Here is a 114,787-nt window from a genome sequence, read left to right on the forward strand (position 1 = left end):
GCGGGTGGCTGTGAACTCGGCGCGACGGGCGACGGTGAACCCGGCGTGCGGGGCGGCTGCGAGCCGTCGGGCCGGTGGTCACGCGGCTCTGGCGGACGGGTCACGAACGGCCTCCCAGGAACGACACGACCACGGCGGCGGCCATCGCGAGCCCGGCCCACCCGGCACGCTTCCACATGGCCGGCAGGTCACGGGTGGGCACGACCGGGTCCGGCGGCAGGCCGTACACCTCCGGCTCGTCCAGCAGCAGGAAGAACGCGCCGTCGCCGCCCACCCCGTCGGACGGGTCGTGGCCGTAGAGCCGGGCCTCGGTCACGCCCTGCTCGTGCAGCCGCTCGACGCGGTGCGCGGCGCGGGCCCGCAGCTCGTCGAGCTCGCCGTACTGGATCGACTGGGTGGGGCACGCCTTGGCGCAGGCCGGGGTCAGCCCGTCGCCGATCCGGTCGTAGCACAGCGTGCACTTCCACGCCCGGCCGTCGTCCCGGCGCTGGTCGATGACGCCGTAGGGGCAGGCCGGGATGCAGTAGCCGCAGCCGTTGCAGATGTCCTCCTGCACCACCACGGTGCCGAACTCGGTGCGGAACAGCGCGCCGGTCGGGCAGACGTCCAGGCAGCCGGCGTGGGTGCAGTGCTTGCACACGTTGGACATCATCAGCCAGCGGAAATCGCTGCGCGGGGCGTCCATGGTGCGGCCCGGCAGATCCCGGCCGGGCATCCCGAGGAACCGTGGACCGCCGTTCTCCGCGGGCACGCCGATGGTCGCGGCCGCCGCGAGAGCGTCGACCGCCGCCGGTACGTCCGGGACGGTCCCGCCGTCGCGCCCGGTCCGCGCGGCGGCGACCGCGCTGTGCGGGCTGCCCGGCGGCCCGGCCGGGACACCCGCGAACGCGCCGGGCACATCGGTGCCGTGCCCGCCCCCGGCCACCGGCTGCTCGATGAACGCCACGTGCCGCCACGAGTTGGCGGTCAGTCCGCCGGTGTTGTCGTACGACTGGCCGAGCAGCCCGAACCCGTCGTCCGGGACCGCGTTCCACTCCTTGCAGGCCACCTCGCACGCCTTGCAACCGATGCAGACGCTGGTGTCGGTGAAGAACCCCATCCGCGGCGGGGCGTCGGTGTACCCCGCGTCGGGCGCCGGGTCGAGCGGCCCGTACAGGCTGTTCTTCCCGGTCACGCGCCGTGCCCCCTCGTCGTCAGACCGGCCCGTCGGCGGTACTCGTCGACGTACGCCAGCAGTTGCGGACCGACCGGCCGGCGTCCCGGCTGGATGTCGCAGGTGCCCACCTTGCTCTCCTGGATCAGCACGTTCGGATCGAGCACGATGCCGATCAGGTCGTTCGCCGAGTCCCCGGTGACCAGCCCGGAGCTGCCCCAGTGGTACGGCATCCAGATCTGGTGCAGGACCCGGCCGTCGACGCGCAGCGGGGCGAGCCGGTCGGTCACCATCACCCGGGCCTCGATCGCGGCCCGGGCGGTGACGACGTGCGCCCAGCCCAGGTGCTCCAGCCCGCGCTCGGCGGCCAGCTCCGGGGACACCTCGACGAACATCTCCGGCTGCAGCTCGGAGAGGTACGCCAGCTGCCGGCTCATGCCGCCCGCGGTGTGGTGCTCGGTCAGCCGGCTGGTGCTGAACACGTACGGGAAGACCTCGGCGTGCCGATCCGGCGAGCTCGGGTTGGTCGGGTTCTCGGACCGGTCGTAGAGCTTGCGGGTCGGGTTGGCCTGCTGCGGGTAGAGCGGGTTGCGGACCATCGACTCGGCCGGCTCGTAGTGCGTCGGCAGCGGTCCGTCGATCAGCCCGGCCGGGGCGTACAGCCAGCCCTTCCCGTCGCCCTGCATGATGAACGCGTCGTCACCGGCGATCGCCGCGACACCGGTGGCGCCCTCCGGCGGGCGGTAGTCCGGCGCCTTCGTCTTCTCGAAGTCGGGCACGTCGTAACCGGTCCACTCGCCGGCCGCCGGGTCCCACCACACGTACTTCTTCCGCTCCGACCAGGGCCGGCCCTGCGGGTCGGCGGAGGCGCGGTTGTAGAGGGTACGGCGGTCGGACGGCCACGCCCAGCCCCACTGGGCGGCCACCCAGTCCTGCTCCGAACCGGGCTTGCGCCGGGCGGCCTGGTTCACCCCGTCCTTGTAGACGCCGGAGTAGATCCAGCACCCGCACGCGGTGGAGCCGTCCGCCTTGAGCGCGGTGAAGTTCGGCACCGGGGCGCCGGTGGCGACGTCGTACCCGTTGATCTCCTTGAGCACGTCCTCGCCGCTGGGCTCGGCGTACGCGCCGTGCACCGGGTAGTCCCAGGCCAGCCGGAGCAGCGCCTGGTCGCGGGGCAGTGTGGAGCCGGCCAGCCGCTCCCGGAGCCGGCGGCCCAGGTGGTAGAAGAACCACAGTTCGGAGCGGCAGTCGCCGGGCGGCTCGACCGCCTTCTCCCGCCATTGCAGCAGCCGGTGGGTCTGGGTGAAGGTGCCCTCCTTCTCGGCGTGCGAGGCGGCCGGCATGAAGAACACCTCGGTGCGGCACTGCTCCGGAACGATCTCGCCGGTGCCGACCTCGGGGCCGTCCTTCCAGAACGTGGCGCTCTCGATCATGAACAGGTCGCGGACCACGAGCCAGTCCAGGTTCGCCATGCCGAGCCGCTGCGCCTTGCCGTGCGCGGAGCCGACCGCCGGGTTCTGCCCGAGCAGGAAGTACCCCCGGATCTTCCCGTCGATCATGTCGAGCACCTGCTGGTAGGTGCCGTGATCGCCGGTGAGCCGGGGTAGCCAGCCGAAACCCCAGTCGTTGGCCGCCGTGGCCGCGTCGCCCCAGTAGGCCTTGAGCAGGCTGACCGCGTACGCCTCGGCCTCGGCCCAGAAGCCCTTCTGGTCCGGGTGGCGGATGGAGTTCACCCACTGCCGGAACGTCTCGTGCTGGCGGTGGTGCGGCATCGGCAGGTAGCCGGGCAGCAGATTGAACAGGGTCGGGATGTCGGTCGAGCCCTGGATGCTGGCGTGCCCGCGCAGCGCCATCACCCCGCCGCCGGGCCGGCCCATGTTGCCCAGCAGCAGCTGGATGATCGCGCCGGTGCGGATGTACTGCACACCGACGCTGTGCTGGGTCCAGCCCACCGAGTAGACCAGCGCGGTGGTGCGCTCCCGGCCGGAGTTCGCCGTCCACGCCTGGCAGACCTCGAGGAACTTGTCCCGCGGCACCCCGCAGACCCGCTCCACCAGTTCCGGGGTGTAGCGGGCGTAGTGCCGTTTGAGGATCTGGTAGACGCACCGGGGGTGCTGCAGCGTCGGGTCACGCGGCACGTCGGCGGGCACCGGCGGGCCGTGCGACTCCTGCTCCAGCCCGGAAGCGGTCTCCCGGTCGACGTGCGACTCCCCGTGGCTCTGGACCGAGTCGTCCTCCTGCTGCCCCTCGTACGCCCAGCTCGACTGGTCGTACGCCCGGGTCTGCGGGTCGAAGCCGGAGAACAGCCCGCCGAGGTCCTCGGTGTCCCGGAAGTCCTCGCTGACGATCGTGGACGCGTTGGTGTACGCCAGCACGTACTCCCGGAAGTCCAGCTCGTTGCCGAGAATGTAGTTGATCACCCCGCCCAGGAAGGCGATGTCCGCCCCGGCGCGCACCGGCACATAGGTGTGCGCGAGCGCGCTGGTCCGGGTGAACCGCGGGTCGACATGGATCACCTTGGCGCCGCGGTTCTTCGCCTCCACCACGTACTGGAAGCCCACCGGGTGGGCCTCCGCCATGTTGGAGCCCTGGATGATGATGCAGTCGGCGTTAGCCAGATCCTGAAGGAATCCGGTGGCCCCGCCACGGCCGAAGCTGGTCCCCAGACCGGGAACGGTGGCGGAGTGTCAAATCCGCGCCTGATTCTCAATCTGCAACGCGCCCATCGCCGTGAACAGCTTCTTGATCAGGTAGTTCTCTTCGTTGTCGAGAGTGGCCCCACCGAGGCTGGAGATGCCCAGCGTGCGGTTCAGCGGGCGGCCCTCGGAGTCGACGTCCTCCCAGGTCTCCTCGCGGGCCTCGAGCACCCGGTCCGCGATCATGTCCATCGCGGTCTCCAGGTCGAGCTCTTCCCAGTCGGTGCCGTAGGGGCGGCGGTAGAGCACCTTCTTCTGCCGCCGCTCGCTGGTCACCAGGCTCTTGCTGGCCGAGCCCTTCGGGCACAGCCGGCCCTTGGAGATCGGGCTGTCCGGGTCGCCCTCGATCTGGACGACCTCGCCGTCCTTGACGTAGATCCGCTGCCCGCAGCCGACGGCGCAGTAGGGGCAGACGGAGCGGGCCATCGAGTCGGCGGTCTCGGTGCGCGCGGTCAGGCTCCTCGACCGCGCGGACTGCGCGGCGGCGCCCCGACCCAGCGGATCGGTCCCGGTGAGCTGCCGGTAGACCGGCCAGCCCTCGATCCAGGTGCGCACGCCCATGAGATCAGACCCTAGCGCGGCCCGCGCCCGGCCGCACGACGAGCGGAACGTGCCAACTCACCGTGTTTCTCGCCGGTCATCGATTCCGCTCACTAATATCGTCCCGTCCGGGCACGGATGGGAGACGTCGGATGGACGCAGCGCGTGGCGGCGCGGCGCGTGACGGCGCGGCGCGTGACGGCGCGGCGCGTGACGGCGCGGCGCGTGACGGCGCGGCGCGTGACGGCGCGGCGCGTGACGGCGCGGCGCATGGCGAGGCGGCGCATGGCGACGCGGCACGCGACGACGGCGCCCACGGAGACACCGAGCGCGACGACGCGGCGCGGGCCCGCAGCCCCGGCCCGTGGGACACGCCGCCGCGCCGGAACCTGGGCACCGATCCCCCGGCCGCGGAACCGCGCCCGGCCCCCGGACCGCCGACCGCTCCCGCCCCGCCCACCGCGCCGAGACCGCGGACCGTTCCCGCCCCGCGCACCGCGCCAGGGCCACCCACCGCTCCGGCCCCGCGCACCGCGCCAGGGCCACCCACCGCTCCCGCCGCGCCCCCGGTTTCTGATCCGCCCCCGTTTTCTGACTCGCTCCCGGTTTTTGATTCACCTCCGGTTCCTGATTCACCTCCGGTTCCTGATCCGCCCTCGGTTCCTGATCCGCCCCCGACCCCCGGGACCGGGCCGTGGGCCACGCCCCGGCTGTCGAACCCGTGGGCCACCCCGGCCCGGCCACGCCCGGCGGAACCGGCCGCACCCGCCGACCCGCGACCCGTGACGCCGCCGCCGCACGCGCCGGACCCCGTGCGCCCGCCACCGCGGCGGCTCCCGGGATCCGGCGCGCCGCCACCGCGCAACCCGCAACCGGGCACTGCGCCCACCCGCGCCCCGGCCGGCCCGCACCCGCCCACGGCCGCGCGAACCGCGGGATCCGGAACGCCACCGGAGCCGGTCGCACCGGACCTGCCGCCGCCCGGGAGCACCCCGCCGGGCGCGCTGTTCAGACCGACCGGGACCCCGGGAGCCGAGCCGCCGCACCAGCGCCGGGCTCCCGGAGCCGCGCCCGCGCCGGGGACGCCGTCCGGCACGGCCGGACCGGTACACCGGACCACGGAACCGGGGTCACCGCCGGACCACGTGGAGTCGAGCCAGCCGCCGGACCGCTTCGCACCGGGGCCACCGGCGGACCACGTCGTACCAGGTCCACCGCCGGACCACGTCGTACCAGGTCCACCGCCGGACCACGTCGTACCAGGTCCACCGCCGGACCACGTCGTACCGGGGAACGCAAGCGCGGCCGACCGGCCGCCGCACGTGCCGCGCCGACATCTGGCATTGATCTGCCTCGCGGTGCTGGTGGCGCTCGCCGCCGCGGGCGGCCTGGTCCACCTGCGCTCCCGGCCGGACCGTGACCCGGATCCGGCGGCCGCCGCGGCCCGGGCCGCGGCGGGCCTGCGCGGGCAGGATCTCGCGTCGATCCGGGTGAGTTTCCTCGATCCGGCGGGGCTGGACGTCACCGGCGACCTGACGGTCGCCCGCGGTGGCGCCGCGTCCGGCACGCTCGCCGACGCCGGCGGCGGGCGAGCCGAGTTCTACGCCTCCGGCGACGAAACCTCGGTCCGCGGCGACGAGGCCTGGTGGGCCCGCCGCGACGCGGCGCGGGTCCGGGCCCTGGCCGACCATTGGGTACGCACGCAGCGGTACGCGTTCCCGATCCACGGCTCCGCCCTGCGGCCGGCGGCGCTGGCCGACCTGATCGACTGGGTCCGCGACGACGCGACGACGGCCGGTGACGCGGACACGGTGGCCGGCGAACCGGTCGTCGGGCTGCGGCGCAACGACTGGACCGTGCTGTTCAGCCGGGCCCGGCCGCATCGGCTGGTCTGGTTCGGCGGGCCGCTGCGCGACGGCGCCCCGATCACCTCCGTGCCGGCCGGGTCGCCGCCGTCCCCGGCGTATGTGAGCGCGCTGGTAGCTCCGGCGCCGGGGAGCCCGCCGGTGCCGCGCCCGCCGGCCGGTGCGGTGGCCCAGGCGGAGGTCGCCGTGCGGCGGCCGGAGTTCGACGTGACCGTCAACGCCGCGACCTGCCGCACGGTGACCTGCACCTGGTCGGTGACGGTGCGCAACACCGGTACCGCGCCGGGCGAGGCGTCGGTGATCGCGTCGGTCTCGCCCGGGATGCCACGAACGCGGGTCGTGTCGCTGGGGACGCTGGCGCCCGGGGCCACCGCGACGACCGCGAAGCTGAGTTTCGCCAATCCCGCGCCGACCGGCCGGAACGTCTCCGCGGATTACCGGGCGCAGGTGTTCTGCCCACAACGGCACGGGCCGAACCTCACCCGGATGCGCCGGTTGCAGGAGGCGGGAATCCTCCCGGAACGCTCCGGGACGCTCCGCGCGCTGGATCCCGCGCCGGCCGCGACGGCGCTGCTGGCGCTCGACGGGATGCGGAAGGTACCACGCCTCGACCCGGACCGGGCGGTGCAGGCGGTCGAGGCCGCGGTCCGGCTGGGCGCCCTGCCCGAGGTCGGCGACCTGGTCCGAGCCGGGCGCCTGGAGAACCCGGAGATCCTCTACGCCGAACTGCCGGGCTTGACCTTCGAGCACGGCACCGCGGCGGCCACCCCGGCGAACGACCGGACGGGGCGCCGGCGGCGGTTGCAGATCGCCGCGGCGATGCTGCGCGAGGACCCGGCCGCGCGGGTCACGATCGACGCCGCCGGCCCGGGATATCGGGCTGACCTGCTGGTCCGCAGCGGGTCCCGTACCTCTGCGGTCCAGGTGCGCCCGGTGCGCGGCGATGCGGTGAGCGCGGATCTGACCGAGGCGTTGACCGCGCTGCGCGCGGGCGCCCCGGCCGGGAGCACCCGGGTGGTGGTGCTCCACCTGGATGCGTCCGCGGGATTCGCGCACGCCGCCGGGCGCGAGCATTTCGCCCGCCTGGTCAAACCGGTCTGGTGCGACGGCCGGGCCCGGGCCGACGAGATCGTGGTGATGAACCAGGCCGGCGTGCAGCGCTGGACCGGCAAGGACTTCGCCGACTGCGGATGACCACGACCGGGACCGCGCCCGGGACCGGGACCGGGACCGGGACCGGGACCGGGACCGGGACCGGGACCGCGCCCGGGACCGGGACCGCGAGCGCGAGCGGCCGTAGTTATCCACAGGTATGGAATCGATGGTCGCGGTGGGCCCGGTCCGTCGCCTACCTTCAATTGCGGCCGGCCAGCCAGACCCTTCGGACCCTCCACCCGCCACGGCGGAGGCCCGTCTCGCATCGATGCACGTCATCTCGACTCATCGCGACGAAGGAGTTTGCATGGCCTCGGACGCCGAACCTCTCCTGGAGCCGGGCATGGCCCTCGACCGGCTCGCCGCGTGGCAGCACGACATCGATCAGGTCGTCGCCCGGACCAGGGCGGCCACTGCCCGGCTGGCCGCGCTCCGGGTGTCCGCGAGCGACCCCCGCGGCCTGGTCCGGGTCACCCTCGACGCACAAGGCACGCTGCACGACATCCGCTTCACGGCGCGCCTCGACCACTACGATCCGGACGTCGTCTCCCGCACGATCATGGCCGCCGTCCGCGACGCCCGGCGGCGGGCGGCCGGTGACTCCGCCCTGGTGATCGAGGAGACCCTCGGCAGCGCCTCGGTCGCCGCCCGGGAACTCACCGCCCGGGTCGCCGAGCGCCTGCGGACCTCCCCGGAGGACCGGCCGTGACCACGCCGCACGACGGCCTCCTCGCCGACCCCGCGCAGATCCGCCGGCACGCGGGTCAGGTGCAGGCCATCGACGAGCGACTCCGGGCCGTCCGGGCGGCGAGCGCGTCGATCGCCCACGACAGCACGGCGTTCGGGCTGCTGTGCAGCTGGCTGCCGCCCCTGCTGCGGGACCGCCACCGACGCCAGGACGAGCTGGTGGCGTATGTCGCCGGCAGTCTCGCCCTGCTGGCCGGCGAGCTGCGCTCGGCGGCGGCCGACTACGAGCACACCGACACCCGGTCGGCCTCGGCGATCCGGGCGGCGGGCGCCCGGTGACCGGCCCGACGCTGGTCGCCGAGGCGCCCACCACCTCGGCCGCCGGCGCCACCCTGCTCGGCGACGTGGACGCCCTGGTCGCCACCATCCGCGGTGGCGGCTGGGTCGACCCGCTCCTGGCCGGCGGCGCGACCGGCGCCGGCGTGGCCGCGACGGCGACGGACCCGTTCGGCGCCCTGTTCGCCAACGGCCTGGGCTGGACAATGGAGTACTTCGATCCGCTGCGCCACCTTCTGGACCAGCTCACCGGCGCCCCGGAGCGGGTCGCCGCGCACGCCGCGACCTGGCAGAACATCGCCACGGAGCTGGGCGACACGGCCGCGGTCCTGCAACGCTCGGCGACCGGCGACCTGCCCGACTGGCGAGGCCGGGCGGCGGCCGCCTACGCCGCGATGATGAGCCACAACGTGACCGCCCTCGGCACGCTCAGCGGCACGGCGGCGGCCATGTCGGCCGCCACCGAGGCGGCCGGCAACCTGGTCCAGTTCACCCGGGACCTGGTCCGTGACCTGATCGCGGACCTGGTCTCCCGGGTGATCGTCTGGGCCGCCGAGGCGCTGCTGGTGGTCACCGTCCCGGTGATCGCCCACCAGGTGGCCACGACGGTCGCGAAGTGGTCGGCCCGCATCTTCGGCTACACGGCGGCCCTGACGACGAGCCTCACCAACCTCTCCCACCTCATCGAGTGACGCCCCCATGGCGCGATCGAGGGATCGTCGGGGCGGCGGTTCGTCAAACGGCTCGGCAGGCGCCGGAAGCATCGGTGGGAAGCACAACAGCGCCCAGCGGACAGCGCAACGCGGCCGCCCGCGGACCGGCCACTCGGCACGAGGATCGGGCGGTTCTGGCGGCATGGCCACCACTACCCCGACGGGACAGCCGGGAGGCACCCCGATCGGCCGGCCCACTGTCATCGATCGCGACGGAGGAGCCGAGACCGAACGATCTCTGGCCCGCGAGAATGCGGTCGCGGCGCTGCTTGCCGAGCAGGGATACGTGACGCAGCAGAATCCCTCCAAATCCGAGGTGGCTCAAGCCCGCCGCAACAGCGGTGACCACGGCTCGCCGGACAAACAACCCGACTATCTGATCGAAGGCCGCGTCTTCGACTGCTACTCACCGAATCCGAACACGAACATCCGGAACGTCTGGAGCTACGTCAAAGGCAAGATCAAGGATCAGCAGACCGAGCGTGTAATCGTGGACCTGACGCAGTGGCGTGGGGACATGGCGCAGGTACGAGACCAGTTCCATCAATGGCCGATCACCGGGCTCAAGGAGGTCAAGGTCGTCACCGCGGGTGGCGCCATCGTCCAGATCATCCCTGACCCGGACCTTCACTGAGAGACGACTGATGGCGATTGACTACCGTTTGACCATTGGCGGCGCCACCTTGATCGACGATGTGGCGGCGCGCGCATTCCCCGAACCAGCCGAACGCCCGGCAGGCACCGCGTCCCTGGCCAGTGCCGACCTGTCCGAGCGATACGGCTTCGCGGTGAGCCTTTACACCGACCGGAACGGCTACCTGGAGGCCGAGGCCGACGACGGGATGTGGGAGTGGGAGCCGGCCGAGTTCGTGTCGATGATGTTCCGCGTGGAGAAGACCGTTGCTGGAAATCGAGCGGTGATCCCGATGCTGATCGCGGTCAGGAGGCTACTGGATTCCGGGCCTGAAGACGTGGCGCTCGACCTCAACGGGAGCTGGCTGCTTCTGACCCGGATCGCCGGCACGCTCACCAGGTACAAGCAGGCAGCCTGGTGGGCACGGTATCCCTCGGCCGACCGCATCATCCACGCCGGATGAGCCCGCTCATCGTCACCTCGGGCTCGGGCGGGTCTCGCCGATGACCAGCGCCGGGCGGCCCGATTGCTGGGCCGGGGTCGGCCCGTGCGCGGACCGGCCCGACCGCCTCCGTATCCTGCCCTCATGGACGAAGACCTCGCGACCAGCACCGATGCAGGCTTCGCCGGACTCGGCCTGCGGCCGGAGCTGCTGCGCGCCCTGTCCGATCTCGGCTACGAGGAGCCCACCCCGATCCAGCGGGAGGCGATCACTCCGCTTGTCGCCGGGCACGACCTGGTGGGCCAGGCGGCGACCGGCACCGGCAAGACCGCGGCGTTCGCGCTGCCGCTGCTGCAAAGTCTGCCGACCGGCGGCACGGACGGGCCGGCCGCGCTGGTGCTCGTGCCGACCCGGGAGCTTGCCGAACAGGTGTCGCAGGCGGTGCACCGGTACGGGCGCGACCTGAACGTCCGGGTCCTGCCGGTGTACGGCGGGCAGCCGATCAGCCGGCAGCTGCAGGTGCTGCGGCGCGGCGTCGACGTGGTCGTCGGCACGCCGGGACGGATCCTGGACCACATCGAGCGGGACACCCTGCGGCTCGACGGCATCCGTACCGTCGTGCTCGACGAGGCCGACGAGATGCTGGACATGGGTTTCGCCGAGGACATCGAGGCGATCCTGGCCGGCACGCCCGCGGAACGCCAGACGGTGCTGTTCTCGGCGACGATGCCGCCGCGTATCGACGCCATCGCCCGCCGCCACCTGCGCGAGCCGCTGCGGATCCGGATGGGCCGCGACACCGCGGCGGCCGACGCCCTCCCTTCGGTACGCCAGAGCACCTACCTGGTCGCCCGCGCACACAAGACGGCGGCGCTGGGCCGGGTGCTCGACGTCGAGATGCCGGGCGCGGCGATCGTCTTCTGCCGCACCCGGGAGGAGGTCGAGGAGGTCACCGAGAGCCTGAACGGGCGCGGCTACCGGGCCGAGGCGCTGCACGGCGGGCTGAGCCAGGACCAGCGCGACCGGGTGATGGGCCGGCTGCGGGGCGGCAGCACCGAGCTGCTCGTGGCGACCGACGTGGCCGCCCGCGGGCTGGACGTGGAGCAGCTGACCCACGTCATCAACTTCACCGTGCCGTCGGCGCCGGAGGCGTACGTGCACCGCATCGGCCGGGTCGGCCGGGCCGGCCGGACCGGCGCCGCGATCACCCTGGCCGAGCCCCGCGAGCAGCGGCTGCTGAAGGCCATCGAGCGGCTCACCGGCCAGCGGATCGTGGTGGAGAAGCTGCCGACCGTCACCGATCTGCGGGCCCGCCGTCTGGAACTGGTCCGCACCACGGTGCAGGAGGCCATGGCCGCCGACGATCTGGACCGTTTCCGGTCGGTCCTGGACTCGCTCATCGAGGAGGCGGACCTCGAACAGGTCGCGCTGGCCGGCCTGAAGCTGCTGCACGAGGCGAACGGCGGCGACGTCGACGAGCCGGAGATCCCGTCCGCGATGCCGCTGCGAGACCGCGAGCCGCGGCGCAACGAGGCTCGTGGCCCGGCCGGTGGCGGCCCGGGCCCGGACCGGTACGGCGACAAGCGCTGGGCGCGCAACCGCGGCGCGGTGACCCGGGTGTTCGTCGGGCTGGGCCGCCGCGCGGGGCTGCGCCCGCAGGACCTGGTCGGCGCCATCGCCGGTGAGGCCGGCCTGCCCGCCCGCGACGTCGGGGCGATCCAGATCACCGACCGGTTCGCACTGGTCGAGGTCCCGGAGGCGGAGGCCGATCGGGTGATCCGGGCACTGAGCCACAGCACCATCCGGGGCCGCCGCCCGACGGTGCGCCGGGACCGCCCGAACCGCTGATCGCTCGCGCGGTCTGGTGGCCCGGCCGCGGCCCGGTCACCAGACCGCGCGGATCGGTCGGTCGGAGTGTCCAGCCGGCCCTTGACGACCTCAAGGTCTGAGCAGCGTGACCCGGACGTCCACGTTCCTGCACGCCGCGCGTCGACCCGGTCAGCCGGGCGATCCGTTGCCCGGGATCCGGCGGCTCCTCGACAGCGACGCGGTCGATCTGCCGCAGGAGCATCCGGTAACCCTCCTGGGCATGCCGGTCGTCCCGACCGACCAGCGAGAGGGCGCCCCCTATGGCCCTGATACCGACGTCGGTGATCTCCGTGCGCCGTGGCGGCGGATCCGGCAGCGTCAGGGATCGCAAGAATCTGTTCCGCTCCGCGATGTCGGCCACCTTGCGGCCGTCAAGCCATTTTGTGCCCGGCTCCCTCCTCGCACCTGCCGTGACCCCGGCACTGGATGCGAATACGTAGGTGCACCATTCTCCCGTCGCGCGCCACACCCGGTGGAGATCCTGCAGTGGTTTCCGCAGCTCCTGCATGGGCCAGTCACCGGTGCCGGGATCCCGGTGTTTCCCTGAGACGAGTTCCGGGCCGTCGTCCGCCGCGATCGCGATGTAGTCCGTGAACCACTCGACGATGAGTGCGATGACCGCGCTCAGCTCCTCGGAGGCAAGGTCGGCGATGCGCCGGAGCGCGACACACTCATGCTGATAGCGGAATCGCCACGGATAGCAGGTGCGGCATTACGGTCATCGAAGTACATATCGACCTCCGACGACGGCACCCCGTCACCATAGAGGGTGCTCATATCCACGGCAACGCCGCGTATCGACCCCGACATATCGCCGACGGCCATCGCCCGAGTGGCCCGATCGCAATTCGGGACAGGCTCACGCCGACACACTCCGACAATCATATCCGCACGGAGCGTAATGGGAAGCGCAGCAATATAGTCATGGGACTACCCGCGTTAAGACAAGTTGACGCTGATCTACTTCTCGAATTCCTAAGGTCCGACCATGACTCGGGGCGGGACAACAGGCAGCGTCACATTCCACGGATCCACCAGCCCGCGCCGGGATCGCTATGCGGCCTCGGTCAGGGATTTTCATGCCGCCACACGACCGGGCGCGATCGACACTCTCGTGGAACGGCTGGCCGGCGCGGTTCTCTCCGACCGGCGGCGAGACATCGGAGAGATCGGTTCCTGGACCGCCAGCCTGCCGGCTCTGGCCGACATCCTGCATGCGGCAGGTCTGCACGATTCGTGGATCGCTCTCGAATATCGGCCCTATCAGGCCGGCTGGAGCCGCGCCGACGCGGTCATCGCGGGAACCCGGGCGAATGGCCGAGCCGCGTATCTCGTCGTCGAGCTGAAACAATGGCAGCAAGCCACCTGGAACGCCGTGGATGAATGCGTCACCGGCACCGGCGCCCGCTACGAACGCGACCGCGGGCTCGCACACCCCTACCATCAGGCACGCGACTACAGCCAGTTCATCCGCAATTTCACTGATGGGATGCACGACGAGAACGAGGTCGCCATCGCCGCGGCAGCGTATCTCCACAATGCCACCGAAAGGTCCATCGAGACGCTTCGGACCGCGGGCCTCGACGAGGCCGAGGCAACTTTCAGCGGGGACCCGGAAGGGCGTCGCAGGTTCATCGCCTTCCTGAAGGCGTTCTTCGCTTCGGACGGCACCGGCGCAGAAGCGTGGGAAGATCTGTGCTGGGCACCGTACCGGCAGGGGCCATCGATCCTGGAGGCCGCTACTCGGATCTTCACCGATCGAACGGTATATCCGTTGACGGACGAACAGCGGAACGCATTCAGCTACATCCAGAAGAAGGTCTCGGACGCCCTTGATCCACAGGCTGACCGGGAGCAGGCGATTATTGTCGTCAAAGGCGGACCGGGAACCGGGAAAACCTGGATCGCCATGCATCTGCTGGGCGCCAACGCAAATGCCGGGCGTCAGGTCAGCTACAGCACCAACTCAACCGCACTGCGCAACGCATTACAGAAGGGCGCCGGCTTCAACAAGCATCTCGGCACGGAGTACGCCGCCAAGCTGATCACCTCGGCTCGCATCTACGACGACTTCGCGACCCGTACGAAGCTCGACGTTCTCATCGTCGACGAGGCACAGCGGCTCACGGAGTGGAATGTTCCCACCGGTCACCAGAATCGCAAGGACCGGCAGGAGTACCTCGAAAAGCGCAGGATCACACAGCTGTTCGAACTGAAGAAGTCCGCGAAGGTGCTGGTACTGTTCATCGGCGAGGACCAGGCCTCCACCTACAAGGACTTCGTAACGATCGCTCACGCGGAGGAAATCGCTGCCCGAACTGGTGCCGATTTCAAGGTATTTGAACTCACCGAACAGCACCGGAGCGGCGGCTCCCAGGCATTCGAAGCATGGGTCGACGCACTCCTCGACGGGGAGCCGACGGTCTGGCATGACGAGGACTCCTTCAAAGTACGAGTGGTCGACTCCCCTGAAGCCCTCGAGGATGCAGTTCTCGGGGACGCTGCAGACGGTGACGGCCGTCTGGTCGCGGGCTTCTGCTGGACCTGGCTGAACACCGAAGCAAGAACTCTCGGCGAATTGCCTTTCGATATCAAGATCGGCGACTGGAAGAAACATTGGAACCTGCGCAAGCCGATGGGTGGCTACCCCAAGGATGACGACTGGGCCCGGAATCCCAAGGGAGCTGCACAGGTCGGTTCCATCTTCACCGCGCAGGGCTTCGAGTTCCCGCGAGTCGGCGTCATCATGGGCCCTGACCTGACATGGGACGCCGCCAGCGGGCGAATGACGGTACACATGGACGCGTGCCGGTACTCGAAGCTCGTTCAGGAGCACGGCGACACCCCGACTGGCGACGCGCGTATCCGTAATCAGTACCGAGTTCTGCTGACCCGTGCCATGAGCAGCGTCGTTCTGTACTCCACCGACCCCGACACCCGGGCTCTGCTCAAGCGCATCGTCAACCCTGCCGGGCCACTGACCGAGTCGAGCGACGGCAACAGGACACCGGGCTGACCAGACGCCGGCTGAGCGCGGGACAGGTCAGCGCCGGATCAGCACCCGGCGGCGAGCACGGCGAGGTGGCCGTCGACGGCGGCCCACAGGTGGTCATCCGGGAAGGTGCCGAAGCGTCCGTGCATCCGGCACCGGTCGCGGCCCCGGTAGCCGCTCCCGACCCGGCGCATGTGGGGGCAGATCCGATCCTGCCCGGTTCCGGCTCTGATGGAATGTGGACATGGCGTGGTTCAGCGACGGGGATCTGCGGCGGCTGGCCGGCGCGAAATCGTACGGCCGGGGGGTCGACTATGTCGGCGCGGTCGGGATCGTGGACGAGTTGCCGGACGGCGTGGCCGCCACCGTCGAGGGTGCCGAGGAGTATGTGGTGCGCCTGACCCGGCGCGGCGGGCTGCGCGGCGAGTGCTCGTGTCCGTGGGGTCAGGACGGCAACTTCTGCAAGCACTGCGTCGCGGTCGGCTTGTCGCTGCTCGCCGCGGAGCCGGCCGGACCACGGCGCAGGGCGGCCCGAACCGATCTGCGGGCGTTCCTGCGGACGATGCCCCGCGACGAGCTGATCGACCTGGTGCTGCGGCTCGCCGAGGACGATCCGGCGCTGTACCGGCGGCTGTCGCTGCGGGCGGCGACGCACGGCGAGCCCGACGTCAAGGAGCTGCGCCGGTTGATCGGTGGGCTGCGGGGCAGGGGTTTTCTCGCGTACGGGCGCAGTTTCGACTTCGCGCGCAAGGCCGGCGACGTGCTGGACGCGCTGGACGAGGTGGCCGCCCGGCATCCGGGACCGGTCGTACCGTTGTACCGGACCGCCATTCAACACCTGACCAGCACGCTGGAGCGGGCCGACGACTCCGCCGGGGCCATCGGTGACGTGCTGGAGCGGGTCGTCGCGTCGTACGCGAAAGCCTGCCGGGCCGCGCCACCGGACGACCCGGCCGAGCTCGCGACATGGCTGATCGACTTCCAGGTGCGGGGACCGGGGTGGCCGGAGTTGCCGATCGCCGAGTTCTCCGGGGCGCTGGGCGAGACCGGGCTCAGCGCGTACCGGAGGCATCTGTCGGGGTTGGCCGGTGACGATTGGGCGGTGCGCCACCTGCGGGAGGACTATCTGCGGGTGATCGCGAAGGACACCGACGCACTGGTGGCGCTGTATGCCGAGGAGCTTCCGCAGGCGTACCAGTACGTGCGGATCGCCCAGGCGCTGCGCGACGCGGGACGGCCGGAGGAGGCGATCCGCCGGCTGCGCCGCGGGCGCAACGAGGCGGATCGGCCCGATCCCCGTATCGGCCGGCTGCTGGCCGAGTTGCTCACCGGCCAGGGCGACCACGGGGAAGCGGTCGACGTGTGGTGGGAGCTGTTCACCGCCGACCCCACCGGTGACCGGCACCGCGGTCTGCTCGACGCGGCCGAGCGGGCCGGGACGCTCACCGCGGTGGCCGATCGGGCGCTGGCTCATCTGTACGAGAACGCGGCTCGCGGCCCCCATCTCGCCGACGTGCTGCTGCGGGTGCTGCTCGACACCGGCGATGCGGACGCCGCGTGGGACGCCACACAGCGGTTCCCCTGCGGGCCCGGCATGCGGTACACCGTCGCGCAGATCCGGGCGCGGACGCATCCGGCGGAGGCGCTCCCGGTCTTCGCCGACCGCGTCGCGGCGGCGATCGACCGCCGGGACCGGCGATCGTACGACGAGGCCGCGCGAACCCTGGCCGAGATGCGCGACCTGTACCGGCGGGCCGGTGAGCACTTCGATGCGTTTCTGACCGGGATCAGGGAGCAGCACCGCCGCAAGTCGGCCTTCCTCGCGGCACTCGCCCGGATGGGGCTGTGAGATGCGAAGACAACCCCGGCATGGTGGCCCGTGGACCGACGCCTGATGCTCGACACCAACGTCCTGAGCACCTATAGGAGCGAGGAGCCAGCGACCGGGCAGCTCTCGACAACGACGACCTCGCCGCCGCGGTTCGCGCAACGCTTCATCCATCCACGCCTACGTCGAGGTCACGTGTTCACGCGTGGGCCGGACATTGCACCATGCGAGCCGTGCCATGGTCGTTCCCGGCAACCCATTGCCAGGCCGTTTGACCAGCTCATAGGCAGATGGGCGCAGCCGGAGCGCGCTGACCACTGATCACTGGATCCCGCTGTGCCGGCGATATGGCCGGGTCTCGCACGGTAACGGTGCGGGTCGTCGTGGAACGCGACGAAGACGGCGTGTGGTGCGCCCACAGCCGGTCCTACCCCGCGGAGTCGTGCTGCGGCAGGTCAGCGGGCCCAGCTGCGCGCGACCGGGCCATTATGAGCCCGATGGTCAGCGGGTCACCAGTCTGGCGACGGACTTCAGCGTCTCCGGGTCCCGGATGACGAACCCACGGTAGACGGTGTCGATCAGCTTGGCCGCACGAAGGTCGTGCAGCGCCTTGTGCACGGTGACGTCCGCGGCGCCGCACAGGGTGGCCAGCTCGGACTGGGTCATCTCGATGTCGACGGCGATGCCGTCCGGAGTCCGGCGGCCGTGGCTGGCGCCGATCTCGGCCAGCGCCCGGGCCACCCGGATCTTGGCGGGGTAGGAGGCGAAGTCGACCCGTTGCCGGTTGGCGGCCCGCAGCCGGTCGGCGACGATGCCGGCGACCTCGATCGCAGCGTCGGCGTTTCGGCGCAGGAAGTCCCGGAACGCGTCCCGGCCGATCAGCCGGATCGCCGACGGCCGGCAGACGGTCACGGTGGCCGAGCGAGGCAGGTCGTTGAGCGCCGACATCTCACCGACGATGTCGCCGGAGACCCGGATGGCGATCAGCGCGTGGCGGCCCTCCGGCAGCAGCGCGGTCACCTTGGCGAGGGCGTCCTCCAGCAGAACGACGTGGGTCTCCGGCAGGCCCTCGTGGATCAGGACATCGCCGCTGTCGTACCGGCGCCGGACACCGCGGCGGAGCAGGTCGGCGCGGGCCTGCGGGGCGAGCCGGCCGAGGAGCGTACGGGCCGACCACGTCACGTCCTCCACCGGGATCTCCCTGCGGCGACAAGATTCACTCACGCACCGCATCATCGCCGCTACTTCGAGCTACTTCAATACCTTGATGGCCGCACGGGGTGACGGCAATCCACCAACTCATATTTCTACGCATTCAGCGGCCCGACCGGCCGGTAGAGATGTCAGGGTCCGATACCACACCGGGAGGGTGTACCCAGGTGCCCGAGTTCAGTGACCCCAAGCGGCGCGTCGTCGTCTCCGTCGACATGGAGAGCTACAGCCGCCGCAGCAACGCGCTGCAGTACCGCGCCCAGCAGGACTTCCGCCGCATCATGGACGAGGCCTCCGCCGAGCTCGGCGTGCACCGGCCGGCCTGGCTGCAGCAGCAGGCGGGGGACGGCGAACTGGCCATTCTCCCGCCGGACGCCAGTGAGCGGGCGCTGGTGGGCAACCTGACGCCGACGCTGGACCGGCTGCTGCGGCAGTACAACATGGGCCGCAGCGAGGAGGGGCGGATCCGGTTGCGAGTCGCCGTCCACCAGGGGCTCGTGCACCTCGACGGGGCGAACGGCTTTCCCGGCGACGCGGTCGTCACGGCGTGCCGGCTCATCGACTCGCCGGTGCTCAAGGACGCGCTCAAACGGCGCTTCCCGCGCGCGAACGTGGCGCTGATGGTCTCCGATCAGATGTACACCGACGTGGTCTGCCACTACCAGGACCTGCGACCGGATCTGTTCCAGAAGGTGCAGGCCGAACTGCAGGACAAGGGCTTCTCCCAGCCGGCCTGGCTCTACGTCCCGCACGAGAACGCCGCTGAGGAGGACGCGGCGCAACCCGCGCCGGTGACGCCGTCGCCGCGGCCGGCCGCCGCGGAGCCGCCCGGCACGCAGGTGTTCCGCGACATCCAGGCCTACGGCCCGACGGTGTTCGGCAACCACAACACCCAGCACAACGGTGAACACCGGTGACCGACCAACCCGAACAACCGGCGCCCGCCCCGGAACCGGACCGCCCGCAACCGGCCCTCGAATCGCCGGCCCCGGCCGGTGACGCCCCCGAGCCGCCGCCCGCCGACGACACCGGCGAGCAGGACGACGACCGGTTCGAGCCCGACGACTCCCCGGTCGACGAGGAGGTCAAGGAGGAAATTCTCGGTGCCGATTACGACCGCCAGACCTGGCAGCACACCACCGCCAACGATCCGGCGCAGTTCGGCAACCACAACACCCAGCACAACACGAGAAACTATTTCTCCCCGCGGAGACGCCCGACCTTTCCCCGGCCGCCGGAGATCGACCTGATCCAGGACTGCTACGCGACGACGGGTGTCGAGTCCCGACTGAGCCACCCGATCGGTGGCGGCGCCACGGTATGCCTGACCGGCAAACCGGGGACCGGCCGGTTCAGTACCGCCTGCAAAGCCCTGATCCAGCGTTTCGGGCCCACCCGGATCAGTGAGATCCAGCCGCCACCGGACCAGACCCCCGGCGACGCGGTGCACGAGATCGTCGCCCTGAAGCGCCGGCACGGCTACCTGATCCGCATGCGCGACGGCGATCCGGAGCAGGTCGTCAGCCGGCTCGGCTCCATCCTGAGCGAGGCCCGGTCCCTGCTGATACTGATCTGTGACGCCGAGGACGGGGCGTCGCCGTACAGCGCCGGCGCCGAGGTCCGCCACACCACGCCAGATCCCTATCAAGTCTTCCGGGTGCACGCACAGTACCTGCACCCCGACCCCACCGAGTACCTCACCATGGTCCACGACGGTGTGCGCCTGCCGCCGCGCCCGCGAGAGGTCGCCGACCTGGCCAAAGAGGCACTACGGATGTCCGTGCCGGACGCCCGGAAATTTCTGCTGGAGCACGACCGCGACACCATGTTCCGGGAAGCGAGGCAGATCCTCGACGCACCCGGCGGGGAGGAAGGGGGGCGCCGCCGACGGCTCCGCCAGCATCGGCGTGCCTTCCGGATCTCCTACGCCGCCTCGGGCGGACAACCCATCGGGCAGGTCTTCACCGTCACCGGCAAGCTTCTGACCGCTCTCGACGAGGAGTCCGGCTGGGCGGAGCTGGGCCGCACCGCCCTGGAGCATTCCGTCGAGGACCTCCTGGGCGACCGCCTCGCCGCGTCGTGGAGGGAAGGCGGGCCATCACGGGTCGCCCGGCTGGACCGGCGTCTCGTCGTCCCGATCTTCGACGTGGTCTGGCACGAGTTCGACCATACGAGGCCGGCATTGATCGCATGGTTGAACACGCTCGTGGAAGGTGACAACCAGGCGCGCGAAACAGCGATCCGCGTGGCCGCCGTCCTCGCCCGCGTCGACTTCGACGAGGTGTCGCAGCACATCATCGACGCCTGGAGCGGGCACAAGAGGGTCCGGTTCCGGTGGGCGGCAGCGCGAGTCGTCGTCATCCTCAGCTCAGCGCATCACCTGAGAGCCCGGGTTCTGCCGATGCTGGACGACTGGGTGTGGGGCCGGACGAACAACCGCCGGGACACAGCGGCGTATGCCTACGCGAGCGGCCTGCGCCAGAGTGATCCGCGCTGGAACCTCACCGATCTGCGGCGGATCGCCGAGGACCCGTTGCAGCGCTGGTCCGGGGTGATCGCCGGAGCGGTCCGGCGGCTCATGGAGCCCGAGCTGGCCGGGTTGATCGTGAGCACCCTCGCCACCTGGATCCGTGAGGACGAGCCACCCCGCAGGGTCACCGGGCACGCGGCCCGGGCACTGCTGCGCATGGCCAACGTACCCGCCGACCACCGCTGGAACAGCCCGCCGATGCTGTTGCGCGCCCTCGCCGACCGCTCGGTCCAGCCACACGATCTGGGACCGCTCTGGTACGCCGCGCTGCTCGGCGACCGTACGAAGACGCCGGCCTGGCAGGCGCTGCTCGACTGGCTACGGCACGCGAACGAGGACGCAACGCTGCGCAAAGCCGCGGTCGACCTGCTGAACGAGATGGCGGCGAAGGCCCCGCCGTTGCGGCGCCGGCTGCTCCTCTGTCTGGAGCGGCCCGGCGCGCCCGACTGGATCGCCACGTTGATCGAGGAGTGGAAGTGACGACCATCCCGACGAACGAGCCGGCTGCCACGACGGGATGGCAGCGGTTCGCCGCGTTCTGCAGGCGACTGGTCGCCGCGCTGCGGGGCCCGGACCCGATCCCGTACGTTCCGCCGCCTCCGCCACCGCCACCGGGCCGTCTCACCGAGCGCCGCACCATCGCCCCGCTGGCGGTGCCCGCACGGGGACTCGCATTCCACTTCCAGGTGTACGGGATGTTCCTCTGGACCACCGACGGATTGGAACGCAGCGCGCTGCACGCCCTGGTCGAACGGTTCCTGCCGTACGCGCACCAGTACCTCAAGGAGCTCGCCACCGACCTGGCCGGTGAGGTGGAACCGCACCGCGGCGGCGACTTCGAGCGCCGGCTCCGGCAGCGGCTCGACCGGTTGGGCGAGTGGACATACCAGCGACGGGGCCAGGAGGTCACCTGCCGCCCTCAGGTCCGGGTGCACCTGGACGAGCGCGTCCAGCAGCACATCCGGCCGTACTGGGAACAGTTGATCGCCCTGGATTACGAGCGCGACCTGGCCGCCCGCCGAGCCAGGAACATGGCCGGCGCCAGCACCCAGTGGGCCTCCATCCTGGAACGGTTGATCGACGGCCCGGTGCCCGGCGGCGCCGCGACGATGACCGACGAGCAGCTGGCTCAGGTGGTCAAGGAACTGCTCGTCGATCGCGCCGCGAAGGTGGACCCCCTGTTGGAGGCGCTGAACAGCCTGAAACCGCAGGACGAGTACGCCCGGGAGGGCTATTTCGATCTGCTGGACTCGGTCCGCCCGCCACAACCTCCGGCCTGAACGTCTCCAGCTGGGGGCCGGGCACCGACGGGGGACCGCACGACCCGCGGGTGGCGTAGCGACCGCCTGCCGCGCCTCATCGGCGGGTGAGGTGGATGAGGCGGCGGGCCCAGGCGGTGGCGGTCAACCAGATCGCTTTCAGCAGGGTGGTGCCGCTCAGCAGGGTCTCGCCGGCGCACGCGGACGCGCGGTCGAGCACCAGCCGGGCGTGCGCCAGATCGTCCTCGTCGTCGCGCAGGCGCCAGAGCGTTTCGGCCTGCTCCCAGGCCATCGCGCGGGTGGTGCGGACCAGGATGCGCTGGCTCCAGTCGTCCAGGCCGCCGACGCAGCGGTCGATCTGCAGCTGCCAGGCGGTGGCGAAGCGGCGGCGCAGCAGCGGGATCTGCCGGTAGAAGATGCGGTTCACCAGCAGGTAATCGGGGTGCTGCGGGCCGTCGCCGGGGTAGCCGAGGCGTTTCCAGGTGGCGACCAGAGCCAGCGCCAGGTCGTGGTTGATGTGGGCGTTGACGCCGAGGACGGCGGCGTCCATCACGGTCATCGACTCGTCGTGCGCGCGGCGGAACAGCACCTCCCAGGCGTCGGCCGGGTTCGCGCCGGAGACGCCCCAGGAGCCGAGCGCCCGGAAGTACAGCCGGGCGAACTCGACGTCGAGGGTCTCCAGCCACTGCGGATCGGTGCAGCCGGGGCCGCGGAGACTCTCGGCGACCTGCTCGGTGATGGTGAGGTAGAGGGTGTTGAAGGCGGCGACGCGGTTCGCGCCGGGGCTCGGCGGCAGGGTGTCGAGGATCTTCTGTACGGCCTTGAGCCGGTCGATCACGCCGACGATGTCCTCGGGCGGGTCCTCGACGGCGGTCAGCATCTCCTGCTGGGCCGGCGACCAGTCGCGCACGGTCGCCGCGGTGGCGCGGGCGAGCCGCTGCCGGCCCTGGGCGAGCAGTTCGGCGCTGGACCGCACGCGTTCTCGATCGAAATTCACGGTCCTCATGCTGGCGGCTGCGTCTCGTACGGGAAACATCTTCTCGCCGTCGGATCTCCGACATAGCTGTCTGCGTTTCGGTTATTTCCCCACATCGCCCTGCGCCGGGCCGTTGCGCCGACCGGTGGCCGCGACGGCAACGGATCCGCCGCCGGGGGGGTGCGCCGCCACCCACTCACACCGGTGGATGCGCCGACCGCCGCGCGCCCGCGCGCTCAGCGTGCGCACAGCGAACGGGCGGGAAGATCCTGCACCGGAGCGCCGGAGGCCGGAACCGGCACGTGCCGCAGGCCGCACGGCGGGACCCAGCACCATCGATGAAAGGACATTCCATCGTGAACCGCGCAGGAGCCAGGCGCCGGATCGCGACAGTGGCGGCGCTGTCCCTCGCGGCGGCCGGCCTGCTGACGCCGGCGCCCGCAACAGCGGCGACATCCGCGACAGCCGCATCACGGGCAACACCGGCAACAGCCGCGACACCCGCAGCAGCGGCGATGACCGCGGCGGCGGCGGCGACCGCAGTCACCGCGACACCGGCAGCGGCCGGGTCGCCGCAACCGGGCCCGGCAGCGGTCCCGCCGCAAGGATCCGCGCTCGCACTGCCCGCGCCGACCGGGCCGTACCCGGTCGGCGTCACCGACCTGCACCTGACCGACCACAACCGGGCGGATCCGTGGGTGCCGCAGCGGCGCCGTGAGCTGATGGTCTCGCTCTGGTATCCCGCGGCGAGCCGGCAGGGGTCCCCGGACCGGTACGTCAGCGCCGAGGAGTCGCGCCTGATCCTGGCGGAGTTCGGACTGTCCGACGTGCCCACCGACATCCTGACCGGCGTCCGGGCCCACGCCCGGACCGGTGTCCGCGCGCTGCGCCGCGGGCACGGCTGGCCGCTCGTGGTGCTCTCCCCCGGGTTCTCACACCCGCGCAGCTCGCTGACCGCGCTGGCCGAGGACCTGGCCAGCCGGGGTTATGCGGTGGCCGGCATCGACCACACCTATGAGGCGGCGGCCGTGACGTTCCCCGACGGCCGCGTCGCCGGGTGCGTGGTGTGCCGGCTGGAGCAGACCGGTCAGCTGGACTCCGAACGCCTGACCGCCGGCCGTGCCGCGGACATCTCCTTCGTGCTGGACGAACTGACCCGCCGCCGCACCGGCGTGACCCGGGCCGTGGTGGATGCCGACCGGATCGCGGTGGTCGGTTACTCGGTCGGGGGCGCCGCGGCCGCCGAGGCGACACGGCGCGACCGCCGGATCGGCGCCGGCATGAACATCGACGGCACGTTCCAGCCGGCGCTCACGGCGGATCTCGACCGGCCGTTCCTGATGATGGGCTCCGACCTCGACCGGGCGGCGGCCGACGACCCCACCTGGGCCACCACGTGGACGCACCTGACCGGGTGGCGCCGCTGGGTCACGGTGACCGGGTCGGTCCACAACTCGTTCCCCGACTACGGCATCATCGCCGACCAGCTCGGGCTGCCGGCCCCGCCGCTGACGGGCGCGCGGGCCACGCGGATCACCCGGGAGTACGTGGCCGCGTTCGCCGGCCGGCACCTCCAGCACCGCCGGTCGCCGCTGCTGAACGGCCCGTCGGCGGATTACCCGGAGGTGGTCTTCGCGCGGTAGCCGCCGGCCGGATGCCCGCTCGCCGCGACGGTTGCGACCGCGGTGCGCGGGGCATCACGAGGGCGTCCACGACGGCGCACCGACAACGCTGGAGCCCTGCATGACCGGTACGGCACCTGTCGCGCGACCCGGGAAGACGTTCTTCGGGCAACCGCGACCCCTGGCGAACCTGTTCGGGGTGGAGCTGTGGGAACGGTTCTCGTTCTACGGCATGCAGGGCATCCTGCTGATCTATCTGTACTACGCGGCGGCCGAGGGCGGGCTGGGCATCGACCGGGACGCCGCCACCAGCATCGTCGGCGCGTACGGCGGCGCCGTCTACCTCTCCACGGTGCTCGGCGCCTGGGTCGCCGACCGGCTGCTCGGGTCGGAGCGGGTGCTCTTCCTCAGCGCGGTGCTGGTGATGTGCGGGCACGTCGCCCTGGCGGCGTTGCCCGGGCTGCTCGGCGTCGGGGTCGGGCTGGTGCTGATCGCGGTGGGCAGCGGCGGCGTCAAGGCCAACGCCACGTCGCTGGTCGGCAGCCTCTACGACGCGCACGACCAGCGCCGCGACGCCGGTTTCTCGCTTTTCTACCTGGGCATCAACCTCGGCGCGCTGGCCGGGCCGCTGCTGACCGGCCTGCTGCAGGAGAACGCCGGCTTCCACTACGGGTTCGGCCTGGCCGCGGCCGGGATGGCGGTCGGCCTGGCGCAGTACGCCCGGGGCCGCCGCGACCTGCCCGGCACCGGCCGCGAGGTGCCGAACCCGCTGCCCGCCGCGCGCCGCCCGGCCGCCGCGGGCGTCCTGCTCGCCGGGCTCGCGGTGGTCGTGGTGTCCGCGCTGACCTGGCTGCGGGCGGACCGGCTGTCGACGGTCGTGGTGGTGCTCAGCGTCGTGGCCGCCGCCGGCTACTTCGCGGTCCTGCTGAGCAGCCGCCGGATCACCGCGCAGGAACGCCGGCGGGTGTGGGCGTTCCTGCCGATGTTCCTGGCCAGCGCCGCCTTCTGGTCGCTCTACCAGCAGCAGTTCACGGTCGTGACGATCTACTCCGACGAGCGGCTGGACCGGACTCTGGCCGGCTTCCGGATGCCGGTGTCGTGGGTCCAGTCGATCAACCCGGTGTTCATCATCGTGCTGTCCGGGATGTTCGCCGCGCTGTGGACCCGGCTCGGCGACCGGCAGCCGTCCACCCCGGTCAAGTTCGCCGCCGGCACCGCGCTGATGGGTGCCGCTTTCCTGCTGTTCCTGCCGTTCGCCGGCGGCGGCGCGAACAGCACCCCGCTGCTCGCGTTGGCCGGCATCCTGCTGGTGTTCACCGTGGCCGAGCTGCTGCTGTCCCCGGTCGGGTTGTCGCTGGCCACGAAACTCGCGCCGCACGTGTTCCGGACCCAGATGGTGGCGCTGTTCTTCCTGTCGGTCGCGCTGGGCACGGCCGCCTCGGGCAGCCTCGCCGGTTTCTACAGCACCGCCCACGAGTCGGCGTACTTCGGCGTCCTCGGCGCGGTCGCGATCGTCCTCGGCGCCGCGCTGGCCGCCGCCGCCCGCCCGATCTCCCGGCTGATGGGTGACGTCCGCTGAGCCTCGGACCGCCCGCGGTCGCCGGCCGCGCGGGCGGTCCGCGGGACCCGGCGGCGTCGCGCGGGATCGGCACGGGGCTCGGCTTCTGCCTGCGGGCGGGGCCACGAGGGCGTATCCCGGAAGGTTTTGATCCTTCGGCGGTTCGCGGTTGCACCGATCCGGGCGCGCGGCGCCGGGAGGTGACCGCAGCGGCTGTCCCGTCCCGGGTGGAGCTGGCGGATCGCGTCAGCTGGGCGGGCCGCCTCAGCTGACGGATCGCGTCAGCTGGGCGGATCGCGTCAGCTCGCGTTTCGCGTCAGCTGGCGGATCGCGTCAGCTGGCGGATCGCGTCAGCTGGCGGATCGCGTCAGCTGGCGGATCGCGTCAGCTGGCGGATCGCGTCAGCTGGCGGATCGCGTCAGCTGGCGGATCGCGTCAGCTGGCGGATCGCGTCAGCTGGCGGATCGCGTCAGCTGGCGGATCGCGTCAGCTGGCGGATCGCGTCATCACCGGCATCGGGACCGGCTACCCGGACGCAGCGCGCCGGCCGGACCCGGTCCTGCCCGACGGCCGCCGCTTGTACGAGGCGCGAGGCGCTGCGCACCGGCCGGTGGGTGCGGCTGTCGCCGTCCGCCGCCGTACCCGCGGACCGCCGCGTGACCAGCCACCCTGAGAGCTCACAGGGACCGGAAACCTTCCGCCGTCGCTAGCATCAACTGATCGATGACGGGCGATATCGGAGAAATCATGCCGAAGAACTTCAAGCGGGCCCTGGCCGCGGCCGCCGCGCTCCTGGCCGGGGCGGTGTCCTCACTGGTGGTGGCGACGTCGCCGGCGATGGCCGACGGTGTCACCGTGGCGCACAAGTGCGGCAACCCGTCGCGCGTGTTCAAGACGGTTCGGGCCGGGATCTGCGCCAACCTCGTCAAGTTGCGCAACGGCTCCAGCGGGCCGTACCGCCTTGCCGCCTACACGGAGGCGTTCTGCCAGTCGAACCTGTCGCCCTACACCATCAAGAACTGCCGGGGGATCGTGGCCGGCGCCGACCTCTACCGGCGCAAGCCCGGTGCCACCGCCTGGCAGCTCGTGTTCCACAGCAACAACTACGGGTGCGGATCGCTGTGGTCCGGCAACCCCACGTGCGACGCCCAACGGTACGGCCCGTACTCCTACGAGACGGACATCAACGACTGCTGGGAGTTCATGGGCCACGCCCGTGCATCGATCCAGTTGCCGGGTGACGACGCGGTCATCAGCGGCATCCTGATGGACAGCCAGGTGTGGGCCACCGGCGTTCCGGGCTGCAACACCTGATTCCGCCCTCACCGCGGCGGTTGTGGCCTCCAGCGGCGGAAACGACGACACCGCCGGCTGACCGGCCGATGCCAGGAGTGGCACCGGCGCGCGGCATGTCGGCCCTGACCAGCGTTGTCGTTGACCTGGATCGATGACTACGGGCGGGCCGTCGGTATCGCTTCCGCCCGACCGGTCATGGCCACGACAACGAACGTCAACAGGTCCGGGACGCGGCGGCACGCGCAGCCGAAGCGGTACCAGCGCACCGGACCGCTACCACCGATGTCAGATAGCTGACGGGTTGACTACGGCGCTCATAGGCTGATCCAGTAACGCTTCAGCTTTCCCAGCTCGGTGTCCCGGATGTCGTCGAGCGTCCCGCCGTGACCTTCGATGGTGCGTGCTGAAGCCACGTTCTCGACGTTGCAGGTGAGCAGAACACGACGCAGCCCGATACCGCGCGCCTCGCCCAGCATCTCGCCGAGCGCCCAGGACGCCAGACCACGCCGCCGCGCCGTGGGCCGGATGCCGTACCCGATGTGGCCACCGGCGTTGAGCAGGAAGTCGTTCAATTCGTGTCGCAGCGCGACCGCGCCGAGCACCCTGTCGTCCTCGACCACCCATCGATAGGTGCAGTGCACCCAGCCTTCCTCGACGGGGACTGCCGGATCCTCCTGCCGGTGCAGCCGCTGGACCCAGGCCGCGAAACCGGGCACGGAGTCCACCTCGTCGCCGGGGCGCAGTCCGGCGCCGTCCTGATGGACACCCCTGCCCCAGTCGTCACGGGACGCAAGCCAGGAGGCGTGCAGGCGGGTCGTCGGCTTGACCAACTTGATCATCCGCGGACAGTATCCGTACTCCCCGACAGGATGCGCGACATTTTTCTACGCCGACGCCGCACAACCCGAGAATTCTCCACTCGGCGCCGTAGCCGTGACGCTCGAGGCTGACGTGCCGGGAACGGCTGCGCGCGGGACTCTATGCCGCGGACAGCACGCTCCGCTTCGGTCGCAACACGCATCGGGCTCGTCCATCGGCACGGGCCGCAGCCGACCTCGGTGACGCAGCGGGTCGGGAGGTGCTCGCGGAACCCCGCTGACACATCGCTCGCTTCCGGCCTGTCCGTCACGACCGCCACAACGAGCATCGATAGGTGCCGGATGCGCCCCATTCTCACCGGATGACGCTGCGTCACCGTAGGCCAGACCGACAGCGGACCCTACGAATGCGCGGATCCGCCGAGTTGAGGGCTTCGCCGAGAAATCGGTGGCTAGTGCTGGCCGCCATGGCCCAGGCTGCTCGAATGACAAGCAGCGACCTCTGGGATGCCGAGACGGCTGAGCGTTACGACGAGACGTCCGCCTTCATGTTCGCACCCGAAGTGCTCGATCCTGCGGTTGATTCTCTCGCTGACCTGGCGGGCAACGGTCCCGCACTGGAATTCGCGATCGGTACCGGGCGGGTGGCTATACCTCTGGTGGAACGTGGCGTGTCGGTATCCGGCATCGAGCTTTCGCAGCCGATGGTCGACCAGCTACACAAGAAACGGGCAGACATCCCCGTTGTGGTCGGCGACATGGCGACCAGCACGATGCCCGGCCAGTTTTCGCTCGTATACCTGGTCTGGAACAGCATCGGAAACCTGCGCACCCAGGCTGAGCAGGTTGCCTGCTTCCGCAACGCTGCCCGTCACCTCGCGCCGGGCGGACGGTTCGTCATCGAGTTGTGGGTGCCCGGCATCCGGCGTTTTCCGCCCGGGCAGGCGGCAGTGCCCTACCACGTCGGCCGGCACCACGTCGGCTTCGACACCTACGACATGGCCACTCAACAAGGCACGTCGCATCACTACCGACGGCACCCCGATGGCACAGTGACCTATTGGGACAGCAATTTCCGCTACATCTGGCCGGCCGAATGCGACCTGATGGCACAGCTCGCCGGGATGCATCTTGAGCAACGTGTCGCTGATTGGAACGGCGGGCCCTTCACGAGCGACTCCGAGAGCCACGTCTCCACATGGCGCAAGCCGGCGTGATCCCTCGACGCCCGGATCTGCCGCCGCGAGGGTGATGGCCGTAAGAGACGATCAGGTGCCGAGCAGCGGTCATCGCGGGGAGAGAACCGCCCGAAGGTGCACCACTGCCCGGGACCTGAACAGGGTAGGCGTCTCGCATCATGGACGGTCCCGGACTATGAGGGCCAGCGCCGGCCGGTCGAAGCGAGCGGTATGACTACCTCAACTGCGTTACAGCCCAGCCCGGCCATTTCCGACCCACGACTATTGGCAGCCGCAGTCGCCGCGTACCTCGGCCGGTACCGCGGTCAATCGCGGATGCACACCGGCTCCGACCTCAAGCTCTTCCTGCACTGGTCGGCTGACCAGCCACTGGACCCGCTGCAAGCAACACGGGTGGACATCGAGCGCTACGTGCGCTGGCTACAAGATGTCCGTTGTTACCAGCCCTCGACGGTGTCCCGGCGGCTGTCGGTCGTGATCGGCTTCTACCGCGGCTGCGTCATCGACCCTTCATGGCCTGCGGGACGTAGTCATGAACCCACGCGCGATCGTGCCGATGAGCGGATAGCTTCGGCGGTTGGGACCAGGCAAGATGTGGCGGTGTGACACTCGATAGGTCCGGGCAGCTTTGGCGGGGAGACAACTTCGCCGATCTTGCCGAGTATATCCGCCACTTCAAGGCCGGCGGTTATCCGGTCAACACTGTGACGGAGTCTCGATGTGGCGAGTGCGACGGTACCGCTTTCCGCATCAACATCGACGGGGACGAAGCGACGCGGCGGGTATGCCTGTCCTGCGGCGCCGCAGCCTTCATCGGCGACAGCGGCGAACACTGGAACGAGGAGGAGCACGACTCGTGCGCGTGCCCGTGCGGCAGTGAGGAGTTCACCGCCGCGGTGGGCTATGCACTATTCGACGATGGTGAGGTGCGATGGGTCAGCCTCGGCCTCCGGTGCCTAAAGGACAACACACTGGGCGTCTATGCCGACACGAAGGTCGACTACAGCCCCTCGCGCCACCTTCTCGACCAGGCGTAGCCGCCGAATAGCGTCCGGATCTGCCGCCGACCGCGCGGCCATGAACAGTAGAACTACCTCTCGGCTTGACCGGCGGCATGCAAGAATCGCCCGGTCCCGACAACAGGCGCACCGGGGCGCCCCAGGCCGTAGGCCGAACCGGTTGTAGTAGGAGGCGACTCACGGGGCGGTCGTACGCGTGATGCTCGAGCGGCATCCTGGATAGGCGCAGCCGGACCCGGGCTGAACATTGCGAGCCGCACTCTCGTGCCGCGACGCGCGTCCTTCGACGCCTGATTTGGCGGGGCGAGGGCCTCAGTCACGGACGGGAAGCCTGCCGGCATCGGATCAATTCGTCTTTCCAGCCGGGCGGCGGAGGCCACGGAACGCCCCAAGCTGCGAGGGTGGCCTTCGTCCAACCGCCCTTCGGGGTCTTGGCGGCCTCAATCTCGTCGGGCGACACGTTCGAGCGCAGCGGAGGGCCTTGGTAGCTCACCAGCACATGATTACGGGAAAGGCCTACGGGCTTCAAACCCCTTGGCCTCGACGACAAGATCACATGCGCTCCTCTGCCGCCGATCGTGCGCGCCGGCTCGAAGCCTGGCAATCACTTGCCGTGGCCCCGGCTTGGCCGTCTCGATCCGCCGTAAAGGTGGACACGGTGGTCGACATGATGCTCAGGCTCGTGTAAGACGAACCCGTCACGCTTCATCTCGCCGTTCGCGATGAGCATCAGCCAGTCCTCGTAGTACCAGCTGGGATTGCAGGCGCAGGTGCTGACGGTGAACCGGAAGTTCGCCCGATACCGGCCGATCTCCCCAGGCTGGAGCGCGAAGAGACGGGCCGGGCCACCCTGCCGCGGATAGGCGGCCCAACCGGGTAACCGGTCAACGACCAGCCTCCCGCTCTCCACGGACAACGAGAGGTCGAGCTCCCGGGCTCGATCCAGGCCACCACTGACTACCCCGTCATGAGGCACATACCGGGTCGCCTCATCGGCAAGCACGTCGTGAATGACCACATCACCGGCTGGTATCGACGGCGGAAGCACCGCTGGGCTGCACAGACCCCGCCGGGCGTTCGCCGCCGGCGCTCCACGTGCTGCCGCACTCCAGCGCACACGCACGCGTTGAATAGTGATCACGGTTCATCCTGGCGTGCCATGCCACCGGACCGCCAGCCGTTATCCGGATCTGCCGCGAGTCCGGCGGACGGCTTGATGCGGGTCGTACGATCCCGGGAGCCATACGGCACCCGAACCTACCGGGGTCAGGGGCCCCATTGCGTGGGTGGACAGCCCCTGACCCTCACCGCAGCGTACTGGCTCACCACAGCAACGGCCTCGGCCTAGTCTGATGGTCCCGCGGACCCCAGCGCAGCGCCCAAACCACCATCTACCGACCGCACTGAACTTTCCCGCAACCGAGGAGTGGTCGGCCGGCACCCGAACACTCGACAGAACACGCGGAGAGCACTCCGGAATCGAAGGAGAGGTCACGGGAGCAAACGCAGTAAAGAGGTCACGCTGTTCGATGCCGTTGAGCCGCATGCACATGCTCTTCGGCGCTGTTGGGCGCTGTTCGTGGAGCTCTCCCGTGTGAACGTAGTCCGATCAAGCCACTGACCAGGAACAACGCAAATCAGGCCTGGTCAGACGATGCCACCCGACGCTACTGAACGCTGTTCGACGCCGCCCGGCGCTGCCAGTAACCACCCCGCCTGCTCCCCACCGATCACCCGGATTGGGAGCAGCGCCGCACGACCCCCGCCAGAAACGCGGAATTCATCGCCACGGTGCTCCCCCACCGGCGGCACCTCGGCCGATGCCCGAGGGCCAGCCGAACGGGGAAGGCTTGCTCCCCGGAGAACCTCGGCAAGACACCTCGTGGGGAGCAGCGCAGGGGCACAAGAACGCCGGAAGACAGTCCAAACAAGGCCTCCTTACTACCGCGCTGCTCCCTCATCAGCGGAACACCGCCAGACTCACAGTCACCGAATGTAGTCGAGATGGATTGCCGATCCATGATGGACTTCACGGATCTGCCGAGAAGAGTGAATTCGATCATGGCTGGCAAAGGACTGCTTTTGCGCTTTTTGAATTGCTTTCTGATCTGCTATTCAAGATCTCGTAATCCGATTATCACCCTTCGGCGAGGTGTTCTTGAATGATTTTCTGAGCGGCCAAGACGCGGGCTCAGCGTTCCGGGACGCTTCGGCCTGGAAGGTGTTCAGACGCGCCGGATAACGGGCCGCCAGTTCATCATGACGCCGGGCGTGTCCCGGGCGTGTGGTGCTGGTTATGGTGATCGCCTATGCAGATCCGTGTGATCGCGCGTCGCGGACCATGGCTAGGCTGGGGCCGGTGAGGCGCCGACACGGTGGGAGGGCTGTGGAACCAAGTACGGTCCTCGCAGCCCGAGCCGACCGATGGTCGCGGGCGCGTCCACTGCTGGTGGATGGCCTTCTCACCGGTGTGATGTGGCTGGTGTTCGGCGTGTCCAGCGTGCTCGGCGGGCCCGCCGGACTTGTCGTGGGCACCGTGACTATTCTGCCGCTCGTTATGCGACGCCGATGGCCGGCCGCTCTGCTGGTGTGGTCGGCTGCGATCTTCGTGGTCCAGCTGGTGGTGCTACCTATTCCGCTGCCGGCCAACATCGCCCAAGCATTTGTGATCTACACGGTCGCCGCGCACGTCCCGTCGCTGCCGATCCGATTGTGTGCGCTCGGCGCAGGGCTGGCCGGCAGCCTCGCAGCCGGCTTCCGATGGAGCACCGAGCCGGACTACACCCGCAACGCCCTGGTCATCGCCGTGTTTCTCGCCGTGTTCACCGGGTTGATCTGGCTGATCGGGAACGTCGTTCGGGGTCGCGAGACCAACATGAGAGCGCTGAGCGAGGCCTATGCGCGGCTGGAGGAGAACAGCCGGCAGCGCGAGCGGTTCCTGGCACAGCGGGAGCGGGTCGCGGCCGCCCGGGAGATCCACGATATTGTCGCCCACTCGCTCACCGTCGTCATCGTGCAGGCCGACGGGGCCGAGTACGCCGCCGAGCATGCGCAGCCGTGGGACCGTGACCAGGCCCGGACCGCCCTCGCCACGATCGCGCGGACCGCGCGGACCGCGCTGACCGAGGTACGCGGCGTCATCGACGTGCTCCGCGATCCCGAAGCGGCCGACGACCCGGCCGGGCCGCCGGTGGGCCTCGCCGACCTGGAGCAACTCATTGCGGCGGTCCGGTCCGCCGGTCTGCCGGTCGAGTTCCACGTCGACCCCGCCGTGTTCGAACGCACGCCCGCCGCAGTGCGCTTCGCCGTGCTTCGGGTGGTCCGGGAGTCACTGACCAATGTCCTGAAGCATGCCGGGTCCCAGGCCGTGGCGCGGGTGGCCGTCGAGCGGGCACCGCAGGCCGTACGGGTGCGCATCGACGACGACGGCGTCGGCCGAGCCGTCGGCGTGGTGGCTGCCGCACCGGGTCACGGGCTCGATGGGATGCGGGAGCGACTGCGTGCCCTCGACGGTGCTCTGATGGCCGGTCCGCGTCCGGGCGGCGGATTCGGTGTGCAGGCCACCATCCCGGTCGCCGTCCAGGAGAGGCGATGATGAGCCGGCCAGAGCCGATCCGGGTCTTCCTCGTCGACGATCAGGACTTGGTCCGTGCCGGTTTCGCGATGCTGCTGGGCGCGACCCCGGACCTGCGGGTGGTCGGGTCGGTCGGTGACGGCCAGGCGGCCCTCGACGCGCTTCGGCAACCGGAGCACCGCGCCGATGTCGTTCTGATGGACATACGGATGCCCGGCCTCGACGGGGTGGAGACGACCAGGCGGCTACTCGCCGCCGCGGATCCGCCGCGAGTCGTGATGTTGACGACATTCGACTCCGACGACCTGCTCGTTGCCGCGCTACGGGCGGGCGCGTCCGGATATCTGGTCAAGGACGCCGGCCCCGCGGAACTGCTGTCGGCGATCCGGGCCGCGGCGGCCGGCGAGTCACCTGTCTCGCCACGGCTAGTCCGTCGTCTGATCGACTCGTTCGTCCTCGTGGCGCCGGCCGGGTCCACCGAAGACCGGCCGACCGCCGCGCCGTCCACTCTGACGCGGCTCACCGCCCGCGAACGCGAGATTCTCGCGGCGATCGGGTTGGGGTTGACCAACGCAGAGATCGCCGCACGGCTGCACGTGGCGGAGTCGACCGTCAAGACGCACATCGGCTCGGTGCTGCGCAAGCTGGAGCTTCGTGACCGGGTGCAGGCCGTCATCCTCGCGCAGACGCTCGAAGTGACAGACGGGCCGCTTGCGCCCGGCTGACACCGATCGCGGCAGCGCACGCGGCGGTGCCAAGCATCACGAACAGCCCCGAGTCGCCGCTGAGGTATTCGTTGACCACCACCGGCTGCTCGGTGGCGATCGGGATGGTCAGGGCGGCGAATGTGGCGTTGTGCGTAAAGTGGGCCAGCACGGCTGGCCACACGCTGGCGGACATGGTCCGCAGGTGGCCGATCAGGAACGAGAACGCGATCACGGAGCCGCTGAACAGCGTGAGTACCACGACCCGGTTCCCGTCGCTGTGGTAGTTCGGCGTGGACAGGATGTACGGCAGATGCCAGCCGATCCAGACGACACCGACGGTGAGCATTGCCGCCCGTTCGCCCAGGAAGGCAAGTCTCGGCTGCAGGTAGCCGCGCCAGCCGATCTCCTCCGCGAACGCCAGGACTGGGCCGGCGGCGCACAGCGCGAGCACGTCGGCCAGCCACGGCTGCTGCGGGGCGGCGAACCGAGCAAAGCCGAACGCGACGACCCCCACGGTCGCGAGCAGGCAGACGCCTGCGGTGGTGGCGATCGTCAGCGGCCAGTAGCGCAGCCCGAGCCGGCCCATCCCGAGCCGACGCCAGCCGTCACGCGTGTAGCCCTCGCGGGTGACTAGAAGGAGCATCACCAATACCACGAGCAGCGGAGACAGGGCCAGGATCAGCCCTCCTGCGACGTCGGCGGTCCCCAGCGAGACCCCCAAAACCAACAGGACGAAGACGATCGACGCGGCGCGATCGGAAAGCCTGGCTAACACGGGCGGACCTGCTTTCAGTAAGGTCCGCCCAGTGTCGGCGAGCGTCCGCCCCCTGCCATCCACCTGCGATCGGAACATCGAGGCACAGTGCATGCTGCCTCCCCCCAAGGTGCTAGCACCACCGTCGTACGACCCGGCGTCGGCGGACCGCCGATACGTGGCCGCCGATACACCGCTGAGGGTCGGCAGAGCCGATCACGCGCGGACACGGAATAGGAACGACTCAAGTGCGCGCATGAAGTCACGCGAGCACGGACTGAGTCAACGAGTCATTGAGCCGTTTTAGGCTCACGCTGGGACAGTGGCTCACGCGCCGATCCAGAGACCTGATCGGTGAACAATGAATCGGGTCACGTGGCCAAGATCGGTTTGACTATCATGCCGCAAAGAAATCGCCGCCTTCAGCGAGGCTGTCATGTTCTGCGGCCTGAAGGCTGGCCGTGCCCGGCACGCTGCTACACGCCCGCCACCTGCATACGGTGATGTCAAGGCGCGGACCTCTACACTCCGGCGATGGATGTCGTCTGGTCCGCGACAGAGCTGGGATCGCGCCGTTTCCGCCCTACACCGGTACGGTCTGACCCGGCGGAGTTGGACAACCACTTCCGCCAACTGCGCCGCCGCCGCATCCGTGGCTACATCGAAGTCGAGGTTGCGAACGTCGAGTCACCGCAGCTGACTATCGGTTTCCCCGGAGAGTACGCGGTGATCCATATGTTCGTCGTTGCCCCGGCCGCACAGTCCTTCCTGCTCGCCGGGGACGGCACTGTGCCTCACGAGGCATACGTCCAGGTGCCGGTCATGGATGAACTGGCACGCTTCACCGGCGACGTCGTCATGAATGTCCACCGCGCGTGGGCCCTGGTGCAAGTCTTTCTCCGTACCGGGCGGGCCGGCGAACTCGGCGAGTGGCACGCGCTTCAGGCATAGGCACGACGTAGAGGAGGACCGAGCATTTCTTGAGTCCTGGTCAACGGACCGTAGTTAAGCACTCACATGCCGCGATCCGCTCGCCACCCAGCGTCACGGCCACCGAGGGCCGGCTGACGCCCGCTCGTGCCGAGAAACGGATGCTGGCATCGGTTGACGCAACGCCTCGGCGCGTCCCTCGAGGCGTTCAGCGCTGCCAGTGACCACACCGTCCGCTCCCCACCGATCACCCGGTTCGGGGAGCAGCACCGCACGACCCCCGCCAGAAACGCCGAATTCATCGCCTCGGCGCTCCCCGCATCCCGGTCAGGCCGATGTCGGCTACCGCATGGTCGCCCGCCCGCTGTTCACCCGCCTCGGAGCCCATCATTGCCGGTGGGTGCTCGAGGCCGGCATAAGGCCCTTTTTGACGAGATCGATCACGTTGCTCTGATGGATCGCCTGGGTGACCTCTTTGCCGTCGGAGAAGTCCGAGCGGTGTCGAGTACAGGGTCCACCACGGAGGTCATGGGCTTGAAGGGGCCTCTTGCCATTCACTCTACACCGGTGTACGAATCGAAGTGCACCGATGTAATGAGGACCTGTCGGGACTGCCGGGAAGGCCTCAGTGGCCGATCCCGATGGTGAGGCGAGTGCCTTCAATGCGGGAGGTCTTGACGCTCTGAGAGGAGCAGCGACGCCATGTCACACAGCAGAGGCCTCCGAATGACCAGCCTTGTCGCGGCCGCGGCTTTGGCGGTGTCAGTCATCGCGGCCGCCCCGGCGGCTGCCGCGACTGACACATGGCATTCAAACGACGACGTCTATCACTACTTCAAGGTGCCGCAATCGGAGGCTGGCAGCATCGTCGGCGGAACGCCGGCAACGCTCGAACTGGAGGCGAACATCGGTCCGAGCGGCACCTGGTCGGCGCTCGCGCTGGACCCGAGTGGCTCGGACTACGCCGCGAACGTCGGTCCACTCGAGCCCGGGCTGTACCACTACCAGTACACCGCGACCATGCAGGACAGGTCGAAGGTGTCCTTCCGCCAGCCTGGCATTCCGGTGGCGGTGACGTCGAAGCCGAACTGGAACACCTTCTTCGTGCCGGGCGAGTCGGTCGCATGGATGGACGACATCGCTGCGGGTGGGACGGTGGAGGAGCTGTCCTACAGAAGCCCAGCGGCGGGAGAGAGCCGCACCGCCGTGGTGTGGACGCCGCCCGGCTACGACTCCGCCCGGGCCGAGGCGTACCCGGTTCTGTACCTGCTGAGCAGCGAGGGCCAGACCGCTCGTGAGTGGCTGGAGCTCGGCCGGGCGAAGCAGATCCTCGACAACCTGGTTGCAGGCAGGGACGCCAAGCCGATGGTGGTCGTGATGGCTGACGCCAATTCCGCCGACCCCCGCGCCGAGTTGCTGAACGCCATCGTCCCGGCAGCACGGGCCGGCTACAACATCTCGTCTCGGCCCACCAGTCAGGCGCTCGCCGGTGTCGGCACCGGTGCCGAGCAGGCAATCAGCGTCCTCCGCAGCGATGCCGGGGCATTCGGCTACGTCGGCTCCTTCTCCGGCTCCGCCGACGGCCCGATCACCAAGGCGGAGGCCAAGGCGATCAACAAGGGCACCAGACTGCTCCGCATATATGTCGGCAACACGCTCGACCCGTCCTACAACGACAACTACGACCTGCTGGTGGACCTGAAGAAATCCGGAGTGAAGTACGAGTTCGACGGCGTCAACCCCGACGACGCCACCTGGGACGCGTGGCGGGAGAACCTGCGGGACTTCGCCTCCCGGCTCTTCGGGCAGAAGGGCGCAGGCCACGGTGCCGGCAAGGGACACCGCCCGCTGCCCAAGCCGTACCAGCCCCCCGCGGCCGGGTCGATCACGACCCCGCACATCGACCCGCACGGCATCGTCACGTTCGAGACCGGCACCCAGTGGGCCGACGCCAAGGACGTCACGGTCTGGGGCAACTGGGCCCCGAACGGCCAGTGGTTCCGGATCCCGATGGCCAAACAGCCCGACGGCCGCTGGCGCATCACTGTCGGACCGCTCGACGGCTACTATTACTACCGGTACGTGGTCGACGGCGTCGACAAGAAGGACCCGGCCGACACCGTCAACACCCATGTGATGGAGTCGCAACTTTTCGTGCCGGGCAAGACCGACGCGATGCTCGCCGACGTCCCCGAAGGCAAGGGCGGCACGGTCTCGCTGATGACCTACAACGGAGGCCAGGGCGCAGAGCGCTACGCGTACGTCTGGACGCCGCCCAGCTACGATCCTGACCGCGAAGCTGCCTACCCGCTGCTGTACTTGTACCACGGCGGGGGCCAGAACTACGGCAGCTGGCTCGAGACCGGGCGGGCCAAGCAGATTCTCGACAACCACTATCTCAACGGGACAATGGTGCCGATGGTCGTGGTCATGCCGGACCAGAACGGCGTCGACTTCTGGACCGACCTCAGCCAGCACCTGATGCCAACCGCGGCGGCGAAGTACAATATCTCTACGGATTCGGATGAGCAGGCGCTCGCCGGTCTGTCGTGGGGAGCCATGAACACCCTCAGCACGTGGCTCAGCCACCCGGGCGAGTTCGCCTACATCGGTGCCTTCTCGGGCGGCCTGCTCTCCTACCCCACCGTCGATGTCCAGGCGGTCAACGCGAGCACCAAGTTGGCCCGGTTGTACTCCGGTGACGTCGACTTCACGTACTCGTTCACCCAGGAATCGATGCGGTGGCTGACCTCCCAGGGCATCGAGTACGAGTACGCCGGCACCTGGGTCGGACCGCATGGCTTCGACATCTGGACGGCGAACCTGGTCGACTTCGTGCCGCGGCTTTTCACGCCTGAGTACCGGTTCGGCGGAGTGCGGCCGCCGCTGGCCGGCGACGGCTCCGACGTCGTCAGGGCCGGACGCGCCGTGCCGGTCACGTTTACCCTGACCAGCGCGGACGGCAAGACGGTCACCGACGCGCGGCCGCGTCTCTACCTGGCGAGGACGACGGACGGTGTGGCCGGCGATCGGGTCCCGGCCACACCCGTTCAGAAGAATGCGGACAACACCGCGCGCTACCGCGCCGGCAAGTACGTCTTCGACTGGGACACCGGAGGGCTCGCCCGGGGCGCCTACGAGTTGCAGATCGACCTGGGCAGCTCGGTGCACGCCATCGCTCTGACCATCGACTAAACCGTGGGCCACACGGCCGGCCCGCCCCGGATCGGGGCGGGCCGGCCGCTGCGTCGGGTCTCATACGCTGGTCGACGAGCCGGCGAGCGGCGGGAGGGGCTGTGGCACGCAAGACCAACGGGTCGGCGACGATGCGCGACGTTGCCCGACTCGCCGGGGTGTCGATCAAGACGGTGTCCAACATCCTCAACGGCTATCAGTACGTGCGTCCGGAAACCCGCAAGCGGGTGGACGACGCGATCCGTGAGCTGGGCTACCACGTGAATGTGTCAGCGCGGAACCTGAGCCGAGGCCGGACCGGGGCGATCGCTTTGGTACTGCCGTCGCTGCGCGTTGTGTACTTCGCCGAACTTGCCGACGCCGTCATGCGAGAGGCGTCCCAGCGAGGTCTGACCGTGTTCATCGAGCAGACCAACGCCGAGCGCGACCGCGAGTTGCGGGTACTGGACGGCAGCTACCGGTCACGCTTCGACGGCGTGCTGTACTCTCCGCTCGCGCTGGGCCAGAAAGATCTCCCGCTGTTCGACGTCGACTTCCCCCTCGTGCTCCTGGGCGAGCGAGTGTTCGATAGCAACCTCGACCACGTCACGATGAGCAACCTCGAGGGAGCACGTGCGGCGACCGAGCAGGTCCTGGACCGAGGTGCGACCACGGTAGTTCCCCTGGGAGTCAAGCAAGACCCATCGCCGAGCAGCGGAACGCTGCGGTTCCAGGGTTTCCGGGAGGCTCTCCGGTCACGAGGGTTGGACGTCGACCCGCGCGCGATCATCGGTGTACCCGACTACTTTCACTCCACCGGCGCCACGACGATCGCTCGCATACTCGACAGTGGCGTCAAGCCCGACGCCGTTGTGGCGTTTGCCGACACACTCGCGCTGGGTGCACTCGCCGCCTTTCAGGACCGCGGCCTACGGGTCCCCGAGGACGTCCAGCTGATCGGCTTCGACAACATCGACGAAACGAACTACTCTCGACCTCCACTGAGCACCATCGACCCCGGACGCGACATGATCGCACACCGGGCAGTCGCCCTGTTGGAAGAGCGGATCCAGCTCCAGATCGACGGCGTGCCGCGAGAGAATCAGCCGGCGCCCCGGAGGATAGTCGTCGGCTTCGAACTGATTCAGAGGCAGTCGACGCTGCGCTGAGGCCGTTGAGATCGGGATGGAGCGCGGACCGGCCACCTCCCGATCGATGTGCCAGGTTCGATGTATATCAGCGGTATCACCTATCGGTGCAGCAGACCCCAGCGACCTGGTCCGCAGCGACGTCGGCGTGGAACGGGAAGTTCAACGGCAAGCTCAGCGGACGTGACCCGGCGCTGGTCGCATGGCGTTCGTCCGGCGGCAGCACCTCAACGGTCACGCGGTGAGATGCACCCCCGGAAAGGGCGGACGAGAGCTATCGAACAGAGGTTGCCTGCGGTGGCGCAGGTGCAGGTCGAAGAAGGCGAGCGGGTACGTCTGCTGGATCTTGACCGCCAGGCTCGGACGGAACATTCCGATCCACCCGGTCAGGTCCTGGTTCGTCATCCCGGTGAGCCGGGCCATCTGCGGCAGCAGCCAGACCGCGTCGGAGCAGGAGAGCTCGGTGCCGTCGTCGATCTGCAGGTCGCGGCGCCAGCCGTGCAGGTGGGTCCAGAAATCGGCGGCGCTGGAGCCGCCGACGCGCGTGAAGTCGGCGGTCATCATCAGGAACGGCCGGTCGATGTCGGCGGCGATCGGGGGTTGGCATTGCATCGGGCCGTCCAGGCTGAGCCCGGCCCGGATCCGCCGGTCGTCGATCATGGCCAGGGCGGTCGCGGTGCCGCCTTTGGAGAAGCCGAACATGCCGATCCGGCGCATGTCGAGGATCTCGGCCAATCCAGCCGGCAGCCGTCGGTGCTCCGCGTCGGGATTACGGCCGGCGGCGAGGTCCTCGATGCGGTCGAGCACGAACGGGATGTCCGCGGCGTGGTCCCGGGGCGTGGTCGACAGATCGTCGCCGGGGACGCCGAGGCGGCCGTCGGGGAATTCGGTGAACGCGTCGTACGTGGTGTCGACCGTGACCACGACGTAGCCGCGGCTGGCCAGTTCCTGCACGATGACGGTGGTTTCGCCGCGGTGGCCGTAGGAGCCGTGGGAGAACACGATCACGGGCCGCCGGCCGAGTGCCCGCAGCGCCGTGGCCCCCTCGCGGCCGGCCGTGAGCGGCGACGCGGCGACGTCGACCGGGAAACCGCTGTTGGCGAGCAGGCCGCGCATCGGGGCGTCCGGCAGCCACACCGCTGCCGGACAGCGGCGGGCGTCCGGGGTCGCCGGGTACCAGATGCTCGCCATCAGCTCGTGGTGGCGAGCCCGCCCGGCAACGCGGTCGGGCCGGGACGTGTCGATCAGGTGCAGTGACACGGTGCCGACCCGGTACGGGCCGGTCGGCGCGGGCAGCGTGAAGCGGGCCCGACCGGGCGCTGCGGAGGCGGGACATGCTGCGGTGAGCGACCCGGCGGCCCCGGCGGCGAGGGTGGCGGCGAGCAGCCGGCGACGGCTCAGGGTCATCGGTCCTCCGTGGTGGTCTCGACGCGGGCGATCAGCGTCCTGAGGCGGCCGATCTCCTCGGCGAGGGCGGTTTTCCCGGCGGTGGTGAGGGTGATCCAGGTGCGGGCGCGCTTGCCCTCGTAGCCCTTCTCGATGTCGACCAGGCCGGCCGTCTCCAGCACGCTCAGGTGTCTGGAGAGGTTGCCGGCGGTCAGGTCGAGATGGGTGCGCAGATAACCGAACTCGACCCGCCGTGCTTCGTGAGCGATCGCGAGGATGCCGAGCCGTACCCGCTGGTGCACCACCTCGTCGAGGCCGATGGTCGGGTGGCCGGTCGGGTCAGGGGCGCCGGTGTCGGCGGTCATCGCTGACTCCGGCGTGCCCGGGCGAAGGCGATCCCGGCCGCCAGGAGCGCGACGCCGATGACGAGCTGGGCCGGCGTCATCGACAGCCGCAGCTGCATGGTCGTCGCTGACATGAACGACGGGACCGCCCAGCCGGGGAGCCGCATGCCGTCGGTCGTCGGTAACACCAGCAGTACCAATACCAGGTAGCCCAGGGTGAACCCCAGCAGCGCGACGTTGCGTTCGAGGCGGGCCAGCACGAGCAGGGCAAGCCCGATCAGCCCCCACGGTGCGATCAGCCGGTCCAGAACGATCCACCAGAAGGGAACCGGACCGCCTCCGAAGGGCGGGTGGGTCGGGAAATAGGCGGCCGCCGCCGTGTACGCGGCCGTGAAGACGACGGCTGTCGCGGCTCCGGTGATCGCGTACGGCGCCACGCGGGCGCCCAGCCCTCGCGCCCGGGCGGCCCGTACATAGCTGACCGCGATCGCCGCGTAGGCGAGCAGGAGCGCGGGCGGCCAGTAGTAGAGCATTCCCCGGCGAGCGAACATGCAGCCGCTGCCGTCGCAGTGCACCCTCATGAAGAGCCAATCGAAGGGGATCGCCACGAGGGTCACCGCGGCGAGGACCAGCAGCGCCACATAGGTCAGACGCTGGTCGCGGCGTACGCGGTCGGTCAGGTGGCGTATGTCGAGGAGGAGACGCCGGGGATCATCGCCGGCGGCAACCGAGTCAGCGGTCATGGCAATAGGTTTGCACAGCAAACCTGTTTGCGCCAGCCCCCAGGCCATCGGCGGGCAGCACTGTGAAGCCGACCTGGCTCGGCGGCTTCTTCACGACCTCGACGGTGCGGTCCGGGTCGGCGGCTTCTTCACGACCTCGACGGTGCGGTCCGGGTCGGCGCAGGCGCGCCGACCGGATCCAGGACCTCGGCGGCATGCTGGACGTGCTGGGACGCAGGGCGTGCGCGGCAGCGCTTCACCGCACAGAGCGGGTGGTACCGGGTGGCGAAGCGAGTCATCGCGCACCGGGCCGGAGGCGGAGGTCGCACGACGAGCTCAGGCCCGGGAGAGCAGGTGGCTGACCTCGGGCGGGCCGTCCGCGAGAGCCCGGGCGCGCTCCTCGACGGCCTGATCCGCGCCGGTCAGCCGGCCGGTGTGCTGGCGCAGGTGCTCGTCCCAGCTGGGCACCAGATAGACCTCCACGAACCGGCCGGCGTGCTCGCCGTCGCGGAACAGCCCCCACCGCACCGCGCCGGTGCGCAGCCGGCTGCGGCGCACCGCCTGCATGGCCTCGATGAACGCGGTCTCGTGGGGCGGGCTGACCGGGTAGGCGGCGGTGACCAGGACCGGGCCGTCGTGCTCGTCGGGATCGAGGTCCAGGTGCGGCTCCGGCCAGTACACCGCCGGCTCGCGGTCCAGGCCGCTGGTGTCGCGCATCGGCCACCAGCGCAGCGTGACCGCCCCGGCCAGCATCAGCCCGGTGGCCGACATCAGCGCCGGCATCAGCCCGGTCAGGTCGGACAGCGCGCCCCAGGCGAGCGCCCCGGCGGCCTGGGCGCCGGCGAACACCATCTGGTAGACGGCCAGGCCGCGGGCGCGCACCCAGCCCGGCAGGAACAGCTGCATGGCGGCGTTCACGCTGGACAGCACCAGCACCCAGGCGAGGCCCGCGGGCAGCAGCGCGAGCACCACCGCGGTCTCCGAGCGCGCCAGGGCGAGCACGGCGAGCACGGCCGCGAACGCGAGGCCGGCGATCAGCAGCAGCCGGTTCAGCGACCAGCGGGCCCGCATCCGGGGCAGCAGCAGGGCGCCGGCCACCGCGCCGGCGCCGACGGCGGCGAGCAGCACGCCGTACCCGCCCGAGGCCAGGCCGAGGCGGCGGCTGGCGACCAGCGGCAGCAGCGCCCACAGCGCGCTGCCGGGCACCAGGAACAGCGCGGCGCGCAGCAGGATCCGGCGCACCACCGGGGAGTGCCGGACGTACCGGCTGCCGGCGCGCATCGCCGCGGCGAACGGCTCCGGCGCGCCGGCCGGCCCGCTGGCCGCGGGCCGCCAGCGCATGAGCACCAGGGCGAACAGCGCGAACGACAGGGTGTTGAGCCCGAACACCACACCGGTGTCGGTGCGGGCGATCAGCACCCCGGCCACCGCAGGGCCGACCGCCCGGGCCAGGTTCATGCTGATCGCGCCGAGCGCCGACGCGGACGCCAGCTGCGGGCGCGGCACCAGTTCCGGGATGACGGCCTGCCACGCCGGGGCGGTCAGCGCCTGCCCGGCCCCGAGCACGAAGGTGAGCGTCAGCAGCAGCGTGGCCGGCATGTGGTGGGCCAGGGTCAGCACGGTGAGCAGGAGCCCGACCGCGCTGAGGAACACCTGTACGGCGATGAGCAGCCGCCGCCGGTCGAAGGTGTCGGCCAGCGCGCCGGACGGCAACGCCAGCAGCACGATCGGCAGCGTGCTGGCCGTCTGCACCACCGCCACCAGGGTGTCCGTCCCGGACTGCTCGACCAGCAGCCACTGCGCGCCGACGGTCTGCATCCAGGTGCCGATGTTGCTGGCCAGCAGGGCCAGCCAGAGGCTGCGGAACGCGGCGATCCGCAACGGCGCCCAGGCCGGCTGCGGAACCGGGCGGACGGGAGGCGCTTGCGTGCTCATGCCACCCGTCTACCCGGGTCCGGCACGCTGTACCGCCACGTGACGTTCATCGACGGACACCGCGGGTACTCCCAGGCGGACGGAAAGGGCGGAGCCGACATGCTGGCAGGTACGCGCGAGTCGTATTGGATGGACACCACCCCGGCTACCACGTATCCGGCCCTGCCGGACGACATCGAGGCCGACGTGGCCGTGGTCGGCGGCGGAATCGCCGGGCTGTGCACGGCGTGGGAGCTGACCGAGGCCGGGCGCCGCGTGGCGCTCATCGAGGCCGACCGCATCGCGGCGGGCGTCACCGGCTACACCACGGCGAAGCTGTCGGTGCTGCACACGCTGATCTACGACCGGCTGCGCACGTCGTTCGACCGGGACGCGGCGCGGCTGTACGCCACCTCACAGCAGCAGGCGGTGGACCGGGTCGCCGAGCTGGCCGCTCGGCTGCGCATCGACTGCGAGCTGGAGCGGGTGCCGGCGTACACCTGGACCGAGTCGGCCGAGGGCGTGCCGCGGATCCGGGCCGAGGCGGACGCCGCCGCCGAGGCCGGGCTGCCCGCCTCGTTCGTCACCCGGACCGGCCTGCCGTTCCCGGTGGCCGGCGCGGTCCGGGTGGAGAATCAGGCCCAGTTCCACCCCCGCAAATTCCTGCTCGCCCTGGCCGAGGACCTGACCCGGCGCGGCGGCCGGATATTCGAGCGGACCCGGGCGACCGGGCTGCACGAGGGCGAGCCGTGCACCGTCACCACCGAGCACGGGCGCACGGTCACCGCGCGGCAGGTGGTGATCGCCACCCACTACCCGGTGTTCGACCGGGCGCTGCTGTTCGCCCGCCTGCAACCGCGCCGGGAGCTGGTGGTCGCGGCCGCCATCCCGGCCGGGCAGGACCCCGGCGGCGCCTACCTGACGCCCGAGCGGAACACCCGGTCGATCCGCACCGCGCCGTACCGAACCGGGCAGCGCCTGCTGATCGTCACCGGCGAACACTTCACCCCGGGCGAGGGCGACCCGGCGCAGCGGTGGGAACGCCTGATCGGCTGGACCCGGGAGCGGTTCCCGGACGCGGAGATCGGCTACCGCTGGGCCACCCAGGACAACACCACCACCGACGGGGTGCCGTTCATCGGGCCGTTCCACCCGGGCGCCGGCAACGTCTACGTCGCCACCGGATTCGGCGGGTGGGGCATGAGCTCGGGCGTGCTCACCGGCGCGCTGCTGACCGCGTACCTCACCGGCGCGGCGCCCGCGTGGGCCGAGCTCTACGACCCACGCCGGCTCGGTCTGGCCCGCGAGGCCGGCACGATGCTCAAGTTGCAGGCCAAGGTGGCCGGGCACTTCGTCGGTGACCGGCTGCGGCCGTCGCACGCCGACTCGGTCGACGACATCGCGCCGGGCTCCGGGGCGGTGGTGCGCATCGGCGGGCAACACTGCGCGGCGTACCGGGACCGGGCCGGCGAGGTCCACGCCGTGTCGGCCCGCTGCACCCACCTGGGCTGCCTGGTCGCGTTCAACGACGCCGAGACCGCGTGGGAGTGCCCGTGTCACGGGTCCCGGTTCGGCATCGACGGCTCGGTCCTGCAGGGACCGGCGAACCGGCCGCTGCCGCCGGTGCACCGGGAGTAACGATGGCGGCGTCGCAGGATCGGCTGGACGCGTACCGGCGGATGCGTGACTTCGCCCGCACGCCGGAGCCGTCCGGGGCGGTGACCGTCGGTGGCGCGCGGCGCTTCGTGGTGCAGCGCCACCGGGCCCGGCGGCTGCACTACGACTTCCGGCTGGAGATCGGCGGGGTGCTGGTCAGCTGGGCGGTGCCGAAGGGGCCGACGCTCGATCCGGGCGTGCGCCGGGCCGCGTACCACGTCGAGGACCATCCACTGGCGTACTTCGACTTCGAGGGCGTCATCCCGGCCGGTCAGTACGGCGGCGGTGACGTCATCGTCTGGGACGCCGGCACGTGGCAGCCGCGACCGGCGCGGCGCGGCCAGGACACCGACCCGGCGCGGGCGGTCCAGGCCGGCGAACTGCACCTGGACCTGCACGGCGAGAAGCTGCGCGGCCGGTTCGCGCTGGTCCGTACCGGCGACGGGCGGGCCGGGCGGGAGTCCTGGCTGCTGATCCACAAGCGCGACGAGCACGCGGCGCCCGGCTGGGACGCCGAGCAGCATCCGCTCTCGGTGCTCAGCGGCCGGACCAACGAGCAGGTCGCGGCGCAGCCGGAGCGGATGTGGCGCTCGGACCGGCCGGCCGAACGCGCCGCGGTCACGCTGCGCCACCCGGCCGCCTCCCCCGGCGAGCTGGCGGCGCTGGACGCGCTCGGCGCCGGCGGCACCTGGGAGATCTTCGGGCGCCGCCTGCGGGTCACCAACCTCGACAAGGTGCTGTTCCCCGGCGAGCCACCACTGACCAAACGGGAGTTCCTGCACTACACCGCCCGGGTCGCGCCGGTCGTGACGCCGTATCTGGCCGGGCGGGCGCTGAACATGCACCGCTACCCCAACGGGGCCGGGACCCGCGGCTTCTGGCACAAGGAGCTGCCCGAGCACGCCCCGGACTGGCTGCCGCGCTGGACCAACCCGGCGGCCGATCCGGGCGAGACCCGGACGTACCTGGTGGTGGACGAGCCGGCCGCGCTGATCTGGGCGGCCAACTTCGGGGCGCTGGAGTGGCACCCGTGGACCTCGCCGGTGGACGCCCCGCACCAGCCGACGTACGCCCTCGTCGACATCGACCCGGGCACCACGACCTCCTGGGACGACGTGCTGACCCTGGCCCGGCTGCACCGCACCGCGTTCGAGCATCTCGGGGTGACCGCCCGGGCCAAGGTGACCGGGCGGCGCGGCATCCAGATCTGGGTGCCGGTCGCGCCGGGGCTCGGCTTCGACGACACCCGGGCGTGGGTGCGCGACCTGTCGCGCAGCATCGGCGCGGTCGTTCCCGAGCTGGTGAGCTGGAAGTGGCAGAAGAACGAGCGGGGCGGGCTGGCCCGGCTCGACTACACGCAGAACGCGATCAACCGGACGTTGGTCGCCCCGTACAGCCCGCGGCCGGCGCCGGACGCTCCGGTGTCCGCGCCGATCGACTGGGCCGAGCTCGACGACCCGGCGCTGCGCCCGGACGGTTTCCCGCTGCGGAGCGTGCTGCGGCGGCTGGACGAGCGCGGTGACCTGTTCCGGGACGTCCTGGATCATCCGCAGAAGCTGCCGCCGCTGACTTGAGAGGCGACGCGCCGGGGTAAGGCGGGGCGATGCGCGAAAGTCCACGGTTCCACAGCCGGTACCTCACCACCGCCGGGGTGCGTACGCACGACCGCCACTGCGGCCGGCCGACCGGCCTGCCGGTGGTGCTGGTGCACGGCCTCGCCGTCTCGCACCGCTACCTGATGCCCACCGCCCGGGCGCTGGCCGCTCACCACCCGGTCCTGGTGCCGGACCTGCCCGGCTTCGGGCGCAGCGGCAAACCCCGCCGGGCGTACGACGTCGGCCGGCACGCCGGGCACCTGGCCGCCTGGCTGGACGCGCTGGGACTGGACCGGGTGTGCCTCGCCGGGCACTCGTTCGGCGCCGAGGTGGTGGCCCGGCTCGCGGTGCTGCGCCCGGACCTGGTCGCCGCCGTGGTGCTGGCCGCCCCGACCACCGATCCGGTCGCCCGCTCGCGGCGCGCGCTGATCGGCCGCTGGGTGCTCGACCTGCTCGTCGAGGCGCCCTGGCAGGCGCTGGTGCTGGCCCGCGACGTGGCCGACGCCAAGCCGTGGCGGGTGCTGGCGACCGTCGGGCACTCGGTGCGCAACGCGATCGAGGACGATCTGCGACGGCTGCCGGTGCCGCCGCTGGTGCTGGGCGGCGCGCTGGACCCGGTGGCGCCGCTGCTCTGGCGGGCCGAGGTGGCGGCGATGACCGGCGGGGTGCCGGTGAGCGTCCCGGCCGCCGCGCACAACGTGCTGACCACCTCGGGCCGGCGGTCAGCCGACGCGATCGTCAGGCATCTACGCCGGGTCCACGGGGTACCGGAGCAGTCATGCGTATCGGAGACACCGAAGTCCGCTTCCTCGGCGGCCCGGCCGGCTGCCTGGTCATGCTGCTCGTCTCGGTGATGCTGTCGGTGATCGGCACCGTCGTGCTGAACCTGCTGTGGTGAGACCCGCCCGGCCGGGCCGACCGGCCGGGCGGGCCCCGGCGCTCACTTGGTCGCGCGCCCGGTCAGCTTGTCGCGGAGCCGGTCGACCAGGCCCACGCCCGGGCCGACGAGCTTGTGGAACAGCTCGCTGTTCGGCGCCGCCGGGTGCGGCCGGGTCGGCGCCAGCTTCTTGGCGGTCTCCACCTTGGCGGCCAGCTCGACCAGCTCCTCCTGCGGGATGTGCCGGCGCAGCTGGGGGAACTGCTCGGCCTCCTCGTCCCGGACGTGGTCGGCCAGCAGCGCCTCCAGCTTGCGCAGCGCGCCGTCGAACTCGGCGCTGGACACGTCGGCCGCCTCCAGCTGCTTCATCGTCTGCTCGAGCTCCTTGTGCTCCTCGATGTCGTGCTCGACGGCCTGGTCGCCGTCCGGCAGGTGCTTGCGCATCGCCGGGTAGACGTACATCTCCTCGGCCACGGCGTGCCGGACCAGCTCGCTGATCGCGGTGTCGGTCAGGTCCCGGCGGATCATCGGGTCGGCGACCGTCCAGATCTCGCCGATCAGCGCGGTCACGTCACGGTGGTCGCTGGTGAGGATGTCGATCACGTCGGTACGGGCGGTGTCGGTCACGGTTGTCTCCTCGAACTCACGATCATTCGGACAGCGCACCGCATACCCCGGAAAAGGCCCCGTCAGTCCCGGTTCGCGCGACCCGCGCCGACATGCCACCCGAACGTTGCGCGCCACCCGGGAAAACCCTCATGCCTGCGTCTTCTCCCGTTCGGCATCCCGGATCCCCCGGCCGGGTGTAGACCCGCTGCATGGGTACGAGCAACCAGGCCCCGGATCCCGCCCGCACACACCGCACCGCGGCCGTACCGCCCGGCGCGGTCGCCCGGCTCGTCCAGATCGCCGCCGACGTGGCCGACGCGCCGATCGCCACCGCCAACCTGATCACCGGACCGGCCCGGACCGTGCTCGGCTGCGTCGGCCTGCCGGGCATCGCCGCCGGTGAGGAACTGCCGCTGGCCGGGTCCCTGACCGGCGTGATCAACGAGACCGGCCTGCCACTGATCATCAGCGATGTGGCCACCGACCCGCGCTGCGCCGGCCTGGCGGCCGCCCGCGAGCAGGGCATCGCCGCCTACTCCGGCTTCCCGGTCCGCGACGACGGCGGCCGGGTCGTCGCCGTCCTGGCCGTCGCGGCACATCAGCCCCGGCACTGGACACCGCGGCACCTGCGCGGTCTGGACGCCGCCGCCCAGCTGCTCGGCGACCTGCTGCCGCCCGACGGCCGAGCCGGCCCGGTCCCGGGCGGTCCGGGCCTCGTCGAGCACCCCGAGTCGACGTTCGAGGGGCTGCTGGAGGCCGCGCCGGACGCCATCGTCGGGGTCACCACCGACGGGACGATCACGCTGATCAACGCGCAGGCCGAGGACCTCTTCGGCTACCCCCGCGCCGAGCTGCTGGGCCGCCCGATCGAGGTGCTCGTCCCCCAGCCGCTGCGCCACACGCACGTCCACCACCGCGACCGCTACTTCGCCCATCCGAAGCGAAGGGAGATGGGCGCCGGCGTGCAGCTGACCGCCGTGCGCCGCGACGGCAGCGAGTTCCCCGCCGAGATCAGCCTGTCCGCGCTGGAGACCGACCAGGGAATGATCGTCTCCGCCGCGATCCGCGACGTCAGCGATCGGCTCATCGCCCAGGCGGAACGGGAACGGCTGATCGCGCAGGCGGAACGGGACGCCGCGGAACGCCGGCTGCAGCACGCCCACCGGCTGGAGAGCCTCGGTGAGCTCGCCGGCGGGGTGGCGCACGACTTCAACAACATCCTCGCCGTGATCAGCAACTACACCGAGCTGGTCCAGGACACCCTGTCCGTGCCGCACCCGGACCCGGCCGAGGTGGCCACCGCCCGCGACGACCTGGGGCAGATCAGCCGCGCCGCCGAGCGGGCCGCGCGGCTGACCAAGCAGCTGCTCGCCTTCGGCCGGCGCGACATCACCCAGGCCGAGGTGCTCGACCTGAACCGGGTGATCGACGAGGTGGAGCACATGCTGCGCCGTACCCTCGGCGAGCACATCCACCTGCGCACCAGCCTGGACCCGGCGCTGTGGCCGGTCTTCGCCGACGCCGGGCAGATCGAGCAGATCCTGGTCAACCTGGCCGTGAACGCCCGCGACGCGATGCCCGGCGGGGGCACGCTGTCGATCGACACGGCCAACGCCGAACTCGACCGCGACGACGGCATCAGCCCGCCACTGCCGCCGGGCCGGTATGCCCGGCTGCGGGTCAGCGACACCGGCACCGGAATGACGGCCGAGGTGATCGAGCACGCCTTCGAGCCGTTCTACACCACCAAACCGCGCGGCTCCGGGACCGGGCTGGGGCTGGCCACGGTGTACGGCATCGTGAAGGCCGCCGGCGGCGACGTCCAGCTCTACTCCGAGTCGGGCATCGGCACGAGCATCACCATCCTGCTGCCGGCCAGCCTGGACGCCACCCCGGGGGCCGCGCTGCCCGGCGCGAGCGCCCCGGCCCCGCCCACGCCGGGCTCCACCATCCTGCTGGTCGAGGACGAGGACGCGCTGCGGCAGGTGGCCCACCGGATCCTGACCCGCGCCGGCTACCACGTGCTGCCGGCCGCCGGCGGCGCGCAGGCGGTGCACATCGCCCAGGTCCACCCCGGCGGGATCGACCTGCTGCTCACCGATGTGATCATGCCCAACATGTTCGGCAACGAGGTGGCCCGGCGGGTGCAGGCGCTGCGGCCGCACATCCCGGTGCTGTACATGTCCGGTTACGCCCAGCCGGTGCTGACCGAGAACGGCACCCTGCAGGACGGCGTGGTGATCATCGAGAAGCCGTTCACCGGGCACGAGCTGCTGACCCGGATCCAGGCCGTGCTCCGCGACTCGGCGCTCGCCGGGCGGTAGGCCCCGGCCACCGGGGTCGGTCCCGGCCGCCGGGCTGGGCTACCGGGGGCCTGGCCGCCGGGGTCGGTCCCGGCCACCGGCTTGGCCACCGGGGTCCGTCCCGGCCACCGGCTTGGCCACCGGGGTCGGTCCCGGCCGCCGGGCGATCAGGCCGGGCGGTCACGCCGCGCCGGCGCGGGTGGCGCCGCCGCGCGGGGCCGGCGGGTCACCGGGCCCGCCGGGAGCGCCGGACCAGGACGGCCCCCAGCAGCCCGGCCAGCACCCCGGCCCCGGCCACGGCCGAGGCGGCGACCAGCACCTTGCGCAGCCACCGGTCGGCCGCGGAGCCGGTGTCGGCGGCCGCCTCCGCGCTCGGCTCCGGCGCCGGGTTCCCGAGCGGGTTCGCGGTCACCGCCGGCACCTTCGCGGTGAGCGCCCCGACCAGGTCGAGACGGCCGAAACCGTACTGCTCGTCGCGCCCGGCGGGCCCCGCGTCGGTGGCGGTGGCCAGCAGCCGGTTGATCACGTCGGGGGCCTTCATCTCCGGGTACCGCGCGCGGACCAGGGCCGCGGCGCCGGCCACCATCGGCGCGGCCGCGCTGGTGCCGCCGGGCACGTCGACGTAACCGCCGACCTTGCCGCCCTGGTCGCGGGCGAGCGTGACGATGTCCACCCCGGGAGCGGCGATGGCCACCTGCGGCCCGTGCACCGCGCCGCTCCAGATCCGGCCCTTGCGGTCGAACGCCGACACGGCCAGCACCCCGGGGATGTTGGCCGGTGAGACGACCGCGGTGTCCTGATCGGTGTTGCCGACCGCGGCGACGAGCACCACGTCGTGCTGCAACGCGTACCGGACCGCCTCGCGCATGTCGCCGGTGGTCCGCTTGTCGCGGAACGACATGTTGATCACCCGTGCGCCGTGGTCGACGGCCCAGCGGATGCCCTCGGGCACCAGGCCACCGGTGCCCTGCGCCCCGATCGGCGCGCCCACCGGGAGAATCCGGGCGTCCGGGGCGATGCCGAGCGCGCCGTTCCGGCCGCCGGAGGCGGCGATGATGCCACTGACGCCGGTGCCGTGACCGTTGCGGTCGGTCCTGCCGTCCCCGTGCGTCAGCACGTCCGTGCCGTCGAGCACCCGTCCGGCCAGGTCGGGGTGCCGGGCCTCCACGCCGGTGTCCACGACGGCCACCACGACGCCCTTGCCGGTGGAGAGCCGGTGCGCCTGGGCCACCCGCAGGTAGTCCAGGTGCCACTGCCGGTCCTGGATGGACGCGGCCCGGACGGGTCCGGCCGGGACGGCGCCCGCCACCAGGCCCAGGGCGACCGCGCCCGCGGCAGCCGATCCGCGCCGCACCGTCCACCACCGGTTCATGCCAAGCCTCCCGCAGGTCCGTCCGAACCGCTGGCACCCTACCGGCTCACGTCCGCCCCCGGTCACCCGCGCCGGAGCGCAGTCACGCCCGCTACGCTCGCGTCGTGCCGAATCGTCCGCGAACCGTGCTCGCACCCGCTCGCCCCGCCGGCCGGACCGTCCGGCTGCTCGCGGCGGTCCTGCTCGCTGTCGCCGCTCCCCTGGTGGTGGCCGATCCGGCCGCGGCCGCCGGGTGCGGCCGGGCGGGCGATCCGGCCCCGGCCACGCCGCCCTGGGCGCAGACCCGGCTCGCGCCGGACGCCGTCTGGCCGCTGACCCGGGGCGCGGGCACGACCGTCGCGGTCATCGACTCCGGGGTCTCGGCGACCCATCCGGCGCTGCGCGGCAAGGTGCTGCGCGGGCACGACCTCGGCTTCGCCGAGCGGTTCGGCCGGTGCGACGAGGCCGGCCACGGCACCATGGTCGCCGGGATCATCGCCGGGCGGCAGACCGAGGGGTCGACCTTCGCCGGCATCGCGCCGGACGCCCTGATCCTGCCGGTCCGGGTGCTGCGGACCACCGACCGCAACTTCGATCAGCAACTGCCGGTACGCATCGCCAACGCCATCCGGTGGGCGGTGGACAACGGCGCCGGCGTCATCAACCTGTCGCTGGAAACGGTGCCCACCAGCGAGCTCGCCGCGGCGGTCAACTACGCCGTCGCGCACCGGGTCGTGGTGGTCGCCGCCGCCGGCAACCAGGAGCAGGGCACACAGCGCGACCAGCCGGCCTTCCCGGCCGGCTACCGGCCGGTGCTCGCCGTGGCCGGTGTCGACCAGCAGGACAAGCATGTCGACACGTCGATCAGCGGCGACTACATCGACGTGGCCGCGCCCGGCCTGCAGATCGTCGCGCCGGCGCCGGGCGGCGGCTTCTTCACCGAGGCGGAGGGCGGCACCAGCTTCGCCGCCGCGTACGTCTCCGGCGTCGCCGCCCTGGTCAAGTCCTACTACCCCGACCTGCCGGTCCAGGACGTGGTGAACCGGATCGTCGCCACCGCGGACAACCCGCCGGAGGGCCGCACCCAGGAGGCCGGCTACGGGGTGGTCAACCCGTACCGGGCGGTGACCGCCATCCTGGGCGGCCGGGAGAACGTGCCGGCCGGGACCCTGCCGGAGCCGGAGGACACCGACGACTCGCTGGCCGGGGCGCGCACCGCCGCGGCGATCGCGGTCGTCGCCGCCCTGGTGCTGACGGCCCTGATCCTGATGGCCCGGCCGATCCTGCGGCGGGGCCGGGAACGGGGCTGGCGCGCCGGACCGGCGAGCCGCTCCTAGGAACGCGTCCGTCCCGGCGCGCAGCCGAGCGCAACACGCCCCGGCGGCAGATCGCTCCTAAGGAACGCACCCCGGTCCGGCCCGCAGGTCAGCGCAACACGGGCCGGCCGGCGGCAGGTCGCTCCTAGGAACGCACCCCGGTCCGGCCCGCAGGTCAGCGCAACACGCCCGGCGGCAGGTCGCCACCGGCGCCCCACACGTCCTCGTCCTCCTGCAGCCAGCTGTTGCGGTCGGCCTGGTCCTCGCCGAAGCCGTGCCCGCCCCGCGCGCCCGGGGCCATGCCACCGGCCGCCGCGCCACCGCCGCCGGCGCGCAGCGCACCCGCCGCGCCGCCCTTGGTCCCGGCGCCCGTGCCCTGACCGCGTCCCCCGGCGCCGGCCCCGGCACCCATCATGCCGGGAGCCAGGCCGGTCCCGACGCCCTTGCCGAGCGCCCCGCCGCCGGGGATCGCGCCACCGCCGCCCGCGCCGGCACCCGCGCCGCCGCCGAGCCCGGCCGTGGAGCCGAGACCGCCGCCGCCCAGACCGGCGGAGCCCAGGCCGCCACCGCCCAGACCGGCCCCACCGGTGCCCAGCCCGGCGCCGCCACCGCCGGCGCCGGCCAGGCCCGAGCCGTAGTCACCCGGGTCGTACCCGGAGCCGGCGCCGGGCCCGGCACCGCTGGTCCCGGTGCCGGGGTAGCCGCCGGTGCCCGGGTGGTCGCCGCCACCGGTCGACGGGTAGGTGCCGCCGCCACCGGTCGAGGGATGGGTGCCGCTGCCGGTGCCGCCGACGCCGCCCGAGCCGATGTCCGAGGGGTTGAAGCCCTTGGTGCCCGGCAGGCCGCCGGCGCCGGCGCCCGCGCCGCCGCCGAAGCCGCCCGCGCCCGCCGCTCCGGACGCGCCGGCTCCGCTCAGGTCCGGGGTGGTCCGCTCACCGTGCACTTGCTGATATCCACCGGTCTGGCCGGGCATGTCCGCGGCGCGGCCCTGGTACTGGTCGTCGACCTGCTCGTAGACCTTCCGCGCCTCGGCGGTCTGGTCGAACAGCCAGTCGTGCAGCTTCGGACCCCAATCCAGCGGGCCCCAGCTCAGGAAGTCCGGCTTGACCTTCATCTCGAAGGTGCCGATGCCGAGAGTGAGCCGGCCGTCCCGGGCCGCCGCGATGTCGTCGGCCGAGGCCAGCGGGATCGGCATCGCGGCCTGCGCCTGGGCGAGGTCGGACGCGGCCGTGTTGAGGCTGGTCACGATGCCGGAGCCCGTCTCGGCGTCCTCCACGATGTACCCGACGTTCTTGGCCAGGCCGTCGATGTGGGCTTTGAACGCGTCGTAGCCCTTGCCCTTCCAGGTCTCGCCGAGGTCCTTGACGTTGGTCTCCAGGCTCTGCTTGACGTCCCGGAGATGCCGCAGCAGTTCCTGCCAGCCGAGCGCGGCGCTGCGCACGTCGCCGGGGCGGCCGTCGATGACGACCTCCTGAACCATCTCTTCCCAGCTCTTGCTCATCGGTTCCTCCCCCGTGCTCAGGCGTACGGACTGCGCGCCACGTCGGCGAAGATCTTCTGCATGTCCATGGCGGTCAGCGCGTTACGTTCCTCGGCGCGGTCGTAGTTGTCCTTGACGTTCTTCAGCGCGCGCGCCGCCGCATAGAGGTCGTCGGAGAGCTTCTTGATCGCGGTCTCGGTGCTGCCGTAGAGGGAGGTGTGCTTCTCGGCGAGCCGCTTGGCCCAGGCGAAGCCGCCGAGCGGGCTCTTGCCGCCGGCCGCCGCGTCGCCGCCCATCAGGTCCTTGATGTCGGCCATCCCGACCGACAGGTCGTTGAGCCACTTGCCGTGCGCTTCCAGCCAACCGATGGCGTTCTGCAGGGAGGTGGCGTCCCACTCGGTCCGCGCGCCGGCGTCGTTTGCGCCGGCGACCACGCCCTCCGGCACATGGGACTTGTAGACGTTGTCCATCTCGGCGCCCGCGTGCCCGGGGAACAGCACCGGCACCGGGCCGGGGATGGGCACCGGGATCCCGTAGGACGAACTCACCCGGTCCGGCGTCGCGTTCTCATCCGCCATCTTTCAGTCCTCCCCGTCGTGCTGTGTACGTGTCACCGGTGATCGGATCCGGTCCCCGGTCCGGCAGGCGGCGCCTGCCCCGGCGGATAACCGGGCGGCGCCTGCACCGGCGGATAACCGGACGGCGCCTGCCCCGGCGGATAACCGGGCGGCGCCTGGTAGCCGGGCTGGGCGGGCGGGTGGTACCCCGGGTGCGGGGGCATCGCTGCCGGGTGGCCGGGGTACCCCGGCGGCGGCATGCCCGGGCCGTAGGGCGATCTCAGCGCGGCCGCCTTCCGGCGACGGCGGCGGATGCCCCGCACGAGCAGCCACCCGACGACGACCACGACCGCCAGGCAGAGGCCACCCTGGAGCACCGCCAGCTTCGGATCCCCGACAGAGATCGCGACCGGGGAGCCGTCCTCCGCCTTCTCACCGGCGTGCTCCCCGGCGCCACCGGGGGTGGCGCTCGCGGCGCCCGCCAGCGGATTGGCCGGCACCACCGGCACGTTCGCGGTCAGGGCGGCCAGCGGATCGATGACGCCGAACCCGAACTGCGGATCGCGGCCGGGCGCGCCGCGGTCGTCGGCGGTACGGATCAGCCGGTTCACCACGTTCGCCGAACTCAGGTCGGGATACTTCGCGCGGACCAGCGCCGCCACCCCGGACACGATCGCGGACGAGTCGCTGGTTCCGGTGGCGAGGCTGTAGCCGTTCGACGACAACCCGGCCGGGGCGGGTGAGATGACGTCCTCCACCGGCGCCGCGATCGCCACCTCCGGGCCGGTGACCGCGCCGCTCCAGGCGTCACCGGACTTCATCGTGCCGGAGACGGCGAGCACACCCGGAACGTTCGCCGGGCTCTGCACCCGTGTGGTGGTCGGCTGCTGCTCCCGGTTGCCGGAGGCGGCCACCAGGACGGCGTTCTTCGACAACGCGTACTGCGCCGCCTTGTGGACACTGCCGTCGGGATCCGGCCCGCCGATCGACAGGTTGATCACGTCAGCGCCGTGGTCGGCGGCCCAGCGGATGCCCTCGGCCACCTCCAGCGCGTCGGCGCCCAGGCTGATGCTCACCGGGAGGATCTTGACCTTCGGCGCGATGCCGAGCAGGTGCTGGGCGCCACCGCCCCGGCCGGCGATGATGCCGGCCATCGAGGTGCCGTGACCGTTCTTCGGGTCGATGTCGCGACGGCCGTCACTCGCGCCCGCGCTGGTGGTGCTGTGCCCGGACAGGACCTGGCCGCGCAGGTCGGGATGGGTCGCGTCCACCCCGGAGTCGACCACCGCGACCACGACGCCGGCGCCCTGGGTGATCTGGTGGGCACGGCTGATCCGCAGCGCGTCCAGATACCACTTCTGGTAGTCGGCGACCGTGTCGGCGCGCGCCACCCCCGGGCATCCGAGGACCGCCGCGGTCGCCGCCGCCAGCGCGGCCGCCACCACCCTGGCCACCGGCCCCGCCTCCACCGTCAACCGCATCGCGCACTGTCCCTTCCCGCGAGCACACACACCCGCGGCTCCGGCCCCGGACCAAACCGGGAACGGAGCCGCGGGCGGTACGACCAGATCAGCCCCAGAGCTGCGAGTTGCTCATCTCGGTGGTCACGTAGTTGTCGCGGGCCACGCCCACGGCGCCGCCGATCTCGTTGAGGATCTGGTTGATGTCCCGGACCGCCGCGTCCCACTGGGCCTGGTGCTGCTCGTAAGCGGCGCGGTCCTTACCCTCCCAGACCAGCTTCGACAGCATCTGCCGGAGGGTGTCCAGCTTCTCGTCGATGCTCCGCGAGATCGCCGTCATCTGCGAGTTCGCGTTCTCGAGGGACGCGTAATTAACCTTGATCATGCTCATCAGTCATCCACCCAGAATCTCGTCAACGGCCTACGGGTTCAGCGCAGAGTGGAACTTGTCGAGCATCTGCTGCTGCTCCTCGTCGTTCACCTGGTGCGTGGTGCCCGACTTGTCGAGCAGGTCAGCGATGTTGTCCAGGGCCTCCTGCAGCTTGAGGGTGTCGTCGTTCCACCGCTGCATCAGGCTCTGGAAGCCGCTGGACGCCTGACCCTGCCAGCCGATCGCCAGGTCGTCGACCACATTCCAGAGCTTCTTGAGCTCACCGTCGACCTCGCTCCGCGTGGTACGGACGTCGTTCGCCGCGGTATGCAGTGTCGCGTGATCGACCTCGAACGGGGACGTCATGCCTCTCACCCCTTCGTCATCGTTGTGGCGGCGTGCTGCCGCGTCTCCCCCGCGGCAAGGCGTTGAGACCCCACCTGCGGACACTTCGCGCCATACCGTAGCCGAGGGCTGCCAGCAGGGGCAGCCCCGGGGATCGGCTGAGCCGTGAACCGTTCACAAATCATGACGAGACCGCCGTTCGTACGTCCGATTGTCGTCATGCCGGGTCGCTCCACGCGGTTTGCACCACTCGCTGCCCGTCTCGCCGCCGCACCAGCGTGCCCCGGCCCGGCGGCTGCGGGCTGGGCCGCAGGGTGCCGAAGAGCGCGCCCTCCTCGCGGTTGCCGGACATCAGCAGACCCGGTGTGTCCAGCTCGCGCAGTCGCTGCAGGACCGGCTCGAACATCGCCCGGGCCGCGCCGCCGATCCGCCGGGTGACGATCAGGTGCAGGCCGATGTCGCGGGCCTGCGGCAGCAGGTCCATCAGCGCGCTGAGCGGGTTGTTGCCCGCCGAGGCCACCAGGTCGTAGTCGTCGACCAGCAGGAACAGCTCCGGCCCGCGCCACCAGCTGCGCGCCCGCAGCTGCTCCTGGGTCACGTCGGGCCCGGGCAGCCGCTTCTCCATCGCGGACTTGATCGAGGCGAGGCCCTTGCTGAAGGCCTGCGCGGACGGGGCGTAGTCGAGCAGGTGCGCCTCGCCGAACGCGCCGAGCAGCCCGCGGCGGTAGTCGGCCACCACGATCCGGGCCTGCTCCGGCGTGTACTTCGCGGCGATGGACCGGCCGATCAGCCGCAGCAGGTTCGTCTTGCCGCACTCCGCGTCCCCGAAGATGATCAGGTGCGGTTCGGCCGCGAAGTCGAGCATCACCGGGGCCAGCGCGGCCTCGTCGACGCCGAGCGGGATGCCCGGCGCCCCCGGGTCGACCACCATGGCCAGTTCGGCGGCCGGCAGCTCGCGGGGCAGCAGCCGGACCTTCGGCGCGGGGTCGCCGCGCCAGGCCGCGTCCACCTGCTTGACCAGGTCGGCGGTCGCCTCGGCCAGGTCCTCGATGTCGTGGCGTCCGTCCAGACGCGACACCGCGGCCAGCATGTGCAGCTTGTCCCGGGTCAGACCGCGGCCCGGCGACTTCAGCGGCACGTTGGCCGCGGCCCGGCGGTCGATCTCCGACTCGCCCGGCTCGCCGAGCCGCAGCTCCAGCCGGGTGCCGAGCAGGTCGCGCATGTTGATCCGGATCTCCGCCCACCGGGCCGCGGTGATCACCACATGGATGCCGAAACCGAGCCCGCGGCCGGCCAGCACGGTGATCGCCTGCTCCAGCTCCTCGTACTCCTGCCGCAGCGTGTTCCAGCCGTCCACCACCAGGAAGACGTCGCCGAACGGGTCGTCGGCGAACTCGCCGGCGGCCCGCCGCCGGCGGTACCCGGCGATCGAGTCGACGCCGTGCTCGGCGAAGTACGTCTCCCGCTGGTCGAGCAGCGCGGTGACCTCGGCCACGGTGCGGCGCACCGCCTCGGTGTCGCGGCGGCGCGCCACCCCGGACAGGTGCGGCAGACCGTCCAGACCGGCCAGCGCCCCACCACCGAAGTCGAGGCAGAAGAACTGCACCTCACGCGGGGTGTGGGTGAGGGCCAGCGAGGCGAGCATCGAGCGCAGCAGGGTGCTCTTGCCGGACAGCGGGGCGCCGACGATCACCACGTTGCCGCCGGCGCCGTCGAGCTCGACCATCATCGGGTCGCGGCGCTGTTCGTACGGCCGGTCCACCACCCCGACCGGCACGACGAGCCGGCCGCGACCCGTCCAGCCGGTCGTGGTCAGCCCGAACGCCGGGTCGATGGCCAGCGGCGGCAGCAGCTCGTCGAGGCTGGGCGGCTCGGACAGCGGCGGCAGCCAGACCTGGTGCGCCTTGGGGCCCTGCCCGCGCAGCCGGTCCACGATCACGTCGAGCATGCTCTGCTGCTTGCCGGTGCCGGCCTCCTCGGCCGCCCGCGCCGGCAGCGCCTCGCCGGGCAGCTCGGGCACCGGCACGAAGTCGGTGCCGTACGGCACCACCTGCCGCTGCACCACCGCCTGCGAGCGCGGGGCCCGGCCGGGCTGCCGGTACGGACCGGAGACGTACGCCCCGCGGAAGCGCAGCATCGTCTGCGTGTCCGTCTTGAGGTAGCCGTGACCGGGGGCGTTGGGCAGCTCGTACGCGTCCGGCACGCCGAGCACGATGCGGCTCTCGACGGGCGAGAAGGTGCGCAGGCCGATCCGGTACGACAGGTGCGTGTCCAGGCCGCGCAGCTTGCCCTCCTCCAGCCGCTGGCTGGCCAGCAGCAGGTGGACGCCGAGCGACCGGCCCAGCCGGCCGATCATCACGAACAGGTCGATGAAGTCCGGCTTCTTCTCCAGCAGCTCGCTGAACTCGTCACAGATGATCAGCAGGCTGGGCATCGGCTCCAGCGGCTCACCGTCGAGGCGGGCCTTCTCGTACTCGAAACGGGAGACGTAGTTGCCGGCGGCCCGCAGCAGCTCCTGCCGCCGCACCATCTCACCGGCGAGCGCGTCCTTCATCCGGTCGACCAGCGGCAGCTCGTTCTCCAGGTTGGTGATCATCGCGCTGGTGTGCGGCAGCACGTCGAGCGACGCGAACGTGGCGCCGCCCTTGAAGTCGACCAGGACGAAGTTGAGCTCCTGGGACGAGTGGGTGACCGCGAGCGCGCCGACGATGGTGCGCAGCAGCTCGCTCTTGCCGGAGCCGGTGGCGCCGATGATCAGGCCGTGCGGGCCCATACCCTCGTGCGCGGACTCCTTGAAGTCCAGTTCGATCACGCTGCCGTCGGGGCCCACGCCGAGCGGGATGCGCAGCCGCTCCCGGTGCGGCCGGGCCCGCCAGGTCAGCCGCGGGTCCACCGCCGCGGCGTCGCCGACCCCGAGCAGGTCGGGCAGCTCCATGCTGCGGGCCAGCGGCTCGTCGGTGACCGCCGGGGCGGACAGCCGGTACGGCGAGATCTGCCGGGCCAGCGCCTCGGCCTGCCGCACGGTCAGCCGGTCCGGCCGGCCCAGCGGGGTGCCGGCGGCGCCCCGGTCGATCGCCACCCGCTCGGCGTTGACGTCCAGGCACAGCAGCCACCGGCCGGCGTCGCGCGGCACCGAGCCGGACAGGTCCAGCACGGTGGTGCCGAGCAGGCCGCTGCCCAGCAGCTGGCAGGTCGGGGTGACCTCGCCGCCGTCGAGCACGACCAGCACGTGCGGCGCGGTGGTCAGCGGGCGCGCGTCCGAGCTGTGCCGGGGCCGGCTGCTCAGGTCGTCGCCCAGCGCGGACTCGGCCTCGGCGAGGGTGCTGAACACCATGCGGCGGCCACCGGCCGCGTCGGTGCGCCGGGTGCTCTGCGCGTGCGGCAGCCACTTGACCCAGTCCCACACCGGCTGCCGGTCGGCCGCCGCGACGACCACCACGAGCAGGTCGTCCGGGGCGTGGAAGGTGACCAGCTGGCCGATCAGCGCGCGTCCGAGGTCGAGCACCGGGGTGCGCTCGCCGCGCAGCACGATCCGGCTGAACGCCCGCACCGACAGCGCGATCGGCAGGCCGGGGACGCTGCTCTGCGCCCGGACGAAGCGGCGCAGCGCGATCGCGGTCATCGGCTCCAGGTCCTCGACCGGCTTGGTCTCCGGCGGCACCACCTGCACGGCCAGCCGCTGCGGGCCGACCGCCACCCGCACCTCGCCGAAGTCGTCCTCGGTGACCCGCCGCTCCCACAGCCGCCGGGACGCGGCGATGGACCACAGCGCGTCCGGCTCCGGGTGCTTCCACGTGGTCGCGGCCCGCTGCTGCGCGGCCGCGCGCCGGGCCCGCTTGCGCATCTGCGCCAGGTAGCGCATGTAGTCGCGGCGCTCGGCGTTCAGCTCGGCCTTGGAGTCGTTGGTGCCGCCCATCGTGCCGATCGCCATGCCGATCATGGAGACGCCGAAGAGGCCGCCGGCCACCCACATCATCGGGCCGCCGCCCTGCCGTCCGCCGGCGTACAGGAACGCCATCGCCCCGGCGCCGCAGATCATGGGCAGGATCATCAGCAGCTGCCCCATGCCCCGGGGAAGCTGCTCGGGCAATTCGGGCGGCGACTCCAACAACAACTCACCGCGCGGCATTTGCGGTCCCAGCCGCCGAGGCGGGCGTCGGAACAGCACCGTACTCACGACGGGTCACCTCCCCCGGATGTTCCGTCCGCCGGCTGGCGCCGAGCTGTTTGGGTGGGCATCGTACGCGCCCGACATCCTAGGTAGGCTCCCCTCCGGTCGTGCGCGCCACCGCCCCGCGGAGCTCCGGGAACGCTGGTGGCGGCACGCCGACGTACTCGACGGCACCGGCACGGGGAGCGAATGTGACGAGCAACATGGTGGGCGGTCTCACCCGGGTCACGATCGTCGCGCCACGCACCCGGATGGACCTGGCGCTGCCGGCCGACGTCCCGATGGCCGACCTGCTGCCCACCCTGCTCGGGCACGCCGGGGAGGACCTCGCCGACGAGGGCGCCAAGAACGGCGGATGGTCGCTGAACCGCCTCGGCCAGGCGCCGCTGGACTCCAGCCGCACGCCGCTGGAGCTGGAGATCCGCGACGGCGAGGTGCTCTACTTCACCCCGCGCAACGCGGCCGCCCCCGAGGTGCTCTTCGACGACGTGGTCGACGCGGTGGCCACCGGCACGCAGAACCGCGAGGGCCGCTGGGAGGTCGTGCACACCCGGCGGTTCGCCGCCTGGTTCGCCGCGGCGATGGCCCTGGCCGGAGCGGTGGCGCTGCTATTCGCCGGTCCCCCGCAGCTGCCCGGCGCTCTGGTCGGCCTGCTCGCCGCCGTCGCGCTGCTGGCCACCGCGGCGGTGCTGTCGCGGGCCGCCGGGCACACCGGCTCGGCCACCCTGGTCGCGCTGACCGGCCTCGGCTATGCCACGGTCGGCGGCCTGCTCGTGCTCGCCGGCGACCGTGAGCTCACCGAGCTGGCCGCGCCGCACCTGCTGCTCGCCGCGACCACGCTGATGGTGGCCGCCGCGGCCGCCACCGTGGCGGTCGGCGCCTCCGGGCCGCTGTTCCTGGGCACCCTGGGCGTGGCCGGGGCGCTGGGCCTGGGCACCGGCATCTGCCTCGCCTTCGGCGTCGCGCCGGCAGCAGGCGCGGCGGTCGCCGCCGCGCTGGCGTTCGCGCTGGTGCCCGCGCTGCCGATGCTGGCGTACCGGCTGGCCCGGCTGCCCATCCCGTCGATCCCGACCGGCCCGGAGGATCTCAAGACCGACGACGACGTCGTCGACGGCCAGCGCATCCTGCAGCTCAGCGACCGCGCGGACCGCTTCCTCACCGGGCTGATCGCGACCGTGGCGGCGATCATCGGCGGCGCCTCGCTGGTGCTGGTGCTCGGCGGCCGCACCCAGAACATCGTGCTGTGCGCGGTGCTCGCGCTGCTGCTCATGCTGCGCGCCCGCCCGCTGCTCACCCAGGCCCAGCGGCTGCCGATGCTGGGCGCCGGCAGCCTGGCCCTGGCCCTGGCCGCGTACGGGCTGTTCCAGCACGGCGGGGTCGCGCTGCGGCTGACCGCCGTGGTGGGCGGCCTGGTGGCGGCCGCCGCGGCCAGCCTGATCTACGGCACCGCGGTGGCCGGCCGGCGCATCTCCCCGGTCTGGGGGCGGCTGCTCGACATCGCCGAGATCCTGCTGATCGTCGCCGTGGTGCCGCTGGTCGCCTGGGTGTGCGGCCTCTACGGCTGGATCCTCACGGTCCGTTCCTGAACCGGCCGGGCCGGGGTCAGCCGGTCAGGCCCAGGTGCTGCCGCTCGGCGGCGGTCGGGGTCAGCCACACGTAACTGGCCGAGTCGGCCCGCAGCGCGCCGACCATGTCCGGGTTGAGCACGGTCAGCGGCTCCACCGCGCGTACCGGAAGGCGCAGGTTCGCCACCGCGACCGCGACCTCCTCCGCGGTCAGGCGGGCGAACAGGTGCAGCTCGGCGTCGGCGACCGCCCGGGCGTTGCTGGCGGTCAGCTCGGGCAGGATGGTCAGCCGGGTGTGCCACGGCTGGTCCGGAGTGGTCACCGCCAGCGCGCCCACGCCCAGGTCCAGCACGATCAGCGCGGGCTGGGTGGCGTCGGCCGGCACCGGCGGCACCGCGTTGCCCTCGGTCATCACCCACATCCGGTCGCTGCGGCCGGTGGCCCACTCGCCGAGGCCCTGCCAGTGCGCGGGCGCGTCGGTACGCACCACGATCCGCGCGCCCATCGCCAGCGCCCGGAAGACCAGCAGGCGCCCGAGCGCCCACTTGCCGACCAGAGCGACCCGGCTGCTCTCCGGCCGGAACAGCGGCACCGTCGCGATGCTGCCGTCCTGCACCCGGCCCAGCACCAGCCCCGCGGGCCCGGCCGGCAGCGGCTGCACCGCTACCGAACCCGGGTCGCCGGCCTGGCGCGGCATCACCGTGGTGTCACTCATCTCGACCTCCGGTCGTCGGGCGCGGGCCGGCGCTCACAGCGTCTCGGCCGCGGTCGGGGCGGCCGCGTAGACCCCCACGGCCTGCTGTCCGTCGAGGCGGTGCATCGTCACCCCGATCTGGTCCGCGCGGCCCCGCACCCAGCCGCCGACCTGTTCCAGGCCGTCCGGCGGCGCGGCGATGCGCAGCACCCCGCTGAGCGCCAGCGCCCCCTCCGGCGCCGGCGCCATGCGCACGGCCACCGTGGTCGAGGTCAGCGGCGGCTGGGCTATCTCCTGCAGCAGGGCGCTCAGCGACCGCGGCGGGAGCCCGGTCAGCGCGTACACCAGGTGCCCGGACTCGCCGCTCACCCAGCGTTCCCACTCCTCCTGCGGGGTGGCCGTCCCGGTCAGCCCGGCGGCGGTGGCGATGGCGGCGGTCAGCCCGGCGGCGTCCAGGACGCGGTAGTCCACGCCGCCGCCGCGCAGCGCCTTGCCGACCCGGCCGGCGAACGCCGTCAGCGCGCGGTGCACCCCGTCGATGCCGCCGCCGCGGGCCGCCGCGGCGGCCCGCGCGTCGCGCGGATCGAGCCGGACGACCACCCAGATCTGCCGGGTGGCCGGGACCGATTCGCCGTTGAGCAGTTCCAGGTACGACTGCACGGCCGGCGCCGACCGGTGCAGCAGCGCGCTCGGGCCGGGCACCGTGTGCACCACGATCTGCAGCGCGGACGCCGGGTTGCCGCCGGTGGTGACCGCCGCGAGCCGCTCCAGCACGGGGACCGGCAGGGCGTGCGGCGCCGGGCGTGGCAGGCTCACCGACATCGCGACGAAGAACCCCTCGCCGTCCTGCCCGATGCCGACCTGGTGGCCCCGGTCGGTGATCTGCGCGATCCGCAGGTCCGGGGCCAGGGCGGCGAGCGGCGCCGGGACCGAGCGGGTACGCGACCGCGCCGCCACCGCCGAGCGGCGGACCCGGCGCTTGAACCGGCGGTTGACCAGCAGGTGTTCGAACCACCAGCGCCCGTGCCGCCGGGCGAACGCGGCGCCCAGCGCCAGCGCCGATGCCGTGCCCACCACCGCGACGATCCACACCGGACGACCGAGGCTGAGCGCCACCGCGAGCGCCGCCACCTCCAGCGCCACCAGTTGACCGACGTACAGCCCGCCGATGCGCCCGGACCGGCGGCGCGGCGCGGCGACCGGGCCGGCGGCCGGGGCCGGGTCGCTGCCCCGCGCCGGTTGCGCCTGGGTCATCGTCGTCATCCCCCGCGTTCTCCTTCTCTACCGCGCCCGGCAGTCCGGGGCCCTCATCGTAGGGAGCCGGCCGGGGACGCCACGACCCGCCGCACCGCCGGGACCGCCCGCGCCGCCGGGCGGCGCGACCACCGGCGGCGGCATCGGCCGACCAGGCCGCACCCGCTATGCTGCCCGCGACAGCCCGAAGCATCCGCACACCATAACGTCCCTGGAAGCGACGCCGTCCCGGGGATTTCCGCCCAGTCGAGATCCGCGCCGGTGGGGCCGCGACCGGATGCCGGGGCCTGTCGGCCCAGGCGCACTGGCGCAGATCGGCTCGGAGGTGACCTTGCGGACGCGGCGGGAACAGGTTCAGGCGTACCGGTTCGTGACGCGGCGGATCGTGTCCGCCATGCTGGCCGGCGAGCCGGAGAGCAACGACCTGCCGATGCGCCGGCTCGGGATGGCCCTGTTCGCCAGCGCCATGGTGGGCGCGATCGTGCTGGCCGGCATCGGCGTCTACGGCCTGGTCACCGGCAAGCAGCAGGGGCTGTCCGAGCAGGCTCTGGTCATCGAGAAGGAGACCGGGGCCAAGTACGTCTATCTGGACGGCCGGCTCTACCCGGCGCTGAACTACGCCTCGGCCCGGCTGGTGCTGGACAAGTCGGCGCCGGAGGTCCGCACCATGTCGCAGAAGTCGCTGGAGGGCCTGCCGCGCGGGCTCCCGGTCGGCATCCCCGACGCCCCGGACGCGCTGCCCGCGCCGTCGAAGCTGCTGCGGCTGCCCTGGCAGGTGTGCCAGAGCTCGGACCCGACGGGCGCCGGCGGCTCTAACACCCGCGCCGTCATCGGCCGGGAGCTGGCCGGGGCGTCCCCGCTCGGCGAGCGCGGCCTGCTGGTCAGCTTCGAGAACTCGTACCACCTGCTGTGGCACAACACCCGGCTGCGGGTGGCCAACCCCGCGGTGCTGGTCGCGCTGGGCCTGTCCCAGTCGTCGGCGATCGAGGTGGGCCGGCCGTTGATGAACGCGGTGACCGCCGGTCCCGACCTGCAGCCGCTGGCGGTGCCCGGCAAGGGGGCGGTCGCCTCCCGGCCGATCGGCGGCGCGCCGGCCCGCATCGGTGACGTCTTCCAGTCCGCCGGGCAGTACTACGTGCTGACCCAGACCGGCCTGGCCACGATCGGCGAGGTCACTGCCCGGCTGGCGCTGGCCGGCGGCGGCACCGCCCGCCAGATCACCCCGGACGAGGTCGGTGGCGCGCTGGTGAACGTGACGGTCGAGCCGCCGGGCCTGCCGCCGGTCATGCCGGCGCTGGTCAACACCCCGGCCCCGGTGGCGGTCTGCGTGGTGGACCGGGACGCCGCCGGGAAGATGCCGGTGACCACCACCGTGGAGATCTTCCGGGCGCTGCCGGCGGAGCTGCGGGCCGACAGCACCGAGGCGGTCGCCGCGCAGCAGGGCGCCCGGGACCGGGTGAGCACCGTCGACCAGGTGGTGATGACCGGCGGCCGCGCGGCCGTGGTGCGTGCCGTCGCGGGCCGCGGGGACGCCGCGGGCACCGCGGTCTACCTGGTGGTCAACGGTATGCGGTATCCGTTCGGCCAGCGCAACGGCGATGCCCGCACGGCGCTGGGGTACGGCGCCGTGACGCCGACCGCGGTGCCCGCGGCGATGCTGGCCCTGGTGCCGACCGGTCCGACGCTGGACGTCACGGCCGCCAAGCGGTTCGCCACCGCGGCGCCGGCGCCGTCGGCCGGGTCGTGACCGGACACCAGCGCGGACACCGGGCCGGACCGGCACCTCGGCGGTCGCCCGGCTCGCGGCGATCCATTAGCCTGACCCCTGCACAGGGCAAGACCACAGATCGCCGATGCGGTCGCGCAGATCGAACGGGGATGTCGCGATGACCGACCAACGCACCAGAGTGGACGTCCTCTCCCTGGAGGACTTCCACAGTACGCTCACCGCCCGGCTGGCCGAGGCGGACTTCGTGCTGCGCAAGATCGACAACGAGTTGCAGTGCCGGCCACCGGAGCTGGGCCGCTTCGCCGACGGCAGCGCCGCGACGACGCAGTACAACGAGTTGCTGCAGCAGCACCGGACCCGGGCGCTGCGCCTGCGGGCGGCGATCAGCGCCGCTCAGGAGGCGACCAGCTCGATCATCGCGAACTACACCACCACGGAGGCGCGCAACCGCGCCAACGCCTCGGCCATCGCCGCGGCGCTCGGCGGGGTCGGCGCGGCTCTGCAGGAGGGTACGAGCAGCGATGTCTGACGAGTTCTACGCCAAGTACTCCGGCGTCAGCCACGAGAAGCTGTACGCCGATCTGAAGGCCGGCGACCCGGAGCAGATCGACGGCCTGGCCGCCACGTGGTCGTCGATGACGCACACGCTGGCCGATCTGGCCCGCACCCTGGACGCCGACCTCGGCAAGCTCGCCGCGACGTGGGACAGCGCCGGTGGCGCCGAGTTCACGCGCCGGCTGACGCTGGTCTGCGACCACGCCCGGCTGCTGAGCGAGGAGTACCAGTCGGTCGGCGACGGCCTGACCGGGCAGGCCCGCTACCTGCGCGAGGCGCAGAGCAAGGCCGAGGACCCGGAGGAGACCGACGACAACGACCAGATGTTCAGCAACGCCGCCAAGGGCGGTCTGGTCGCCGGTCTGCCCGGCCTGCTCGTCGGCGGCGCCTACGGGCACCAGAAGGACAAGGAAGAGCAGGAGAAGGCGCACAAGCGCATGATCACGCTGGTCGCCGGCCTCGCCGCGCAGTACCAGACGACCCAGGGCAGCACCTGGGACATCCCGCTGCGTCCGCCGTCGCCGGAGCTGCCCGGCACGATCGACAACGGCGGCGCCGGGACGGGTTCGGCCGCTCGTCCGGCCGGCGCCCGGGGCGCCGGGCTCACCGGCCCCGGCGGGCCGAAGGCGGACCGCGACATCGCCACGCCGACGCATGCCGGCACGGGCCCGGGGACCGGTTCCGGCGGCCCGGCCGACACCCACCTGACCACCGCGCCCACCGTGTCCCCGGTCGACGGTCCGGGCGGCACCGGCCTGGCCGGCGCCGGGCCGGCCAGTGGTTCCGGCGGCGGCGTGGGCCCGTCGCTGACCACCGCGACCGGGACGTCGGGCGCCGGCGCGGGCAACACCGGCTGGTTGGCGGGCGGGGGCGGGCTCGCGCTCACCGCCGGCCTGATCGGCGGGTCCACGCTGGCCGCCAAGCCGATGCTCACCGGCGGCGCCGGGCCGGCCGGCGGCGCGGGCGGCGTCCGGCCGGTGTCGGCCTCCGGCGCCCCGCGCCCGGAGACCGCACGGGCGTCCTCGACCGGCTCGACCGGCTCGACCGGCGCAGGCGCCGGCCGGGGCACGGCCACCGATCTCGGTATCCGCGACGGCGCGCACGGCGGCCGGGGCAACGCGTCGTCCGTGGGCGCCGCGCGTGGCGCGCAGGGCCACCAGGACGAGGCCGACGAGCGCACCACCTGGCTGACCGAGGACGAGATGGTGTGGGGCGGCAACGACGCGCCGCCGCCGGTCCTGGGTGGCTGACCACTCCGGACGCCGAACCGGCTCGCCCGCATCCGCGCGGGCGAGCCGTTTCGTTTCACAGCGACAGCAGTTCGGACACCTGCGGTGAGTAGGTGGCGTAGAGCACCAGCGCGGCGGCACCGACCACGGCGGCGTCCGGCCCGAGCGGCGACAGCTCCACCTTCACGGTACGGATGCGGCGGGCGAGCGTGCGGGTCGACAGGGCGTGCTGGGCGGCGTCGCGGAACCGGTTCTCGATGTGCCGCAGGCCGTGCCCGCCGAGCACGATCAGGTCCACGTCCACGATGTTGGCGACGTTGACCACGGCGGTGGCCAGCAGGTCGGCGGCCGACTCCACGATCTCGACGGCGAGCGGGTCGCCGTCGGCGGCGGCGTGGCGCAGCGCGTCGTAGTCCACGGTGGCCGGATCGGCGCGGAACAGTTCGGCGAGCCGGGAGTCGCGGCCGTCCCCGGCGGCCAGCCGGCGGCGCAGCTGCGCGGTCAGCGCCGCCGGGCTGATCAGGCTCTCCAGGCAGCCGCTGTTGCCGCAGTAGCAGCCGGGCCCGTCGGCCTGCACGGAGGTGTGCCCGAACTCGGCGGCGTTCATCGAGCCGCCGCGGTGGATCTGGTGGCTGAGGATCAGCCCGCCGCCGATGCCGGCGCCGAAGAAGAAGTACGCGAAGTTGGCCACCCCGCGGCCGACGCCGGCCCAGCGTTCGCCGATGGCCGCGGCGGTCGCGTCGTTGTCCAAGGTGACCGGCATACCGGTGGCCTCGGTCAGCATCTCCTTGAGCGGCACCCGCCCCCAGGTCGGCAGCAGCGGGGGGATCACCAGCACGCCGAGCGACTGGTCGATCGGGCCGGGGGTGGCGAGCCCGAGGCCGAGCACCTGGTCACGGCGCAGGCCCGCGGCGGCCAGGACCTCGCTGACGATCTCGGCGACCGCCTCGGTCATGGCCTCCGGGTCGGCGCCGGGCGGGGTCGGCCGCTGCATGGTGACCAGGGGGTGGCCGAGCAGGTCGACGACGACGCAGGTGATCTGCACCGGGTCGAAGTGCACGCCGACGGCGAGGCCGGCGCCGGCGTTGATCCGCAGCCGGGTGCGCGGCTTGCCGCCGCCGTGGGAGATCAGCGCGCCGTCCTCGCGGACGATGCCCTCGTCGATGAGCCGGCGGACGATCCCGGAGACGGTCTGCGGCGTCAGGCCGGTGAGCTCGGCGATCTCCACCCGGCTGATGCCGTCGGCGTGCTGGATCTGGTCGAGCACGACCGCCCGGTTGTACTGGCCGACCTTAGGAAGATTCGTCCCTGTTCGTCGCACGCGTGAACCTCCATCGAGCCGTTACCAACATGATGCCGCCTCGCGTTGACTTAGTAAAACAATTGGATTTACAGTCCCGACACAAGGAAGTTTGCTAACGAAAACGGGGCCTGCCTCGACTCGAGCGACCCCGGCTGCTGCGACAGCCGCACGAAAACCAGCCGCCGGACGGCGACGAAGGTGTTCGTCGGCACCCCTGGAGGCGAACATGGGCGGCACTCCACCGTTGCTGGAGATGCGAGCCATCACCAAGGAGTTCCCCGGCGTCAAGGCGCTCTCGGACGTCAACCTGGTGGTCCGCTCCGGTGAGATCCACGCGATCTGCGGGGAGAACGGGGCCGGCAAGTCGACGCTGATGAAGGTTCTCAGCGGCGTCTACCCGTACGGCACCTACACCGGATCGATCTTCTATCAGGGCACCGAGAGCAAGTTCTCGGACATCCGGGCCAGCGAGAAGGCCGGGATCGTGATCATCCACCAGGAGCTCGCCCTGGTGCCCGGCATGTCGATCACGGAGAACATCTTCCTGGGCAACGAGCCGCGCCGCTTCGGCCGGATCGACTGGCAGGCCGCCAACGCCAAGGCTCTCGAGCTGATGGCCATGGTGGGGCTCAAGGAGGACCCGGACACGCTGATCAAGGACATCGGCGTGGGCAAGCAGCAGCTCGTCGAGATCGCCAAGGCTTTCGCCAAGGACGTCAAGCTGCTGATCCTGGACGAGCCGACCGCGGCGCTCAACGAGAACGACTCGCAGCACCTGCTCGACCTGCTGCGCGGGTTCCGGGAGCGCGGCATCACCTCGATCATGATCTCGCACAAGCTGAACGAGATCGAGGCCATCGCCGACTCGATCACCATCCTGCGCGACGGCAGGACGATCGAGACGCTGGACGTCAAGGGCGACGGCGTCGACGAGGACCGGATCGTGCGCGGCATGGTCGGCCGCGACCTGAGCAGCCGGTTCCCCGAGCACGAGCCGAAGATCGGCGAGGTGTTCTTCGAGGTCCGCGACTGGACCGTCCGGCACCCGATCTCCGCCGACCGGCTGGTCTGCAAGAACTCCAGCTTCAACGTCCGGCGCGGCGAGATCGTCGGCTTCGCCGGTCTGATGGGCGCCGGCCGCACCGAGCTGGCGATGAGCCTGTTCGGCCGGTCCTACGGCGTGCACCTCGGTGGCACGATCGTCAAGGACGGCAAGGAGATCGAGCTCAAGACCGTGGCGGACGCCATCCAGCACGGCCTGGCGTACGTCAGCGAGGACCGCAAGGCCGTCGGCCTGAACCTCCTCGACGACATCAAGACCTCCGTGGTGGCCGCCAAGCTCTCCAAGATCACTCGGCATGGCGTCCTCGACGAGGCGATGCAGTACCGCGAGGCCGAGGCATACCGCAAGAGCCTGCGGATCAAGACGCCGACCGTCGACGAGGGTGTCACCAAGCTGTCCGGTGGCAACCAGCAGAAGGTCGTCCTGGCGAAGTGGATGTTCACCGACCCGGACCTGCTGATCCTCGACGAGCCGACCCGCGGTATCGACGTCGGCGCCAAGTACGAGATCTACGGCATCATCCAGCAGCTCGCCGACGAGGGTAAGGGCGTCATCGTCATCTCCTCGGAGCTGCCGGAGCTCATCGGTCTGTGCGACCGCATCTACACCGTTTTCGAAGGGTCGATCACCGGCGAGATCGCCCGGCGCGACGCCGACCCGGAACTCCTCATGAAGCAGATGACCTCGATGAAGAAGCTGGCTACGTCATGAGCCGTATCAAAGACCTCCAGAAGAACCTGTTCGGCGGGACGACCTCGAACGCGCGTCAGTTCGGGATGATCTTCACCCTGGTGGCGATCATCCTGTACTTCCAGTTCGAGACGGACGGGCTGACGCTCACCTCCGGCAACCTGATCGCGCTGACGCAGCAGTACGCGTACATCTCGATCCTGTCCATCGGCATGCTGATGGTGATCGTGGCCGGCCACATCGACCTGTCGGTCGGCTCGGTCGCCGCGTTCGTCGGCATCATCGTGGCCAAGGCGATCACCGAGCACGACGTGCCGTGGCCGCTGGGCATCCTGCTCGGCCTCGTGATCGGCGCGCTGATCGGCGCCTGGCAGGGCTTCTGGGTGGCGTACGTCGGCATCCCGGCCTTCATCGTCACGCTCGCCGGCATGCTGCTGTTCCGCGGCGGCAACCAGTACATCGGCAACGCCAACACGGTGCCGGTGCCGGAGGGCTTCCGCGACATCGGCGCCGGCTACCTGCCGGAGTTCGGCCCGAACACCGGGTACAACAACGCGACCCTGCTGCTCGGCCTGCTCGCCTGCGTCGCGGTGATCTGGCGCGAGCTGCGCGCCCGCCAGGTCCGGCAGCAGATGGTCGGCGCCGAGCCCGCCCCGCTGTGGATCTCGATCCTGCGCCTGGCCGTGATGCTCGGCGTGATCGTCTTCGCGACCCTGCGCTTCGCCGGCGGCCGGGTCGGCACCAGCTTCCCGATCTCCGGTATCATCCTGGCCGTCCTGGTCATCGGGTACTCCTTCTACACCCGCAACACCTCGGGTGGCCGGCACATCTACGCGGTCGGCGGCAACTCCCGCGCCGCCGAGCTGTCCGGTGTGAAGCTCCGCCGGGTCAACTTCTTCGTCATGATGAACATGTCGGTCCTGTCCGCGCTGGCCGGCATGATCTTCGTGGCCCGGTCCGCGGCCTCCGGCCCGCAGGACGGTCTGAGCTGGGAGCTGGACGCGATCGCCGCGGTCTTCATCGGCGGCGCCGCGGTCTCCGGCGGTCTCGGCACGATCAGCGGCGCGATCGTCGGTGGTCTGGTCATGGCCGTGCTCAACAACGGCCTGCAGCTGATCGGCACCGGCTCGGACATGGTCCAGATCATCAAGGGTCTGTTCCTGCTCGGCGCGGTCGCCCTGGACGTCTACAACAAGAAGCAGGGCCGGTTCTCGATCATCGCGTCGCTGATGAAACCGTTCCGCCGCGACGACTCGGCCGCTCTGATCACGGCCACGCCGACCAGCCGCGAGGCCGACGAGGTCTCCGCAGCCAGCTGAACAAGCAATCTCTCTCTCCCAGATAGAACAGAAGGGTCAACCGCACCATGCGCAACTTCTTCACCCGGAGCCTCGCGGTCAGCACCGCGGCTCTGCTCGCCCTCGGTGTCTCCGCCTGTGGCGGCAACGACCGGGAGGGCGACACCTCCACCGGTGGCGACACCGGCGCCGCCGCCTCCGGCTTCGCCAAGGACGCCCTGATCGGCGTGGCCCTGCCGTCGAAGACCTCGGAGAACTGGGTGCTCGCCGGTGACCTGTTCACCAACGGGCTCAAGGAGGCCGGCTTCAAGTCGGACGTCCAGTACGCCGGCGCGTCCACCACCGTGGCCGACCAGCAGGCGCAGATCACCGCCATGGTGACCAAGGGCGCGAAGGTCATCGTGATCGGCGCGACCGACGCCGCCCAGCTGTCCACCCAGGTGGCGGCGGCCAAGCAGGCCGGCGCGACGGTGATCGCGTACGACCGTCTGATCACCAACACCAAGGACGTCGACTACTACATCGCGTTCGACAACTTCAAGGTCGGCCAGCTGCAGGGTCAGGCCCTGCTGGACGGCATGAAGGCGAAGAAGGCGACCGGCCCGTGGACCATCGAGCTGTTCTCCGGCTCGCCGGACGACAACAACGCCGGTGTCTTCTTCAACGGCGCGATGGACGTGCTCAAGCCGCTGATCGACAAGGGTGAGGTCGTCGTCGGCTCCGGCCAGAAGGAGGTCAAGCAGACCGCCACGCAGGGCTGGAAGGCCGAGAACGCGCAGAGCCGGATGGACTCGCTGCTGAACTCCACCTACACCAGCAAGACCCTGGACGGCGTGCTGTCGCCGAACGACACCCTGGCCCGCGCGATCATCACCTCGGTCAAGGGCGCCGGCAAGCCGATCCCGGTCGTCACCGGCCAGGACTCCGAGGTCGAGTCGGTCAAGTCGATCATGGCGGGCGAGCAGTACTCCACGATCAACAAGGACACCCGCAAGCTGGTCGCCGAGACCATCAACATGGTCAAGACCCTGCAGACCGGCGCCAAGCCGCAGGTGAACGACGAGAAGTCGTACAACAACGGCAGCAAGGTCGTCCCGGCGTACCTGCTCCCGCCGGTCATCGTCACCAAGGCGAACGCCGCCGAGGCGTACGCCAACGACCCGAAGCTGTCCGCGATCGCCAAGTGATCTGAGCACAGCGCACGCGGGTGTTCCCGGCTCTGCCGGGGGCACCCGCTCGTCGTTTGCCCGGAAGGAACGTCGTGTCCGTCAACCAGCACGCGGTGCGCCGGCGCAACCTGGGTGCCCTGCTGCGCTACGTGCACCTGCGTGGCGCCGCCTCGCGTGCCGAACTGACCAGCGAGCTCGGCCTCAACCGCAGCACGATCGGCGCGCTCGCCGCCGAACTGGCCGCCGCCGGCCTGGTCCGCGAGGACGCCCCGCGTGCCAGCGGGCGCGCCGGCCGCCCGTCCCCGGTGGTCCGCACCAACACCACCGGCTGCTACGCGTACGCGTTGACCGTCGAGGCGGACCGCCTGCGCGCCGCCCGCGTCGGCCTCGGCGGCGACGTCCTGGACGCCCGTACCCTCGCGCGCTCTCCCGGCGCGGGCCTCGGCGCCACCCTCCGGGCGCTCGCCGGACTCGCCCGGGCCCTGCGCCCGGTCTCCGGCGCCCTGCTCGGCTGCGCGGTGGCGATCGCCGGCCGGATCCGGGGCGGGGCGCACGGTCCGGAACTCGACGCGTACGTCGGCGAGACGCTCGGTGACGAGCTGGGTCTGGACCGCCCCGCCCAGGTCGGCAACCTCGCCGATCTCGCCGCGCTGGCCGAGCACACCCGCGGCGCCGCGGTCGGCCTCGACGACGTCGTGCACCTGCACGGCGACGGCGGCATCAACGCCGGACTGATCATCGGGGGCCGCGGCTTCACCGGCCACAACGGCATCGGCGCGCAGGCCGGCCACATGGTCGTCAACCCGGACGGGCGGCCGTGCCGCTGCGGCTCACGCGGCTGCTGGGAAGCGGAGATCGACGCGGCCGGCACCGACGGGCCCGACACCCGGCGCGCCGCGGAGTGGCTCGGCCACGGCGTCGCCAACCTGGTCAACATCCTGAACCCGGAAGCCGTCGTCTTCGGCGGCACGCTGACCGGGCTCTACCGCACCGGCCACGCCGAGGTCCGCGCCCGGGTGCGCGCCATGGCGCTACCGGCCTGCCGCACCGACCTGCGTCTGAGCGCCGCCCTGCTGGGCGACGACGCTCCGCTGATCGGCGCGGCCGAGCTGGCCTTCGAACCCGTCCTCGACGACCCGCTCAGCACCGCGGCGTAACCGGCTCGCCGCGGCGCCCGCGCCCGTGGGCGGCGGCGATGGGACCCGAGTCGCGTCGTGTGCCAGGGCCCGCGGCGCCCGCGCCCGCGCCCGCGCGGCGGCGGACCCGGCCCGCGCGGCGACGGGCCGCGCGGCGACGGGCCGGGCGGCGGCGGGCCGGGCGGCGGTCACCACGGTGACGTGGCGCGGCCCCCGGCCAGAGCGTCGAGCACCGCGCCGGCCAGCGGCGTACACAGCAGGTCCTCGACCGGCTGCGGCAGGGCGATCCGCCAGTTCGGGTACTCGTGGACGGTGCCCGGCATGTTCGGCCGCTCGGCGACGCCGGCCACGTCGTCCAGGGTGGCGACGACCACCCGGGACGGGCAGCCGGCCAGGCCCCGGTGCTCGGCGACGACCGCCGCGGCGACCTGCTCGGGGCCGATCCGGCCGGCCGGGTCGATGCCGGCCCGCTCGCACAGCTCCCGGCGGGTCTCGGCGATGGACCCGGCGTCGTAGGTCTTGCCGATCCGGTCCATCGCCGCCTCGTCCGAACCGGTCAGGATCCCGGCGATGGTGGCCTGGTCGTGGCTGTCGGCCGCGCCCATCGTCCCCTCCGGATTCGCCCAGCACGCCCAGCCCATCCCGGTCCGGTAGCCGAGCATGCCGATCGCCGCCATCGTCTCGCGCACCTGCGGGGCGACCGTGCCGATGTCCTCGCCGACGATCCACGCGCCGGCCCGGCAGGCCTCGATCCGCAGCACGGCGAGCAGCTCGTCCACCGGATAGCGCACGTACGCGCCGTCGGCCACCGAGCCGCCCACCGGAACCCAGAACAGCTGCCACAGCTGCATGACGTGGTCCAGCCGCAGCGCGCCGGCGTGCCGCAGGCTGGCCCGCACCAGGGCCACGAACGGGGCGAAGCCGGCCGCGGTCAGGGCGTGCGGGTCGAACGGCGGCAGCGACCAGCGCTGCCCCTCCCGGTTCCACGGGTCGGCCGGGCAGCCCACCTCGAAGTCGAAGGCCAGCAGGTCCTGGTGCTGCCACGCGTCGGCGGAACCGAAGTCGAACCCGACCGCGACGTCCAGGCACACCGTGACGCCGCTGTGACAGGCGACGGCGAGCTGGCGGTCGGCGACCCACTGGCACCACATGTGGAAGCGGACCCGGTCGGCGTGCTCGCGGGCGAACGCGGCGACGGCGCCGCCGCGCGGGTGGGCGTACCCGGCGGGCCACTGCCGCCAGTCCCCGCCGTACGTCTCGGCCAGCACGCACCAGGTCGCGAACGTCGTCAGGTCGGGGTCCAGGCCGGCGGCCCAGGCCCGGAACTCGGCCGGCTCCTCGTCACGCACCGCGGCCCAGATCCGTTCCAGCGCGGCCGACTTGAGCCGGGCGACCGCGTCCCGGTCGATGCGCCGCCGCGCGTTGAGCGCCCGGCCCGCCGCGGCCAGGTCGGACAGGTCGACCCGCTCGGCGCCGGGCGCATCGCCGGGCGCGATGTGCAGGACGTTCAACCACTGCCGGCTGGCCGGGCTGTACGGCGAGTCCATCGCCGGGGTGACCGGCGCCATCGCATGGATCGGACTCACCATGATCATGCCGGCCCGCCGGGCGGCCACCGAGCGCGCGATCAGCGCCAGGTCGCGGAAGTCGCCGATGCCCCACGACTCACGGCTGCGCGCGGCGTAGAGCTGCACCGCGAGCCCGAACGAGCGCGGCGGCTGCGGCAGCGTCTCCGGGGCCACCAGCAGCAGGTGCGAGGCGCCGTCATCGGTGGTCAGCCGGTGGTAGCCGGGCCGGTCCACGAAGCCGTCGGCACGGACCACCGTGCTGTCCTCCATCTCCACCCGGCCGGACAGGCGGGGATGCCACCGCCCGGGCGTGGCGATCAGGACGTCCGGGCCGGGGACGGCGGTGCGGCCGAACCGGTCGGTCAGCTGCTGCCAGGTGCGGTCGGCGACGCCCCGGAAGACGCCGAAGGCGTCGGTGTATCCGGGGACTATGCCGAGGGCGGCGCTGTCGAGGACGGCGCCGGCGGGAGACGAGGCGGTCATGCCGACGACGGTCCACCGTCGCGGATGCCCGGCGATTCCCAACGGAGAGCAGCCACGGTGCAACATCCGGCACGCCGGGTTCCGGCCCGGTGGCCCGGCCGGGCGCCGGAACGCCGGACGGCCCACGCCCGGCCCGGCGGCCCGGGTAGAGCCGGAACGCGGGCGGCCCGCACCCGGCCCGGCGACGGGGGCGAAGAGCCGGGACGCGGAGCGGCCCGTCAGCGGCCGGGGCGGTCGAGCGCGGTCACCTCACGTACCGCCTCGGCGATGTGCCGGAAGTCCTTCCTCAGCAGCGCGCCGTGGTTGCTGGCCACCTTCGCCGCGATCCGGATGTTCGGGTTGCCGGCGGTCACCCGGCCGAGGCTGGCACGGATCCGTTCCTGCTCGTCGCCGCGGCTTCCGAAGGACGTGCCGGAGGCCACCACGTAGCGCACCGCAACGGTGATCCCGTTCAGCACCGGGCCCAGCTCCCGCTCCCGGGAAAGCTTGCCGAGCTCGATGTTGCTGTCCGCCTGCTGCTCGGCGGTCATCCGCGGGGTCAGGCCGGTCGGGCGCAGCAGTGGCAGGAACCAGCCCAGCCGCCGGAACAGCCGGCGGATCCGCCGCTCCATCGCCTCGTCCAGCCAGTCGTGCGGGAACGCGCCGTCGACCAGGACCGCGCCCACGGCACGCCCCGGGTTGCGGGCGGCCCAGTGCGCCGCGACGACCGCCCCGTACGACCAGCCGACCAGCAGCGCGCGCCGCACACCGCGGGCGGCGAGAACCGCGTCGACGTCGCGGACCGCCGCCTCGAAGGAGTAGTCCGCCGATCGCCGGGACCGGCCGCGGGCGCGCTCGTCGTAGGTGATGTGCCGCCACCCGGGCCCCAGCTCGGCGATCACCCGCCGCCAGTACCCCTGGGTGGCGAACTGGCCGTTGAGGTAGAGCACCGGGACGCCGGGACCGCCGGTGTCGGTGACGGCCAGGGCCGTGTCGTCGACCGCCAGCATGCCGGTCCATGCCGAACCGGTCGCGGGGGTGCCGTTCTTCGTCATGTGATCTCCTGTTCGCGCTGGACGTCCGGGCGGCTCCGACGGGCCGGGAACGGGGTGCCCCGACGGGCCGGAAGCGGGGTGCCCCCAGCGGGCCGGAAGCGGGACGGCCACGACGGGCCGGAAGCGGGACGGCCACGACGGGCCGGAAGCGGGACGGCCACGACGGGCCGGAAGCGGGGCGACCGGATACGGGCCGGGGCGGTGGCCACCGGTGGACCCGGCAGCACCGCCCCGGCGGCTGCTTCAGTGGCTGCGGGCGGTGATGTCGCCGTGCCCGGTGGTGGCGCGGATGTCGAGGCCGACGGCGCCGTCGTTGCGCAGGGCGTTGCTGACCCGGCCGTGGCCGGTGCCGGCGTCCAGGGCGGCCGAGACCCCGGCAGCAGCGGCGATCGAGATGTCGCCCGACTCGGTGCGCAGCACGACCGTGCCGCGCACGGCCTCGGCGATCCGGATGTCGCCACGCGCGGTGCTGATCTCCGCGGGACCGGTCAGCCGGCCGATCTCGACGTCGCCGTCGACCGCGGTGAGGCGGACGCTCGCCGCCTCGTCGATCTTGGCCTGCCGGTACGCGCCCTCGACCGCCACGTCGCCGAGGCGCCCCACTCCGCGCAGCTCGGCGGCGCCGGCCCGGGCCTCGACCCGGGAGCCGGCCGGCAGCTGGACGGTGACCTCCAGCGATCCGGAGGCGCCGAGGAGCCGATGGTCGGCGGCGGGGGTGGTGATCCGCAGCACCCCGTCGGCGTAGGCGACCGCGGTCCGCTCAGCGGTCCGGGTGTCGCGGCTGCGGGAGGGGTCGACCGGCCGGATCTCCACGGTGGTGTCGTCGCGGTCCGCGGCGATGAACCGGACGTGCCCGGCCGGGATGTCGAGGACGGCGGAGATCGGGGCGGGGGTGTCGAACGTGCGCATCGTGCTCTCCCAAGTTTCGCTCGCTGTTTCCGATGCCAGAAACGCTACGTTGCTTTCCACTTTCCTTCAACAACTTTGTTGCACAGCGAGCCCGTTCCTGCAGCTCAAGGTAGCGTTATCGTTGCAACGTGCGTTCGGGTAATGCAACGAACATCTCCCCTGTCGTTGCAATGACTCGGTGGTGAACGCTATGGTGGCCAGGTCACGGACGCACGTGGCTCACCACCGAGGAGGTCACGATGCCGGGAGGCAGGCTCACCCAGCAGGAACGCCATCAGATCGCGCTGGGGCTCGCGGACGACCTGCCCTATGCCGAGATCGGCCGGCGTCTCGACCGTCCGACCTCGACGATCACACGTGAGGTGATGCGCAACGGCGGCCCCACCGCCTACCGCGCCGACCTGGCGCACCGCGCCAGCGAACGCCGCGCCCACCGGCGCGCGCCCGCCTCCTCGCGGCGCGCCGGGGCGGAACCCCAGCCGCCGGGCCGCGACGCCGCCGCCGTCGCCGACTACGCGGAGGCGTTCACCACCGTGCTGATGGCCTCCGGCCTGAACCGGATGGCGGCCCGGGTGCTGACCTGCCTGTTCACCACCGACGACGGCAGCCTCACCGCGGCGCAGCTCAGCCGGCGCCTCGAGGTCAGCCCGGCATCCATCTCCAAGGCGATCGCCTTCCTGGAGAGCCAGACCCTCGTCCGCCGGGAACGCGACGAACGCCGCCGTGACCGTTACGTCGTCGACGACGAGCTGTTCTACCAGGCGACGCTCGCCAGCGCCCGGGCCAACGACCGGCTCGTCGAGACCGCACGCCGCGGCGTCGCCGTGCTCGGCCCGCACACCCCGGCGGCCGCCCGGCTGGAGAACATCGCCCGTTTCCTCGACTTCATCAGCGAGAGCATCGTCCGCGCCGCCGAACAGGCCCGCGCGGTCCTGCACACCGGCCCGGGCGCCGCCTCGACCGGCATCGGGGCGACGGAGGATCACTGACTCGCGCCATCACGAGCGGCCCCCGGCGCGGCGCGCCTTCGCGCGGCCGTCAGCGCCGCCGGACAACGCCCGCGTTGCGCCGGCCCTGACGCGGCGCGCCTTCGCGGTGGCCGGTCGGCGTACACCGGCGGGTCGCCCCGCCCGTGGTATGTGCCGCGGACCGTGCTCCTGGCGTGCGGCACGGTCCGCGGCAGCGTCCACGGGATCAGATGCCGGACGGGGTGCCCGGGCTGTCGTCGGTCGAGCCTTGCCCGAGATTGCTGCGCCGTCCCGCCACCGCCGGGTCCGGCGACAGGTTCGGCTGGCCGCCCTGCTCCCCCGCCCGGGGTGCGTGCTCGGCCTCCGGGTCGTACGCAAGCTCCTCCTTGCCCTGCGCCCGGCTCGCGTCCCAGGCGGTCGGATCGGCGCCCGCGCGGCGCTCCCCCAGATCCGCGGTGCCCTCCGCGGTGGGCTCGCTGCCCTCGTCGAGCGGATCGCCGGCGTCGACGCCCCAGGGCTGCTCGCTCACGTCAGCCCTCGTTCCGGTCGTCGCCCGGCGCTTCCGTGCCGGCGGGTGGCTGGCTCGGCGGCCGGCGGCTGGCCTCCACATCGGTTGGCGTGACCGGGACGCCGGACGCGTCCTCGGCTGCCCCGCGCTCGGGCGGCTGCTCGTTCGTGCTGGTCGGTTGCTCGGTCATGGAAACCTCCGGGGTCGGCGCTCCGGCTGCCGTGCGGCAGCGGTCATGCCGGCCGCGTTCCCCGCGGGAAGCCGTTCAACCCCGGCGCCGGGCACCGGAAAGGCCCGCGGGAACGGCCCATCGGAAGGCCTGTTTGCGGGCCGACCCGATGGGCATGCGAAGGGTCCACCGGAAAGGACAGTGCCATGACCACGAACCGCATCGCCACCGGCGCCATGCCGTCGGTGCACAGTCCCGTGCGCACCGCCGCGCTGGGCGTCTCGATCACCTTCCTGCTGGTCGGCGTGATGGGCTTCATCCCTGGACTGACCACCGATTACGGCGACATGACGTTCGCCGGGCACCACTCCGGGGCCGAGCTGCTCGGCCTCTTCCAGGTGTCGATCCTGCACAACATCGTCCACCTGCTCTTCGGCGTGGCCGGCGTGCTCCTGGCCCGCACCACGCCGGGCGCCCGCGCCTTCCTGGTCGGCGGCGGCGCGACGTACCTGGTTCTGTGGCTCTACGGCCTGGTCGTCGGCGACGACACGGCGGCCAACTTCGTCCCGGTCAACGCCGCGGACGACTGGCTGCACCTCGCGCTGGGCCTCGGCATGATCGCGCTGGGACTGCTGCTGACCCGCCGCACCGATCGGTGACCCGGAGGAGCCCCGGGCGGCCTCAGCGCCGCCCGAGCTCCGCCGCGCCGCGCGGCACCGGGCCCACCCCGGGCACCCGGCCGGGGCGGGCCGCGGCGTGGCGCTGCCCCGGGCCCAGGCCGTCCCGGGCGGCCAGCGCGTCGGCGACCGCGCCGGTGACGAAGCCGTAGACCGCCTTGTGCAGCACGTCGACGGCGAGCTCGCGGCGCGGCCAGGTCTGCGGCGGGGCGCCCACCCCGGTGGCGTTCTCCAGGATCTGGTCGTTGGTCAGCCGCAGCACGGTGAACATGCCGGACGCCCACGGGCCGCGCAGCCCGGAGCGCGCCATCACCGCGCGCACCACCCCGACGAGCACGGCCTGCCCGTAGTGCATCGTCATGTTCAGCCACCACGGCGGCCGTCCCGGTTCCTCCGGGCGGCCGGTCAGCCGGGCCAGCACCCGCGCCGGCACGTACGAGTCCGGCCGCCCGGTGAGGCGCTGTTCGATCTTCTCCGCCGCGGTCATCGCCGCGCCGCCCGCCAGCCCGGCGACCGCTCCCTGCCACACCGCCCGTTTCCACATGACCGCCGACTACCCGGCGGCGCCGCTGTTACTCCCGCCGCACCGGCGCCGGGGCGGCGTATCCGCGGCCCAGCCGGGTAGTGGCCGATCAGCGGGTCCACGGGCGGGCCGGGTAGTGGCCGATCAGCCGGTCCACGGGCGGGCCGGGTAGTGGCCGATCAGCCGGTCCACGGCCGGATAGCGGCCGATCAGCGGCCGGACCCGGTAGCGGCCGCATCCGCGGCCCGGCCGGGTAGCGGCCGGTCACGACGGGAGGAGCACGAGAACATGCCGAGACCGATATCCGAGCAGGTAGTCGTCATCACCGGGGCCTCCAGCGGGATCGGCCGCGCCGCCGCGCTGGCCTTCGCGGCCCGGGGCGCGCGGGTGGTCTGCGCCGCCCGCGGGGCGCCCGCCCTGGACACGCTGGTCGCCCGGATCCACGCCGATGGCGGCTCAGCCGTCGCCGTACCCACCGACGTCGCGGACCCGAGGGCGGTGCGCGCTCTCGCCGAGGCCGCCGAGCGCCGGTACGGGCGGATCGACACCTGGGTGAACAACGCCGCCGTCGGCGTGTGGGGCCGGGTGGAGGACATCACCGACGCCGAGTTCGACCGGGTGATGCGGGTGAACTTCCTGGGCCAGGTGCACGGGGCCCACGCCGCGCTGCCGGCGCTGCGCCGCGCCGGCGGCGGCGTGCTGATCGGGGTGGTCTCCGCCGAGGGGGCATGCGCGGTGCCGTTGCAGGGCCCGTACGTGGCGAGCAAGTTCGCGGCCCGCGCCTTCTACGACAGCCTGCGCGCCGAGCTGGCCCTGGAGGGCGCGCCGGTCGCGGTGACGGCGATCCTGCCCGCGTCGATCGACACGCCGTTCTTCGAGCACGCCCGCAGCAAACTGGGCGCCATGGCGAAACCGCCGCCGCCGGTGTACGCGCCGGAGATCGTCGCCGACACGCTGGTGTACGCGGCCGCGCACCCCCGGCGGGAGATCCCGGTCGGCGGCGCGGCGGCCGGCCTCATGCTCGGGCAACGCCTGGCCCCGGCGCTGACTGACGCGCTGCTGTCGATCCGGCGGGTGGGCGCGGGCACACAGCGCGCCGGCCGCCCGGACAGCGGCGTGGACAATCTCGACGGACCCGTCGCCGAGCCGGGCCGGGTGAACGGCGGCCATCCCGGCCGGGTGCTGCGGCACAGCCCGTTCACCACGCTCATCGGCCGGCGACGCCGGCCCGGCGAGATCGTGATGGCGGCGCTGAGCCGTGCCCGGCGCCAGCGGGCGCCGGTGCCGGCCGCGGGGTCTGCCCGCCTCGGGACAGTCCTGGCCGGGACCGTGCTCGCCGCCGGTCTCGCCGTCCGGCGCGCCCGGCGGCACTGACCGGGCCGGGCGGCTCAGGCCCGGCGGCCCCGGGCCTGCTGCATCCGGCTGGTGAACTCGGTGTGGCCGTTGGGACACGGCGGGATCGCCGTGCCGGCCGCCGCGAAGACCCGCTCCGGGCACCGGGCACACCGGAAGTACCGGGACTTCTCCGCCGTCTCCCCGGCGCGGGCCGCCATCAGCTGTCCTCGGCCGCGAGCATCGGCTGGAGACCCGACATCACGGCGATCTTGCGGACGAACGGGGTCAGCCCGGTCGCGACGACCACGACGCCACGGGCCCGGGCCGCCTCGTACACCGCCAGCAGCACCCGTAGGCCGGCGGCGTCCAGCAGCGGGACCCCGCCCATCCGCAGGAGCACGCGCCGGCCCGCGGGCTGCCGGCGGATCAGGTCCAGCAGCGCCGTACGCAGGTCCCCGGCGTTGTCCCGGTCGATCTCGCCGGCCAGCCGGATCTCCAGGTCCCGGGTCGCCAGCAGGCGGCTGCCGATCTCGAACGTCGTTCGCATCCGGTCGGCTCCGGCCGGCCAGCGCGGCACCCGGTCGGTCAGCAGGCCCTCGCGCATCCAGGCCAGCGCCCGCGACAGGATCCGCGACACGTGCATCTGCGAGATGCCCAGTTCCTCGGCGATGCCGGCCTGGGTGCGGGCGCCGTAGAAGACCGACACCACGACGTGCCGCTCCCGGTCCGGGAGGGCGGCCATCAGGTCGGCGACGGTGAGGCGGTCGACGACTCCCTCCAGCGCGTCGTCGAGCTGCCCGAACAGGTCGCCGAGCTGCGCCCCGTCCTCGCTGACCGGCAGGTTCAGCGAGACCGGCCGGTATCCCGCGGCGCTCACCCGGGCGCGGTCGAGGTCATCGGCGTCGATCCCGGCCCGGCGTGCCGTCTCCGAGGTGGTGGGCTGCCGGCCCAGCTCGCCGGTCAGCTCGCTCTCGTGCTGGGCGACGTCGAGCACCATCTCCTGCATCCGGCGCGGCACGTGCACCCCCCAGGTGCAGTCCCGCAGGTACCGCTTGAGCTCGCCGAGCACGGTGGTGATCGCGTACGCGGTGAACGATCCACGCTCCGGGTCGTAGCGGTCCACCGCCTTCACCAGGCCCAGCCGGGCCACCTGCTCCAGGTCCGCCAGCGGCTCCGACCGGCCACGGTAGCGCCGGGCCAGCCGGACGGCCAGCGGCATCGCCGCGCAGACCATCTCGTCGCGCAACCGGCACGCCCGGGTGCTGTCGCCGACCGACCGCTCGGCGGCGTAGCGCCGGGCCATCTCGTCGAAGTCCTCCCGTACCGTGCCGGTGCCGCGCGAGCCTGTCGGGTCTGTCGCGGTCTGCTGCTCGAAGCGCATGTCCGTCCTCGCCTTCGTGCTCGGGAATCCCGTGCAGGCGGCGTGTGCCCCAGCGGGACCGGCTGAAACAACGGCATTGATTCTGGTCGCTGGCGGCTGGCCGGTGGTTTGGCACCTGGCGGGAGCTTGGGGCCGGCCTGGGCGGAGGATATGCCGCAGTTCGTACCCGTTTGCGGCTCCGAAATTGTGGTATGCGATCCGTCCGATCACCCGCCGGAGGACGAAGCCGCATGTCGCAGCAGCCCGGCCGCGCTCCGGCGTGGGGATACCAGCCCGCCCTCGACGGCATCCGGGCCCTGGCGGTGACCGCCGTCCTGCTGTTCCACGCCGGGGTCGGCGCGCTGGCGGGCGGCTTCCTCGGCGTGGACGCCTTCTTCGTGCTGTCCGGCTTCCTGATCACGTCGCTGCTGCTCACCGAGCATCTCCGGGACGGCCGGATCGACCTGGTCAGGTTCTGGACGCGGCGGGCCCGGCGCCTGCTGCCGGCGCTGCTGGCCACGGTGCTGGCCACCGTGGTGACCGCCGGACTGGTGCTCGACCGCGACGCGCTCGGGCTGCTGCGCGCGGACGCGTACGCCGCACTGGGGTACGTCGCGAACTGGCGCATGATCTTCCGGGGCACCGGTTACGTGGCGGCCACCGCCACCCCCTCGCCGTTGCAGCACACCTGGTCGCTGGCGATCGAGGAGCAGTTCTACCTGCTCTGGCCGCTGATCGTGGCCGGCCTGCTGGCCCGGTTCGCGCTCCGGCGCTCGCGGGCGCTGCTGCTGGTGCTGTGCGCGGCCGGGATCGCCGGCTCGCAGCTGCTCTGCGACCGGCTCTTCCAGGTGTCCGCGATCGGCCGCGCCTACTACGGCACCGACACCCGGGCGCAGGCGCTGCTGATCGGCGCGGCGTCGGCCGTGCTCCTGCGGCCCGCCGCCCGGCACACCCCTTTCCGGTACGCCGTCGCCGGCGCGCTCGGCCTGCCCGCGGCCGTCGCCACGCTGTGGTTCTGGCACTACGCCTCGGAACAGGCGGGCTGGTTGTACCGGGGCGGCCTGACCGGCGCCGCCGTGGCCGCCGCCCTCGTCGTCGGCCACGTGGTGGTCCGGCCCCGGTCCCCGCTCGCCCGGCTGCTGAGCCTGCCGCCGCTGGTCGGCCTGGGCCGCATCTCCTACGGGGTGTACCTGTGGCACTGGCCGCTGTTCACCTTCGTCACCGCGGAGGCCACCGGCCTGTCCCGGTGGCCGCTGCTGGCCGTCCGCCTGGCCGGGACGCTGGCCGTCGCCGTCGTCAGCTATCACCTGATCGAGCAGCCGATCCGGCGCGGCGTGCTGGGCCGGCGGCTGCCCCGGCGGGTGCCGGCGGTCGCCACGGGCGCCGCCTTCGGCGTGGTCACCGCCGCGATCGGGTGGACCACGACCGTCCCGCCGGAGTCGGCCACCGCCGCGGCGCCGCCGGTGGTGATCCCCACCGTCGCCGCGCCCGTCCCGAAGCCGGCCGGCCCGGTCGCGCCGATCGACCGGCCGGGACGGCCCCGCAGCGCCGGCCGGGAGCCCCGCGTCACCTTCCTGGGCGACTCGGTGGCCTGGACGATCGGCGCGTACCTGCCGGCTCATCCCGGGATGTGGACGAGCGTCCGGGCGGTCCAGGGCTGCGGCATCGCCACCCTGCCGGACCTGCGCCAACTGGACAGCCCGCACACGAACTACCCCGGGTGCACGTCGTGGGCGCAGCGCTGGCAGCGCGGCATCGACCGGGACGATCCCGACGTCGCGGTGATCGGGCTGAACCGCTGGGAGTTGATGGACCGCCGGTACCAGGGCCGCTACCAGCATGTCGGCGAGCCGGCCTACGACGGCTATCTGAGCGCGCAGCTCGACCGGGCGGTACGCGTCGCCGGGTCGCGCGGGGCCGCCGTGGTGCTGCTCACCGCCGCCTACACCCGCCGGGCGGAACGGCCGGACGGCAGCCTCTACCCGGAGGACCGGCCGGAACGCGTGGACGCGTGGAACCGGCTGCTGCACGCGGCCGCGGACCGGCATCCGGGCCGGGTCACCGTGCTCGACCTCAACCCGGTGGTGTGCCCGGGCGGCCGGTTCACCTGGCGGGTGGGCGGCGTCCGGGTCCGCGGCGACGGCCTGCACTACACCCCGGCCGGCGTCCAGCGGATCATCGCGCCCTGGCTGTTGCCCCGGCTGGCGGCGGTCGCCACCGGCACGCCTGCGACCCACCCGGCGCCCGGATCGGCCCGGCACACCCGGCCGACGTCCTGACCCGCCGTTCAGCCGGCGGACCCCTGCGCCGCGGCGCGGCCGGCGCGCGGCTGGTTCCCGGCCCGGCCACGCCGCACCATGACCGGGACCGGTCGGCCGCCCGGGAGTCCGGGGGTGTAACCGATCGGCCGCGGGGTAGCCGGAGCCCCCACCTAACCGGAACCTCCTCTATGTCGGATGGATCATCATGTATGCCCAGAAAACTACCGGGACCCTTACCGACCTCGTCCCGCTGTCGGACGCGACCCTGCACGCGCTCCCCGAGGCCGTCCAGGCGCCGGGGTACGACCGCGGCGCGATACGCCCGGGTGTCGTGCACATCGGCGTGGGCGGTTTCCACCGCGCCCATCAGGCCGTCTACTTCGACGAGCTGGCCCGCCGCGGCCTCGCCGGCGACTGGGGACTGATCGGGGTCGGCCTGCGCAGCCCGCAGATGGGCGAGGTCCTCAAGGCGCAGGACTGCCTGTACATGGTCGTCGAGCGGGACGGCTCCGGCACCACCGCCCGGGTGGTCGGGGTGATCGGCCGGTACCTGTACGCGCCCCGGGAACAGGAGGCCGTGCTCGACGCGCTCAGCGACCCGGCGACCCGGCTGGTCACGCTGACCATCACCGGCAACGGCTACCACCTGAACGCCGACGGCGACTTCTCCGGCGACGACCCGCTGGTCGCCTCCGAGCTGGAGGACCCCGGCCGGCCGGACACCGTCTTCGGCTACCTGGTCGAGGCGCTGGACCGCCGCCGCCGCGCGGGCGTGCCGCCGTTCACGGTGCTGTCCTGCGACAACATCCCCGGCAACGGCGCGGCCGCACGCACCATGGTGGTCTCCTTCGCCGAGCTGCGCGATCGGGGGCTGGCCCGGTGGATCGAGCGGAACGTCGCCTTCCCGAACAGCATGGTCGACCGGATCACCCCGGAGACCACCCCGCAGGAGCGGGACCGGATCGTCCGGTCGTTCGGCGTCGACGACCGCTGGCCGGTGATCACGGAACGGTTCACCCAGTGGGTCGTCGAGGACCGGTTCTGCAACGAGCGGCCGCCGCTGGAGCGGGTCGGCGTACAGTTCGTCGCCGATGTGGCCCCGTACGAGCTGACCAAGAAACGCCTGCTCAACGCGAGTCACTGCGCCCTGGGCTACCTCGGTTACCTGGCCGGCTACCGGACCACCGCCGAGGTGATGGCCGACCCCGCCTACGCCGCGTACGTGTCCGCGCTGGTCGACGAGATCCGCCCGCTGCTGCCCCGGGTCGACGGCATCGACCTGGACGCCTACCGGGCCGCCCTGCTGGACCGGCTGGCCAACCCGGAGATCGCCGACCAGCTCTCCCGGCTGTGCCGGCGGGGCTCCACCAAGGTGCCGTCCTACCTGCTGCCCTCGATCACCGAGAGCCGGCACCGCGGGTGGCCCGCGCCCATGCTGACCCTGGCCGTCGCCGGCTGGTTCCGCTACCTGCAGGGCGAGGACTACGCCGGCGATCCGATCACGGTGGAGGGACCCCGCGAGGACGAGCTGGTCCCGCTCGCGCAGGAGGACGGGCTGAACCCGCGGCCCCTGCTGACCGTCCGCGAGCTGTTCGACAGCCTCGCCGACGACCCGGAGTTCGTCCGTGACCTGCACGTCGCGTCCGAGGCGCTGCGAGCGGGGCCGCGCGAGACCATCGAGACCTGGATGGCCGTCCGGGGGGTCCGCTGATGGCCGGCCGCGCGTTCGCGGATGACCCGCGGGTCCTGCTGCTCGACGCGGACGGCAGCCTGTTCCCGTCCGAGGAGCCCGCCTTCGTCGCCTCCGCCGACGTCACCAACCGTTTCCTCGCGTCCCTCGGCGTCCGGCAGACCTACACCGCCGAGCAGCTGCTGGCCACCACCACCGGCAAGAACTTCCGCACCACCGCGATCGATCTCGCCATCGCGCACGGCGTCGCCGTGGAACCGGCGCTGCACCCGGGCCGCCGTCCGGGCCGGGACGGCGCCGGCCGGCCGGCGCTGACCGCGGCGACGCTCGACGACTGGGTCGCGCAGGAGAAGAGGATCGTCAGCGACCATCTGGGACGGGTGCTGCGCCCCGACCCGGCCGTCCGGCAACCGCTGCATCAGCTCGCGGAGCGCTACCCGCTGGCCGCGGTCAGTTCCAGCGCGCTGTCCCGGCTCGACGCGTGCTTCCGGGCCACCGGCCTCGCCGAGCTGATCCCCGCGCACCGCCGGTACAGCGCCGAGGACTCGCTCCCCCGGCCGACCAGCAAGCCCGATCCCGCGATCTACCGGCACGCCGCCGGGCAGCTCGGCGTCGCACCCGGGCAGGCGCTGGCCGTCGAAGACTCGCTGCCGGGAGCGCAGTCGGCCGTCGCCGCCGGTATCCGCACCGTCGGGAACGTCACCTTCGTCGCCCCGCGCGAGCGCGACGCCCGCGCACGCGCCCTGCTGGAGACCGGCGCCAGCACCGTCATCCACTCCTGGGCGCAGCTGGCGGCGGCGCTGCTCGGCGAGCCGGTCGGGACGCGGCACGCCGCCGGATGAGCGCCGGACCGTCCGGGACGGGCCGCACCGCGCCGGTCGGCCACGACGTCGGGCCCGGATGCCGCGCGCCGCGGGACGGCGCGCCGCGGCCCCTGAGCCGGCCGGCCCGGTGATCGCCGAGGCGGCCCGGCAGTGGGGCGACGACCCGGCACGACCAGCGCCCGGACCCCCGGCCGGCGGGTCCGGGTGCGACCGCGTTGCCGGCCGGGAAGCGTGCCGTTGCCCGCTTCCGAACCGGCTCAGTGGCCTTCCAGCAGCACCGATACGGCAGACGGCCGCCGCGCTCCAGCGCGGCACGAAGACCCGCCGTCGTCGATCGGAAGTTCATGCTCATCACTGTCCTTGGCTGGTTCGCCGCTGCTCTGTCGATGGCCCTGCTCTGGCCGCAGGTGTGGACGTCGTGCGTCCGCCGGCGCACCGCCGGGCTCTCCCTCACCGCCACGTGGCTGGGCGTCGCCCTGCCGGTGGGCTGGGTGACGTACGGGCTGCTGATCGGTGACCGGGTCCAGGTCGTCACGAACACGGTGGCAGCGGTGGCCGGGGTCGCCGTCCTGACCGCCCTGCTGGTCACGCAGCCCGCGCTGAGCCGGCGCCGGGCCGGGGCCGGCGCCGGGGCCGCGCTCGTGCTGCTGCTGGCCACGGCTGCCGCCGCCGGCGCGGCCCAGCTGCCCGGCATCGGCGGCCGGGCCGCCGGATCGGTGCTCGGCGCGGTGCTGACCGTCGCCGTCGTCGTGGCCAACATCCCGCAGCCGCTGGCCCTGCTGCGCGACCGTGGCCAGGACCTGTCCGGCGTCTCGCCGGCCCGGTGGGCCTTCGCGGCCGCCGCGAACCTCTGCTGGAGCGGGTACGGGCACGGAGTCGCCCAGCCCGCCGTCCTGATCTGCGGCCTCACCGGCCTGGCCAGCTCCCTGGTGGTGTGCTGGGTGCTGGCGACCGCGGCACGCCCGGCACGGACCTCCGCCGCGACCCGGCCCGCCATCATCGCGGAAAGCACCGAGGCCGAGTCGGCCGACGCGCTCGTGCTGGCGGCCGCCTAGCGGCGGCCGGCGCCGCACTCCCGGAGTTTGCGCCGCACCCGCGCGGGTAGCCTGCGCCATGTCACGCACGGATGATTTCCCGACTGTTGCGGCGAGCCGCTCCGGGCAGCGCGCCGTCACCTTCATCCCGCCCGCGACGTGGGCCCGTCCGCCCAGCGCGCCGGCCGGCCGTTCGCTGTTGTCCTACCTGGTGATGCCGCGCCCGGGCGACGCGGTGAAGGCGTTGCTGATGCCGCTGGCCTTCGGGCTCGGCGTGCTGGCCGAGGGCGGGGCGAGCCGCGACACCGTCCTGCGGGCGCTGATCGGTCTCGTCGTGCTGGAGCTGCTGGTCTACCCGGCCCGATATCAGTGGAACGACATCCGCGGCTTCGCCGCCGACCAGCGTCACCCCGGCCGGGCCCGGCGCGGCCGCCTGCCCGGCCCGCCGCAGCTGGCCCGGGAACGCGTCACCGCCAGCACCGTCGTCGCCACCGCGCGGCTCGGCGTGGCCGTCGGCGTCGCCCTGCTGCCCGGCCTGCGCCTGGGTGGCACGGTGCTGGCGATGATCGCCGGGGTGTTCGGCGTGGCCGTCGCGTACGAGGCGCTGCGGTCGGCCGCCACCGGCCGCGGGAGCGGCGGCACACCCCGCGTCACGCCCGTGCTGGTGTCGCTGTGGCTGACGGTGGGCGCCGGTTACGTCGTACGCGGCATGACCGGGCTGGCCATGGCGGTGGACCTGGGCGATCGGCCGGGGCTGGCGCTCGCCGCCGCGGTGACCCTGTGGGCGTACGGGATCGCGTTCGTCACCAGTCGCTGGGCCGTCGAGTCGCTCGCCTTCGCCCGGCTGGACGGTGGGCGGGTGAGCTGGACGGCGGACGGTTCGCTCGCCCGGGAGCACATGCTCGCGCTGACCCGCTGGCTGCCCGCCACGGTCACCCCGGGCCGATCGCCGGCACGCTGGGCCGCCCTGCGCGGCCGTACGCCGGCGACCGCGCCCTGGAACCTGGCCCTGGTGCTGGCCGGCGCGGGTGCGGCGGTCACCGGCCTGCTCCTGACCACGCCGGTGCACGAGCCCGGCGCTCCGGTGCTGGGTGCGCTGGCCGGCGGCGTCGCCACGCTGGTCGTGATCCTGCTGCCGGGCCGGCGGACCGTGGCCGTACCCCTCGGCGCCGCCGCCGTGCTCGCCGCCACCCTGGCCGGGCCGGCTCGCGCCCCGGTGGCGGCGTGCCTGCCGTGGACCGCCGTGCTGCTGGCCTACCTGCACTTCAGCGCCCAGTCGCTGGACAGCCTGAGCCACCCGCGGCGAGCGATCCGGGAACCGCTGATGCGGGCGCTCGCCCCGGCCGCCCGGATCGCCGTCGGGCACGACACCTGGCGGCTCCTCACCGCGCAGAGTCAGCGGCCGGCCCGTGGCTGACAACCGGACACCGGCCGCACTGCGCGCGATCGCCCGGCTGGCCGCACAGGCCGGCGCGGAGGTGGCCCTCGGGTGGCGCGACCACGCGGACCGGCTGCGGATCGAGGAGAAGGCCGGTCCCGCGGACCTGGTCAGTCAGGCCGACCGTGAGGCGGAGACGGCGATCCGCGCGGTGCTGTCCCGGCGATGCCCGGACGACGGCATCCTCGGCGAGGAGCACGGCGGCGCGGCCGGGCACAGCGGCGTGCACTGGATCATCGACCCGATCGACGGCACCACGAGTTACCTCTACGGCCGGGCCGACTGGTCGGTGAGCGTCGCCGCCGCCGACACCGCCGGTGACCGGCTGCTGGCCGCGGTGGTGCTGGAACCGGCCCTGGGCCGGATCACCGAGGCGTCGGCCGGGGACGGCACCTGCCTCGACGGCACGCGGACCACGGTCAGCGGGGGCGACGACCTGACCCGCGCCCTGATCGAGGTCAATCTCGGCACCCCGGCGCAGCGGGCGTACACCGGCCGGATGGTGGCGGCGCTGACCCCCCGGGTCCGGGACCTGCGCCGCGGGGGCAGCGCGGCGGCGGCGCTGGCCCTGGTGGCGACCGGCCGCGCCGACGGCGCGTGGCTGCCCGGCATCCACTCGTGGGACTGCGCCGCCGGGACCCTGCTGGTGCAGGAGGCCGGCGGGGTGGTCGGCGACCTGACCGGCGTGACGCCGGACACCTGGCCGCACAGCGGTGACGTGCTGGCCGGGCCACCGGCGCTCTGGGAACCGCTGCGCCGGATCCTCGTGGCGGCCGGCCCGGGACCTCAGCCCTTGAGCCCGGAGGCCGACACCGACGGGGTGAAGTAACGCTGGAAGAAGAGCAGCACCAGCAGCGGCACCAGCGCGGTGAGCGTGGCGCCCGCGAAGATCGCCCCGAAGTCCACCCCCTGCTGACCGGCGAACTGCGCGATCGCCACCGGCGCCACCTTCATGTCCGGGTCCGGCGCGATCAGCAGCGGCCACAGGTACGCCTGCCACTGGAACACGAACAGGATCAGCCCCGCGCCGATCAGCGCCGGCCGGGACAGCGGCAGGTAGATGCGCCAGAACACCCCCCACCACCCGAGCCCGTCGACCCGCGCGGCCTCGGCCAGTTCGGGCGGTATCCCGAGGAAGAAGCCGCGCAGCAGGAAGACGGCGAACCCGTTGCCGATGCCGGGCAGGATCAGCGCCAGGTACGAGTTCGACAGCCCCGCTTCCCGGAAGATCGACATCAGCGGGATCGCGATGGCGTCGAACGGGATGAGGAACGAGACCACCATGACGGCGAGGACGGCGCCCCGGCCGGGGAACCGCAGCACCGCGAGCGCGAACGCCGCCGCCGCGCAGACGGCCAGGCCACCGGCGAGCGTCCCCAGGGTGACGACGGCCGAGTTCAGCATGGCGCGGGCGAAGCCGGCGTCGAACAGCCGGCCGACATTGGCGAGGGTGACCTCGCGCGGCAGCATCGTCCACGGCGAGACCGGGAAGAGGGTGGCGAACGTCTCGTCCTGCGGGCGCAGCGCCCCGGCGACGGTCCACCACAGCGGCAGCAGGAACAGCAGCGCCAGGAACGAGCCCAGCGCGGCCGTCCCGACGCGTGGCCGGCGCCGGGTGGCGGGCCGGCGCTCGCCCGCCGACGGATCCGGGCCGGCGGCGGCCGGCCGCACGGTGCCGGTGGACACTCAGCCACCTCCCCTGTTCAGGAGCCGGAACTGGATCAGGACGACGGCCAGCGCGATGACCACGACGACGCAGGTCCCGGCCGCCGCCGCCCCGAGGTCGCCCTGGTTGTAGGCCCGGTCGAAGACGTCGTTCATGATCAGATCGGTCCGGCCGTTCGGGCCGCCGTCGGTGAGGATGTTCACCGGGGCGAAGACCAGCAGGTTCGAGACCGTGTCGGCCACCAGGACGAACGTGAGCTGGCGGCTCAGCTGCGGGATCGTGACGTGCCGGAACCGGGCCCAGCGGCCGGCGCCGTCCAGCGCGGCGGCTTCGTAGAGCTGTGGGTCGATCTCCTTGAGACCGGCGATCAGGAACATCATCCAGTAGCCCACCCCGATCCACGAGACGACCAGGATGATCGAGGCCAGCGCCTGGTCCGGCGCGGTGAGGAAGCCCTGCCCCGCGATGCCGGCGCGGGCGAGCAGGCCGTTGAGCGGCCCGTCGGGGCGAAACGCGACCGCCCAGATGACCGCCGACACGCTCTGCGGGATGGCCACCGGCAGGAAGACCAGCGTGCGCATCACGCCCGCGCCCCGGATCCGCTCGTTGAGGACGACCGCCAGCACCAGCGCGAGCAGGATCTGCAGCGGGTTCACGACGATCCCGAACAGCGCGGTGACCTTGAGGGAGTTGAGGAAGTCCGGGTCGCTCAGGAGCGCCCGGAACTGGGCGAGGCCGACCCAGTGCGTCGGCTCGATCCCCAGCGGCGAGCTGTGCAGGCTGTCCCACAGCGCCCGGCAGGTCGGCCAGAGCCGGAGCAGGACGGCGGCCAGCACCGCCGGCACCAGGAAGGTCAACGCGACCGGAAGGTCGCCGAGCCGCCCGCGCCAGCTGCGCCGTACCCTCATCGCGGCCTCCTATCTGCGGTACTTGGCGAGCGCACGGGTCAGCTCCCCGGTGGCCTGGCCGAGCCGGGCGGCGGCGTCCGTGCCGTTGCGGATGTCGGCGAACGCCCTGTTCATGACCGACTCGAAGTCGACGTAGCCGACGGTGACCGGCCGGGACACCGAGGTGCCGGCCAGGGCGTACCGGACGATGCCGGCGATCTGCGCGTACCGGGCGCCCCGGTCGCGCAGGCGGCTCAGGTACCGCTCGAAGGCCTGCCGCTGCACCGGGATGTTGTCGCTGACCAGTTGCCCGGCGCCGGCGGCATCGACGGTCATGTACCGGAGGAACTCCTTGGCGGCGTCCTTGTGCGCGGAGAACGGGCTGATGCCGGTCGCCCAGGAGCCGGTGGACGTGGCCGGACGGCCCTGCGCGAAACGGGGGAACGGCGCCACGCCGTAGTCGACGTCGGCGGCTTCGTCGAAGGCGGCGGCGTTCCACGGGCCTCCGGCGAAGTACGCCGTGCTGCCCGCGGCGAACAGCGACGGCGTCTGCTCCGGGTTGATGCCGCGCGGGGCGACCCCGCTCCGGAAGATCGCGTGGTACCAGCTGAACGCCTGCGTCCAGGCCGCGTTGGTGATGTCCGGCTCCAGCAGGTCCGGGCCGGTCAGGCCGGGTCCGCCGCCCAGCGAGGCGGCCAGGGGCTGGAGCTGGTAGTAGCGGTCCACCTGGTCGAAGATCAGGCCGTACCGGGCGCCGGCCGCCTGCGCCCGTTGTCCGTCCGCGGTGATCCGCTCCCAGGTGGCCGGGCTCTGCGGAGCGCTGCTCGGCGGCGTGATCCCCGCCCGGGCCAGCAGCGCCCGGTTGTAGTAGAGCAGCTGGCTGGAGGTCCATCGGGGCATGGCGAACTGCGTGCCCCGGTAATTGGTGATCTTCAGCGCGGCGGGGTCGATCCGGCCGGCCGCCGCACCGGCGAGGTCGTCGAGCGGCTCCAGGAACCCGCGGGCGGCGAAGGCGGCCAGCCGCGGCTCGTCGACGTCGTACAGGTCGATGTCCGCGTCCCTGGTGCCCAGCCGGGACTGGAGCGTCGCGTTGAGGTCGTCGAACGGCACGGCCTGCTGCTCGATCCGGATCGCCGGATGGGCCGCCTCGAAGGCCGCGACGACCCGGTCGAAGGTTCCGGGGTCCTGAGCGTTGACGAAGGTCAGCGTGGTGATGCCGGAGGGTCCGCGGGCACCGCAGCCGGCCACCGCCACGATCAGCGTCACCGCGGCGAGCAGCGGCAGCAACCGGCGTGCGCCGGGGTGGTGGATCGTCGGTACCGGCATCCCGGCTCCCTTCCCGCCCCGGACCGTCGCGGCGCCGGCGCGTCGCGCGGGTCAGAGCGAGTAGACGTGGTTGAGGAAGAACTCGATGAAGGCGGCGCTGTCCACCTCCGTGGCGACGAGGCAGTTGGGCTGCGGCGGCCGGTGCGAGACCAGCAGGTCGGCCACGGTGACGCCGCGGGTGATGTCGCTGCACGCCTCGACGACCACCCGGGCGGGCCGCCAGGTCACCAGCTGCGGCCGGCTGACCACCGCGACCGCGAGCGGGTCGTGCATGGGCGCATGGTCGAACCCCTGCCGCGGGTACGCGGCGCGCAGGTAGTCGATCCAGGCGTTGGCGCACCTGCCGGCGTACGAGGCGAACGGGCGGCCGGTGGCCTGCAACCGGTCGGCGTCGCACCGGCTCAGCTGCACCTGCAGGGTGACGTCGAGCCCGATGAACCGCAGGTGCGCGCCGCTGTTGAGCACGATCGCCGCCGCCTCCGGGTCGATCCAGATGTTGAACTCCCCCGGCATCGACAACCTGCTGGTGGTCCGCAGGAAGACACCGCCCATCACGACGATCTCCTTGACCGCCGAGCTCAGCGACGGCTCCAGGATCAGGGCGACCGCGACGTTGGTCAGCGGCCCGATCGCCACCAGGCTGATCTCGCCGGGGTTCGCGAGCACGTGGTCGATGATCGCCGTGGCCGCGCGGCCGGGCGCCGGGGCGCGACCGCCCAGCCGCTCCCGCAGCCCGGCCACCCGGTCGCGGGCCGGATGGTCGTGCAGCGGGCGCAGCAGCGGGGCCGGGGCGCCCTTGACCACCGGGATGCCGGGGCGGCCCAGACGGTCCAGCAGGTCGAGCGCCACCACGGTGGCCGTCTCGACGTCGGTGTTGCCGTTGACCGTGGTGACCAGCTCCAGTGACTGGTCGGCCAGGTCCACGGCGAGGGCCATGGCGAAGCCGTCGTCGATGTCGGAGCCGGGCGCGCCCATGGCGACGTCGGTGTCCAGGATGATGCGGTGCACGACGCCCCTTTCCCCGCTCGATGCGCCGCTGGCTCGGTGAGCCGCGGTCGAGGCGGTGGGTGAGGCGCCGTCTACCCCGGCGGCCGCGGTTCTAACGAACCTCGGCACGCCCGGCGGGATCTGCCCGACAGATCGGGCGTTTGGGGCGTACCGATCGGGGGATCCGGCCGCGTCTTCGGGACCGGTCAAGCAGCGGCCGGCTCCCGCACCTCGCGGCCCACGCGGCCGCGCTCCCCTCCACCGTGCCCGTGCCCGGACCGGCTCACCCGCCGGCACCGGCGTCGACGGCGTGCGCACGGATTTCGAAAGGTTTGACCATGAACGTCACTGTTTCTGCCCCTTTGGGTGGGCGCCCGCTCACCGACCGGACCCTGCCCACCTTCGCCGGGCGCGTCGACGTGCCGGCGTACGACCGGGCGGCGCTGACCCCCGCGGTGGTCCATCTCGGGGTGGGCGGCTTCCACCGCGCCCACCAGGCGGTGTACCTCGACGAGCTGGCCCGCCAGGGCGACACCGGCTGGGGCGAGATCGGCGTCGGGCTGTGCTCCACGACCATGCGCGACGCGCTGATCCCGCAGGACTGCCTCTACACGGTCGTGCAGCGCAGCCGCCACGGCGACACCGCGCGGGCCGTGGGCTCGATGATCGGCTACCGGTACGCCCCGGCCGACCCGCGTGCCGTGCTCGACTGCCTCGCCGACCCGCGCATCCGGGTGGTCACCCTGACCATCACCGGCGACGGCTATCACCTGGACGACACGGGCCGGCTCCGGACCGGTGATCCCGCGGTACGGGCCGACCTGGCCGACCCCCGGCATCCCGGCACCGCCCCCGGCTACCTGGTCGAGGCCCTGGACCTGCGCCGCCGCGCCGGGCTGCCCGCCTTCACCGTGCTCTCCTGCGACAATCTGCCGGACAACGGCGCGGCCACCCGCGCCGCCGTCCTCGACCTCGCCCGGCTGCGCGACGACGAGCTGGCCGCCTGGATCGAGACGCACGCGTCCTTCCCGGCCAGCATGGTGGACCGCATCACCCCGCAGACCGACGACCAGGCACGCCGGCTGGTGGCCGACCGGTTCGGCGTCCTCGACCGGTCCCCGGTGATCACCGAGCCGTTCATCCAGTGGATCGTCGAGGACGACTTCTGCAACGGCCGCCCGCCGCTGGAGCGCGTCGGCGTCCAGTTCGTTCCCGACGTCGCACCCTACAAGCTGATGAAGACCCGGCTGCTCAACGCCGGCCACAGCGCCCTGGGCTATCTCGGGCAGCTGGCCGGCGGATACCGCACCAGCACCGACGCCATGGCCAATCCGGTGATCGCCGACTATCTCGCGGCGCTGATGCGGGAGGAGATCGCGCCGCTGCTGCCGCCGGCGCCCGGGGTCGACCCGGAGGCCTACCAGCGGACGATCCTGGAGCGGTTCGCCAACCCGCGGATCAGCGACCAGCTGTCCCGGCTGTGCGGGCGCGGCTCCACCAAGATGCCGGCCTACCTGCTGCCCTCGCTGATCAGCGCGCGCCGGGAGGGGAAACCGGCGCTGCTGCTGACCCTCGCCGTGGCGGGATGGTTCTGCTACCTGCGGGGATACGATCTCACCGGCGCGCCCATCGAGGTCAGGGACGCCCGCCGGGACGCCCTGCAGCCCCTGGCGGTGGCCGGCGGCACCGACCCGCGCCCGCTGCTGGCGGACCGCTCGCTCTTCGGCCCGCTGAGCGACGACGACGACTTCGTCACCATGCTCGAGTACGCTCTGCATGACCTGGAGCTGTACGGACCGGCCGCGACGATCTGCGACTACCTGGCCGCCGAGCTGCTGCCCGGGCAGGACCGGGCGCACACCACCGCGGCGCACGACCCGGCCTGGGCCGCGACGGCCGGGCGCGATCCGGACCGGGCCGTCGCATGACGCCGGCCGGGCGGCGGCCCGTACCCCTGCGGATCCTTGCCGCGGCGGCGCCGACCGCCGTCGCGGCCGGCGGGAACCTGGAGGGTCCATGATCCCGCTGACCGCCGCCACCCTGCCCGACCTGCCCGCCGGGATTCCGGGGCCCCGGTACGACCGGGCCCGGTGCACCACCGGCATCGTGCACTTCGGCGTCGGCGGGTTCCACCGCGCACACCAGGCGATGTACATCGATCGCCTGATGAACGCCGGCAAGGCGCTCGACTGGGCGATCTGCGGCGTCGGGGTGATGCCCGGCGACCGCCGGATGAACGAGATCCTCAACGCCCAGGACGGGTTGTACACGCTCGTCGTCAAGGCCCCCGACGGCACGCTGACGCCCCGGGTCGTCGGTTCGATCCGGGAGCACCTGTTCGCCCCCGACGACCCGGAGCGGGTCATCCGGAAGCTGGCCGACCCGGCGGTCCGGATCGTCTCGCTGACCGTCACCGAGGGCGGTTACGCCTTCCCCGCCGCCGACGGCACCGCCGGCTCGATGTTCGCGCTGATCACCGACGCGCTGGCGCGGCGCCGCGAGAGCGGGACCCCGCCCTTCACGATCATGTCGTGCGACAACATCCAGGAGAACGGCGACACCGCCCGGCGCAGCTTCGTCGCCTTCGCCCGCCGGCGCGACCCCGGCCTGGCCGACTGGATCGCCGGGCACGTCCGGTTCCCGAACAGCATGGTCGACCGGATCACGCCGGTGACCACGGACCGGGACATCACCGAGATCGGCCGGCGGTTCGGCGTCCACGACCGGTGGCCGGTGGTGTGCGAGCCGTTCACCCAGTGGGTCGTCGAGGACGACTTCAGCCTCGGCCGGCCGCCCCTGGAGGACGCCGGTGTGCAGCTGGCCGCCGACGTCCGGCCGTACGAGATGATGAAACTGCGCCTGCTCAACGCCGGTCATCAGGCGCTGTGCTACTTCGGCCACCTCGCCGGGTACCGGCTGGTGCACGAGGTGTGCCAGGACCGGCTGTTCGCCACCTTCCTGCTCGCCTACCTGGACCGGGAGGCCCGGCCCACCCTGGCACCGGTGCCGGGCATCGACCTCGCCGCGTACCAGCGCCAGCTGATCGAACGCTTCTCCAACGCGGCCGTGCGCGACACCGTCGCCCGGCTGTGCGCGGACACCTCCGACCGGATCCCGAAATGGGTGCTCCCGGTGATCCGTCACCATCTGGCCACCGGCGGGGAGATCCACCGCGCCGCCGCGGTGGTGGCCAGCTGGGCCCGGTACGCCGAGGGGGTCGACGAGCACGGCGCGCCGATCGAGGTCGTCGACCGGCTCCGGGACATCCTGATGGCCAACGCCGGCCGGCAGCGCGCCGACCCGCTGGCCTTCGTGGCGTACCGGGAGGTGTTCGGTGACCTGGTGGAGCACGAGCGGTTCGTGTCCGCCTACCGCGCCGCGCTGGCCTCCCTCCACCACCGGGGCGCACGGGCCACCCTCCAGTGGCTGGTCACGCCCTGACCGCCGGTGGGCCGGGCCGGACACCGGATCGGACGTCCGGTTCCAGGGCGACCCGGAGATGCAGCAGGTCAGGCCGAGGCGATCACCAGCCCGGAGAGGCCGTTGCACGCGCCGAGATGCCGCAGCGCCTCGGCGACCGGCAGCGGCGCGGGCGGACCGGCCGGCTCGGTGACGTCCACCGGGTACCGGGTGGCGTGCGCGGCGGCCGGCGGCAGCAGCGGATACCGGCCGGCCACCAGCTCGTCCACCCGCCCGTCCCGGGCCGCGAAGGCGGCGACCGCGCGCCAGTGGGTCAGGGTGGCCACGCTGTCGTCCGGGCTGCCCGGCGGGTCCGGCAGCACGCTGATCCGGTCGAACGGCTCGCTGCCGGCCAGCCACAACTGCACCGCGTCGACGACCGCGCGTGACGACGATTCGCACCAGTAGGGCACCATCCGGCCACGGATGCTCCGCCACGGGTCCGTCATCCGGGCGGTGTGCACCAGGGCGTGCCGGCCGCCGCCCGCGGATCGCCACCAGGCGCGGTACATGTCGGCCACGCCGGCGCTCAGGGCCTGCGGATCGGTGTAGTACACCCGGTGGTGGGCCCGGCCGGTCGCCGCGGCGGCACGGTGCAGCTCGGCGTCGATCGTGGGTTCTCCGCTGGTCTCGGCGTACCCCGGGCCGACCGCCGGCCCCGGGCCGGGCCACCGGCCGGCGGCGATCTCGTGCAGCAGCCGCCGGAACGCCGGGTGGTCGGTGCGGTAGCCGGCCGCGGTCCAGCCGCTGGTCGGTGTGCCGATCTGGAAGCCGTAGCCGGGCGGGCCGTCCAGCACCGGCCAGGTGCGCAGGTCACGCACCAGCACGGAGGACCCACCGGCCGCGATCCGGCGCTCCAGGAAGTCCCGGTACGCCGGTGGCAGGGTCCGCCATCGTACCTGCAACGACACGGTGGCGCCGCACAGCGCGCCCCGCAGCACGGGATCGTGGACCTGGCGTACGGTGATCGCCGGATTGCGGTCCATCAGCCGCTGCGCCAGCCGGGTGCCCCACGCCATGGCCGACACCCAGTCCCCGGCGGACCCGCCGGGCCAGGGCGCGGTGAGGGTGAACGACGTGGGGAGCCAGGCGCCACGGCAGGCGGCCGCGAGATGCACCGCGGCGCCGTGCGGCGAGCCGAGCACGGCGGCGGGGTACGTGGCAGCCGGAAAGCGCCCGGCGATCCACGCCGCCACCGCGTCCACGTCGACGTCGTCCATCCGGGCGAGCGGCACGGCCTCGTCGGCGGCGTCCACGGCCAGCACCGCCCGCCGCAGGTCCGGCGGCAGCTCACCACGCCGGCCGAGCACCGGCACGCGGCGCAGGACGCTGTCGCGCCGCTGTTGTGGTGGCACCGCCGTGGCGAGCAGCGCGCGGCAGACGCTGTCCGCGCACACCACCCGCGCGGCCGGCAACGCCGCGATCCGGGTGGAGTCGAGATTCGGGTTCGTCACAGCGGTACCGCCGTCCGGCAACGGTGTCGGGCCTCTCGCGCCGCCCGGCTACCCCCGCTCCGGTCCGGCAAACCCGCCGGGCGGCACGAACCCGGCGGCGACCGGCGGGTTTCTCCGCGGCACGGCGGGTATCCGGGCACTTCGTCAGGCGACCGACCGTCGACACAGACGAAGGGATCTTATCGATGTTGACGATGCAGGACGACAAACACGCGATGGCGCAGGCCGTGCACGACCTGGGCTCGGCGCTCTGGTTCGGCGGCTCCACCATGGGCGTGGTGGGGGTGAACTCGGCCGGGCGCGACCTCAAGGACGGCTCCGACCGGATCCGGGTGGCCAGCTCGGCGTGGGGCCGGTTCGCGCCGGCGCAGTGGGCCGGGATCGCCGCCACCCTGCTGGCCGGGATACAGCTGACCCGGGTCGGCGGCCGCCGGATCGCCCTGCAGAAGGGCTTCGGCACGGTCGGCGCGGCCAAGGCCGCTCTCGCCGTGGCGGGCGCCGCGGCCACCGCGTACGCCGCCTACTGCGGCAAGCGCATCGCCGACGCCACGGCGGAGGCGGAACGCATGGGTGAGCCGGTCGACGTCACCGACGCGACCACTCCGACCGAGCGGACCCCGGAGCGGATCGCGAAGTGGCAGCGGCAGCAGCGGGTCGCCCAGTTCGTCGGGCCGGTGCTGGCCGGCGCGAACATCGCCGCCGGCTCCCACCTGGTGCAGTCCTACCGGGCCGGCGCCACCGCCAAGGGCGTGCTGGGACGGCTGCTGCCGAACTGAGCCGGAGCCGGCCCGCGTCACCGGGCGGGCCGGCTGCCCGCTTCCACCGGCCCGGTCAGTCCGTCGGCTCCGGCGCGCCGGCCTCCGCCGTGACATCGGAACCGTGCACGTCGTCGGGGTCGTTCACCGTGTCCTGCGGCTGCTCCGGCACCTCGACGGGTTCCGGCTGGTCGTCCGGCTGCGGCATCTCACTCATCGTCTCGCCCTCATCTCGACATCGTCACCGGCGCTCCCGATCGCCAGCGGCCGGGAGAGTCGTGGGATTCCCGCAACCCGGCGGTCCTATGCCGGTGGCGGCTCACCTCTCCCCCAGCCACCCGGCGGCCCGGACGACGATGCGGTCCGGCACCTCGTGACCGCCGCGGAACTCGTCGTAGGTCACCCGGTAGCCCAGCGCGCTCAGCCGGGGCACCAGCCGCCGGCTGCACCGGTCGATCGGCAGGACGCGGTCGGCGTCGCCGTGCGACACGAAGATCCGCGGTGAGCCGTGCGACACCATCGGCGCGGCGAAGCCCGGCGAGAACGCCACGATGCCGTCGAAGATGTCGCCGTTGGTCATACCGAGGGAGAGAGCGTACGACGCGCCGTCGGAGAAGCCCCCGATGAACATGTCCGCCACCGGATAGCTGGCCAGCACCTCGGCGAGCGCCCGATCCAGCCGGCGCACGTCCGGGCCGTACCCCGACGAGATCATGTCCCAGGTGGCCGCGACCGACTGCGGCGCGAGCAGGATCAGGCCGTACTGCTCGGCCACCGGCAGCATCAGGCCGAGGCCCTGGCCGGCCGAGCCCCCGGCGCCGTGCAGCAGCACGACCAGACGGTACGCGTCCCGCCCGGCCGGTTCCGGCACGAAGACCGCGGCGCCCGGGTCACCGGCGCCCGGGTCACCGGCGGTCGTGCCGGAGCCCGGCGTCCCGGCACGACCGGGCACGATCGCGGTGCCCCGGCGGACGCTCAACCGGCCGTGCTCCGGGTTCTCCTCCGGTTCGCGGTGCGGACGCCCCGGTTCCGCTGTCACCGGCATCGGTCTCTCCTCACCTGTTCGGCCCGGTCACCACCGGGACAACCGCGACCACAGCGACGCCAGGGTGGCCGCCCCGGCGAGCAGCACGTCGATGGAGACCCGCTCGTCGCTGTCGTGCCAGCGGTCCTCCGGCAGCCCGGTGCCGAAGAACAGCACCGGCGCCCCGATCACGCGTGACAGCAGCTCGGCCGGTCCGCCCCCGGCGTTGCCCATCCGGCCGGCCGGCACACCGAAGCCGTCCGCCATCGCCGCGGCGAGGGCCTCGACGGCGGGGTGGTCCGGCGGGGTGGCGTACGGCTTCTGGCCGGTCTCCTCCGAGATGGTCAGCTGGTACTCCACGCGGTCGCTGATGTTCTCGGCGACCCAGTCGCGCACCTGCCGCGCCACCTCGTCCGGGGTCTGGTCGGGCACGATCCGGATGCTCAGGGCGGCCTCGGCGACCGCCGGCACCGCCGCGAGCGACGGCCCGCTCGCCTCGCCCCCGAGCACGCTGATCACCTCGACCGCCGGCCGCAGCCACAGCCGTTCCAGCACGGTGTACCCGGCCTCGCCGCCGATGCTGCGCGTCTGCGAGCGTTCCAGCCAGTCCTCGTCGGTGAAGGGAAGCGCGGCCAGCTCCGCCCGCCGGCGCTCGGTCGGCTCGGCCACGCTGTCGTAGAAGCCGGGCAGGGTGATCCGGCCCTTGTCGTCGTGCAGCTGAGCGAGCAACCGGGACAGCTCGAACACCGGATTGGGCGCCGGGCCGGACACCGCGCCGCTGTGCACGTCCCGCAGCGGCCCGTACACCTGCAGCTGGGCGCTGATCATCCCGCGCATGCTGGTACAGACCGCCGGATGCTCGGCATGCCACAGCAGCGTGTCGGAGAAGATCACCAGATCCGCGCCGAGGCGGTCGCGGTGCTGCTCGATGAGGTCGGCCAGCTGCGCCGAGCCGGTCTCCTCCTCCCCCTCGACCAGCAGCTTGATGTTCACCGCCGGCGCGTCGGCGCCGGTCGCGGCCAGGTGCGCGCGCAGGCCCCACACGTGCGTGAGGACCTGACCCTTGGCGTCCGAGCTGCCGCGGCCGTAGAGGTAGCCGTCCCGGACGACCGCCTGGAAGGGGGTGGTCTCCTCCCAGTCCTCGCCCTTGACCGCCCGCACGTCATGGTGGCTGTAGATCAGCACGGTGGGGGCGCCGGGCGCCGCGCACCACTGGGCGTACACCGCCGGGGCGCCCGGCGCTTTCCACACCTGCACGGTCGGGAATCCGGTGTCGCGCAGCACCGCGGCCAGCCAGTTCGCCGATCGCACCAGGTCGGGCTCGTGCTCGGGGGTCCCGGCGACCGACGGCACGCCGACCCATTCGGCGAGCTGGCCGAGCAGTTCGGAGCGGTTCGCCGCCAGATATTCGTGGATCTCCGCCATCGACATTCGCCTCCTCGTGATCAGGATCGCGGCACGTCTACCCCCGTCCCGGCCGGTCATGCGACCGAATCGACGGGGCGCCCGGCCGGAACCGGGCGTCAGACCGCACCGGGCGCGGGTAGCCCGGCGCGGCGCCGGCCCACGGTGCACGCCGGCACCGACATCCGCGCGGGTGCCGGGCCGGCCGAGTTCTGCGGATGCGCTGAGCTCGGCCGGCTCGCCACGCCCGCCTCGACGCGTAAGAATGGACACGTGTCTGCCATCCGGTGCGACGTCGACCCCGTAGGGACGCGCCTGCTGGTGCGCGTGCGGGGCGAGCTGTCGCTGGCTTCCGCGCCGCGGGTGCGAGCCGTGCTGTTGAAGTCACTGGTCGACCAGCCGGACGCGATCGTCGTCGACCTCACCGGCGCCGTCATCGCCGAGCCGGCTGCCGCTGCGGTGTTCGCGGCGGTCAGCCGGCACGCGTCGCTGTGGCCCGGCACCCCGCTGCTGCTCGCCGCACCGGATCCGGAACTGGCGCGCGTTCTCGCCACCACCTACAGCCGGCTGGCGGTGCACTCGTCGGTGGCGGCGGCGCTGGCCGCTGAGCCACGGCGGCGGATGCCGTCGGTCAGCGACCGGCTGCTGCCGGTCAGCGGCGCCGCTCAGCGGGCCCGCGACCTGGCCACCGAGGCCTGCCTGCGATGGGAGCTGCCGCACCTGACCGGACCGGCCAGCCTGATCGCGAACGAGCTCGTGGCGAACGCCGTCGTGCACGCCCAGACGATGGTGGACCTGCGAATGACTCTGGGCCCGCGGTACCTCACGGTGGCCGTGCGCGACGGCAGCGCCGCGGAACCGGTGCTGCCGTGCCGGGTCTCGGCCGACCCCGCGGTCCCACGCGGGCTGATGCTCGTCGATGCGATGGCCGTGCGGTGGGGCAGCCTGCCGGCGCACGACGGCAAGATCGTGTGGGCCACCCTGCCACGCCGGACCGGGGCCGGCTGAGCCGCTCCGGCCAGGCCGGATGTTTGACTCGGCCACGGTCGGTTATCGACATGCGATCGGAGCCGTCCCAAGCCCCCGTCGTGTCGCCGGAGGATGCCATGTCCAGCCCATTCGCGGTACGCAAGCACGACGATGCCGGCAGCTGCCACATCGCGGTGATCGGGGAGATCGACGAGGACACCAGCGCGGGGCTCGCCGCGTTCCTGCGCAACGCGGCGGAGCAGGACGGGACCGCCGAGCTGGTCGTGGACCTGCGACACGTCACTTTCCTGGGCGCCGCGGGCGTACGCGCGCTGCTCCAGGGCCGGGAGGCGGCCCTCACCAACGGGCGTGCCTACCGGGTGATCAACGTGCACGGGATCAGCCACCAGGTGTTGCGGATCAGCGGGCTGATCGACCTGTTGGACGCCACCGCTCCGGTGCCGGACAACGCCGGCGCGGCCCCGGCCTGAGCCCCGGACCGGCCTACCCGTCCTCCCGGCGCAGCTCGGCATCGATCTCCCGCTGGTCGGCCAGCCGGTCCCGCTCGTCGGCGGCATGCTGACGCCGGTCGGCGAGCCGGTCGCGCTGGTCGGCGAGCCGGTCGCGCTGGTCGGCCGCGGCGGCACGCCGGTCGGCCGCGGCCTGCCGGCGGTCCATCGACCGCCGCTCCCGCCGGCCGTGCTCATCGGCCCGGCTGTCCCGCAGGTCGGCCTCGCTGCTGCGCATCTCCAGCAGGATCTCGCGCCGATCCGCCGCGGCATCCCGCCGGTCCGCGGCGGCTTCGCGCGCGGAGACAGCTTCCTCGCGCCGCCGCACCGCTCCCTCGTGCACGGAAGGCTGATCCTGACTGTCCCGTCGGCCGCCCACCGGCCCATGCTAACCGGCCGATCTCACGGCACGGGAGCGCCGGCCCCCGGCCCGGCGCACCGGGGACCCGGGTGCGGCCGCACCCCGCTCACGCCCGGTGGCCGCTGCGACTCCGGCGCCGGCTGGCCGGCCCCGAGCATGCGGTGCTGCACCAGCGCGGCGTCGCGGCGGACCCGATCCGCCTCCGTCCGGTAGCCCTCGCAACGGTCCCGGTCCCCGGCCCGTTCGGCGCCCACCGCGAGCTCCCCCAGCATGGTGACCTTTTCCTGCATCGCGCTGACCGCCGTCCACAGCGCCTGCTCGATGCCGTCGTCACTGGCCACGACGAACGACTCGGGCGACCACGAGTGCCCCACGTGGCACACGTAGTGCACGGCCCGGCCGGTGCGTACCTCGTACATCCCGCCCCGGCAGTCGGGGCAGCCCAACGCCACCGGGCGCTGGGGAAGCCCCACCGCGGTACGGCCCTCGGCGGCCATGTCGGTCTCCCAGATCAGATCCTCGTCCGGCGGCCCGCCCGCGCCGACCGGTCGCCCGGCGAGCTCGGTGAGCAGCTTCCCGAGCTGCCCGGCGGGCGCCACCACCGCGGACGGCACGGCCGCCAGCGCGGCCCTCGGCATGCCGGGGAAGCGGGCCTCCTCCGGGTCCTGCACCAGCGCCGCGCCGCCCTGTTGCACCACCGCCGCCAGTCCGGCCGCCCCGTCGTCCAGGCTTCCGGACAGCACCACCCCGGCGACCCGGGCGCCGCCCCACCGGGCCGCCGCGCGGAACAGCGCGTCCACGGCCGGCCGCACCCGGTTCTGCCGGGGACCGGCGCTGAGCCGCAGCACGTCACCCGCGCCGAGGACGAGATGGTGGTCCGGGACGGCCACGTAGACCCGGCCGGGCCGGGCCGTCTCGCCGTCTGCCGCGGCGGCGACCGGCAGCACGGACTGCTTGGCCAGCACGTCGGCCAGCGCGCTGCGGGCCCCGGGTGCCAGGTGCGTGACGATCAGGACGGCGGCCGGCAGGTCCACCGGCAGCCGCGCCAGAAGCTTCTGCAGGGCGGCGTGGGCGCCGGCCGAACCACCGATCACGATCAGGTCGCGTCGCGCCATCCGTTGTCACCCCTCGCCTCGGACACCACATGCCCGGCACGGTGGCCGGCAAACCGCGGCATCCGCCGCCGTCGCGGAAGCGCAGGCCGGATCCGCAGGTCACCGAAGGTACGATGGGGTGGTCTGGAGGAACCATGAGCCAGCATCGGGATGTGATCGCCATCGGCGCGTCCGCCGGCGGGGTCGAGGCCCTGCGGGCGCTGGTCGCCGGGCTGCCCTCCGATTTCCCCGGCACCGTCCTGGTGGTCCTGCACATCCCCCGGGACGCGCCGAGCGTGCTGCCGGCGATCCTGACCCGCACCGGGCCGCTGGTGGCGGAAACCGCCGTCCACGGCGCCGAACTGGGTCACGGCCGGATCCACGTCGCGCCCCACGACCACCACCTGCTGGTGCTCGGCAACCGGATCCGGCTGACGCGGGGTCCGACCGAGAACGGTCACCGACCCGCGATCGACCCGCTCTTCCGCTCCGTCGCGCGGGCCTTCGGGCCGCGCGCGGTGGGGGTGGTGCTGTCGGGCACCCGGGACGACGGCGCGGCCGGCCTGGCCGGCCTCGTCGCGCGCGGGGGCACCGCGGTGGTCCAGGACCCGGCGGAGGCGCTGTTCGCCGCGATGCCGGCGGCGGCACTGGCGTACGTCCCCACCCGCCACGTCGCGCCCGCCGCCGGGCTGGGCGGACTGATCGCCCGGATCACCGCCATGGACCTGCCACGCACCGAGGCGGGCCCCCCGGACGGCGACGCCGACACGGCGCTCGGCGAGCCCGGCCCGCCGAGCGCCGAAGACCTCACGACGCCGGCTGCCGGCTACGGCTGCCGGTCCTGCGGCGGGGCGCTGGTCCCGTTCGGCGGCGGCCCGGCGCCCCGGTACCGCTGCCCGGCCGGACATGCCTGGGCGCCGGAAGGCCTGCTGGACGAGCCGGACGAGGCGCTGGAAAGCGCGCTGTGGATGGCGTTGCGGGCGCTGGAGGACAAGGCGGCGCTCAGCCGGCGGCTGGCGACCGCGCAGCGGTCGCCGGAGTCCGCGACCGGCAGCCGCTTCCGGGACCTGGCGGTGGAGGCGGCACGGGCCGGGGACACCATCCGGGGGCTGATCGCCCAGCTGGGGCCCGCCTCGACACCGGCCGGGGAGGCCACGAACACCCCGGTCACCGGTCACCCGTAGGGTAGCCTCCACCGGCAGGTCGACGTGCGGCGGAAGGCCCGATGGAACCCACCGATCCCCATTTCGAGGCGCTGCTCTTCTACGTCAAGGAGTCCCGCGGCTTCGATTTCACCGGGTACAAACGGTCCAGCCTGATGCGACGGGTCAACCGGCGGATGACCCAGGTCGGCATCGACGACTACCAGGACTATCTGGATCACCTGCAGGTGCACCCGGACGAGTTCACGGTCCTGTTCAACACCATCCTGATCAACGTGACCGGTTTCTTCCGGGACTCCGACGCGTGGGACTACCTGCGGAGCACGGTCCTGGACTCGCTCGTCGCCGCCAAGCCGGCCGATGCGACGATCCGCGTCTGGTCGGCCGGCTGCGCATCGGGGGAGGAGGCCTACACCCTCGCGATCGCGCTCGCCGAGGCGCTGGGGGTGGACGCGTTCCGGGAGCGGGTGAAGATCTATGCGACGGACGTGGACGAGGAGCAGCTGAACGAGGCCCGGCAGGCCACCTACGGTGAAGACGAGATCCGGGCCCTGCCGCCGGGGCTGCTGGAGCGCTACTTCGAGCCGGTCGGCGACCGTTTCACCTTCCGCAAGGACCTGCGCCGTTCGGTGATCTTCGGCCGCAACGACCTGGTGCAGGACGCGCCGATCTCCCGCGTCGATCTGCTGGCCTGCCGCAACACGCTGATGTACTTCAACGCCGAGACGCAAGCCAAGATCCTCAACCGGTTCCACTTCGCCCTGGCCGACGGCGGCGTGCTGTTCCTCGGCAAGGCCGAGATGCTGCTCAGTCACACCAGCTTGTACACCCCGATCGATCTGAAACGGCGGGTGTTCCGCAAGGTGCCCCTGCTCTCGCCGCCGCTCGGCGTGCTGCTGGCGGATCCGGCCACGCCGGGCGGCACGCCGGCGACCGGGCTCGACCGGCTGCGCAACGAGGCGTTCGCGATCAGTCCGCTCGCCCAGCTGACGCTGACCGCCGACGGGGCGGTGGCGCTCACCAACCGGCAGCTGGAGAAGCTGTTCAACGTGTCCGCGCGCGACGTCGGGCGCCCGTTCCGCGACCTGGACCTGTCGTACCGTCCGGTCGAGCTGCGCCGGTACATCGAACAGGCGCAGGTGGAACGGCGGGAGCTGCGGATCCCCGACGTCGAGTTCGGGCGGGCCGGGGAACCGGTCAACATCGAGGTGCAGATCACCCCGCTCACCGACGAGAACCACAGCCTGCTCGGCGTCAACATCACCTTTCATGACGTCACCGCGGCACGGCGGCTGCAGGACGATCTCGAACACGCCAACCAGCAGCTGGAAGCGGCGTACGAGGAGCTGCAGTCGACCAACGAGGAGCTGGAGACCACCAACGAGGAGCTGCAGTCGACGGTCGAGGAGCTGGAGACCACCAACGAGGAGCTCCAGTCCACCAACGAGGAGCTGGAGACGACGAACGAGGAGCTCCAGTCCACCAATGACGAGTTGCAGAGCATCAACGACCGGCTGCGGGTCAGCACCACCCGGCTCGACCAGGCGAACTCGTTCCTGGAGGCGGTGCTGACCAGCCTGCGGGCCGGCGTCGCCGTCGTCGACCGCGATCTGCGCGTGCTGATGTGGAACCGGCACGCCGAGAACCTGTGGGGGCTGCGCTCCGGTGAGGTGATCGGGCAGCATCTGCTCAACCTCGACATCGGGCTGCCGTTCGAGGATCTGCGCCCGCTGCTGCGTGCCGCGGTCGGCCCGCACGGCCGGTCCGGAGAGGCCGCGGTCGACGCGGTGAACCGCCGCGGGCGCCCGGTGTCGGTCCGGGTGGTGTGCACCCCCCTTCAGCGGCGGGCGGACGATCCCGTCGGGGACGGCGCCATCGTCGTCATGGAGAGCGACGAGGCGTCGTAGCGCGGGATCGTGCCGCGGTCACGCCGGACGGATCAGGCCAGCGGCTTGCCGCCGGTCACGCCGAGCACCTCGCCGGTGATGTAGCTGGACTCCTGCGAGGCGAAGAAGACGTACGCGGGGGCCAGCTCGGCGGGCTGTCCGGCGCGCGCCATCGGGGTGTCGCCGCCGAACGACTCCACCTTCTCCTTCGGCATGGTGGCCGGGATCAGCGGCGTCCAGATCGGGCCGGGCGCGACCGCGTTGACCCGGATGCCCCGGTCGGCGAGGTTCGCGCCGAGGGCCTTGGTGAACGCGACGATGCCGGCCTTGGTGGTGGCGTAGTCGAGCAGGTTCGGCGCCGGCTGGTACGCCTGGATCGACGCGGTGTTGATGATCGTGGAGCCGGGCTCCATGTGCGGCGCCGCGGCCTTGCTCAGCCAGAACATGGCGTACAGGTTGGTCTTCATCACCCGGTCGAACTGCTCGGTGGTGATGTCCAGGATGCCGCCGTCCTGGGCCATCTGATAGGCGGCGTTGTTGACCAGGATGTCCACGCCGCCGAGCTCGTCGAGCGCGGTCCGCACGATGCGCCCGCAGTGCGCCTCGTCGCGGATGTCGCCGGGCACGGCCACGGCCTTGCGACCGGCCTTCTCGATCAGCCGCACGGTGTCCCGGGCGTCGTCCTCCTCCTCCGGGAGGTAGGAGATCAGCACGTCGGCACCCTCGCGGGCGTACGCGACGGCCACCGCCCGGCCGATCCCGGAGTCGCCGCCGGTGATGATCGCCCGTTTGCCGGTCAGCCGCCCGGTGCCCCGGTAGCTGTCCTCGCCGTGATCCGGCTCGACGTCCATCTCACCGGTGGCGCCCGGGTGCCGGATCCGGTCGCTGTCCTGCGCCTGCGGGCTGCGGTACTGCTCCTGCGGATGCTGCTTGCCGTACTGGTCCTCGGACACGGTCCTGCCTCTCTGCCTTGGGTGACCTCCGCCTTCCCGCAGCGGGCCGGAATAATCCCCCGGAGGGGTGGATGATCACCCGCCGGGCGCGGTCAGCGTTCGCCCGGGCCCCGGCCCAGGGCCGCCCAGATCTCGCTGACGGTGTGGAAGACCACGCCCTCCGGCAACCGGTCCAGATCCGCCAGCACGTCGTCGGGCGCCCCGAGCGTCCGAGCGCCCCGGCGGAGCGCCTCGCGGTCCCCCGGCATACTGGACAACCCGATGTAGGTGCCGAAGCGGCTGAGGCTCGCGAGGGCGTCGGCGTTCGGCACCCGGCTCGCCTCCGGCTGGTCCTCGCCCGCGGGCTCGGCCGTCTTCCACTCCTCGGCCCGGCCGCCGGCGATGCCCTGGACGTTGCCGCGTACCTCCTGCTTCATCTCCTCGTCGAGACGTGTGCCGTGTTTGCTGCTACCTCGCTCCATGGCTGCCGAGTGCCCCGGCCGGCCCCGGGTAAACGGGCCGTGCCCGGCAATCCGGGGCAAGCTTCGCTTTCAGCCGCCGGCGGTCCGTTTCGTCAGGTCGGCCAGGACCGCCCGCAGGTCGCCGGTACGCCCGTGCACGGCGCGCTGCCGGGCCGCGCCGGTGCCCTGCCGCCGCAACCGCCGCAGCCCGGCACGTACCAGGGTCAGGTCTCCGCTGCGCAGCAGCGCCGGGCCGACCGTGCTGACCAGCTCGTCGACCAGCTCCCAGGCCGGGCGCTCACGACCCTGCCGCAGGTCGACCAGGGTCCCGCCGAGCCCGTCGTGCGCCGCGTGCCAGTGCGCGGCCACCAGCAGGCAGTCACGGACCGGAACGGCCCGTATCCCCGCGCGGACCTGCTCGATCAGGGTGGCCACCAGGGCCCGGACCAGACCCGCCACCAGGACGGTGTCGCCGACCGCCGAGCACACGTCGCACACCCGGACCTCCACGGTCGGGTAGCGCGCCGACGGGCGGGCGTACCAGTACACCATCGCCGGGTCCAGGATCACCCCGGAGGCGATCAGCGCGTCGACCGTACGGTCGTAGTCCTCGGCGTTCTCGAAGTACGGCGTCGGCCCGACCAGCGGCCAGCGCTCCAGCTGCACCGAGCGCCAGCTGGCGTACCCGGTGTCCGCCCCCTCGTAGAACGGCGAGTTGACGGCCAGGGCCTGGATGACCGGCAGCCACACCCGCAGGTGGTTGCAGACCTGTACGGCCAGTTCCCGCTCCGGCACCCCGACGTGCACGTGGCACCCGCACACCGCGGGGTCGGCGGCGATCG

Annotated in this window: 97 protein-coding genes and 1 pseudogene (1 of these 98 running past the window's edge); 53 read left to right on the top strand and 45 right to left on the bottom strand. The window is 72.5% G+C overall.

The genetic code is table 11. The features are described 5' to 3' along the window. Positions 1-100: 100 nt before the first annotated feature. The 3 genes and pseudogenes from ACTEI_RS24200 to ACTEI_RS37320 all read right to left on the bottom strand — a co-directional run bounded on the left by ACTEI_RS24200 (position 101) and on the right by ACTEI_RS37320 (position 5,726). Positions 101-1,174, bottom strand: coding sequence for a 4Fe-4S dicluster domain-containing protein (locus ACTEI_RS24200; protein WP_122979756.1), 1,074 nt, complete (start codon positions 1,172-1,174; stop codon positions 101-103). Between the two features lie 17 nt (positions 1,175-1,191). Next, positions 1,192-4,410, bottom strand: a pseudogene (gene fdh, locus ACTEI_RS24205) (formate dehydrogenase); the annotation flags it as partial. A gap of 1,109 nt (positions 4,411-5,519) precedes the next feature. Continuing rightward, the gene (locus tag ACTEI_RS37320) at positions 5,520-5,726 is read right to left on the bottom strand and encodes a hypothetical protein (protein ID WP_145830921.1); all 207 of its coding nucleotides are present in this window, start codon (positions 5,724-5,726) and stop codon (positions 5,520-5,522) included. Between the two features lie 6 nt (positions 5,727-5,732). On the opposite strand from ACTEI_RS37320, the gene ACTEI_RS24220 reads away from it, so the two are divergent. The 8 genes from ACTEI_RS24220 to ACTEI_RS24260 all read left to right on the top strand — a co-directional run bounded on the left by ACTEI_RS24220 (position 5,733) and on the right by ACTEI_RS24260 (position 15,106). Next, on the top strand, positions 5,733-7,448 hold the full coding sequence (locus ACTEI_RS24220; protein ID WP_122979760.1) for a hypothetical protein: 1,716 nt from the start codon (positions 5,733-5,735) through the stop codon (positions 7,446-7,448). A gap of 268 nt (positions 7,449-7,716) precedes the next feature. Next, positions 7,717-8,118, top strand: a complete 402-nt coding sequence (locus ACTEI_RS24230) for a YbaB/EbfC family nucleoid-associated protein (RefSeq protein ID WP_164466068.1) — start codon at positions 7,717-7,719, stop codon at positions 8,116-8,118. After that, entirely contained in the window at positions 8,115-8,435 is a 321-nt protein-coding gene (locus tag ACTEI_RS24235) for a type VII secretion target (RefSeq protein ID WP_122979762.1), read from the top strand. The genes ACTEI_RS24230 and ACTEI_RS24235 overlap by 4 nt, the downstream gene beginning before the upstream one ends. Then, positions 8,432-9,124, top strand: a complete 693-nt coding sequence (locus ACTEI_RS24240) for a hypothetical protein (protein WP_122979763.1) — start codon at positions 8,432-8,434, stop codon at positions 9,122-9,124. The genes ACTEI_RS24235 and ACTEI_RS24240 overlap by 4 nt, the downstream gene beginning before the upstream one ends. Before the next feature lie 163 nt (positions 9,125-9,287). Continuing rightward, positions 9,288-9,779, top strand: a complete 492-nt coding sequence (locus ACTEI_RS24245; RefSeq protein ID WP_164466069.1) for a CdiA C-terminal domain-containing protein — start codon at positions 9,288-9,290, stop codon at positions 9,777-9,779. A 10-nt stretch (positions 9,780-9,789) separates the two neighbouring features. Then, on the top strand, positions 9,790-10,242 hold the full coding sequence (locus ACTEI_RS24250; protein WP_122979764.1) for a SitI3 family protein: 453 nt from the start codon (positions 9,790-9,792) through the stop codon (positions 10,240-10,242). A gap of 123 nt (positions 10,243-10,365) precedes the next feature. Next, positions 10,366-12,069 (top strand): DEAD/DEAH box helicase, encoded by a 1,704-nt coding sequence (locus tag ACTEI_RS24255; protein WP_122979765.1) that lies wholly within the window; start codon positions 10,366-10,368, stop codon positions 12,067-12,069. Positions 12,070-13,078: 1,009 nt separating this feature from the next. Continuing rightward, positions 13,079-15,106, top strand: a complete 2,028-nt coding sequence (locus ACTEI_RS24260) for a DNA/RNA helicase domain-containing protein (protein ID WP_122979766.1) — start codon at positions 13,079-13,081, stop codon at positions 15,104-15,106. A 38-nt stretch (positions 15,107-15,144) separates the two neighbouring features. Here ACTEI_RS24260 and ACTEI_RS39030 read toward each other — a convergent pair whose 3' ends face one another. Then, positions 15,145-15,276: a hypothetical protein gene (locus ACTEI_RS39030; protein ID WP_262384627.1), complete on the bottom strand. Its 132-nt coding sequence runs from the start codon at positions 15,274-15,276 to the stop codon at positions 15,145-15,147. A 50-nt stretch (positions 15,277-15,326) separates the two neighbouring features. Here ACTEI_RS39030 and ACTEI_RS24265 point away from each other — a divergent pair, with 50 nt between their 5' ends. Beyond that, a complete protein-coding gene (locus ACTEI_RS24265) occupies positions 15,327-16,931 on the top strand; it encodes an SWIM zinc finger family protein (protein WP_122979767.1) in 1,605 nt (534 codons plus the stop codon). A 480-nt stretch (positions 16,932-17,411) separates the two neighbouring features. Here the strand turns inward: ACTEI_RS24265 and ACTEI_RS24275 are convergent, their stop codons facing one another. Further along, positions 17,412-18,101 (bottom strand): Crp/Fnr family transcriptional regulator, encoded by a 690-nt coding sequence (locus ACTEI_RS24275; protein WP_239082512.1) that lies wholly within the window; start codon positions 18,099-18,101, stop codon positions 17,412-17,414. A 188-nt stretch (positions 18,102-18,289) separates the two neighbouring features. Here ACTEI_RS24275 and ACTEI_RS24280 point away from each other — a divergent pair, with 188 nt between their 5' ends. The 3 genes from ACTEI_RS24280 to ACTEI_RS24290 are packed head-to-tail and all read left to right on the top strand — an operon-like array spanning position 18,290 to position 21,932. Then, positions 18,290-19,039, top strand: coding sequence for a hypothetical protein (locus ACTEI_RS24280; protein ID WP_239082513.1), 750 nt, complete (start codon positions 18,290-18,292; stop codon positions 19,037-19,039). Next, positions 19,036-21,132, top strand: a complete 2,097-nt coding sequence (locus ACTEI_RS24285) for a type 2 periplasmic-binding domain-containing protein (protein WP_122979770.1) — start codon at positions 19,036-19,038, stop codon at positions 21,130-21,132. Before ACTEI_RS24280 ends, ACTEI_RS24285 begins: the two co-directional genes overlap by 4 nt. Further along, positions 21,129-21,932 (top strand): hypothetical protein, encoded by an 804-nt coding sequence (locus ACTEI_RS24290; protein ID WP_122979771.1) that lies wholly within the window; start codon positions 21,129-21,131, stop codon positions 21,930-21,932. The genes ACTEI_RS24285 and ACTEI_RS24290 overlap by 4 nt, the downstream gene beginning before the upstream one ends. Positions 21,933-22,008: 76 nt before the next feature. On the opposite strand, the gene ACTEI_RS24295 is transcribed toward ACTEI_RS24290, so the two are convergent. Then, positions 22,009-22,917: a DUF5995 family protein gene (locus tag ACTEI_RS24295; protein ID WP_372443280.1), complete on the bottom strand. Its 909-nt coding sequence runs from the start codon at positions 22,915-22,917 to the stop codon at positions 22,009-22,011. A 485-nt stretch (positions 22,918-23,402) separates the two neighbouring features. On the opposite strand from ACTEI_RS24295, the gene ACTEI_RS24300 reads away from it, so the two are divergent. The 3 genes from ACTEI_RS24300 to ACTEI_RS24310 all read left to right on the top strand — a co-directional run bounded on the left by ACTEI_RS24300 (position 23,403) and on the right by ACTEI_RS24310 (position 27,381). After that, complete coding sequence (locus ACTEI_RS24300; RefSeq protein WP_164466070.1) at positions 23,403-24,530, top strand: alpha/beta hydrolase family protein; 1,128 nt, start codon at positions 23,403-23,405, stop codon at positions 24,528-24,530. A gap of 100 nt (positions 24,531-24,630) precedes the next feature. Next, positions 24,631-26,088 (top strand): peptide MFS transporter, encoded by a 1,458-nt coding sequence (locus ACTEI_RS24305; protein WP_122979774.1) that lies wholly within the window; start codon positions 24,631-24,633, stop codon positions 26,086-26,088. Positions 26,089-26,814: 726 nt separating this feature from the next. Further along, positions 26,815-27,381 carry a hypothetical protein gene (locus ACTEI_RS24310; RefSeq protein WP_122979775.1) on the top strand — a complete coding sequence of 189 codons (567 nt, stop codon included), beginning with the start codon at positions 26,815-26,817 and terminating at the stop codon, positions 27,379-27,381. Between the two features lie 296 nt (positions 27,382-27,677). Here the strand turns inward: ACTEI_RS24310 and ACTEI_RS24315 are convergent, their stop codons facing one another. Next, complete coding sequence (locus ACTEI_RS24315; protein ID WP_122979776.1) at positions 27,678-28,202, bottom strand: GNAT family N-acetyltransferase; 525 nt, start codon at positions 28,200-28,202, stop codon at positions 27,678-27,680. A 464-nt stretch (positions 28,203-28,666) separates the two neighbouring features. On the opposite strand from ACTEI_RS24315, the gene ACTEI_RS24320 reads away from it, so the two are divergent. The 3 genes from ACTEI_RS24320 to ACTEI_RS24330 all read left to right on the top strand — a co-directional run bounded on the left by ACTEI_RS24320 (position 28,667) and on the right by ACTEI_RS24330 (position 30,417). After that, a complete protein-coding gene (locus ACTEI_RS24320) occupies positions 28,667-29,398 on the top strand; it encodes a class I SAM-dependent DNA methyltransferase (protein ID WP_122982372.1) in 732 nt (243 codons plus the stop codon). 192 nt (positions 29,399-29,590) lie between these two features. Next, positions 29,591-29,986, top strand: coding sequence for a site-specific integrase (locus tag ACTEI_RS24325; RefSeq protein ID WP_122979777.1), 396 nt, complete (start codon positions 29,591-29,593; stop codon positions 29,984-29,986). Next, entirely contained in the window at positions 29,983-30,417 is a 435-nt protein-coding gene (locus ACTEI_RS24330) for a hypothetical protein (RefSeq protein ID WP_122979778.1), read from the top strand. Before ACTEI_RS24325 ends, ACTEI_RS24330 begins: the two co-directional genes overlap by 4 nt. Positions 30,418-31,003: 586 nt before the next feature. On the opposite strand, the gene ACTEI_RS24340 is transcribed toward ACTEI_RS24330, so the two are convergent. After that, positions 31,004-31,540: a hypothetical protein gene (locus tag ACTEI_RS24340; RefSeq protein WP_239082514.1), complete on the bottom strand. Its 537-nt coding sequence runs from the start codon at positions 31,538-31,540 to the stop codon at positions 31,004-31,006. Between the two features lie 1,200 nt (positions 31,541-32,740). Between ACTEI_RS24340 and ACTEI_RS24345 the strand changes: the two genes are divergently transcribed. Both ACTEI_RS24345 and ACTEI_RS24350 read left to right on the top strand, forming a co-directional pair. Continuing rightward, entirely contained in the window at positions 32,741-33,994 is a 1,254-nt protein-coding gene (locus ACTEI_RS24345; RefSeq protein WP_425321046.1) for a sensor histidine kinase, read from the top strand. Beyond that, complete coding sequence (locus ACTEI_RS24350) at positions 33,994-34,698, top strand: response regulator (RefSeq protein ID WP_122982374.1); 705 nt, start codon at positions 33,994-33,996, stop codon at positions 34,696-34,698. The genes ACTEI_RS24345 and ACTEI_RS24350 overlap by 1 nt, the downstream gene beginning before the upstream one ends. On the opposite strand, the gene ACTEI_RS24355 is transcribed toward ACTEI_RS24350, so the two are convergent. Continuing rightward, the gene (locus ACTEI_RS24355) at positions 34,646-35,533 is read right to left on the bottom strand and encodes a CPBP family intramembrane glutamic endopeptidase (RefSeq protein WP_164466071.1); all 888 of its coding nucleotides are present in this window, start codon (positions 35,531-35,533) and stop codon (positions 34,646-34,648) included. The two genes, ACTEI_RS24350 and ACTEI_RS24355, sit on opposite strands and share 53 nt — an antisense overlap. 435 nt (positions 35,534-35,968) lie before the next feature. Between ACTEI_RS24355 and ACTEI_RS24360 the strand changes: the two genes are divergently transcribed. From ACTEI_RS24360 to ACTEI_RS37325, 4 genes are all read left to right on the top strand, one after another. Then, positions 35,969-36,385, top strand: coding sequence for a hypothetical protein (locus tag ACTEI_RS24360; RefSeq protein ID WP_145830924.1), 417 nt, complete (start codon positions 35,969-35,971; stop codon positions 36,383-36,385). Positions 36,386-37,090: 705 nt separating this feature from the next. Continuing rightward, positions 37,091-39,559, top strand: coding sequence for an alpha/beta hydrolase-fold protein (locus ACTEI_RS24365; RefSeq protein WP_164466072.1), 2,469 nt, complete (start codon positions 37,091-37,093; stop codon positions 39,557-39,559). A 101-nt stretch (positions 39,560-39,660) separates the two neighbouring features. After that, positions 39,661-40,707, top strand: a complete 1,047-nt coding sequence (locus ACTEI_RS24370) for a LacI family DNA-binding transcriptional regulator (RefSeq protein WP_203723732.1) — start codon at positions 39,661-39,663, stop codon at positions 40,705-40,707. An 86-nt stretch (positions 40,708-40,793) separates the two neighbouring features. Then, on the top strand, positions 40,794-40,931 hold the full coding sequence (locus ACTEI_RS37325) for a hypothetical protein (protein ID WP_164466074.1): 138 nt from the start codon (positions 40,794-40,796) through the stop codon (positions 40,929-40,931). Here the strand turns inward: ACTEI_RS37325 and ACTEI_RS24375 are convergent. The 4 genes from ACTEI_RS24375 to ACTEI_RS24390 form a co-directional block, all read right to left on the bottom strand. Continuing rightward, positions 40,921-42,093, bottom strand: a complete 1,173-nt coding sequence (locus ACTEI_RS24375) for an alpha/beta hydrolase family protein (protein WP_122979784.1) — start codon at positions 42,091-42,093, stop codon at positions 40,921-40,923. The genes ACTEI_RS37325 and ACTEI_RS24375 overlap by 11 nt on opposite strands. Further along, on the bottom strand, positions 42,090-42,437 hold the full coding sequence (locus ACTEI_RS24380; RefSeq protein ID WP_122979785.1) for a transcriptional regulator: 348 nt from the start codon (positions 42,435-42,437) through the stop codon (positions 42,090-42,092). Before ACTEI_RS24380 ends, ACTEI_RS24375 begins: the two co-directional genes overlap by 4 nt. Beyond that, positions 42,434-43,159 carry a hypothetical protein gene (locus tag ACTEI_RS24385; protein ID WP_122979786.1) on the bottom strand — a complete coding sequence of 242 codons (726 nt, stop codon included), beginning with the start codon at positions 43,157-43,159 and terminating at the stop codon, positions 42,434-42,436. The genes ACTEI_RS24380 and ACTEI_RS24385 overlap by 4 nt, the downstream gene beginning before the upstream one ends. A gap of 315 nt (positions 43,160-43,474) precedes the next feature. After that, positions 43,475-45,073, bottom strand: coding sequence for an MFS transporter (locus ACTEI_RS24390; RefSeq protein WP_122979787.1), 1,599 nt, complete (start codon positions 45,071-45,073; stop codon positions 43,475-43,477). A gap of 99 nt (positions 45,074-45,172) precedes the next feature. On the opposite strand from ACTEI_RS24390, the gene ACTEI_RS24395 reads away from it, so the two are divergent. The 3 genes from ACTEI_RS24395 to ACTEI_RS24405 are packed head-to-tail and all read left to right on the top strand — an operon-like array spanning position 45,173 to position 49,157. After that, positions 45,173-46,690 (top strand): FAD-dependent oxidoreductase, encoded by a 1,518-nt coding sequence (locus ACTEI_RS24395; protein WP_122982376.1) that lies wholly within the window; start codon positions 45,173-45,175, stop codon positions 46,688-46,690. Positions 46,691-46,692: 2 nt separating this feature from the next. Continuing rightward, positions 46,693-48,282 (top strand): non-homologous end-joining DNA ligase LigD, encoded by a 1,590-nt coding sequence (locus ACTEI_RS24400; protein WP_122979788.1) that lies wholly within the window; start codon positions 46,693-46,695, stop codon positions 48,280-48,282. Between the two features lie 29 nt (positions 48,283-48,311). Beyond that, on the top strand, positions 48,312-49,157 hold the full coding sequence (locus ACTEI_RS24405; RefSeq protein ID WP_122979789.1) for an alpha/beta fold hydrolase: 846 nt from the start codon (positions 48,312-48,314) through the stop codon (positions 49,155-49,157). An 86-nt stretch (positions 49,158-49,243) separates the two neighbouring features. Here the strand turns inward: ACTEI_RS24405 and ACTEI_RS24410 are convergent, their stop codons facing one another. Continuing rightward, entirely contained in the window at positions 49,244-49,807 is a 564-nt protein-coding gene (locus ACTEI_RS24410; RefSeq protein WP_122979790.1) for a hemerythrin domain-containing protein, read from the bottom strand. A gap of 191 nt (positions 49,808-49,998) precedes the next feature. Here ACTEI_RS24410 and ACTEI_RS24415 point away from each other — a divergent pair, with 191 nt between their 5' ends. Next, positions 49,999-52,113, top strand: a complete 2,115-nt coding sequence (locus tag ACTEI_RS24415; protein ID WP_122979791.1) for an ATP-binding protein — start codon at positions 49,999-50,001, stop codon at positions 52,111-52,113. 205 nt (positions 52,114-52,318) lie between these two features. Here ACTEI_RS24415 and mycP (ACTEI_RS24420) read toward each other — a convergent pair whose 3' ends face one another. Beyond that, complete coding sequence (gene mycP / locus ACTEI_RS24420) at positions 52,319-53,464, bottom strand: type VII secretion-associated serine protease mycosin (RefSeq protein WP_122979792.1); 1,146 nt, start codon at positions 53,462-53,464, stop codon at positions 52,319-52,321. 104 nt (positions 53,465-53,568) lie between these two features. Between mycP (ACTEI_RS24420) and mycP (ACTEI_RS24425) the strand changes: the two genes are divergently transcribed. Further along, entirely contained in the window at positions 53,569-54,780 is a 1,212-nt protein-coding gene (mycP, locus tag ACTEI_RS24425; RefSeq protein WP_239082515.1) for a type VII secretion-associated serine protease mycosin, read from the top strand. A gap of 154 nt (positions 54,781-54,934) precedes the next feature. Here mycP (ACTEI_RS24425) and ACTEI_RS39035 read toward each other — a convergent pair whose 3' ends face one another. From ACTEI_RS39035 to eccCa, 6 genes are all read right to left on the bottom strand, one after another. Further along, positions 54,935-56,260, bottom strand: a complete 1,326-nt coding sequence (locus ACTEI_RS39035) for a WXG100 family type VII secretion target (RefSeq protein WP_145830925.1) — start codon at positions 56,258-56,260, stop codon at positions 54,935-54,937. A gap of 17 nt (positions 56,261-56,277) precedes the next feature. Next, positions 56,278-56,817: a hypothetical protein gene (locus tag ACTEI_RS24435; RefSeq protein WP_122979794.1), complete on the bottom strand. Its 540-nt coding sequence runs from the start codon at positions 56,815-56,817 to the stop codon at positions 56,278-56,280. Between the two features lie 32 nt (positions 56,818-56,849). Then, on the bottom strand, positions 56,850-58,277 hold the full coding sequence (locus ACTEI_RS24440) for a S8 family serine peptidase (RefSeq protein ID WP_122979795.1): 1,428 nt from the start codon (positions 58,275-58,277) through the stop codon (positions 56,850-56,852). Between the two features lie 88 nt (positions 58,278-58,365). After that, the gene (locus ACTEI_RS24445; protein WP_239082516.1) at positions 58,366-58,647 is read right to left on the bottom strand and encodes a WXG100 family type VII secretion target; all 282 of its coding nucleotides are present in this window, start codon (positions 58,645-58,647) and stop codon (positions 58,366-58,368) included. Between the two features lie 30 nt (positions 58,648-58,677). After that, positions 58,678-58,992 (bottom strand): WXG100 family type VII secretion target, encoded by a 315-nt coding sequence (locus tag ACTEI_RS24450; RefSeq protein WP_122979796.1) that lies wholly within the window; start codon positions 58,990-58,992, stop codon positions 58,678-58,680. 196 nt (positions 58,993-59,188) lie between these two features. Continuing rightward, entirely contained in the window at positions 59,189-63,148 is a 3,960-nt protein-coding gene (eccCa, locus tag ACTEI_RS24455) for a type VII secretion protein EccCa (RefSeq protein WP_122979797.1), read from the bottom strand. Between the two features lie 185 nt (positions 63,149-63,333). On the opposite strand from eccCa, the gene eccD reads away from it, so the two are divergent. After that, positions 63,334-64,728: a type VII secretion integral membrane protein EccD gene (gene eccD / locus ACTEI_RS24460; RefSeq protein WP_239082517.1), complete on the top strand. Its 1,395-nt coding sequence runs from the start codon at positions 63,334-63,336 to the stop codon at positions 64,726-64,728. 16 nt (positions 64,729-64,744) lie between these two features. On the opposite strand, the gene ACTEI_RS24465 is transcribed toward eccD, so the two are convergent. Both ACTEI_RS24465 and eccE read right to left on the bottom strand, forming a co-directional pair. Then, positions 64,745-65,422: a hypothetical protein gene (locus ACTEI_RS24465; protein ID WP_122979799.1), complete on the bottom strand. Its 678-nt coding sequence runs from the start codon at positions 65,420-65,422 to the stop codon at positions 64,745-64,747. Between the two features lie 33 nt (positions 65,423-65,455). Then, positions 65,456-66,664: a type VII secretion protein EccE gene (gene eccE / locus ACTEI_RS24470; RefSeq protein WP_122979800.1), complete on the bottom strand. Its 1,209-nt coding sequence runs from the start codon at positions 66,662-66,664 to the stop codon at positions 65,456-65,458. A 322-nt stretch (positions 66,665-66,986) separates the two neighbouring features. Between eccE and eccB the strand changes: the two genes are divergently transcribed. The 3 genes from eccB to ACTEI_RS24485 all read left to right on the top strand — a co-directional run bounded on the left by eccB (position 66,987) and on the right by ACTEI_RS24485 (position 70,189). After that, positions 66,987-68,402, top strand: coding sequence for a type VII secretion protein EccB (eccB, locus tag ACTEI_RS24475; RefSeq protein ID WP_211344339.1), 1,416 nt, complete (start codon positions 66,987-66,989; stop codon positions 68,400-68,402). A gap of 139 nt (positions 68,403-68,541) precedes the next feature. Then, the gene (locus tag ACTEI_RS24480; RefSeq protein ID WP_122979802.1) at positions 68,542-68,913 is read left to right on the top strand and encodes a hypothetical protein; all 372 of its coding nucleotides are present in this window, start codon (positions 68,542-68,544) and stop codon (positions 68,911-68,913) included. Then, on the top strand, positions 68,906-70,189 hold the full coding sequence (locus tag ACTEI_RS24485; RefSeq protein ID WP_122979803.1) for a WXG100 family type VII secretion target: 1,284 nt from the start codon (positions 68,906-68,908) through the stop codon (positions 70,187-70,189). Before ACTEI_RS24480 ends, ACTEI_RS24485 begins: the two co-directional genes overlap by 8 nt. Positions 70,190-70,244: 55 nt before the next feature. Here the strand turns inward: ACTEI_RS24485 and ACTEI_RS24490 are convergent, their stop codons facing one another. Next, positions 70,245-71,489 (bottom strand): ROK family transcriptional regulator, encoded by a 1,245-nt coding sequence (locus ACTEI_RS24490; RefSeq protein WP_122979804.1) that lies wholly within the window; start codon positions 71,487-71,489, stop codon positions 70,245-70,247. 208 nt (positions 71,490-71,697) lie between these two features. On the opposite strand from ACTEI_RS24490, the gene mmsA reads away from it, so the two are divergent. From mmsA to ACTEI_RS24510, 4 genes are all read left to right on the top strand, one after another. Then, positions 71,698-73,245 (top strand): multiple monosaccharide ABC transporter ATP-binding protein, encoded by a 1,548-nt coding sequence (mmsA, locus tag ACTEI_RS24495; protein ID WP_122979805.1) that lies wholly within the window; start codon positions 71,698-71,700, stop codon positions 73,243-73,245. After that, positions 73,242-74,543: a multiple monosaccharide ABC transporter permease gene (mmsB, locus tag ACTEI_RS24500; RefSeq protein ID WP_122979806.1), complete on the top strand. Its 1,302-nt coding sequence runs from the start codon at positions 73,242-73,244 to the stop codon at positions 74,541-74,543. Before mmsA ends, mmsB begins: the two co-directional genes overlap by 4 nt. Positions 74,544-74,590: 47 nt before the next feature. After that, positions 74,591-75,709, top strand: coding sequence for a substrate-binding domain-containing protein (locus ACTEI_RS24505; protein WP_122979807.1), 1,119 nt, complete (start codon positions 74,591-74,593; stop codon positions 75,707-75,709). Between the two features lie 74 nt (positions 75,710-75,783). Continuing rightward, positions 75,784-76,848: an ROK family protein gene (locus ACTEI_RS24510; protein WP_122979808.1), complete on the top strand. Its 1,065-nt coding sequence runs from the start codon at positions 75,784-75,786 to the stop codon at positions 76,846-76,848. 167 nt (positions 76,849-77,015) lie between these two features. Here ACTEI_RS24510 and malQ read toward each other — a convergent pair whose 3' ends face one another. From malQ to ACTEI_RS24525, 3 genes are all read right to left on the bottom strand, one after another. Next, the gene (gene malQ / locus ACTEI_RS24515) at positions 77,016-78,878 is read right to left on the bottom strand and encodes a 4-alpha-glucanotransferase (RefSeq protein WP_122979809.1); all 1,863 of its coding nucleotides are present in this window, start codon (positions 78,876-78,878) and stop codon (positions 77,016-77,018) included. A gap of 218 nt (positions 78,879-79,096) precedes the next feature. Further along, positions 79,097-79,912, bottom strand: coding sequence for an alpha/beta fold hydrolase (locus ACTEI_RS24520; protein ID WP_122979810.1), 816 nt, complete (start codon positions 79,910-79,912; stop codon positions 79,097-79,099). 243 nt (positions 79,913-80,155) lie between these two features. Continuing rightward, positions 80,156-80,821, bottom strand: a complete 666-nt coding sequence (locus ACTEI_RS24525) for a DUF4097 family beta strand repeat-containing protein (RefSeq protein WP_122979811.1) — start codon at positions 80,819-80,821, stop codon at positions 80,156-80,158. Between the two features lie 239 nt (positions 80,822-81,060). Between ACTEI_RS24525 and ACTEI_RS24530 the strand changes: the two genes are divergently transcribed. Further along, entirely contained in the window at positions 81,061-81,810 is a 750-nt protein-coding gene (locus ACTEI_RS24530; protein ID WP_122979812.1) for a MarR family transcriptional regulator, read from the top strand. A 205-nt stretch (positions 81,811-82,015) separates the two neighbouring features. On the opposite strand, the gene ACTEI_RS24535 is transcribed toward ACTEI_RS24530, so the two are convergent. Then, on the bottom strand, positions 82,016-82,318 hold the full coding sequence (locus ACTEI_RS24535; RefSeq protein WP_122979813.1) for a hypothetical protein: 303 nt from the start codon (positions 82,316-82,318) through the stop codon (positions 82,016-82,018). Position 82,319: 1 nt separating this feature from the next. Further along, positions 82,320-82,487 (bottom strand): hypothetical protein, encoded by a 168-nt coding sequence (locus ACTEI_RS37330; RefSeq protein ID WP_164466078.1) that lies wholly within the window; start codon positions 82,485-82,487, stop codon positions 82,320-82,322. A 215-nt stretch (positions 82,488-82,702) separates the two neighbouring features. Here ACTEI_RS37330 and ACTEI_RS24540 point away from each other — a divergent pair, with 215 nt between their 5' ends. After that, positions 82,703-83,125: a DUF4383 domain-containing protein gene (locus ACTEI_RS24540; protein WP_307837892.1), complete on the top strand. Its 423-nt coding sequence runs from the start codon at positions 82,703-82,705 to the stop codon at positions 83,123-83,125. A 22-nt stretch (positions 83,126-83,147) separates the two neighbouring features. On the opposite strand, the gene ACTEI_RS24545 is transcribed toward ACTEI_RS24540, so the two are convergent. Beyond that, positions 83,148-83,687, bottom strand: a complete 540-nt coding sequence (locus ACTEI_RS24545; protein WP_122979815.1) for a hypothetical protein — start codon at positions 83,685-83,687, stop codon at positions 83,148-83,150. Between the two features lie 267 nt (positions 83,688-83,954). Between ACTEI_RS24545 and ACTEI_RS24550 the strand changes: the two genes are divergently transcribed. Continuing rightward, on the top strand, positions 83,955-85,040 hold the full coding sequence (locus tag ACTEI_RS24550; RefSeq protein WP_122982379.1) for an SDR family oxidoreductase: 1,086 nt from the start codon (positions 83,955-83,957) through the stop codon (positions 85,038-85,040). Between the two features lie 14 nt (positions 85,041-85,054). On the opposite strand, the gene ACTEI_RS24555 is transcribed toward ACTEI_RS24550, so the two are convergent. Further along, positions 85,055-85,219: an alpha helical protein gene (locus ACTEI_RS24555; protein WP_122979816.1), complete on the bottom strand. Its 165-nt coding sequence runs from the start codon at positions 85,217-85,219 to the stop codon at positions 85,055-85,057. Beyond that, entirely contained in the window at positions 85,219-86,382 is a 1,164-nt protein-coding gene (locus ACTEI_RS24560; protein WP_122979817.1) for a sigma-70 family RNA polymerase sigma factor, read from the bottom strand. The genes ACTEI_RS24555 and ACTEI_RS24560 overlap by 1 nt, the downstream gene beginning before the upstream one ends. Positions 86,383-86,612: 230 nt before the next feature. Here ACTEI_RS24560 and ACTEI_RS24565 point away from each other — a divergent pair, with 230 nt between their 5' ends. From ACTEI_RS24565 to ACTEI_RS24590, 6 genes are all read left to right on the top strand, one after another. Then, the gene (locus ACTEI_RS24565; RefSeq protein WP_122979818.1) at positions 86,613-88,640 is read left to right on the top strand and encodes an acyltransferase family protein; all 2,028 of its coding nucleotides are present in this window, start codon (positions 86,613-86,615) and stop codon (positions 88,638-88,640) included. A 187-nt stretch (positions 88,641-88,827) separates the two neighbouring features. Then, a complete protein-coding gene (locus ACTEI_RS24570) occupies positions 88,828-90,333 on the top strand; it encodes a mannitol dehydrogenase family protein (protein ID WP_122979819.1) in 1,506 nt (501 codons plus the stop codon). Beyond that, positions 90,333-91,154 carry an HAD family hydrolase gene (locus ACTEI_RS24575; RefSeq protein WP_122979820.1) on the top strand — a complete coding sequence of 274 codons (822 nt, stop codon included), beginning with the start codon at positions 90,333-90,335 and terminating at the stop codon, positions 91,152-91,154. The genes ACTEI_RS24570 and ACTEI_RS24575 overlap by 1 nt, the downstream gene beginning before the upstream one ends. Positions 91,155-91,480: 326 nt before the next feature. Further along, positions 91,481-92,191 carry a SemiSWEET transporter gene (locus ACTEI_RS24580; protein WP_122979821.1) on the top strand — a complete coding sequence of 237 codons (711 nt, stop codon included), beginning with the start codon at positions 91,481-91,483 and terminating at the stop codon, positions 92,189-92,191. 58 nt (positions 92,192-92,249) lie between these two features. Further along, positions 92,250-93,587 (top strand): hypothetical protein, encoded by a 1,338-nt coding sequence (locus ACTEI_RS24585; RefSeq protein WP_145830926.1) that lies wholly within the window; start codon positions 92,250-92,252, stop codon positions 93,585-93,587. Then, entirely contained in the window at positions 93,580-94,437 is an 858-nt protein-coding gene (locus tag ACTEI_RS24590; RefSeq protein ID WP_122979823.1) for an inositol monophosphatase family protein, read from the top strand. Before ACTEI_RS24585 ends, ACTEI_RS24590 begins: the two co-directional genes overlap by 8 nt. Here the strand turns inward: ACTEI_RS24590 and ACTEI_RS24595 are convergent. From ACTEI_RS24595 to ACTEI_RS24610, 4 genes are read right to left on the bottom strand one after another with little or no spacing between them, the layout of a single operon-like run. Next, the gene (locus ACTEI_RS24595) at positions 94,395-95,294 is read right to left on the bottom strand and encodes a carbohydrate ABC transporter permease (RefSeq protein ID WP_122979824.1); all 900 of its coding nucleotides are present in this window, start codon (positions 95,292-95,294) and stop codon (positions 94,395-94,397) included. The two genes, ACTEI_RS24590 and ACTEI_RS24595, sit on opposite strands and share 43 nt — an antisense overlap. Then, positions 95,295-96,182 (bottom strand): carbohydrate ABC transporter permease, encoded by an 888-nt coding sequence (locus ACTEI_RS24600; RefSeq protein WP_122979825.1) that lies wholly within the window; start codon positions 96,180-96,182, stop codon positions 95,295-95,297. 9 nt (positions 96,183-96,191) lie between these two features. Further along, complete coding sequence (locus tag ACTEI_RS24605; RefSeq protein ID WP_122979826.1) at positions 96,192-97,487, bottom strand: ABC transporter substrate-binding protein; 1,296 nt, start codon at positions 97,485-97,487, stop codon at positions 96,192-96,194. Between the two features lie 51 nt (positions 97,488-97,538). After that, positions 97,539-98,495 carry a nucleoside hydrolase gene (locus ACTEI_RS24610; RefSeq protein ID WP_122979827.1) on the bottom strand — a complete coding sequence of 319 codons (957 nt, stop codon included), beginning with the start codon at positions 98,493-98,495 and terminating at the stop codon, positions 97,539-97,541. 317 nt (positions 98,496-98,812) lie between these two features. On the opposite strand from ACTEI_RS24610, the gene ACTEI_RS24615 reads away from it, so the two are divergent. Then, the gene (locus ACTEI_RS24615; RefSeq protein WP_122979828.1) at positions 98,813-100,402 is read left to right on the top strand and encodes a mannitol dehydrogenase family protein; all 1,590 of its coding nucleotides are present in this window, start codon (positions 98,813-98,815) and stop codon (positions 100,400-100,402) included. An 88-nt stretch (positions 100,403-100,490) separates the two neighbouring features. Further along, the gene (locus ACTEI_RS24620) at positions 100,491-101,915 is read left to right on the top strand and encodes a mannitol dehydrogenase family protein (RefSeq protein WP_122979829.1); all 1,425 of its coding nucleotides are present in this window, start codon (positions 100,491-100,493) and stop codon (positions 101,913-101,915) included. A gap of 68 nt (positions 101,916-101,983) precedes the next feature. Here ACTEI_RS24620 and ACTEI_RS24625 read toward each other — a convergent pair whose 3' ends face one another. Next, positions 101,984-103,387, bottom strand: coding sequence for a hypothetical protein (locus tag ACTEI_RS24625; RefSeq protein WP_122979830.1), 1,404 nt, complete (start codon positions 103,385-103,387; stop codon positions 101,984-101,986). A 185-nt stretch (positions 103,388-103,572) separates the two neighbouring features. Between ACTEI_RS24625 and ACTEI_RS24630 the strand changes: the two genes are divergently transcribed. After that, entirely contained in the window at positions 103,573-104,163 is a 591-nt protein-coding gene (locus ACTEI_RS24630) for a hypothetical protein (RefSeq protein ID WP_203723733.1), read from the top strand. Positions 104,164-104,218: 55 nt separating this feature from the next. On the opposite strand, the gene ACTEI_RS37335 is transcribed toward ACTEI_RS24630, so the two are convergent. From ACTEI_RS37335 to ACTEI_RS24640, 3 genes are all read right to left on the bottom strand, one after another. Further along, positions 104,219-104,359 carry a hypothetical protein gene (locus tag ACTEI_RS37335; protein ID WP_164466080.1) on the bottom strand — a complete coding sequence of 47 codons (141 nt, stop codon included), beginning with the start codon at positions 104,357-104,359 and terminating at the stop codon, positions 104,219-104,221. 102 nt (positions 104,360-104,461) lie between these two features. After that, complete coding sequence (locus tag ACTEI_RS39040; RefSeq protein ID WP_122979831.1) at positions 104,462-105,187, bottom strand: alpha/beta hydrolase; 726 nt, start codon at positions 105,185-105,187, stop codon at positions 104,462-104,464. A 27-nt stretch (positions 105,188-105,214) separates the two neighbouring features. Then, a complete protein-coding gene (locus ACTEI_RS24640) occupies positions 105,215-106,597 on the bottom strand; it encodes a M20/M25/M40 family metallo-hydrolase (protein ID WP_239082518.1) in 1,383 nt (460 codons plus the stop codon). Between the two features lie 246 nt (positions 106,598-106,843). Here ACTEI_RS24640 and ACTEI_RS24645 point away from each other — a divergent pair, with 246 nt between their 5' ends. Then, positions 106,844-107,578: an STAS domain-containing protein gene (locus ACTEI_RS24645; RefSeq protein WP_187645906.1), complete on the top strand. Its 735-nt coding sequence runs from the start codon at positions 106,844-106,846 to the stop codon at positions 107,576-107,578. Positions 107,579-107,676: 98 nt separating this feature from the next. Continuing rightward, positions 107,677-108,030, top strand: a complete 354-nt coding sequence (locus ACTEI_RS24650; RefSeq protein ID WP_164466082.1) for an STAS domain-containing protein — start codon at positions 107,677-107,679, stop codon at positions 108,028-108,030. Positions 108,031-108,043: 13 nt separating this feature from the next. On the opposite strand, the gene ACTEI_RS24655 is transcribed toward ACTEI_RS24650, so the two are convergent. Together ACTEI_RS24655 and ACTEI_RS24660 are read right to left on the bottom strand one after the other, a co-directional pair. Next, entirely contained in the window at positions 108,044-108,427 is a 384-nt protein-coding gene (locus ACTEI_RS24655) for a hypothetical protein (protein ID WP_164466084.1), read from the bottom strand. A 23-nt stretch (positions 108,428-108,450) separates the two neighbouring features. After that, entirely contained in the window at positions 108,451-109,524 is a 1,074-nt protein-coding gene (locus tag ACTEI_RS24660; RefSeq protein WP_122979834.1) for a chemotaxis protein CheB, read from the bottom strand. A gap of 134 nt (positions 109,525-109,658) precedes the next feature. Here ACTEI_RS24660 and ACTEI_RS24665 point away from each other — a divergent pair, with 134 nt between their 5' ends. Continuing rightward, a complete protein-coding gene (locus tag ACTEI_RS24665; protein ID WP_122979835.1) occupies positions 109,659-110,687 on the top strand; it encodes a chemotaxis protein CheB in 1,029 nt (342 codons plus the stop codon). Positions 110,688-110,728: 41 nt separating this feature from the next. Beyond that, a complete protein-coding gene (locus ACTEI_RS24670; RefSeq protein WP_122979836.1) occupies positions 110,729-112,573 on the top strand; it encodes a CheR family methyltransferase in 1,845 nt (614 codons plus the stop codon). 32 nt (positions 112,574-112,605) lie between these two features. Here ACTEI_RS24670 and ACTEI_RS24675 read toward each other — a convergent pair whose 3' ends face one another. The 3 genes from ACTEI_RS24675 to ACTEI_RS24685 all read right to left on the bottom strand — a co-directional run. Continuing rightward, positions 112,606-113,505: an SDR family oxidoreductase gene (locus ACTEI_RS24675; protein WP_122979837.1), complete on the bottom strand. Its 900-nt coding sequence runs from the start codon at positions 113,503-113,505 to the stop codon at positions 112,606-112,608. Between the two features lie 92 nt (positions 113,506-113,597). Further along, positions 113,598-113,966, bottom strand: coding sequence for a DUF2795 domain-containing protein (locus ACTEI_RS24680; protein WP_122979838.1), 369 nt, complete (start codon positions 113,964-113,966; stop codon positions 113,598-113,600). 69 nt (positions 113,967-114,035) lie between these two features. Then, positions 114,036-114,787, bottom strand: the 3' portion of a protein-coding gene (locus tag ACTEI_RS24685; RefSeq protein WP_122979839.1) for a carboxylate-amine ligase. It continues 385 nt past the right edge of the window; 752 of the gene's 1,137 nt are visible here — the last part of the coding sequence; the start codon falls outside the window, past its right edge — the gene reads right to left on this strand; it ends in the stop codon at positions 114,036-114,038.

This window comes from Actinoplanes teichomyceticus ATCC 31121 (assembly GCF_003711105.1).
GTDB lineage: Bacteria > Actinomycetota > Actinomycetes > Mycobacteriales > Micromonosporaceae > Actinoplanes > Actinoplanes teichomyceticus.

What these genes read in the sequence shown, in the direction of transcription:
- ACTEI_RS24660 (WP_122979834.1), bottom strand. Translation starts at nt 109,524, where the DNA reads ATGGCGCGACGCGACCTGATCGTGATCGGTGGTTCGGCCGGCGCCCAC.
- ACTEI_RS24670 (WP_122979836.1), top strand. Translation starts at nt 110,729, where the DNA reads ATGGAACCCACCGATCCCCATTTCGAGGCGCTGCTCTTCTACGTCAAG.
- ACTEI_RS24260 (WP_122979766.1), top strand. Translation starts at nt 13,079, where the DNA reads ATGACTCGGGGCGGGACAACAGGCAGCGTCACATTCCACGGATCCACC.
- mmsA (WP_122979805.1), top strand. Translation starts at nt 71,698, where the DNA reads ATGGGCGGCACTCCACCGTTGCTGGAGATGCGAGCCATCACCAAGGAG.
- ACTEI_RS24355 (WP_164466071.1), bottom strand. Translation starts at nt 35,533, where the DNA reads ATGTTCCGATCGCAGGTGGATGGCAGGGGGCGGACGCTCGCCGACACT.
- ACTEI_RS24385 (WP_122979786.1), bottom strand. Translation starts at nt 43,159, where the DNA reads ATGACCGCTGACTCGGTTGCCGCCGGCGATGATCCCCGGCGTCTCCTC.
- ACTEI_RS24520 (WP_122979810.1), bottom strand. Translation starts at nt 79,912, where the DNA reads ATGACGAAGAACGGCACCCCCGCGACCGGTTCGGCATGGACCGGCATG.
- mycP (WP_122979792.1), bottom strand. Translation starts at nt 53,464, where the DNA reads ATGAACCGGTGGTGGACGGTGCGGCGCGGATCGGCTGCCGCGGGCGCG.
- ACTEI_RS24400 (WP_122979788.1), top strand. Translation starts at nt 46,693, where the DNA reads ATGGCGGCGTCGCAGGATCGGCTGGACGCGTACCGGCGGATGCGTGAC.
- ACTEI_RS24680 (WP_122979838.1), bottom strand. Translation starts at nt 113,966, where the DNA reads ATGGAGCGAGGTAGCAGCAAACACGGCACACGTCTCGACGAGGAGATG.
- ACTEI_RS24265 (WP_122979767.1), top strand. Translation starts at nt 15,327, where the DNA reads ATGGCGTGGTTCAGCGACGGGGATCTGCGGCGGCTGGCCGGCGCGAAA.
- ACTEI_RS24320 (WP_122982372.1), top strand. Translation starts at nt 28,667, where the DNA reads ATGACAAGCAGCGACCTCTGGGATGCCGAGACGGCTGAGCGTTACGAC.
- ACTEI_RS24615 (WP_122979828.1), top strand. Translation starts at nt 98,813, where the DNA reads ATGAACGTCACTGTTTCTGCCCCTTTGGGTGGGCGCCCGCTCACCGAC.
- mmsB (WP_122979806.1), top strand. Translation starts at nt 73,242, where the DNA reads ATGAGCCGTATCAAAGACCTCCAGAAGAACCTGTTCGGCGGGACGACC.
- ACTEI_RS24375 (WP_122979784.1), bottom strand. Translation starts at nt 42,093, where the DNA reads ATGACCCTGAGCCGTCGCCGGCTGCTCGCCGCCACCCTCGCCGCCGGG.
- ACTEI_RS24550 (WP_122982379.1), top strand. Translation starts at nt 83,955, where the DNA reads ATGCCGAGACCGATATCCGAGCAGGTAGTCGTCATCACCGGGGCCTCC.
- ACTEI_RS24485 (WP_122979803.1), top strand. Translation starts at nt 68,906, where the DNA reads ATGTCTGACGAGTTCTACGCCAAGTACTCCGGCGTCAGCCACGAGAAG.
- ACTEI_RS24445 (WP_239082516.1), bottom strand. Translation starts at nt 58,647, where the DNA reads ATGAGCATGATCAAGGTTAATTACGCGTCCCTCGAGAACGCGAACTCG.
- ACTEI_RS24405 (WP_122979789.1), top strand. Translation starts at nt 48,312, where the DNA reads ATGCGCGAAAGTCCACGGTTCCACAGCCGGTACCTCACCACCGCCGGG.
- ACTEI_RS24245 (WP_164466069.1), top strand. Translation starts at nt 9,288, where the DNA reads ATGGCCACCACTACCCCGACGGGACAGCCGGGAGGCACCCCGATCGGC.
- ACTEI_RS39030 (WP_262384627.1), bottom strand. Translation starts at nt 15,276, where the DNA reads ATGCGCCGGGTCGGGAGCGGCTACCGGGGCCGCGACCGGTGCCGGATG.
- ACTEI_RS24325 (WP_122979777.1), top strand. Translation starts at nt 29,591, where the DNA reads ATGACTACCTCAACTGCGTTACAGCCCAGCCCGGCCATTTCCGACCCA.
- ACTEI_RS24525 (WP_122979811.1), bottom strand. Translation starts at nt 80,821, where the DNA reads ATGCGCACGTTCGACACCCCCGCCCCGATCTCCGCCGTCCTCGACATC.
- ACTEI_RS24310 (WP_122979775.1), top strand. Translation starts at nt 26,815, where the DNA reads ATGCCGAAGAACTTCAAGCGGGCCCTGGCCGCGGCCGCCGCGCTCCTG.
- ACTEI_RS37320 (WP_145830921.1), bottom strand. Translation starts at nt 5,726, where the DNA reads ATGTCGGCGCGGCACGTGCGGCGGCCGGTCGGCCGCGCTTGCGTTCCC.
- ACTEI_RS24585 (WP_145830926.1), top strand. Translation starts at nt 92,250, where the DNA reads ATGTCACGCACGGATGATTTCCCGACTGTTGCGGCGAGCCGCTCCGGG.
- ACTEI_RS24600 (WP_122979825.1), bottom strand. Translation starts at nt 96,182, where the DNA reads ATGAGGGTACGGCGCAGCTGGCGCGGGCGGCTCGGCGACCTTCCGGTC.
- ACTEI_RS24565 (WP_122979818.1), top strand. Translation starts at nt 86,613, where the DNA reads ATGTCGCAGCAGCCCGGCCGCGCTCCGGCGTGGGGATACCAGCCCGCC.
- ACTEI_RS24450 (WP_122979796.1), bottom strand. Translation starts at nt 58,992, where the DNA reads ATGACGTCCCCGTTCGAGGTCGATCACGCGACACTGCATACCGCGGCG.
- ACTEI_RS24345 (WP_425321046.1), top strand. Translation starts at nt 32,741, where the DNA reads ATGGCTAGGCTGGGGCCGGTGAGGCGCCGACACGGTGGGAGGGCTGTG.
- ACTEI_RS24390 (WP_122979787.1), bottom strand. Translation starts at nt 45,073, where the DNA reads ATGAGCACGCAAGCGCCTCCCGTCCGCCCGGTTCCGCAGCCGGCCTGG.
- eccE (WP_122979800.1), bottom strand. Translation starts at nt 66,664, where the DNA reads ATGACGACGATGACCCAGGCGCAACCGGCGCGGGGCAGCGACCCGGCC.
- ACTEI_RS24395 (WP_122982376.1), top strand. Translation starts at nt 45,173, where the DNA reads ATGCTGGCAGGTACGCGCGAGTCGTATTGGATGGACACCACCCCGGCT.
- ACTEI_RS24570 (WP_122979819.1), top strand. Translation starts at nt 88,828, where the DNA reads ATGTATGCCCAGAAAACTACCGGGACCCTTACCGACCTCGTCCCGCTG.
- ACTEI_RS24440 (WP_122979795.1), bottom strand. Translation starts at nt 58,277, where the DNA reads ATGCGGTTGACGGTGGAGGCGGGGCCGGTGGCCAGGGTGGTGGCGGCC.
- ACTEI_RS24560 (WP_122979817.1), bottom strand. Translation starts at nt 86,382, where the DNA reads ATGCGCTTCGAGCAGCAGACCGCGACAGACCCGACAGGCTCGCGCGGC.
- ACTEI_RS24665 (WP_122979835.1), top strand. Translation starts at nt 109,659, where the DNA reads ATGAGCCAGCATCGGGATGTGATCGCCATCGGCGCGTCCGCCGGCGGG.
- ACTEI_RS24250 (WP_122979764.1), top strand. Translation starts at nt 9,790, where the DNA reads ATGGCGATTGACTACCGTTTGACCATTGGCGGCGCCACCTTGATCGAC.
- ACTEI_RS24640 (WP_239082518.1), bottom strand. Translation starts at nt 106,597, where the DNA reads ATGTCGATGGCGGAGATCCACGAATATCTGGCGGCGAACCGCTCCGAA.
- ACTEI_RS24530 (WP_122979812.1), top strand. Translation starts at nt 81,061, where the DNA reads ATGCCGGGAGGCAGGCTCACCCAGCAGGAACGCCATCAGATCGCGCTG.
- ACTEI_RS24545 (WP_122979815.1), bottom strand. Translation starts at nt 83,687, where the DNA reads ATGTGGAAACGGGCGGTGTGGCAGGGAGCGGTCGCCGGGCTGGCGGGC.
- ACTEI_RS24300 (WP_164466070.1), top strand. Translation starts at nt 23,403, where the DNA reads ATGACCGCGGCGGCGGCGGCGACCGCAGTCACCGCGACACCGGCAGCG.
- ACTEI_RS39040 (WP_122979831.1), bottom strand. Translation starts at nt 105,187, where the DNA reads ATGCCGGTGACAGCGGAACCGGGGCGTCCGCACCGCGAACCGGAGGAG.
- ACTEI_RS24480 (WP_122979802.1), top strand. Translation starts at nt 68,542, where the DNA reads ATGACCGACCAACGCACCAGAGTGGACGTCCTCTCCCTGGAGGACTTC.
- ACTEI_RS24435 (WP_122979794.1), bottom strand. Translation starts at nt 56,817, where the DNA reads ATGGCGGATGAGAACGCGACGCCGGACCGGGTGAGTTCGTCCTACGGG.
- ACTEI_RS24305 (WP_122979774.1), top strand. Translation starts at nt 24,631, where the DNA reads ATGACCGGTACGGCACCTGTCGCGCGACCCGGGAAGACGTTCTTCGGG.
- ACTEI_RS24315 (WP_122979776.1), bottom strand. Translation starts at nt 28,202, where the DNA reads ATGATCAAGTTGGTCAAGCCGACGACCCGCCTGCACGCCTCCTGGCTT.
- ACTEI_RS24380 (WP_122979785.1), bottom strand. Translation starts at nt 42,437, where the DNA reads ATGACCGCCGACACCGGCGCCCCTGACCCGACCGGCCACCCGACCATC.
- ACTEI_RS24575 (WP_122979820.1), top strand. Translation starts at nt 90,333, where the DNA reads ATGGCCGGCCGCGCGTTCGCGGATGACCCGCGGGTCCTGCTGCTCGAC.
- ACTEI_RS24360 (WP_145830924.1), top strand. Translation starts at nt 35,969, where the DNA reads ATGGATGTCGTCTGGTCCGCGACAGAGCTGGGATCGCGCCGTTTCCGC.
- ACTEI_RS24465 (WP_122979799.1), bottom strand. Translation starts at nt 65,422, where the DNA reads ATGAGTGACACCACGGTGATGCCGCGCCAGGCCGGCGACCCGGGTTCG.
- malQ (WP_122979809.1), bottom strand. Translation starts at nt 78,878, where the DNA reads ATGACCGCCTCGTCTCCCGCCGGCGCCGTCCTCGACAGCGCCGCCCTC.
- ACTEI_RS24415 (WP_122979791.1), top strand. Translation starts at nt 49,999, where the DNA reads ATGGGTACGAGCAACCAGGCCCCGGATCCCGCCCGCACACACCGCACC.
- ACTEI_RS24230 (WP_164466068.1), top strand. Translation starts at nt 7,717, where the DNA reads ATGGCCTCGGACGCCGAACCTCTCCTGGAGCCGGGCATGGCCCTCGAC.
- ACTEI_RS24580 (WP_122979821.1), top strand. Translation starts at nt 91,481, where the DNA reads ATGCTCATCACTGTCCTTGGCTGGTTCGCCGCTGCTCTGTCGATGGCC.
- ACTEI_RS24620 (WP_122979829.1), top strand. Translation starts at nt 100,491, where the DNA reads ATGATCCCGCTGACCGCCGCCACCCTGCCCGACCTGCCCGCCGGGATT.
- ACTEI_RS24555 (WP_122979816.1), bottom strand. Translation starts at nt 85,219, where the DNA reads ATGGCGGCCCGCGCCGGGGAGACGGCGGAGAAGTCCCGGTACTTCCGG.
- ACTEI_RS24255 (WP_122979765.1), top strand. Translation starts at nt 10,366, where the DNA reads ATGGACGAAGACCTCGCGACCAGCACCGATGCAGGCTTCGCCGGACTC.
- ACTEI_RS24630 (WP_203723733.1), top strand. Translation starts at nt 103,573, where the DNA reads ATGTTGACGATGCAGGACGACAAACACGCGATGGCGCAGGCCGTGCAC.
- ACTEI_RS24365 (WP_164466072.1), top strand. Translation starts at nt 37,091, where the DNA reads ATGACCAGCCTTGTCGCGGCCGCGGCTTTGGCGGTGTCAGTCATCGCG.
- ACTEI_RS24505 (WP_122979807.1), top strand. Translation starts at nt 74,591, where the DNA reads ATGCGCAACTTCTTCACCCGGAGCCTCGCGGTCAGCACCGCGGCTCTG.
- ACTEI_RS24295 (WP_372443280.1), bottom strand. Translation starts at nt 22,917, where the DNA reads ATGAGGACCGTGAATTTCGATCGAGAACGCGTGCGGTCCAGCGCCGAA.
- ACTEI_RS24605 (WP_122979826.1), bottom strand. Translation starts at nt 97,487, where the DNA reads ATGCCGGTACCGACGATCCACCACCCCGGCGCACGCCGGTTGCTGCCG.
- ACTEI_RS24540 (WP_307837892.1), top strand. Translation starts at nt 82,703, where the DNA reads ATGCCGTCGGTGCACAGTCCCGTGCGCACCGCCGCGCTGGGCGTCTCG.
- ACTEI_RS39035 (WP_145830925.1), bottom strand. Translation starts at nt 56,260, where the DNA reads ATGAGCAAGAGCTGGGAAGAGATGGTTCAGGAGGTCGTCATCGACGGC.
- ACTEI_RS24350 (WP_122982374.1), top strand. Translation starts at nt 33,994, where the DNA reads ATGAGCCGGCCAGAGCCGATCCGGGTCTTCCTCGTCGACGATCAGGAC.
- ACTEI_RS37330 (WP_164466078.1), bottom strand. Translation starts at nt 82,487, where the DNA reads ATGACCGAGCAACCGACCAGCACGAACGAGCAGCCGCCCGAGCGCGGG.
- ACTEI_RS37335 (WP_164466080.1), bottom strand. Translation starts at nt 104,359, where the DNA reads ATGAGTGAGATGCCGCAGCCGGACGACCAGCCGGAACCCGTCGAGGTG.
- ACTEI_RS24650 (WP_164466082.1), top strand. Translation starts at nt 107,677, where the DNA reads ATGTCCAGCCCATTCGCGGTACGCAAGCACGACGATGCCGGCAGCTGC.